The organism is Streptomyces sp. NPDC001204 (assembly GCF_053598035.1).
The window spans coordinates 1-83,197 of the sequence record NZ_JBSFJL010000038.1 but is presented as its reverse complement, the minus strand read 5'-3'; the positions used below and the strand labels follow the sequence as shown (position 1 = coordinate 83,197).

Sequence of the window (83,197 nt, the reverse complement as noted above, 5' to 3'; positions counted from 1 at the left end):
CACCCGCCGAATACGAGACCAACTACTACCTCGAAACCACGAAACCCCAGGTCACAGTCACACCCTAGAGTCTCGATCAAACCCGGAACGGTTCAGTCCCCGGCCGAGATCGAGAGGGTGCGCCCTCAGCCAATTGCGCAATGGGTTCATCGAAGGCGAGTGCAGCTTGCACCGATGACTGATGGCTTCCACCAAAGCGGAGCAAGCTCAATCATCGGGGCAAGGCCGGGGGTTCCCACCTCTTGATATCTTGTGATCTTCGCCGGTTGCCCGGACGGAGTTCCCCAGCAGGTCGCCATGTCTCACGTTCAACGCCACCTGATGGCCGCGCTCGATGCCTTGGACCATGCCTTCGCCTCCGAAGAGCCCTTTCCCACCACGGGGTGCACGTACTGCTACGCCGAGCAGGACCTCACCGACCTCTCCGGACCCGTGCACTTGATACCCGACGACTTGGTGTCCTCTGCTGCTGCGGAGGTGCCCAGCCACTGGGATGACTTTCCGCGTCTCTATCGCCGGCTTGTTCCACGTATCGTCCGATCGACTGTCACCGGTCAGCTCCATGTGGACGAGGAACTCATCGCCTCCCGCCTGGTCGAGGCGGGCTGGACGACCTGGGAGGCGCCCTTTGTCAGCGCTCTGCGCGACGTCTGGTCCGCCTGGTGGGACGCCACCCTGCACACCCACCCCAGCCCCGTGTTCATCAGGGAGACCCTTGGTCTCATCAGCGTGGCCACCAACAGCCTGCGCCCTTGGCTGAACATCTGGACCGCCACCCACCACCCGGCTGCCGACGCGCATCTGGCAGACCTCGTCGACAACGTCATGTTCGAGTACGAGATCAGCGACCTGCGCATGGGCTTCTACGGTGAATACCACGCCACTCCAGAGCTGCTGAGCTGGCTCCTCACCGATGTACGCGACCGCGCCAACGACGCTCGCCTCGGCAGCCCATACCTCCTTGAACACCATCGGATGGCAACTCAGCACACCAACTGACCGCACACGCCCAGCCACCAGCAATATCCCGGACAAGAGCTCCCCCAGGCGGATCCCAATAGCCGACTACAAGGAGTGACGGCGGCGGCTTTCCTCGAGCGGTGCCATCAGGAGGTCGACCGGCCGCGCCCTGCGCGCCATGTTTCACAAGTCGGAGTCGACCGCGGGCCCTGCACGGGGTCCTGTGGAAGCGGCAGCTCGTCGCTCTGATCGTGGCCGAGGCCAGGGAGCGGACGGCAACTGGATCACGATGCCGGTACGCACGTCGGACAGGAGGCTGGTGGCGACGGTGAGCTCGCCGGTGATGACGCCGACCTCGTCGGTCACGGCGCTGCCTGGCCCGGCTTTCACCTCGTCGACGGGTAGTGCCGCCCGTGACAAAGGAAGGGCGTGACTCCTTCCGGTCGCGGTACGGTCCTGCCATGTCCCGATCAGCCGAGAGTGGCCTCTCCCCGTCCCCTGTCACCGCGGACGACCTCGACCTTGCCGTGCAGCTCGCTGTGAAGGCCCTTCGCGAGGCGCCCCCAGCCGCGTGGGACGATAAGGCCGGTTCGCTGGAATGGGACTGCTGGGAGACCGTCGAGCACCTCAGCGACGACCTCTTCGCGTACGCCGCGCAACTGGGCCCCAAAGCACCGCCGTTGGATGGGGAGGTGCCCTTCGTGTGGGAGAGCCGACGGCCAGGCGGCCCGGCGAACGCCATTCACGCCAACCGTGAGGCGGGGCCCGCCGGCCTGTTGCAGGTGTTGGAGGCGAGTGGTGCGCTGCTGGTCGCCATGGTGCGCACCAGGCCGCCGCGGACCCGCGCCCACCACGTCTTCGGCGTTTCCGACCCAGAGGGCTTCGCCGCCATGGGAATCGTGGAGACCCTGGTACACACGCACGACCTGACGCAAGGGCTCGGGCTCGCCTGGAACCCACCCGCCGACCTGTGCGCGCGAGTACTCGCCCGGCTGTTTCCAGACGCTCCGGAATCCACGGAAAGCTGGCCCGCCCTGTTGTGGGCCACCGGGCGCGCCGAACTGCCCGGACGCCCCCGCCTGACCACATGGCGCTGGGACGGTACACCCCCGGCCTAGGCTCAGCTCTCTCCGGCGAAAGAGGCGAGGTTCGTCGGGATGGACGATCAGGCCGCTGTTGAGAGTGATCGGGCACCATCGCGGCCGTGGCGAAACGCATGCGCGATCGTGCCGGTCTCAGGTTTCAGGGCGTGCCAATGGCGGCCTGCCAAGCGGCCGTCAGGCGGGCTGCGCCAGGCGTGCCGTCAGGACACGGGCTCGGGCCTGCTGAACCGCTCCTGCCTGCGAGGCGGCGAAGCGCAGCAGGCCCGGGGGCGTGTGCAGGTGCAGGGTGTCGGTGACGACGCTGCCGGCCGCGTGGCGGTCGATGGCGAAGCGGTAGCTCATGCGGACCCGGCCGGGGCTGCGGACTTCGCCGGAGATCTCGGCGGAGTGCGGGAGGCCGTTCGGGACGGCGACGAGGGTGACGTCGATGATGTTGTCGTGCCGCAGGACGCCCAGGAACCGGAAGCGTTCCACGGCTGTGTAGTGCACGGTGCTGCCACTGCGGCGCACGTCGCGGACGGCGACGAGGAGTGGCGACAGGCCGATGTAATGCGACGGTTCGGCCAGGTGCGCGAAGACCTCCTGCGGCGGCACGGCGATCTGGAACGTGTGCTTCAGTTCGGCGGACGGCACCTCGGATCCTTCCTCGATACGGCACGGTGATCCTCCCATCGCCGGCGTGAGAGCGGCGGCGCCGGGCCGGAAGTCGCCGTACCGCGACCGGAGTGTGCCGATGGCCGCGCCTGTCCCGAGCCGCCGTCCGTCGGTCCGGCCACGATGATCGGTGGCGTTCAGCGCGGAAACACCCAGCCGGGTGTCCAGGTTCCGGCGGCGTCGTGGCCGGCCGCTGTGGCGGCGAGGTGGGTGCGGAGGGCGGCCAGCGCGGGGTGGGGGTTGTCGCGGTGCCACAGGAGCGAGTGCGGGTAGACAGGTGTCGGGTCGGTGACCGGGATACGGCGCAGGCCGTGGCCGGCGGGCCAGACGAGGCGGGTGTACTCGCCCATGAAGGTGGCCAGGGGCGGGGTGTCGGCGATGGTGTCGAGGAGCGCGTCGGAGCCGAAGTTGGGGCCGGCCGCCTCGATGGTGAGGCCGTACTCGGCGACGAGGTCGTCGTAGTAGGCGGCCCACTCTGTACCGGGGACGATGCCGGGCATCCAGATCCGGTGGCCTGCGAGCCGAGCGAGGGGCACCGACCGGGCGGACGCCAGCGCGTGGGCGGGGCCGGTGAGGAGCTGGAGCGGCTCGTCGAGCACCCGGACGGACTCGATGTCCTCGGGCAGGGGTCGGCCGGGCGCGGCGACGGCGCGGAAGGACGCGTCGATCTCACCGGACCGGATGGCGGCGATGGCCGTCTCGATGTCGAACAGCCACACCACGTCGAGCTCGGTCTCGGGATGCGCGCGGTGGAAGCCGCGCATCAGGCCGGATGCCGCGCCGCGCGAGTTGATCACGTCGACGCGCAGTGGACGGCGGCCGGGGCGCACGGACGCGACCGCGCGTTCGGCGACGCGCAGCAGGTCCCGGGCGTGGGGCAGGAACGCCTGCCCGTCGATGGTGAGCTCGGCACCGCGCGGCGTACGGGTGAACAGCCGCACGCCGAGGTTGCGCTCCAGCGCGGCGATGCGCTTGGAGACAGCCTGCTGGGTGACCGCCAGCTCGGCGGCGGCCTCCTGGAACTGCCCCGCGTCGGCGGCGACGACGAAGGTCCGGACGGAGTCGAGGTCCATGTCGACACCCTACGATCACAACCATCGGTTGTGGCCAGGGGACCTGCGGTTGGTTTGATCCCCGGGCATGGTGCTCGTTTTGATGCCTCCGATCGCGGATCGGTTGTGCGGGTGAGTGGCAAGGGGCGTCGGGCATGAGAAGCAGGCACCGGCTGGGACATCGGCGCGGACGTCGGCGGCGGAGTTCCGCCGCAAGCGGCTGGTACTGATCATGACGGACCTGATGCGTTTCACGGCGCTGCTGACGATCCCCACCCGCCGTTCAGGCGCCGACGCCGGTGGTTCCGGAAGGGAGCCCAGAGCGGTAGCCGGAGCTGTTGCGAGGGGGCGAGGACCGTACGATGCCGTGCGTGATCGCGAGTTTCTCAGCCCCGCACGTGGCTATGGTCGGCGGGTGCACTGTTCAAAGGCAGGGACGGCAGCAATGAGTGTTCCAGTGACTCCGCCTCGGCCGTTGGATGTCCTCTCGTGCTTTCCCGAACTGGCTGATCACGCAAGGACAGCGATCCGATTGCACCCGGATCCCGCCAACCCTGACCCGTACCAGAGCTCCGTGGGTGGGCCGCTGGCGTGGCCGGCAGACGAGGCGTGGCCGACCTGTCCCGGCGGCCAGCACCGCAAGCTTCGCCGGCCGCACCGTCCCGACAACGTCCGTGGTAAGCGGTCAGCGACGACGTTCGCCCGCCTCGGAGAGATCACCTGGGACGAAATCCCGGCTGATATGGCCTGGCCCATGCTTCCGGTCATGCAGGTGTACGCACGGGACGTGCCCTGGTACGACGGCTTCCCGCAGGATACGGACGTCCTGCAGATCCTGTGGTGTCCGTTCCAGCACCGCTACGAAGATGCGGCAGTGCCGTACAACGGCATCGCCGGCCCGTTCGTGCACGTCCGCTACCGCCACAGCCGTGACCTCACCGGCAGCTTCGCGACGTCACCCGAACCCATCGCCGTTGGGGCGCCTGGCTATCTGCCGACACCGTGTCTGATTCGGCCGGAACCGGTCACCGAGTATCCGCACCCTGGTGCGCTGGGCGAGGAGTTCGAGGCCCGAGTCGACGAGTGGGAGATGGCCACCTTCATCACGGACGACCCAGAGGACCACGAGCCCCGATACCGCTGGGAGCTGTCAACCGCCCCGGGCTGGAAGCTCGGCGGGCACGAACCCTGGAACTACCAGGGCTATTCCGGGCCGGTTCGGTGCCACACATGCGGCAACGAGATGCGGTTCGTCGCCGCGATGGCCAGCCTCGAATGGGACGGCGGCACGACGAGTTGGGCCCCGACCGAATTCCTCGATGGTCCTGTGAGCAGCCGCCTTCGGCGTCAGTCCCCCACAGGTGTGGAGCTCGGCGGGCAAGAGACCATGCGCATCTTCACCTGCCCGGTGTCGTCAACGCATTCGGTCATCAGCGACCTGGTATAGCGGCCCCGAGTGTAGGCGCCCTTGGGGTTGCGGCCGGGCGGCTGCCGGCACCGCGGGCGGCCTTGGTCCGCAACCTGTCCATGGAGATCTTGGAGAACTTGTACTCGATCGGGTCCATAGCCCGCCAAGGGCCGGCCGACGCCCATCACCGACGACCAGGGCACGATCGCGTGCCGCGTCACCGGCAGTCCCGCAGCAGGTAGAACAGCGGGAGGATCTCGCTGGCCCTCGGGGACTTCCGGCGCCACGGTGGGAGGATCTTCGACCAGAACCGCTTGCGTTCACCGATCGCCTCGACGACGCGGCCGCCATGCTCGGCGCCGCCATGCAGGCACCGGCCGACACACTGGTCGGCCAATGACGACATCGCCGGATCAGGACAGGGCGGCTGGTGGCCGACCGGCGAGGCGGTCGCGGGTGTACGTGCACCTGAGACTGCGCTCGTCGTACTCGACCGTCTGTGGTTCGTAGGCCGGTGCCGCCGTGGGAGACCCGTGCGACGCACTGCGTGCGAGGTTCGGCTGCCGGTGGCGGGTACTCGCCTGAGCATGGGCCTTTGGGGCAAACGGAACGACATGGTGGTGCACGAGCGAGAGCCGTTCAATGCCGAGCCACTTCGAGCGGCGCTGGCCGGGCGGCAGGAGACGCCGGTCGACACCTTCTACAGCCGCAACCACGGCCCGATCCCCGAAATCGACCCGGCGACATGGCGGCTGCGGTTGGGCGGCCTGGTCGCGCGGGTGCTGGAACTGTCCCTGAAGGACCTGCGGGCACGGTTTGAGGAGGTGGAGGTCGTGGCCACACTGCAGTGCGCTGGAAACCGGCGGGCCGGCCTGGCCGCGGTGCGGGACATCCCAGGCGAGGACCCGTGGGGGCCCGGCGCCACGTCCACCGCCCGCTGGAGCGGGGTGCGGCTGGCCGACGTACTGGCCGCGGCGGGCCTGCGGGCGCAGGCCGCGCACATCGCCTTCGCCGCCCCGGACATCTCACAGCTGGCCGACCCGCCCCAGCCCTACGGCGGCTCCATCCCGACCACCAAGGCTCAGGGTCCGGAAGTACTGCTGGCCTGGGCCATGAACGGCCGGCCGCTACCTCCTGTCCACGGCGGCCCGCTGCGTGCGGTGGTGCCAGGATGGATCGGCGCCCGCAGCGTCAAATGGCTCACCAGCGTCACCGCTCAGACCGAGCCGTCCGACAACTACTTCCAGGCCACCGCCTACCGCATCCTGCCCGCCGAGGCCGACCCCGACCACGCCGGACCCGGCGACGGCATCTCCCTCGGCCCCATCGCGTTGAACTGCGACATCCTGAGCCCCGACGACGGCGCGAATCTATCGCCCGGACCGGCCGAGATCACCGGCTACGCCCTGGCCGGCGACGATCGCTCCGTCGCCCGCGTCGACGTCTCCCTCGACGAAGGACTCAGCTGGCGTCAGGCCGAGCTGGACCGGCCGGACAGCCCCTGGACCTGGCAGCTCTGGCACATCACCCTTGACCTGCCCGCCGGCGAGACACAGGTGATCGCACGGGCATGGGACTGCACCGGCGCGGTCATGCCCGAGTCCCCGGCCCATCTGTGGAACCCCAAGGGCTACGCCAACAACTCCTGGGCCCGCGCCCGCGTCACCTGCCGCTGAGCAGCCCCCGCGCGAACACGACGATAGTTGACCGTTCGGCTATTATCGAAGGATGCCACGACCAGCCAATCCGCTCGTCCGTGAACGCCTCCTCGCTGCGGGGCTCGAGCTGATGCACACGAACGGCTTCAACGGGTGTGGCATCAAAGAGATCACCGACAGTGCCGGTGTGCCCAAGGGGTCGTTCTACAGCTACTACGCCAGCAAGGAAGACTTCGCGGTCGCAGTGCTCGAACACTACTGGGCATCCATCGACCGGGACTTCGGCTTCTATCTGCGAGACGCATCCCGGCCGCCCGTCGAGCGCGTCACCGCCTTCTTCCTGGCCATGACGGACCACAACGCGCAGCACAACTTCGCGCTGGGGTGCCTCGTCGGCAACATGTCTCTCGAGCTGGCCGACCACAGCGCAGAGGTCAGAGAGAAGCTGGACCACATCATGGACCGGTGGACCGGCTTGATCGCCGCGTGCCTCCGAGAGGCCCAGGCGAGCGGAGACATCCCCGGTGACACGTCACCGGAGGAACTCGCGTTCGTGATCGTCGAGGCGTGGGAGGGGGCTGTCATGCAAGGACGCATCAGCCAGCGACGCGATTCGCACGAGAGGTTCGCAACTGTGGCCCTACCGCGCCTACTTGGAACATCGACTGCCCCGGTGAATTAACAGACGGCTGTTGCTCCGGCCGAGGAGGCGGTACTCTGACTCTCATAAAAAGACGACCGGTCACTTATTATTGAAGTCAGTCGTCGGCCACCCCCCTCGTGAGGAGCGATCCCACTCATGTAGGAGGGCGGCACGCTGGTCGGCACCGCGGCGCTGTGGGGCATCGACAACCACAACCGGTCCGCGCACATCGGGCTGGGGCTGCTGCCGTCCTCCCGCTGCAAGGGTTACGGCACCGACGTGGTCGCGGTGCTGTGCCACTACGGTTTCGTCGTGCGTGGCCTGCAGCGGCTGCAGATCGAGGCACTGTCGGACAACACCGCGATGCTACGCTCCGCCGAGCGCAAGGGCTTCGTCCGCGAGGGCGTGCTGCGCTCCTCGGCCTGGGTGATGGGTGAGTTCCTGGACGAGGTGCTGATCGGGCTTCTCGTCCAGGACTGGAAGCCGGAGCCGAAGGGCCAGACTGCCGCCCGGCGGTCAAGGGCGGGTCGTGGAGCCGACGCGTACGACCGAGGGCCAGGACGGCGACGCTGTGAGGAAAGGGCCAACGCCTTCCTTGCGTCCCTCCTGACGGGTGAGCGGCCACGGCAACCTGAGGGCTCGCGTCCAGCAGCCGCCGCCCCGCTCCCGTGCAGGGCGCGACGTTGCTCATGAACATCGAACCCGCCAAGTCGGCATGCTGCTCAAAGCCCCGACATGCGCTGTCAAAACCGGGACGACGAGGCCGGGATGTCGCAGCACGGGCTGCAGCGCACGCACAACGCGACGTGGCGGACGGTGCGCCGGTCGCTGGATGCCCCGCCCCGTTCCGCCCCACCGGTGGACCCCTGCTGGCACGCCGGCGGCCGGTGTGCGAAGCTGCCGGTCGCGACGGAGGGGTGTGGCGTGGGGCGGGTGCGTACGGCGGACGGGCGACGGCGGCACGGCACGGTCGGGGCCGCGCAGGCCGCGTTGACGGTACTGGTCGTGGGCGGAACCGCCCTAGGAGCACTACTGCTGCACCCCGGCACGGGTCTGTTCGTCAAGGGCCGCGGACCGCTCGGCGGCAACCCCGTCCTCGTGCTCGGCATCGCCCTGCTGTCGCTCCTCGGCGGCATCGCACTGCGCGGGAAGCACCTGGAGCAGGTCAGCGCCTGCCAGAAACTCAACCCGGTAGAAGAGCGGTTGATGGAGGGCGTGGGCCGCGTCCTCCTGGCCGCACCGCTGGTCCTCCCGCTGCTCATCCTGGTCCTGCACCAGTTCGGTTCGTCCGGCGGCAGCCACGGGGACGGCCACGGGCCCGTCCGGCTTCCCCCCGCGCGGCAGGACCCGGCGCGCACCCCGCCACCCACACTGCCTGCCGAGCACAGTGACCACAGCCTGCACTTCGGGCTGACGCGCATCCTGTTCGGTCTCGGCATCGCCCTGCTCGCCGTGGCCCTCGTGCTCGCCGGGGTGTACCTGTGGCGGTATCTGACCCGGCCAATGGCTGCCGAGGTCCCGGCGACGTACGCGACGCTCGACGACGAGCAGGAACGCCTGGCCCAGGCCGTGGACTCCGGGCGCCGCGCCCTGCTGGACGGAACCGACACCCGCGCAGCCGTCATCGCCTGCTATGCCGCCATGGAGGAGTCGCTCGCCGACTCCGGCGTGGCCCGGCGTGCCTCGGACAGCCCGCAGGACCTACTGGAACGGGCCGTCGCCGGCGGCCTGCCCGCGAGGGCGGCCGCCGGCGAGCTCACCACCCTGTTCCGCGAGGCCCGTTACTCCACGCACCCGATGGACGGCGGCCACCGCGACCGGGCCGCGGCCGCGCTCGCCGAGATCGCTCACGGCCTGCGCTCGCGGGCGCGTGGGCCCGAAGCGGCGGCGGGTGCCACGTGAAGGCGCTCACACGGATCCGGACCTTCGTCAACTCCGTGCTGGGAGCGCCCGGTTCGATTCGGAACTCGCTGGCCGTACTCGTCACCCTCGCCGCCGCGGCCGAAGTGCTGCTCGCCTTGGCCGACGGTGCCGCCGCGGCCGCCACCGGCCTCGCCCTCATCACCGCTGTTGCGCTGGCCCTGGGGCGCTATGCCGCGGGCGGTGCCGCCCAGGACAGCGGACACCGCAAGCCGGTGCGCCTGCTGGGCAGGCGGGCCCCGGCGCTCGGCGGGTGGCGGCGCATCGTGGCCAATACCCTCGGGGACGACAGCGAAGTGCACCTCCGCACCGTCATGCGGCCGCAGTTGCAGCGGCTGTTCGCCGCCCGGCTGGCCCAACGGCACGGCGTGGAGATGTACCGGAACCCGCAGCGGGCCCGGGCCCTGGTCGGCGCCGAGCTGTGGCCGTGGATCGATCCCGAGGCGACCGCTCCGCAGCCCACTCTCCCCGAGCCCGTCCTGCGCTCCCTGCTCGACCGCCTGGAAGCCCTGTGACCGGTGGCGCTGCGGCCGACCCCGCAGCCCCGCACATCCCGACCCCGCCCCGTGAGGATCCGATCGTGACCAGCCCGCACACCCCGACCCCGCCACGTGAGGATCCGACCGTGACCCGCCCGCAGCCCACCCAGGACCAAGACATCCTGACCCCTCGACAGGCGGGCGAACGGGCCGCGGCCGTGCTCGACGAGATCCGCACGGCCGTGGTCGGCAAGGCGGAACCGCTGGCGCTGGTGATGCTCGGCATCCTCGCCGGCGGCCACGTCCTCATCGAGGACCTGCCGGGACTCGGGAAGACGCTGCTGGCCCGCTCCTTCGCCACCACCCTCGGCCTGGACTTCTGCCGCATCCAGTTCACCCCCGACCTGCTGCCCTCCGACGTCACCGGCGCTCCGTTCTACGACCAGCGGAACGCCGACATGGTCTTCCGTCCCGGACCGGTCTTCACCCACCTGCTGCTCGCCGACGAGATCAACCGCACCCCGCCCAAGACCCAGGCCGCGCTGTTGGAGGCGATGGCCGAGTCCCAGGTTTCCATCGACGGAAGCACCCGGCCGCTGCCGGAGCCCTTCGTGGTCGTCGCCACCGCCAATCCCATCGAGTACGAGGGCACGTACACCCTGCCCGAGGCTCAGCTCGACCGGTTCCTGCTGCGGGTGCGGATGGGCTATCTGACGGCGTCCCAGGAGGCCGGCATGCTGCGCGCGCGTGTCGATCGGGCGGTGCCCGAGGCTGTGCTGCGCACGCTCAGCGGACCGGGCGAGGTGCTGGCCATGCGGGCCGCCGTCGAACGCGTCGAGGTGGACGACGACCTGCTGGATTACGTCGTCGCGCTGGTCGGCGCCACCCGGGCCCACCCGCACATCCAGGTCGGTGCCTCTCCGCGCGGTGGCCTGGCCCTGGTCCAGCTCGCCCGTGCCCGTGCCGTCCTGGACCTGCGGGACTACGTGACCCCGGAGGACGTCAAGTCCGTGGCGGTGCCGGCCCTCGCGCACCGCGTCACCCTCAAGCCGGAGCTGTGGGTCCGGCAGATCGACGGCGACGACGTGATCCGCGAGATCCTGCAGTCCGTACCGGCCCCGCAGACCCTGCCCCGCGCGCCGGTCGTGTCATGACGGAGCCGATGCCGGCCCGCAGAGCGTCCGCCGCCGCCCAACGGGCCCTGAACGGCCGCCAGGACGTGACCGCCGAACCCCCGCCACCACCCCCGCCCGGCTGGCGCACCGGTGAACGCGCGCTGCGGCTGGGCACGTTGGCCGTTGTCGCGCTGATCGCCGCGCTGATCACCGGGCGGCCCTGGGTACTTGCTCTCGCCGCCGCGCCCCTGGTGCTGCTCGCCCTCACCCTGCCGAGCGGGCCGCGCCCGGACGCGGTGACGATCGAGGTCGAGGTGGAGCAGCGGCGGTGCTTCGAGGGCGAGCAGGTGTCGGTGCGGATCACGGTGGCCTACGACGGTGAGACCGGCCGCCTGGACCCCGGCGTCACCCTCGGTCACGGGGTCCGGCTCGACCACCTCGCGGTCGGCCCGCACCGCGTCGAGCTCGTCCTGACCGCGCAGCGCTGGGGCCGCTGGACGCTCGGCACAGTCGACGTCGACGTCTACGACCACGGCGGGCTGGCCCGCCGCACCGTGCGGGCCGAACTCGGCGAGATCGCCGTCTTCCCAGTGCCCGAACACGCCGGCCTCACGCCCATCCCGGTCCGGCTGCCGCAACGGCTCGGAGAGCACACCGCCGTGCAGCGCGGCGAGGGCGTCGAGGTCACCGGCGTGCACCCGTATGTACGCGGCGAACGGCAGCGCCGGATCCACTGGCCGGCCACCACCCGCCGTGGCACCCTGCAGGTCCACCAGTTCGCCGCGGAACGCACCGCCGACACCGTGGTACTGCTGGACGTGCTCAGCGACGTGGTCGACCCGGTCACCGGCGCGTCCTCCCTCGACGAGACCTTCCGGGCCGCTGCCGGGCTGGTCCGCGCCTACCTGCGCACCCACGACCGGGTCGGCGTCGTGTCGGTCGGTGGCGTGACCCGCTGGCTGCAACCGGGCAGCGGCCATGGGTACTTCTACCGCATCGTCGAGGGCGTGCTGGAGGTCCGCAAGGACCTCGCGTTCCGCACGGAGGGCCTCAGTCTGCTCCCACCGCCCGCATTGCCCGAAGGAGCGCTGGTGTACGTCATCACGCCGCTGACCGACCAGCGGATTTTCGACGTCCTGCAGCAGGTGCGCGGACGGGCCAACCCGATGGTCGTGGTCGAGATCCCCACCGGCGACCCGGTCGTGGAACCCGGCGACTCCGAGGGCGAACTCGCGCTGCGGCTGTGGCGGGCCGACCGCGACGCCATGCGCTTCGCCCTCGTGGAACGCGGCATCGCGGTCGTCGCCCACCGGCCCGGCGAGACCCTCGACCTCGCCCTTGCGCCGCTGCTGCGCACCCGCATCCACGGAGGGACCCGATGACCCCCGCCTCCGTCCGGTTCGCCCGGCCAGGCCCGCGCCCCGCCGGCAGCCGAGCCGCCCGGGTCATCGAACGGCTCACCTCCCGTATCACCGACCGACTGCTCGGAACGGCCCTCGCCGTCGCCGCCTGCGACCCGCCGGCCGCCCTGCACGCACCGCTGCTGGTCAGGCTGCTGGTGCTCGGGGCGGCGGCGGCCGCGTGGTGGGCCGCTCCGATGGTCGACGCGCGCCCCGTCCTGACCTCCATGCGCTGGCGGACCGTCGCGGCCCGTCGCAGGACGACCCTGCTTCCGGCCGCGGCGATCGCTGTCGCGGCGGCCACCGACCCGGCGGTGTGGCTGGTCGTCTGCATCGCCGCCCTGCTACTCGCCTACCTGCTCGTCACCGACGCATGGACAGCCGGTGTCACCGCCCCGCCCGGCCAGCCGCAGGCGACACCCGCGCTGGCGGCCGCCGCCGCGACCGCGGTGGTCCTGCTCGCCGCCCAGGCACCGGTCGCGGGCACCTCATGGGCACGGGTGCCCGCCGCACTCGCCATCGCCACGACCACGGTTTGTCTGGTACTGGCGCTGCGCACCCGTCGCCGCCCGGCCGGCTGACCGCCGCACCGGGCCGGCCTGGATCGGTTCGGCGCCTCCGGCGATCCCACCTCAAGATCACGCATCCCACCCGCGCTTGCCGTGCATTGCCGACAGCACCGGCGCCCGCGCCGTCCGTACGGTCTTCGCCTGCGACTGCCTCGCAGGTGCCGGCCTGTGCCGGGAAATCCACGGCGGGCTCCAGGCCGTGGAGAACTGGAACAGCGCCAACACCGTGCTCCATTACGGCAAGGACCGCGCCGCTGACCGGCCCGGACAAGGGGCACGCCGAGATCTCGATGCTCGTCCTGCATCTGCTCCAGTCCGCGCTCGTGCACGTCAACACTCCGCTGCTTCGGCAAGTTGCACGGGTGGGCGGTGCGAGCCTCCGGTCCCGGTCCGCCTCCCTGGATGATGCGGAGTTCGACAAGGCCGCCGACGGCCTGCCGCAGCTACTTGATCACATCCGTCGTTGCGGAGTCAGTTTCATGGAAGCGGGTGAGATCGGAGACCTGTAGTGATCAGCGGCGGACTGGGCCATGCTCTCGCGCTTGGCGGTCAGGAAGGCTGGACCTCGTCGAAGAGGGCGACGGCTTCGGAGGGGTCCGGGCTCACGAGGCGTTCCAGACCAGCCATCGTGATGTTCGCCCACCTGCCGGCCCGTGCCCACATCTTTTCCTCGAAGGCGCGGACGGCCTCGTCCAGATCTCCAGGGCCGGGGGCGGCGGCGATGGACTCGGCGAGTTCGGCGCCTTCCAGCATCGCGAGGTTCGCGCCCACCCCCAACGGGGGCATCAGGTGGGCGGCGTCGCCCAGTAGCGTCACCCCGGAGACGTGGGCCCAGGTGTGGGACACGGGAAGGGCGTAGAGGGGGCGGTGGACGAAAGCCGTGCCGTGGCGGAGGAGGTCGAGGACGGGAGCGGCCCAGCCGTCGAACAGAGCCAGCAGGCTTGATCGCAGGGCCTCGACGTCGTCCGGGCCCAGGCCCGCGCGCTGGTTCGGGCCCCTATGCCGGTCCGGGTTCGTGTGCCAGTCCAGCGGCACGCGGAACTGGGCGTACACCTTGACGTGGCCGCCGCTGTTGCGCTGGGCGACGAGCGCGCGGTTCACGCCGTACACAGCCACGGAACCGTCGCCGATCAGCCGGGCGAGGTCGGGGTGGCGGGTGTCGACGTCGTCCAGGGAGGTCTCGACCAAGGTGACACCGGTGTACTGCGGCGTCGCGGACGAGACCGCCGGGCGGACCCGGGACCAGGCACCGTCCGCGCCGATCACGAGGTCGAACGTCTCCTGTCGCCCGTCCGCGAAATGGACCAGCACGCCATCCCGGCTCTCCGGCACTACCTCCGTCACGCCCCGCCCCCACTGAACGTCCAGAGGCCCGAGCAACAGGTCACGGAGTTGCCCGCGGTCGATCTCGGGATTGGCCCGGTCACCCGGGCGAGGTTGCCAGTCGCGGAGGACGGTCCCGTCCGCGTCCAGGATGCGCATGGCCTGCCCCTCGGGACGGGACAGCGCCTGGAACTCCGCCAGCACCCCCGCCTTCTCCAGCGCCAGCTGGCCCAGTCCCTCGTGCAGGTCCAGCGTGCCGCCCGCGGGACGGGCGTCGCGGGCGGGATCGCGTTCGAGGACGGTGACAGCGTGACCATGACGGTGCAGGACGCGGGCGAAGGCAAGGCCGGCGGGGCCGCTGCCGATCACGGCGATACGGGGTCTCATGTCGATACAACCTACGGCCCCTCACCAAGCCACTCCCGCCCCGTCACCGAACCGAAACGACGGCGTGAGCCAGCGGATGGGCGCTCGCCGAGCTGGGTGCCTGGTCGCCTTCGCCGGTGGGTCAGGGCGGGAGTGCGCGCTCGGCCGCCCCGGCGGGTGCCAGGGCACAAACGGCCGGGCACAACTCCACAGTGAAGGAGCGGATAAGGCTCATTACCCCTGAGTCCCACCCTCCCGAACGTCACCGTAACCACTCAGCCGTGCCGGGTTCCCTCCCGGCATGCGATGTGCGCCGGTATGGGGGTGCCGGTAGGCAGTGCTGGATCGGGGACGGGCTCGCCCCATACGGAAGTCAGAGGTAGGACCCCGGCCCACAGCCCGAGTCCCGCGTCGGGCCCGTCACCGTCCTCCGGTGCGCCGGTACGAATCTTGACTGAGGCTTCTTCCAGGGAGAGGGCGAGCAGGGTGGTGGCGGCGAGTTCTTTGCGGTTCGGGCGGCGGGCGTAAGACCACTGGCCAGGAGCCGAGTGCTCGGTGAGCCGACGCAGTCCCGCTAGTTTTTCCTCGGGGTCGGTAACCCTGCGGGCGTCGCCGTGGATCACGGCGCTGCGGTAGTTCACACCATGCTCGAAGACGGACCGAGCGAGCACCAGCCCGTCGACCTGTGTGACGGTGACGCAGACGGGGAGATCACCGGTCAGACTGCGACTGGCTACGGACCCGTGCAGATACAGCCACTGCTCGTCCCGCCCGTACACCGTGGGCAGGACAAGTGGCCGCCCTTCGATCACCACCCCCAGGTGACAGACGAACCCGGCGTCGAGAACCGCCTCCAGATCGGTCCGCTCCAGGCTGGCCTGTTCGCGTAGGCGCCTATGCCGGGTGCGGTCGGTAACGGGGAGTCCGGGCGGGAGGGGTTTCGAGACCATACCGCCGAAGGTAGCGATATCGCACATAGCCGTCTAGATGTCTTCTGATCTCATCGAAGAGTCGGCTACCTAACAACGAAATCCGCAGAAACGCCTCCTAGCAGAGCCATTCCCCCCTCAGTGATCGTTGCTCGGAACAGTCAGCTAGGAATCCGAGCGCAGCCCCGACGCGCCGTGCTGAACGAGCCCAGCGGGCACATCGGCAGAGCCCGACCTCCGGCGCGTCAACTCCACCAGTTTCGAACGGAGGTCAGACGCCGGTTCGCCGAGCACGATGGCACTGAGCACCAACTCATGCATCAGGCAGTCGTATTCGTCCATGCCCACGACGAGTAGCCACGCTGGATCCGCTCCCAATCTTCCAGGACGTGACGCCGGAGCCACCGGTGCGGGTACAAGGCGGCGGCCGGCTGCGGTGTGACGACCGCGCTGTGTTGTCAGCGATCATCTTTGTCGCCAGGGCTTACGGCTGGAAGTACTCCGACATCAGGCGGCTGACCCACTCCGGCTGCTTGATGTTCACCGGGCGGAAATCCTCCATCGTCGGCTTCAGGTCGATGACCGGGGTGCCCGAGACCGCGTCGAGGCCCACCACCGTCAGTTCGCGGCCATGGACGGATTCGATGGCGCACGACGTCACCCCGATGCGGTTTGGTCTACGGGGGCCACGGCCGGCGAAGACGCCAACGGGCGGGAGATCGGAGCAGCCGCGGTAGGGGCGGGGTTCCCGGTAGTCGTCGAGTTCCGGGAACTGGTCGAAGATGAAGAGGACTTCCACGTGGGAGAAGCCCTCCAGGTCCTGGAGGCAGGCCTCGCCGAAGCGCTCGTCGATGGTGATCGTGCTGCGGACGGCACCCCAGTTGTCCGTGTGCTGGACGTCCGTCCGGTTGTTCCGGACCGTACCTATCGGTGCGATCTCGAAGCTCGGCATGGCCAGAGGCTATCCCCGCCGCACCCATCCCGGCATCGAGGCGATCAGCACCGGCGTCCAAGGACCAGCACCAAACTTCACCAGACCCGCTTGGAGGTCATCTGACTTGGTGAGTCGGCCGTCGCAGATGAGGGTGCGGGCGGTGGCGGCGAAGGCGAGGAGTGGTCGGCCGTGTCGCATGGTCGGATATCGTGCGCGGCCATGGGTGAACTGATAGTGCTCAGGCATGGCCAGACCGAATGGAGCCTGTCGGGCCGGCACGCCGGCCGTACCGACATTCCCCTGACTGACGTGGGTGAGGCCGCGGCCAAGGCGCTCGCTCCGCGGCTGGCCCGACGCCATCTGGTGGCGGTGTTCAGCAGCCCGCTGAGCCGCGCCATGCGGACGGCCGAACTGGCGGGCCTGGCCGGCGTCCGGCCCGATCCCGACCTGATGGAGTGGGACTACGGCGGCTACGAGGGCCTGACCGCGGCGCAGATCCAGGAGATGAGGCCGGGTTGGGATCTGTGGCGGGACGGCGTGATTCCCGGCGGCGACGACCATCCCGGCGAGCAGCTCCAGCAGGTGGCCGCGCGCACGGACGCGGTGCTGGACCGGATGCGGCCGCTGCTGGACGAGGGCGACGTCGCCGTCGTCGCGCATGGTCATCTGGCGCGCGTGCTCACGGTGCGCTGGCTCGGCCTCGACGCCTCCGCCAGCCGACTGCTCGGCCATCCGCATCCAGGCACTCTCAGCTTCCTGGGCACCGAGGACGGGCAGCCGTTCATTGCCGCCTGGAACGTCCCGTAGCGGCAGAGCCGCTGCGTCACGTCTGCCGCGAGAGGTGCCGGAAGCACATGAGCGCCGCGGCGATCCCAGCGAAGGCCAGGAAGTGTTCCGCCTTGCGTTCCGCCTTGCGTTCATAGGAACGGTGCTGGCGGCGGCACCCGGCCCTGGCCGGCACGGGTGTTGGCGGCGGAGATCCCGATGGAGAGCGGCAGACCGGTCCGCTCGGTGACCAAGCGCATCTTTGAACCTTTCCTGCCGTGATCCATGGGATTCGGACCCGTCAGGTCCCCCCTCAGGCCGGACACCGTGCGCTCGACCACCCGGCGGTGTCCGCCCGGGCAGCCGGAGCTCTGTCGTCGGCGCAGCCAGCTGCGCGGCTTGCGCGAGGGTCAGTCGGCCGCGCCACAGACCCGCAGTCCCACGGGTGTTCCGCACGGGAGATGGCCGTGGGTGGCGACCACGCCCTTGCCGGTTCCGTTGTCGACGGCGTACGCGAGGAAGCTGGAGGCCAGCGAATCGGCGGGGGGACGACCGTAGGTGTAGGCGTACTCGATTTCGCGGTAGGGGTAGCCGCTCGACTCGAGGCGGTCCAGGTCGGGGGCGTGCCCGTCCAGATCGAGGCGGTGCAGCCCCTTCGGCCGCTCCGGAGTGGAGGCTGCGCGCAGCTCGCTGTAGCCGATCGCGCCCGGGGTGCGGGCCACCATATCCAGGACCTGCTCCGTCGAGTCGAGCTCGCAGCGCAGCACCGGCGTGCTGCGGACCGTGCGGTTGACGCAGTCCTCCGACGACGCGGGCGGTTCGTCGGCGCCGCCGAGTACGCGGTTGATCAGGGCGGAGCGGGTGCCGGAGCCAGAGGTACGGCTGACCAGGACGACGGGCAGGTCGGGGCCGTCGAGCTGCGACCAGTTGCGGATCTCGCCCCGGTACATGCGGCGCACGTCGGCCACGGACAGGTTCGTCAGGCGCACGTCGTCGTGCACGACCAGCGTGAACAGGGAAACCGCGACGCGGCTCTCGCTGAGCTGGGTGTAGCTCGCCGGGCGCGGGCCGTCCGAGAAGGCGATCACCGGCGCGCCCTGCCGGTGCCGGCCCCCGGACAGGGCGAGTTCGCGCACTCCGGTGCGGCTGCCGTGGGTGGAGACCGTGATGTCCGGCTTTCCGCCGCAGTGGTCCCGGTACTTCTGTGCCAGCTCGTTCATCACCGGTGCGAACGCCGTCGAACCGGTCAGTCCGAGGCTGCCCGTCTCGCAGTCGTCGGGCAGCGGGCCCGGCACAACGAGCGGCAGGGTGGCCGCCGCGATCAGCGCGAGACCGAGGACGACAGTGGTCCAGCGGGCCTGCTTGCTGAACACCGGTGGCTTCTCATCGGGCGTCAGACTGTGGTTCTCGTGGAGCGTGCCGTCCTTGATGTCGCCGGTGATGACGACCGGAGCGCCCTCCTGGCCCCCCGTCAGGAGCACCAGGATCTTGTAGTAGGCACCCGGCTTGAGCGGGACGCGCGGGATGCGCAGGGTGCTCGGGCCCGCGACGAACAGGCCGGGCTGGTTCTCGAAGTAGCCCATCAGATTGGCGTGTTCATCGGGCAGCGTGACGTCCTGCGCCTGGATGCGCCGCCCCGGGAACTCGGCGCTGAGCCCGTACTGCGCCGACGGGTCGATGTAGTCGGATTCTTCGACGTGCCGCGATCCGTCGTTCTCGATGCGCAGCAGGACGAGGGTGGCGTCGCGCATCGTGGGCAGGTCGTTGAAGAGGCCGAGGCGCGGATCCACCCCGCCGGCCTGACCGTTGTGACCTATCGCGATGTCCATCTGCTTGCGGAAGCCGATGCGTCTACTGCGCCGGGCCCGCCGGTCGGCGATGAACGGCGTAACGATGGAGACGACGCCAAGCACCAGGCCGGCGGCCGTGAAGGTGATTTCGAGCCATCCCACGAGCCGACAGTACGGACCCGCCGGGCGATTCGGCGGGGGTGGAGACGATCGTCTCCGACTGTTCGTCAGGTGTTCAAGTCCGACGTGCGGGTGACACCGGTTCGCGGTGAGCCCGGCCGTCTACCTGACGCGGTACCAGGAGGCTGCCTTGCTGATCGCACCGGACGTGCGTGCGTGTGTACGCGTACGTGCCGGGGGCTTGCGTGCGACAAGTCATCCGCCTCGCGGACCCGTTGAAGGCAGTGGGTGCGCCGAGGGTGCAACTCGACGCGCACGTCTACGACAAGGTGGGCCGCCCGCTGAACTGGGCGCACCGGTACGGCGGATGGTGAAAGCGGCTCTCTCCGGTCCGGTCAGCCGTACATCGCCACACGGTAGAGAGCCGCAAGCGCGTCGTCGATGGGATGGGGCTGCGGCTTGCCCGAGGAGTCGAGCCTGTTCCACCTCTGGAGGTTCACCGCGACGGCCATCTGTCGCTTGCCGTCGGCACGGGTCATGGCCAGTGCTCCAGCACCCCAGACCGTGCCGCCGTGGCCCCGGAAGGTGCCCCGCCCCGGAGTCTCCATCGGGTGCAGGCCGAGGCCGTAGTCGATCGTCTTTCCTTCTTGGGAGACGACTGGGACGGTGCTTTGCATCTGCGCCAGCGACGACGGGTTGACGATCTCGCCGGCCAGCAGCATGCGGAAGAAGCGGTTGAGGTCCGCGACGGTCGATATCAGCGCGGCCGCCGGCCCCACCCATGACATGTCGTAGACGCTGTAGTCGCGCGGGGGGTCGATCATGCCGAACCATGCCTCGTAGATCTGCGAGTGCGGCCCGGTGACGTACGGTTCGGTGGGGAGTTCGGTGTCCCGGAGCCCGGCGCGCTCGATGACGTCGGCGCGACGGGGCCGTCGCTTGCGCCCCTCCGCACGACGTCCGCCGGTTTCTGTGCGCTACCGATCCTTGCCACTCTGCGCTCCGGACCGCGACCGAATCACCCGAACCACGCGAATCGTCAATCGGGAGACACCAGTTCATGAATACGCCGCCATCTCCACTGTCGCCACTGGGAACGGAGCGGACTGACGGATCATCCGTCCGGATCGGCGCTCTGGTTCCGCTCACTCGGCCCGGCTGGGTCGAGGCAGGCCAACACTTGCTCGCCGGCCTTGAGTTGGCTGTTTGCGACGTCAATGACGCCGGTGGGATCGTCGGAAGGCCACTCGAGTTGGTGGTCCGGGACACCGCGGCCGATCCGCAGAGGGCCGCGGCGGCCGTAGAGGAATTGGCCCACCTGGGTGTGGCCGCCTTGGCGGGGGAATATCACAGCGTCGTCGCTCGCGCCGCTGCCGCCAGGGCCGACGCCCTCGGCCTGCCGTTCCTCTGCTCGTCAGCGGTTCTCGACGCGCTCACCGAACAGCCGACGCAATGGGTCGCGCGCCTCGCCCCCGCGCAGTCCCACGGCTGGCGGGTCTACGCAGACTTCCTCCTCAGCATGGGCCACAGCCGAATCGCCGTAGCAGCCGAGCCGAGTGTCTACTGGGCGTCCGGGACCCGCATTCTGCGGGACTGCCTCACTCCACGCGGCGGCACCGTCATCGAACTCGACCTGCGCGCGCTCACCCCCACTGCCGTGTGCGACGAACTCGTCGACAATCGCGCGACAGCCCTCCTTCTCCTGGCCGGCCACCCGGAGCCGGCAGTGTCGATCGTCAAGTCCGTGCGCCGCGACCAGCGCCTCGCCGAGATCATGATCGGTGCTCCGGCCGGACAACCTGAGTTCACCGAATGGGCGACGCTGCTCGGCGATGACGGCGCCGCGATCCCGTTCTTGCGCTACCTGCCCGAGCGCCTCAGCCCACTCGGTGCACGAGTCACTACGGCTCTCCGCGAGCACCTGGCCGAAGCGCCCTCCTTCGTCGCCTTCGAGGGCTATGACACGGTCACCGTCCTCGCCGACGTGCTGCGTTCTCACGGCGCGGACCGGGCGCGCACTGCCGAATCCTGGCCGCGCGTTGCAGTCGAAGGCACCCGCGGCCGGATCCAGTTCTCCCGCACGCCAGGCATCAGCGTGTGGCAATGGGCTTGGCCGCCCATCCAAGTCGTCGATCGAGATCCGGCAGAACCCGATCGCTTTCGGATCCTCCACACCGGCTGAGAGAGCGCGGAAGTAACTCGACATCAACTTCTGGGCCAACCACGGTCGCGCTGATCCCCGACGCCGGACGCCCGGGTGAGGGCTTCCCGTCCGCCCCGTAGACAGCGCTTTCCGTCGGCTGATAGGGCATGCTCATGACTCCAAACCGCCGTACGTTCCTGATCGCCGCGGCCGTGGCTGCTGCCGCAGTTCCGTCGCTCACCGTGCCCGGTCCGGCGACCGCCGCACCTGGGGCCGACGAGTACGACACGCTGCGGCAGCGCTGGCTGGAGATCGCCCTCGGTACCGGCTACGACGCGACCGCCGAGCCCTACACATCCCGACTGCGGGAGACCGGCGCCCTCGCACGCGACTTCCGCGCCACCATGGCACCCGCCGCGAACTCCCTGTGGCCCGGCCATGCCTTCGACCCGCCCGCCGGCATCACCCAGAGCTACAGCAGGCTGTGGACAATGACCCAGGCCTACGCCCAGCAGGCCACCGGCCTGACCGGCGACGCCGGACTCCTTTCGGACATCGTGCGCGGCCTCGACCACCTCGCGGCCACGGTCTACAACTCCTCGACCACCCCCTACGGCAACTGGTGGGAGTGGCAGATCGGCAGCCCGCGCCTGCTGATGGACATCGTGGCCACGCTGTACGACCACCTCGCCGACGCCCAGCGCGACGCCGCCTTCGCCGCCGTCGACCACTTCGTCCCCGACTCCATGCTCGGCGACTACACCGGCACCTCCACCGGCGCCAACCGAGTCGACCTGTGCCGCTCCGTGGTGCTGCGCGGCATCCTCGGCCGGACCCCGGAGAAGATCGCGCTCGCCCGCGACGCGCTCTCGCCGGTCTTCCCGTACGTCACCAAGGGCGACGGGCTGTACACCGACGGATCGTTCATCCAGCACACCTGGATCGCGTACTCGGGCACCTACGGACAGGTCATGCTCGACGGGCTCGGACGGCTCTTCGCGCTGCTCGCCGGGTCGACCTGGGCGGTCACCGACCCGGGCCGCCAGATCATCCTCGACAGCGTCGAGCACGCCTACGCACCGCTGATCTTCGACGGCCTGGTCATGGACAGCGTCAACGGCCGTGCCATCAGCCGTGGTTATCTGCTGAGCGACGACCAGCACATCATGCGCAGCGACCACTTCCACGGGCAGGGCATCATCGCGGCGATGGCGCTGCTCGCGGGTGGCGCGAGCGCGGCCGAGCGTGGGCGCTGGTACGGGCGCATCAAGGGCTGGATCGCCCGGGACACGGTCACCCCGCTGCTCAGCGCACCGCAGTTCGGCGTCGCGGACCTGTCCCGGTTGCACGCGGTCGCCGACTCGGCGGTCGCGGCGGCTCCGGAGCCCGTCGAGCACCGCCTCTTCGCCGCCATGGACCGCGCCGTCCACCGCAGAGCCGCCTTCGTCGCGAACATCTCGATGTCCTCCGAGCGGATCGCGTACTACGAGTGCGGGAACGGCGAGAACCCGCGCGGCTGGCACACCGGCGCCGGGATGCTCACCTGGTGGGCCACGGGCGCCCGCAGCGACCAGTACACGGACTGGTTCTGGCCGACCGTCGACTGGTACCGGCTGCCCGGAACCACCGTCTCCACCAAGCGACTTGCCGACCTGGCGGGCGGCGAGTGGGGCGCATCCCGGCCCTCCGCGCAGTGGGTCGGCGGCGTCACCGACGGCGAGTTCGCCGCCCTGGGCCAGCACGTGAAGGGCCTCGGCTCCACGCTTCAGGCCCGCAAGGCGTGGTTCTGCGCCGACGACGCGATCGTCTGCCTCGGGGCCGGAATCACTGCCACGGACGGTGTGCCCGTCGAGACGGTCGTCGACAACCGCAACCTCGGCGAGGGCGGCACCCAGGCCTTCGCCGTCGACGACCGGCCGCGGCCCCGCTGGGCCCACCTCGAAGGGCACGGAGGCTGGGTCCTGCCGGGCGGCGCCGAACTGCGCACTCTGCGCGAGGACCGCACCGGCGCCTGGTCCGACATCAACACCACCAGCTCCACCGAGCGCCGCACCCGCCGCTGGCAGACCCTGTGGCTCGACCACGGCACCGACCCGGTGGCGGGCTCGTACGCCTACGTCCTGATGCCGGGCGCCACCCGACGCGCCGTGACCGAACGCGCGGCCGAGCGCGACTGGCTGCGGATCCTCGCGAACGACGGCACCTGCCAGGCCGTCAGCATCGACCGCCTCGGGCTGACCGCCGCCACCTTCTGGCAGGCCGGCACGGCGGGCCCGCTCACCGTCTCCGCGCCCGCCGCGGTCCTGTTGCGCCGTCGGGGTCGCAGCGCCACCCTGTGCGTCAGCGAGCCGCCCCGCTCCGGTGTCCCGGTAGAGATCGTCTGGAACCGGCCGGTGCGTCGCGTCGTCGGGAGCGACCCGTCCGTTCAGATCCTGGAAACCGGCCGCAGGCTGCGGCTCAGGGTCACCCCGGGGACGGCATGCGTAAGCCATCGGTGCGAGCTGACTTTCAACGAACGGCAGGACGCGGTGCCGGCGAACGGCAGGAGCGCGGTCGTCACAGGTCGGCGGCGTGGCCCAGGGCCGGTGTGACGAGCGTCCGCTTCACCGCATGGCCCCAGCAGCCCCCGTTTCGCTGGGCTATCGGCACATCCGCCTTGGTGGCGGCCGGGGTGGAGGCGGAGACGGTGGCCCGTGCCGGAACGCCCATTCGGCGTATATTGAGGAGAAAGGCGGATGTATTGGCATCAAAAGGTCGATCCCGCCTTTCGTGACGCCTGACGAACCAACTCACCGGATCCGCCCTCAGGAGGGGCTTGAGTCGTCTCCGACCCGTCCGGAGGAGGACGCGATGAGGGACGTGGCGAGCAAACGGGACGTGGACGAGCGTCCCGTGGTCACCGAGCGGGTCGTGACACTCACCGTGAACGGCCGGTCGTACACCCTGCGCCTGGACACCCGGGTCACCTTGCTGGACGCCCTGCGCGACCGGCTGGGCCTGGTGGGCACGAAGAAGGGCTGCGACCAGGGTGCCTGCGGTGCGTGCACGGTCCACCTGGACGGCAGGAGAGTGCTGTCCTGCCTGACCCTGGCGGCCCAGGCCGAGGACCGGGCGATCACCACCATCGAGGGCGTCTCAGGCGCCGACGGGCCGCATCCGGTGCAGCAGGCGTTCATGGAGCACGACGGCTTCCAGTGCGGCTTCTGCACGCCGGGGCAGATCATGTCCGCGGTGGCGCTGATGGCCGAGGGCCGGACCGGCTCCGACGAGGAGATCCGGGAGTTCATGAGCGGAAACCTGTGCCGCTGCGGCGCCTATCCCAACATCGTGGCCGCGATACGCGAGGCGGCGTCCGGGGGAGGTCCCGATGCGCGGCTTTGACTACGTACGGGCCACCGACACCCGGGAGGCGGTACAGCTGCTGGCGGACGACCCTGCGGCGTCCTGCCTGGCGGGCGGCACGACGCAGCTCGACCTGATGAAGGACGGGGTCCTGGAGCCGCCGCGGTTGATCGACATCACCCGGCTCCCGCTGCACGGCATCGAGCGCCGCGGCAAGTCCCTCCACGTGGGGGCGCTCGCCACGATGGAGGAGCTGGCCGCCGACGCCACGGTGGTCGAGCGGCTGCCCGTGGTGCGCGAGTCCCTGCTGCTGGGCGCGTCGGTGCAGCTGCGGAACATGGCCACCATCGGCGGCAACCTGCTGCAGCGCACCCGCTGCCGCTACTTCCGCGACCCGACGGTCGTCGAGTGCAACAAGCGCACGCCGGGCTCCGGCTGTGCCGCGGTGGAGGGCGTGGCGCGTATGCACGCCGTACTCGGGGTGAGCGAGCGGTGCATCGCGCTGCACGCCTCCGACCTCGCCGTCGCCTTGGTGGCGCTCGACGCGGTCGTGCACATCCAGGGGGTGTCGGAGCGTCGCACCGTGCCGCTGACGGAGTTCTACCTGACGGCCGACGAGAGCCCCGAGCGCGAGAACGTGCTGGAGCACGCCGAGCTGATCACCGAGGTCGAGATCCCGCTGCCGCCGCCGGCCGCCCGGTCGGGCTACCTCAAGGTCCGCGACCGGATGTCGTACGAGTTCGCCCTCACCTCGGCCGCGGTGCTGCTCGTCGTGGACGACGGCACGGTCCGCCAGGCCCGGGTCGGGCTGGGCGGGGTGGGGTCGAAGCCCTGGCGGGCGTACGAGGCCGAGCACGTGCTGACCGACGCGCCGGCCACCACGGCCACGTTCCAGGAGGCGGCAGAGGCCACGATGCGCGACGCCTGGACCGTCCCGGGCACGGCGTTCAAGGTGCCGCTCGCCCGGCGCACACTGGTGCGCCAGCTGGAGACAGTGTCAGGAGTGACCGCATGAGCACCGTCGAGAGCAGGCCGCTGGTCGGCGCGGGCATCAACCGGGTCGACGGCCCGCGCAAGGTCACCGGCACCGCCCCGTACCCCATGGACTTCAGCGTCCCCGGCCAGGCCTACGGCGCCGTGGTGCAGAGCACCATCGCAGCGGGCCGGATCGTCCGCGTGCACACCGAGGCCGCCGAGAGCTCCCCGGGCGTGATCTCCGTACTCACGCACGAGAACGCCCCGGAGGTCGCGTCGGGCCCGACGACGGTGCTCGGGGAACCGACGCCCGCACCGCTGCGGAGCGACCGGATCATCCACCACGGGCAGCACATCGCCTTCGTGGTGGCCGAGACCCCGGAGCAGGCCGCCGCCGCGGCACGCCTGGTGCGGGCCGACTACGAGGCCTCGGAGCCGCTGCTGGACCTCCAGGACCCCCGGGCCGAGCAACTCGTCGACCCGTGGGGGATGGACCACTCGCGCGGTGACGCAGCCGCGACGCTGGAGACCGCAGAGGTGACCCTCCGGGCCACGTACATCACGGCGGACAACACCCACAACCCGCTAGGGCTGTTCGCCACCCTCGCCGTGTGGGAGGGCGAGACCCTCACCGTCCACGACACCAGCCAGTGGCCGTCGATGGTCCGCACCACCCTCGCCATGGTCTTCGGTATCCCCGAGAGCTCGGTACGGGTCCTGGTGCCCTATGTCGGCGGGGGCTTCGGCGCCGGACTGCGCGTGTGGCCGCACGTGATCCTGACCGCCATGGCTGCCCGGGCGCTCAACCGCCCGGTCAAGCTGGTCCTGACGCGACCGCAGATGTTCACCTCGGTCGGGCACCGTCCCAGCGGTGTGCAGTGGCTCGGTGTCGGTGCCACGCGCGAGGGCGAACTGGTCGCCCTCGACCACCGCAGTCTCAGCTCCCTGAGCATGGAGGGCGACGACTTCGAGCCATTCGCCTCGGCGACCGCCTTCGCCTACCGGTGCCCGAACGTGATCACGCGGGACCGGCAGGCGCGGATCAACGTCGCCGTGCCGACGTCCATGCGCGCCCCCGCCGAGGCTCAGGGGAACTTCGCGCTGGAGTCGGCGCTCGACGAACTGGCCTGCACCCTGCGCATGGACCCCCTGGAGCTGCGGCTGCGGAATCATACGGACGTCGATCCGCGCAACGGGCTGCCCTGGTCCGGCAAGGCGCTCCTGGAGTGCTACGAGGTGGGCGCCCGGCGCTTCGGCTGGTCCGACCGGAACCCCGAGCCGCGCTCCATGCGCGACGGGAACTGGCTCGTCGGTTACGGCATGGCGAGCGCGCTGTTCCCGTACTTCGCGCAGCCCTGCGCGGCGCAGGCCACCGTCAACAGCGACGGCAGCGCGCTGGTGCGCAGTGCGGCGACCGACATCGGCACCGGCACGTACACCGTGATGACCCAACTGGCCGCCGAGGAACTGGGGCTGCCCCTCGACCTGGTCCGCTTCGACCTGGGCGACTCGGACATGCCCAACTCGATGATGGCGGGCGGCTCCGGCCTGACCGGTGCGCTGGGCAACGCCGTGCACGACGCCTGCCGGCGGCTGGTGCGCTCAGTCGTGGAACTCGCGCGTGGCGACGCCGACTCGCCCCTGCTGGGCGCGTCCCCGGACGACGTGGAGTCCACCGGAGGGCGGGTCCACCTCGCGGGCCGCCCGGACCGCGGGGAGTCGTACGTCGACATCCTCGCCCGGCACGGGCTGTCCGAACTCACGGCGAACGGGACCAGCACTCCCCCGGTCGCCACCGAACTGGGCATGTCCCTCGCCGGCGCGTACGGCGCGAAGTTCGTGGAGGTCCGGGTCGACGCGGACCTCGGCCTCATCCGGGTCGCGCGGGTGGTCTCCGCGATCGACGGCGGCCGCATCCTCAACGCGAAGACGGCCAGGAGCCAGATCATCGGCGGGACGGTCGGCGGCATCGGCATGGCCCTGTACGAGGACACCGTCACCGACCCGCGCACCGGGCGCGTCGCCAACGGTACGTTCGCCGACTACCTCGTCGCCGTGAACGCCGACGTACCCGAGCTCGACGTGGTCTTCGTCGGCGAGCCCGACCGCGGCACCGCGACCGGCACCAAGGGTGTGGGCGAGGTCGGCCTGGTCGGCATCGCGCCCGCGATCTCCAACGCCGTGTACCACGCCACCGGAAAGCGCCTCCGCGAACTGCCGATCACCCTCGACGCCCTCCTCTGAGCCGGCGTCGCCGGCTGCCGGTACGTCGCGACGTGGAGCCTGGAACGACCCGCTGCGACAGAAGCCGTCACGCGGACGGCACCGGAGTCTGCGGCGGGGCGGGAAGTGTCCGTCCCAGGCGGGCGAGTGGGGACAGGGCCATCAGTGCCGGTGACAGCAGCATGCCCGCGGCTGTCACCAGGAGGCTGGTGCGCGTCCCCCACACTTCCGCGAGAAGGCCGCCGAGCAGCGAGCCGAGCGGGGTCAGCCCCATGCCGACGAAGTTGATCGTCGCGGCCGCGCGGCCTTGCATCCCGTCCGGAGTGACGGTCTGCCGGACGGCCATGATCGTGACGTTCACCAGCTGGCTGAAGGTCCCGAAGACGAAGTTGACCGTGAGGAGCGCGGGAACCGTCACCGCGGAGGAGCCGTGCAGTGCGGGCACGAACAGGAACACGCCGTCGCCGAGTGCTGCCGCGGACACGAGCACAGCGCCATGTCCGAAGCGGTTCGGCAGGCGGGCGGCCAGCAGCGAGCCCAGGAGCGCGCCCGGCCCCGTCGCCGCGAGTGCCAGCCCGACGGTGGTGCCCGTCAGGTGCAGGTCCCGGGGCAGGAACAGCAGATAGACGGTCATCACAGCCGCGAAGAAGAACTGGAAGGCGGCCGATGCGAGGCACACGGTCCGCAGTGAGGTGTCGCCGGCGACGAAGCGGAGGCCCTCATGGATCCGCCGCCAGAACCGAGGAGGACGTTTCGAGCGTTCCGGGGTGGATTCGGGGCGACCGATCCGTCGGATCGACAGGAACGACAGCGCGAAGAACACTGAGCTCGAGGCAGCGGCGATCGGCGCCGACAGCGCAGTCACCAACGCACCGCCGAGGGCGGGACCGCCGATCTGCGCCGCGGACCGGCTGCCCTCCAGCGCGCTGTTGGCCCGCACCAACTGATCGCGTTTCACCAGCCGTACCAAAGACGCCTGGTACGCCACGTCGAAGAACACGGACAGAGCCCCGACGGCGAAGGCAACCACGAGCAGCGTCGGCAGGCCGAGCCCACCGAGGAGGCCGGTCACGGCGGCGGCGCCCAGCGCCAGGGCCCGGCCGGCGTCCGTCAGCACCATCAGCGTGCGGGTCCGCCACCTGTCCACCCACGCGCCGGCGAAGAGCGAGAGCAGCAGGATCGGCGCCTGCCCCACCGCGCGCAGGACGCCCAACTGGCCGGCGCCGGCGTTGAGCGTCAGGACGGCGAAGAGCGGCAGAACCACCAGACTTGTGTGTTCGCCCAGCTGGGAGGCCGTCTGGCCCACCCAGAGCCTGCGGAAGTCGCCGTCCCGCCACAGGCTTGACGGTACAGGTCGACCGGAATCGGACACAACGGAGGAAGAGGACGGCACAGGGACCCCTTGGATGACCGAATACGAGACCCGCCAACCGGCACACGACGGGTGCACCGACCCTTTCAGGCAGCGGGAAAGACAGGCTCGCTGTGCCGCGCATCAAGGGCAGCACGCGATGACAGGCCGCTCACGGCCTCCAACGTCAACGCGTGCTCGGACGACCGACCATGTCTTCGCTCCTCGTGAGTCACCCGCTGCGCGAACACTAGCTCCCGCTCGGCAGGGCACGAAAGGCGATTAAGGGCCGGGGCAGACGGCCGGAGGAGTCCGGCTGTCGGGGTACTCGCCACCCAACAGCCGCACACCGTCGGCCGGTGCCTCCTGCCGATGTGGGGAGCGCGCGATATCAAGCCGCTCATAGGACCAGCAATCCCATGGGGTGAAATACATCGACTGCCTGCGTAATGGTGGGTCAACACGCCAAATCTGTCCCTCGAGACGTTGTCAGCAGTACGAGAAGGGACGTCCGTGGCAGACAGCAAGACCGAGAAGGTCAGGAAGGCCGCCGAGTCGATCGGACTCGTGCGCCGTCGCAGACCTGCGGGCGGAACGAGTCGGTGCAGGTGACCGCGTTCGCGTCGCCGCAGGCCCGGATCCAGCCGCGCCGGTGTCCCACCGGGTCGGTGACGTTGCACATGAGGGTGCGTGTGCCGGTCCAGGTGCCGGGGATGGCGGCCTTGCCCAGCAGTCCGTCCCAGGTACCGCCCCGGTCCCAGGAGCGGTCCAGCCAGACCGCGTCACCGGTGACACCGCTGTCGATGCCGGCCCAGGCCATGCTGTCGGCCTCGGCGACGTGCAGCCGCAGGATCCGGCCGTTGATGTTCCGGTCGGGAACCGGGAAGGTCTCCTGGGCCGCCTTGGAGGGGTCGAGAGTGTCGCAGGCCAGCGCGCACACCGGCGTCGCGGCCCGCGCTTGGGAGGGCAGGGCGAGCACCAGGGCCACCAGCCCGCTCACTACGCGGTGTTGACGTACTGACATGTCGGGTCCGTCCTTCCTTCACGTCGGGGCGGTGGCCGGGCTCAGGGGGCCCAGGGCGCCTCGATCGCCCAGGTGGTGTCCTCGGTGAAGGTGGCCGGGCTGTCCCAGGCGTGCGAGCCGCCGGCCTGGGCCAGCCACAGTTCGGCGTTGATGTGCCGCAGGTATTGGCCGGGGAAGTTGGACGCCGCCAGCCGGATGCCGCTGCCGTTCCGGACGGGGCACCAGGTGGCGTCCTCCCGGTAGACGGTGTCGCCGCCGCCCTCGCGCCGGACGCGGAAGTCGCGGTGGCGCAGGTACTGGCTCGGGTAGTTGCGGGACTCGAAGGAGTAGCAGAGCTTGTTCGCCAGCCCCGGTGTCACCTTCCAGGTGGCGTCCTGCTTGAGCACGGTACCGCCGGACGCGTCCACCACCTCCGTGTAGCCGAGCCCGTCGTAGTGCCTGATGTAGCGGTTGGTGTAGCCGCTGGTGGTGACGCGGACCGACACGTACTGCCCCACCGGCAGCCCGACCGGCGGACCCGCCGTGCGGGAGGCCGCGATGAGTGCCTGGTTGGCGGCGCGGACGCGGGCCTGGTCGACCTTGACGACCTGCCGGTCGTACGTCATCAGGCCGTTGGTCTCGTTCTCGACGTCGGTGATCTGCGTGTAGACGGCCGCCGAGAGCCCGGCCGCGGGCATGGAGTTCTCCCGCATTCCGTCCAGCAGCCCGACCAGCCGGTCGTTGAGGGCGGTCTGGTTCGGCTGGTCCTCGTAGCCCCAGCCGCCGCCGGGGTACCACTCGTGGCCGGAGACCCGGTAGCCGAGGCCGCCGTACTCGCCGAGAACCGAGGCGCGCACCGGTTCGGTCGGGGTGTTGCCGGGGCCGACGTAGTTGTGGTTGTCGATGACGTCGCCGTTGCCGCCGTCCTGGGCGGCGCAGCAGTTGACGCCGCTCATGTTGTCGACCAGGCGGGAGGGGTCGTAGCCCTTGACCATGTCGGCGATGCGGGCCTGGTCGTACTGGCCCCAGCCTTCGTTCTGGTCCACCCACTGGATGAGCGAGGGGGAACTGCGGTGCTGGTCGATGATGGCGCGGTACTCGCTCTCCCACTGGGTGCGGGCCGCACCGTCCGGGCTCTTGGAGCTGTCCATGGAGGGCATGTCCTGCCACACCAGCAGCCCGAGCCGGTCCGCCCAGTAGAACCAGCGCTGCGGCTCGACCTTGATGTGCTTGCGGACCATGTTGAAGCCGAGGTCCTTGTGTTTCTGGAGATCGAACCGGAGGGCCTCGTCCGTGGGCGCGGTCTGGATGCCGTCCGGCCAGAAGCCCTGGTCCAGTGTGCCCGTCTGGAAGACGAACTGGCCGTTGAGGACCGGTCGGCGCACGCCGTTCACCTCCTTGACGGCGATGGACCGCATACCGGTGTAGCTGCCGACCCGGTCGCCGCCGGCGCTGCCGGTCAGCTCGGCGGTCACGTCGTAGAGGAAGGGGTCCTCCGGCGTCCACAGGCGGGCGCCGGGCACCGGCACCGCGAACTCGGTGCCGACCGTGCCGGTGGCGCTGCCGACGGGCGTTCCGCCGGAGGAGACGGTGACCTTGACGCTCGCCCCGTCGGCGCCGGCGGCGCGCACGGTCACCCGCAGGGTGTTGTCCTCCAGGCGCGGCACCATGTCGAGCCGGGTGATGCGGGCCGCCGCTGTGGGCTCCAGCCAGACGGTCTGCCAGATCCCCGACGAGGCGGTGTAGACGATGCTGTGTCCGGCGTGCGGGGTGACGTCCTGGACGCGCTGCTTGCCGATGGCCTGGCCGCCGGCCTCGGTCGGGTCGTACGCGGAGACGACGACCGTGTTGGTGCCGCCGTTGAGCAGGGGGGTGATGTCGTAGGTGAAGGCGTCGTAGCCACCGCGGTGGACGGATCCGGCCTGCTGCCCGTTCACCCGGACGGTGGTCTCCCAGTCGGAGGCGCCGAAGTTGAGCTGGACGCGTCGGCCGCTCCAGCCCGTGGGCACCGTGAAGGTGCGCCGGTACCAGAGCCGGTCGTTCTGGGTGATCTTGCGCTGGATGCCGGAGAGCGCGGACTCGGGGACGTAGGGCACCCGGATCTGTTCACCGAAGACGGCGGGCTGCCCGGCGTCGCGGGAGGTGACCGCGAAGTCCCAGATGCCGTTGAGGTTGAGCCAGTCGGGGCGGGTGAGCTGCGGCCGGGGGTATTCCGGCAGCGGAGCGTCGACCGGGACCTGGTTGGTCCAGGGCGTCGTCATCGGCGCGGGCTTGGGGGCCCAGGCCGCGGTGGCGGCGCGGCTCGGCGCCGCGCCGTCCACGACCAGCACGGCGGCGGCCGCCACCAGCGCCGCGCCGCAGGCCATCAGGCGCCGCAGGGCCCGCCGCGTGCGGGGAAGGGGGAACCTCCAGGGGGTTGGACGTCTCGCCACGGTCGTCACTCCCGTTGTGTCCTGTGAAAGGCCGATGTCCTGTGCATGACATTCGTGCGCGACAGGTCAGCCCGCTCCCGCGCGACGGCGAAGGCCCGGACTCGCCGGAGGGGGTTTCCCTGTCTGGGTCGTGATCCCGCCCGGTGCGGTGCAGGTACAGGTGGAGGGGGCTTGGGCAGACGGGGTGTGAGAGCGCTCTCAAAACGGTAGTGCTGAGCACAAGGGGCGTCAACGGAGCGTGCGCACACCGGAGTTGAGGACCAGACCGCGGCCGGCACGGCCGGTCGGAACGCTGACCGTCGACGGCGGCCAGGGCGCTCGCCGCACTCCCGGCCCCGCCGACGACCGCCTCGGACGGCACGTAGATTTCATGGGCATGACATCTATGTGACAGCCCCTCAACTCCCTTGCCTCTGCGGCTCGTTTGCCACACGCTTATCTCGTCCCTGGGCGGAACGCAACGCTCCAGGGGCGAGTGCGCCTTGGCGTGCGCACCCCCCACGACGCGCGCCACACCCCGGCGCGCCTGCCTGAGGAGGACTCCCTCACATGGCACCACCGCGTAGCAGGAAGATCCGTTTCGCCGCCCTCACCGGCGTCACAACCGCCGCTCTCCTGGGCGGACTCACCGCGCTTCCCGCGCAGGCCGCACCGGCGGAGGGCAGAGTGCTCGCCGCCGGCTCACCCACGGCGGTCAAGGACAGCTACATCGTCACCCTCAAGAAGAACGCGGGCTTCACGTCCGCCTCGAGCCAGGGCAAGGGCCTGATCACCAAGTACGGCGGCAGCGTGAAGAAGACGTTCGGCAGCGCGCTGAACGGCTGCACCGCGCACCTCTCGGCGACCGAGGCCAGGAGGCTGGCTGCCGACCCGGCGGTCGCCGCGGTGGAGCAGGACCAGACGGTCCACCTCAACGACACCACCCAGACCAACGCGCCCTGGGGCCTGGACCGGATCGACCAGGCGTCACTGCCGCTCTCCGGCACCTACACCTATCCGGACTCGGCGGGCAGCGGCGTGACCGCGTATGTCATCGACACCGGTGTCCGCATCACGCACAGCCAGATCAGCGGGCGGGCCTCCTACGGCTACGACGCCGTCAGCGGCGGCACACCGTCGGACGGCAACGGCCATGGCACCCATGTCGCCACCACCATCGCGGGCTCGACCTACGGCGTCGCCAAGAACGCCAGGATCGTGGCGGTCCGCGTGCTCGACTCCAGCGGCTCGGGCACCACCGCCGGTGTCATAGCCGGCGTCGACTGGGTCACCAAGAACCACACCGGTCCCTCGGTCGCCAACATGTCGCTGGGCGGCGGGGCCTCCGCCTCCCTGGACACGGCCGTACGCAACTCGATCGCCAGCGGCGTGACCTACGCGATCGCCGCGGGCAACTCCAGCACGGACGCCTCCTCCTCGTCCCCCGCGCGGGTCACGGAGGCGATCACCGTCGGCGCCACCACCAGTACGGACGCCAGGGCCAGCTACTCCAACTACGGCTCGGTCCTCGACCTCTTCGCCCCCGGCTCCTCGATCACGGCGGGCTGGAACACCAGCGACACCGCCACCAACACCATCTCAGGTACGTCGATGGCGACGCCGCACGTCGCGGGCGCGGCCGCGGTCTACCTCGCGAGCCACACCTCGGCCACTCCGGCGCAGGTCTCCACGGCCCTGGTGAACGGCGCCACGTCGGGCGTGGTCACCAGCCCGGGCACCGGCTCGCCGAACAAGCTCCTGAGGATCGTGCCCTGAGCCTCTGAGCCTCTGGCCGAGTGTTTCCCGGAGCCGTCCGTGGCTCCGGGAAACACCCGTCCGCCGCGACCGGACCGCTCTCGGCCAGGAGCGGTCGGGTCGCGGTCACACTCCGGCGTGCCGGTCCCGCCCCGGATCGCCTGTGACGCATACGCTGCGAGGACGCCCGGCCGGGCCTCCCTGATACCGCGTACACACAAGGGAATGCCGCTCAGTGGCGGCTCTCCACGTCGGCCGGACGGCGCAGCTGCCGGATGCAGGAAGGGCGTGGCATGAGGTCCCCAGGCGTGCACCTACAAGAGATCACCGACGACAACCGGGATGCCGTTCGTGCCCTCCGCGTCCGCCGTGACCAGAAGCAGTTCGTCGCCTCCGTGTCCAAGTCGCTCAAGCAGGCGGCAAAGACGCCTGAGGCCAATCCCTGGTATCGCGCCGTGTACCGCGGCGACGAGCCAGTCGGCTTCGTGATGCTGTCCTGGAAGCCGCCGACCGGTCCTTTCAAAGGGCGGCACTTCCTCTGGCGCCTGCTCATTGACAAGCGGCACCAGAAGCGAGGGATCGGCCGAGAGGTGCTCACACAGATCGCCGACCTGGTCCGCACGGACGGCGCCACCGAACTGCTGACCAGCTACGACCCCGGCGACGGCGAACCGTGGCCCTTCTACCAGAAGTTCGGGTTCGAGCCCACCGGGGAGATCGACGACGGCGAGATCGTTCTGCGGCTCACCTTCCCCGCTCGGTGAGATCACACAGGAAGCGGTGGACGGAAGCGACCTCCACTGGTCGGATGACGAACCGATTCAGAAATCCAGGTCGAGGTAATCAATTTCGTTGATCGCCACGTCCGACAGTCCCATGGCGCGTACTCCGCCGTCCTGGAAATAGACCTCTTTGAATCCTTCGGCGATGATTTGGCGCATCTGCGGGTCGCCGGCTCCCGTTTCGCGGGCGTCGAACAGGCGCTGCGCGTACGACGGGGGGAGGTGCACCGTGAGGCGGCGGAAGCGTCCGTCGTCGGTCGTGCCGACCGGCGCGGTGTACCCGAAACGGGCCCGTGTCTCCACCGTGATCCCGCCGGTGGCGGCGGCCTGCTTGCGCCGTCGCTTGCGGACCTGCGGCTGCCAGCGCGACCGCACGGCCGCGTCGATCTTCTGCTGGATCTCCTTCGGCGGGTGCTTGCGGGCGCCACGCCGGTAGCGGTTGACGGAGTCGGCGGTGACGCCGAGTTCCGCGGCGACGGCCTTCGCGGACTTCAACTGCTTCAACAGGAAACCGATCTGGCCCTTCAACGTCTTGGGCGGCTCGCGCGTGAAAGCCTCCCGGTCGGCACGCTCGATCGCGTCCTCGATCTCGCCCACAGCGTCAGTTCCCTTCGGAGGCAAGGTACTTGCCGTTGGAACGGCTCAGCGTCCGCTCCAGGCCGGTGTCGGCTTCGAGGTGCGGGGCGACGATGTTCATGTCCGCCACGGCCTACTCGCCTTCGTCCAGGACGGCGTCGCCACCCTTGATGTGCCGGGCGGGGTTGAGGCCCTGCTCCATCAGGTCGACCGCCCACGCCATCTCCTGCACTCCTTCGACCTTGGCCAGGCCCGGGGTGGATCCGAGGCGGAAGGCGCCGGGGATCGGCTTGCCGCTGGTGCTGTAGGGCAGGAAGTCCAGCGGGCTGCGGCCCGGCGAGGGGTAGACGACGCAGTCGGACAGCACCGCGAGCGGGTACAGGCCGGTGAACTCCGCCATCTTGAGCATCTTGCGGTGCATGTTGACCCGGGCCTTGCTGATGACGGCGGCGCGGATGTCCGGTCGCCAGGTCGGGCGTTCCAGGGCCGGCCAGCGGTCGCCGTCCTTGTAGTGCCGTCCCTGCGGGCGCTCGCGCAGCTTGCCCACGCCGCCCTTGACGGTCGCCTTGATGGCCGCGAGCACGGCCGCCGAACCGGGGTCGGCCTGCTTGTGCCGCTCCATTGCCGCAAGGAATTCGGTGTCGCTGAGGTCCTTGGTGACGCCCAGGTCGGCGAGGGTGTCGACGTAGGCGGTCTTCAGCCGGTCGTGCCACGGGTCCAGGTACGCGCCGGTCTCGCGCCGCAGGAACGCCTCGGTGGGCCGGACGTTGTAGCCGAGCTCCTGGGCGTAGGCGACAGTGTGGGTCTGGTACCAGGCCGGTCCCGTGGGCCGGAGGCCGGAGGGGGTGAACGGCGAGGGCAGGCGCGGGTCCAGCTCGATGTGGGACAAGTCCACGAACCATGCGCCGGGGATGCGCTTGTCGAAGTGCGGATGCTGGACGTGCTCCGGGCCGGACAGGCCGACCGTCAGGCGGGACGCGGCCGCGAGGAAGGCGGTGTTCAGGTCCAGGCCGACGGCCCACGGAAGGGCTGCCTCCTCGCCGGTGAGCAGGTCCAGGTCGCGCGCCCACTGGTACGCCTCCTCATCCAGGAAGCCGCCCTCCCAACCGGAGTTGACGACGACGGGGTGCTCCTGGGTGGCCTCCGGCGGCGCCGGGTCGACCGGTTCCGTCCCGAGCGACCCGGGGTTGTGGCCGGAGACCCAGTTACCGGTCGCGCGGTCCTGCACCGCCCTCGTGGGCGGGCGCAGCGCAGTCATCAGCTCCAGCCCGGACACGGCCGCAGAGCCGCGCGGGGTGATCACGCGCTGGGCGTAGGTGCCCAGGACGCGTGCGATGTCGGCAGGTTCCATGTCCGCGACTCCCGGCCAGGCCCGGGTGTCGAGCGCGTCCCACGACAGGACGGCGAGCTGCACGCACTGCCGCTGCCCGGCCTGCGCGGGGCGGTAGATCCGCGCCCACGGCCCGAAACCGCGCTGCGTCAGCTTCCACTTCGCGCGGGTGACCTGCTTGACCACGGGGTGGTCGTCCGGCAGGCGCAGGGAGCGGCGCTGCTCGTGGCCCTCCAGGCGCTCCGGCAGCCCGAGCTTCACGGCGGCCGCCGCGGTGAGCACGATCAGCGGGTCGCTTTCCTTCCCGTTGCGATGCAGTTTCGGCGCACCGAGCCCGGACTCGCGCAGCGTCCACTCCACCAACTGAGGGATGGTGGTCGCCGGACAGTCCAATACGATCCCGTTCACGCCGTAGGCGGAGCCGTCACCGTCCAGCACGGCGAGCGGTCCGTGCGGGAACCGCGGGTCCAGCACGGGCAGGGCGGCCTTCTTCCCGGCCGGGCGGCGCGACGACGTGACCGGGCGAGGCGCGGCCGCACGCTCCGGCGCGGCCGGGGCCGCGGGTGCCTGCACCGGTGCGGTGGTCTCTGCCTCGGACTCGACCGGACTGGTGAACGCCTCCGGAAACTGGGCCCGCTGGGGCGAGGCGGCCGGGGCGTGCGTGGCAGCGGGAGTGGCGCTGTTGGCGGGGTGGGCCGGCTGGGCGGAGTGCTTCGCCGCCCAGCCCTTCAGCAGCCGCTGGTAGGCGGACAGGCGCGGCTCCTTCGGCTCGGAGCGGCCGTTCTCCCAGTTCTTGACCGTCTGCGTCGACGTCTTCAACGCGACCGCGAGGCGGGCCTGCGTGATCCCGGCGGCCTCACGCAGCCGGGCGCGCTCAGACGGAGGCGGGAGCTGCGGCTCCTCCTCCAGCAGCGCGTCGACCGACGCGAACAGCTCTTCCTCGGTTGCCATCTCCATACCTCCACCCCGACACTAGCACCATTTAGCCTTGTTTTTAGCCAAGTTGTTTAACTCGATCTGATGATGCCGGTGGTGATCGCAAGCGACGAGGCTTGACCGCCGGGAGGCCCGCTCGAACGCAAGCCGGCTCGGTCCTTCTGGAGTAGGACGCCCGTGCGGTCGGCTTCGCGTCGGCTCTCGGGCGTCCCGGCATCTCCCGTGCGGCGCCGGTGGTCTCACCCGGTGAAGAGTTGCTTGGCCTTCAGGACGAGTTCGTAGAGGCCGTAGCACAGGGGCGCCCCCACCCACAGCCAGGAGAGGGTGATCAGTGCTCGCCGGTCAGGCGGGCTGCTCGCGTCGGCCATCGGCGGCCTCCTTCGGTGCGGGAATGTGGTGGCGGGGATGGACGGGCCGTACGAACTCGTTGGCGATGAACCCGATGACGAGCAGGCCGATCATGATCATGAAGGAGAGACCGTACAAGGACGACCCGTGCTTGCCGGCCTCCTCCTGGCGGTCGGCGATCCAGTTCACGATCAGCGGGCCGAGGACGCCGGCGGTCGACCACGCGGTGAGCAGCCGGCCGTGGATCGCGCCGACCTCGTAGCTCCCGAACAGGTCCTTCAGGTAAGCGGGGATCGTCGCGAACCCGCCCCCGTAGAAGGAGAGGATCACGAGGGCGCACAGGATGAACAGCGGCTTGGACGAGTCGCCGAACGACGCGATGAGCAGGTACATGAGCGCGCCGACGCCGAGGTAGACGCGGTAGATGTTCTTGCGTCCGATCAGGTCCGAGGTCGAGGACCAGCCGATGCGGCCCGCCATGTTGGCCGCCGACAGCAGGGCGACGAAGCCGGCGGCCGCGAACGCCGACACCGGGGTGGAGCTCTCCGCGAAGAAGTCCGTGATCATCGGGGCGGCCTTCTCGAGGATGCCGATGCCGGCGGTCACGTTCATGCAGAGCACGAGCCACAGACACCAGAACTGCGGGGTGCGCACGGCACTGCGGGCGGAGACCTGGGCGCCGGCGAGCGCACTCGGCCCGGTCTCGGCCGGCTTCCTGGCGCGCGGAACCCGCACCAACAGGACGCCCAGGGACATGAAGACGGCGTACACCAGCCCGTGCACGAGGAAGGCGAGGGCGATGCCCGAGTGATCGGCGCCGAACGAGTCCAGCATCTGCGCCGACCACGGCGAGGCGATCAGCGCGCCGCCGCCGAAACCCATGATGGCGATGCCGGTGGCCATGCCGGGCCGGTCCGGGAACCACTTGATCAAGGTGGAGACGGGTGAGATGTAACCGATGCCCAGTCCGATGCCGCCGACGAACCCGTAGCCGAAGACGATCAGCCAGTACTGCTCGGTCTGCGCCCCCAGGGCGGCCAGCAGGAAACCGGAGGAGAAGCAGACCAGGGCGACGGTCATCGCCCAGCGCGGTCCGTTGCGCTCCACGAGCGTCCCGCCGAACGCGGCGGACAGACCGAGCATCACGATGGCCAGTTGGAACGGCAGCGCGCTTTCGGTGCCGTCGAGGTGGAGGGCGGACTCCAGGGGCGGTTTGAACACGCTCCAGGCGTAGGCCTGGCCGATGGAGAGGTGGACGGACAGAGCGGCGGGCGGAACCAGCCAGCGACTCCATCCCGGGGGAGCAACAGGAGGACTCATGATCCCGGACGGTACGAACCCCGCACCTGGATGAACACCATCCGGTCGACCGTATGCGGTAAGCGGTATCCATCGTGCGACGAACGGTTCTTGAGGGTTAGGGGAACTGATCGATTGATCGACGACAGCCCCATGAATGCCGTCGTTCGATCATATGGCGATCGAGGTGTCCATATGGCTTGACCGAGATCAGTCAGTCGGCCACCCTACGGTGAGGCACCACCCCGGGGCGGAGACCCGTCGCACGACCCGCGCGGCCTGCCCCACCCCATGCCGCTCCCTCCTCAGAGAGGACCCACATGCCCCACCGCCCATCCGGCGCCCGTCTCGGCGCCGTGCTCGCCTGCGCGGTGGGAGTCGCGCTGGCCGCCACCGCCACCGCGTCCCCCGCCCTCGCCGACAGTGCCCAACACGGACATCGCTACTACCTCGACTGCTCCGCGGACGGCGGACCGGGCGACGGCAGTCACGCGCGCCCCTGGACCTCCCTGGTTCAGGCCGGCGCGCATCGCTACGGCCCTGGCGACCAGTTGCGCATCGCGCGCGGCACGACCTGCACCGGCACGCTCGTCCCGACCGGCGCCGGCTCCGCCGCCGCGCCCATCCGGATCGGCGCCTACGGCACCGGTGCGCTGCCGCATCTGGAGGGCGGTGGCCTGCACGACACAGTGCTGCTGCGCAACATGGAGTACGTCGAGGTCCGCGACCTGGAGATCACCAACTCCGGCGGCACACCCGGCACCGAGCGCAACGGCGTCCGGCTGGAGCTGGCCGACTACGGCATCGGCCACCACTACGTGCTCTCCGGCCTGGACGTGCACGCGGTGCGCGGCGGCGACTTCAAGACCCTCACCGGTTCCAGCGGCATCCAGATCGACGTCGCGGGCACGACGACCGCGAGCGCCTTCGACGACCTGCGGATCACGGGGAACCACATCCGGGACGTGGACCGGGAGGGCATCTACTTCAAGTCGACGTTCTCCCGTCGCGACCTGGTGGGCGACCAGCAGGACCCCACGGTCTACCCGGGCCCGTGGACGCCGAGCACCCGTGTCCGCATCGACCACAACACGCTGACGTCGATCGCCGGTGACGCGATGAAGCTCGACACCACCTCGGGGGCGGTCGTCGAGCACAACCGGGTGGACGGCTTCCAGCTGCGCTCCAAGGTCGCCAACGCCGGCATCTGGACCTTCAACACCGACGACACCCTCATCCAGTACAACGAGGTGTCCGGCGGCGGCAACAGCCTGGACGGCATGTCCTTCGACGCCGACGGCGCCTCGAACCACACCGTGTTCCAGTACAACTACAGCCACGACAACAAGGGCGGCTTCCTGCTGAACTGCCCGTACAGCGGCGCGAAGACCGTCGACGTCGTCGCCCGCTACAACATCAGCCACAACGACGGCGCCCGGCTGCTGCAGAACTGCTGGGGCCCGATCCTGAACACGCAGATCTACAACAACACCTTCCTCAACAAGGAAACCGTCCCCACCTACCTGGTGCAGGACGACGCCGGTTCGCCTGCCACCACCCGGCACGAACTGACGATCCGCAACAACGTCTTCGCCGGTCCGGGGGACACCACGGCCGACGCCTACCGCTTCAAGAACCCGACGCCGGACCTGTACTTCGACCACAACGTCCTGTACGGCATCCCGGGCGGCGTGCCCGCCAACACCGACGGGAGCGGCACGAACCCCGGCGGCAGCACCGCGGACCCGGAGCTGATCGCCTCCCTGGCGGGCGCCGACACCTCCGACCCCGGCTCCTTCCGCGTCGCCAGGGGATCCTCCGCACTCGGTCTGGGCGTGCCCGTGCCGGACTCGGGCCGCCACGACTACTTCGGCTTCCCGATCCCGAAGCGGCACCCCGCCGCCGGCGCGTACCAGGGACCGCCGGTCCACTGACCCCGGAGGGCGCAGGAACCACCGGTCCGCTGACCCGGAAGGGCGGGCTCGCGGGCCGGTTCGCAGGCGCAGCAGGCTCTTTCGACGAGTCCGTCATGGGCGGCGCGGGGGCGGAGCGCGGCGATGAACTCGTGACGTCCGGCAACCTGCGTCTTCTCTCCACCCGGTGTACGGGCGACATACCTGAGGCGTCCACACACCGCTCCCGCCCGGGCGGGAGTGAACAATGCGAGACAAGTCGGCAACTTGTCTTGCCAGGTTGGCCAGGCTGCCGGAAAGCTGCAGGCGCCATCGATCAGTTGCCGCCACCACGCTCCCCCACCGCAGGCGGACCTCCACCCGCTCGTTCCCACCGTGATCTCGGACCTTCCCGCTGTGCGTCCGATGGCTGCCGCTACCGGTCACCCCTGCCCCGAGGGGCCGTCGGCCCGCGCTGCTGCCGTGCTCCGGTCCGAGTGCCACATCGAAAGGATCATTCGCATGTCGCATGCCGACGAGCCCACCGAGCACCTTCCCGAGACCAACCCCGACGGCTCGCTGGCCGGCACAACCGGTCGCATCCCGCGAGGTGTTCCCGCGTCCCTCTTCCGCTCGGGCATGAGCCGGCGCCGGCTGCTGCAGGCGGCCGCGGCGACGGCGACGGCCGCGGCGACCACCGGCCTCACGGCGGCGGGCACCGGCAAGGCCGCGGCCGCGCCGGCCGATTCGGCAGCGGTCGCCACGGGATTCACCGGCACGATCGCCGATCTCAAGCACGTGGTGATCCTTATGCAGGAGAACCGTTCCTTCGACCACTACTTCGGCATGCTCCCCGGTGTCCGCGGCTTCGGCGACAAGCAGGCCCTGCGGTACCCGGACGGCACCACCGTCTTCCAGCAGCCGGACGCCAAGCGCACCGACGGCGGACACCTGCTGCCCTTCCGTCTGGAGACGGGCAAGTACAACGCGCAGAACGCGGGTGGTCTGCCGCACGGTTGGACGGACGGCCACAACGCCTGGGCGATGGGCAAGAACAACGGCTGGATCGCCGCCAAGGGCGAGCAGACCATGGGCTACTTCACCGGCGAGGACATTCCCTGGCAGTACGCCCTGGCGTCCGCATACACGGTCTGCGACCACAACCACTGTTCGATCGCCACCAGCACCAGCCCCAACCGCATCTACATGTGGTCCGGCGGCATCGACCCGACCGGCGCGAGCCAAGGACCGGCCATCAACAACGGCGGGGACTACGGCTACCGGTACACCTGGGAGACCTACCCCGAGGCCCTCCAGAAGGCCGGGGTGTCCTGGCAGATCTACGTCAACAACGACACCGACAGCAACTGGCTCGGTGACTACACCGACAACACCGTACGCTCCTTCGCGTCGTTCAACCCGGCGCAGTCCGGTGCCGACACCTCTCCTGACGGGCTGCTCGCGCGCGGCAACGTGCTGCAGACGCACACCAAGCCGACCGGGCCCAACTCCAACCAGAACGTCGACTACGTCCTCAAGGACTTCATCGACGCCTGCCAGCCCGGTGCGGAGCGGCCGCTGCCGGAGGTCTCCTGGATCGTCGCCCCGTACCTGTGGTCCGAGCACCCGGCCGGCGCTCCCGACTACGGCGCCGTGTACGCCGACCGGGTCATCCAGGCGCTGCAGGAGAACGAGGAACTGTGGAAGTCCACGCTGCTGATCCTCACCTTCGACGAGAACGACGGCTACTTCGACCACGTGCAGGCGCCGCTGCCGGAGCCCGGCACGGAGGGCGAATTCGTGCAGGGGCTGCCGATCGGCCCGGGCGCGCGGGTGCCGATGATCCTGGTCTCGCCGTGGACGCGCGGCGGCTGGGTGTCCTCGGAGGTGTTCGACCACACCTCGCTCATCCAGTTCCTGGAGCACTGGACCACGAGCCTGGGCAAGCCGGCGCTCTGTGAGAACGTCAGCGAATGGCGCCGGACGGTGTGCGGTGACCTGACCTCGGCGATCGACTTCTCCTCGGCCGACACCTCACTGCCCGACCTGCCGTCGGTCGACGTGCTGGTCGCGGCCGCGGAGCACGACCGGACGCTGCCGTCGATCGCCAAGGCGATACCGGCAACGGGGCAGCAGTCGATGCCCGTGCCGCCGTCCGGCCGGCTGAAGGCGAGGCCCGTGCCGTACCAGCAGCACGCCACCGTGGCCGTCGACCGCTCCAGCGGCAAGGTCACCGCGACCCTGACCAACGAGGGTGCGCGGGGTGTGAGCATGCAGGTGTTCCCGGACGCCTACCGCGACTTCGAGGCGACGCCGTTCACCGTCACCAAGGACGGCGCCAAGCGCTACGTGTGGGACACCGCGACGACGGACGGGAAGTACGCCTTCAGCGTCTACGGCCCCGACCGGTTCGTGCGGTCCTTCGCCGGAAGCGTCGTCCCGGGCGGCCGGAACGCCGGCGCCGTTCCGCAGGTCGAGGCCGAACTCGTGCCCGGCCACCGTACGCTGCGGCTCCAGATGTCCAGCGGTGGACGCGACCAGGTCCGCTTCGCCCTGGCGGCCAACGACTACGAGGGCGGCCACAAGACGGTGTACGTCGGTCAGGGCAAGCCCGCGGTCGTGGAATGGCCGACCGACCAGGACGGCTACTACGACGTGGTCGTCACCGCGGCCGACGGCTTCCGCTACCGTTTCGCGGGCCGGATCGGCTGACCCGCGGCCCACCGCCCCGGCGGGCTCTCCCACATCGCGTGAGCTCGCCGGGGCGGCGGACGGTCCGGCCTCAGAAGTCACGTGCTCCAGGCGGTGCAGGAGCTCAGGCGGTGCCCTGACGGCCGCAGGAGGCACGTACCTTCAGTTCGGGGAGCAGTTCCACCCGGTGGATCGGGAGGGCCGAGCCGTGCCGCAGCCGCCTCAGCAGCAGGTCGACGGCTGCGGCGCCGACTGCCCGCTTGGGCGGGGCCACGGCGGTCAGCGGCGGGGCACCGAGGGCCGCGAAGACGTCGTCGTAGCTGATCAGCGCCAGGTCCTCGGGGACGGACAGGCCGCGTGCGCGCAGCAGTGCCGGAAGCTGGATGGCGTCCTGGTCGTTGTGCACGAGCGCGGCTCGCACGCCCCGGGCGACGGCCTCGGCCAGTTGGCCGGCCACTCGCTCGGGGGCCGTGGCCGGATCGTCGATGTCGATCACCGGCTGCGGTGTCAGGCCGAGGGTGGCGCAGCCTTCGGCGTAACCGCTGCGTACTTTCAGCGCCGTCCAGGTGTCTCGGCGGGCGGCGAGGGCGACGGTGTCGTGGCCGAGCGCGGCCAGGTGGCGCAGGGCGAGCAGCACGCCGTGATGGTGGTCGGAGCTGACCGAGTCGAGTTCCGCGGCGGCCGTGCCGACGGCGGCCCGGCGTTCGACCAGCACGGTCGGGACCGGCAGTTCGTTGAGCCAGAGGCGGTCGTCCGGGTTGCTCGTGGACATCCAGTTGGGTGTGAGCATGAGCCCCTCGGCGCCCGACTTGAGCAGTTGTTCCGCTTGGCCGCGGTCCGCGCCGGGGTCGTAGGACGAGATGCCGAGCACCAAGTGGGCTCCGGCGTCGGCGGCTGCGGCGCGCGCCCCGGCGATCACCTCGTCGAAGTACTGGCTGACGGTGTGGCTCACCGTGGGCACGATCAGGCCGAGAGTGCGGGCGTCGGCCTCGGCGCCTGCTCGCTCGTCCGGTACCGAGACCGAGCCGTGCGAGCGGCGCAACAGGCCTGTCTCGGCGAGGGTCGCCACGTCCCGGCGCACGGTGACCGCCGGGAGGTCCAGACGGGCCGCGAGGTCTGTGACCCGGACCGTGCCGAGCTTGCGCACGATCTCGAGGATCCGCGTCCGGCGCTCGTCAGCCGCGATCGACATGACGGTCCCCTTCTCCCTGATCTGACTCACCACGAGTCTAGCGTTCGATACATTACTGATCTATTGCTCATTAATTTGATCAGTCCTCGTCGGAGGTGACGGTCACCTCGTCCGCGCGGATGAGGGCCTCGCTGCGGCTGCCGTCCGGCCAGTGGACGTGCAGCCTGTGGCCCGTCGGGGCGGCCTCCACCGCGACCCGCGCGGCCGGCGGCTCGGTCCCGGCTCCGCTCAGCCGCACCGCCGCGACGAACAGGCACTCCTCCCCCGTGACCGCGCCGGTCAGCACCGGGACCGCCGCCGCGGGCCCGAACGCGGTGCCCGCAGGCACGGGTTCGGTCGTGGCGGCGTCCAGGCCGTGCAGGGCGACCGCCTCGGAGACCAGCGCGGACCCGGTGACCCGTACCCGTGCTCCGCCGCCGGTCACAGCCGTCTCCACCGCGCTCCCGGCCACGGCCCATCCCGTGTGCCGTACCCCGGTCCCGCCGGGGGCGCCGGTGACCAGGTGCGCGTGGATCTCCTCGACTCCGGCGGCGAGCACCAGGGAGGTGACGCCGACGCCCGGCAGTGCGGCCCCTCCGATGCGGGGCCGGTGGGCGGAGGCCGCCCAGCCGGGTCCCGTGCCGAGCGGGACGATCGGTCCGCGCTCGCTCGCCTCGCCGCCGTCCAGCAGCGCGAAGTGGTTGTCGGCGGGGCCCTCGAAGGCCGGTCCGGTGGCGGTGGAGTACGCCAGGCGCGCGTACAGCGGGTCGTCCGGCAGGACTTCGTCGGCCGGCTGGTTGTCGCTGCCGTGGTTGTGCACGCGTACGAGTCCGTCGGCGGCCGTGGACTGGATCAGCCAGCCCGCTCCGCGCACCGGGACCACGGCGTCGCCGCGCTCGGCCGGTGCGGGTTCCTCCACGGCCGTCCACACGGGGTGGCCGGGCGGCAGCAGCAGGCCGAGGAAGCCCTTGCTCGCCCAGTACGGCGAGGCGGGGCCCGAGTACGGCTGCACCAGCGCGGGGCAGGAACCGAACCAGCCGAGAGTGAGCAGGCCGTCGTCGTCCACGGCGTCGTGGTCGATGAAGTGGCGCAGGGTGCCGGAGGCCAGCCGTCGTGTGGTGCCCGGACTCAGCGGGGTGTGGCCGGTCAGGGCGCCGGCCCACGGTGCGGCGGCGGAGGCGAACCGGTAGATGAGCGAACGGCCTTGGTGCAGCGGGGCGCCATCGCCGCCGAAGGTGTGCGCGTACCGCCCGAGGTGGGCGGCGAGCCGGGTGCCGTAGCGGTCGAGCAGCCGCCTGTCGTCCGTCAGGTGGGCGTGCAGGACGGGGTAGAGGTGGAAGGCCCACCCGTTGTAGTGGTCGACGGCGCGCGGCCGTCCGTCGGTGTACCAGCCGTCGCCCAGGTACCACTGCTCGATCCTGGACAGCCCCTGGGCGACGGCGCGTTCGGCGGCCTCGGTGTGGTGTCCGGTCTCGGCGAGGAATCCGCCGACGGTGACCTGGAAGAGCCACCAGTTGTTGTCGACGGGGGTGTGGCGCAGTGCGCCCGCGAGCCAGTCGGCGGCGCGGGTGCGGGTCCGTGCGGGGAGGCGGTCCCACAGCCAGGGCCGGGTCAGACGGAGGGCGAGCGCGACGGAGGCCGCCTCCACCATGGCCTGTCCCCGGTCGGTGACCGCCGGCCAGGCGACCGGGTCGCGACCGGTCAGCTCCCTTTCCCCGGTGGGGCACCGCGTTCCCGCGGCCAGCCCCTCGGCGTACCGGTCGAGCAGTCGCAGCGGGTCCTGCCCGTCGGCGCCCGCGACGCGGAGGGCGGCCAGCAGGAAGGTGCGGGCGTAGCCCTCCAGCGCGTCCGACCGCGGGCCGGACCAGCTCGGGCGCGGGCCGGGCAGCGCGATCAGGGCGTGGCCGGGCCCGGCGTGCCGCAGCGCCGCGGTGAGCAGCCTGTCCGCCACGGCCTCCCAGTGGGCGCGAGTCCAGCCCGTGTACGGGCTGAGCGAGCGGTCCTCGGGTGGGAGGGACGTGCGCGGCATGGCGGGGCTCCTTGCTCGGGGTGCCGAATCTAGAAGTCACCCGATCGATCGTCAATGCAATCGATCGAATGATCTGAACAGGGGGTGTCCACACCTCACCAACGCCACGAATCCGCAGAATATCCAAGTTCCGCACCCCCTTCTTTCCTGATCATATTAGATCGTTCGATCGAAAGGTATTGACTTCGATCTGAAGCGTTCCCAAGATGTGCGGTACCCGGGCCCGACGGCCCCGGAGCCCGGCCGGCCTCGCCGCCGCCGGCTCCGCACCGGGCACACTTCACCCGTCCCGTCTCCCAGGAGCCGAGCCATGTCCGCTGCCCCCACCCGCAGTCGCACAGCCCTCCGCGCCGCCGCCGCGCTCACCGCCGCCGCGCTGTCCGCCACCCTCCTCGCCGCCTGCGGCAGCGACGACGACAGCCCGGCGTCCGGCTCGGGCAAGCCCGTCGACATCACGTTCTGGGGCTGGGCGAAGGGCACCCAGCAGGTGGTGGACGCCTTCAACGCCTCCCACAAGGACGTGCACGTCAGCTACGAGGAGATCCCCTCCGGTTCGGCCGGCGGCTACGCGAAGCTCTCCAACGCGGTCAAGGCCCACAACGCCCCCGACGTGTTCAACGTCGAGTACCCGCAGCTGCCGGACTTCGTCAGCCAGGGGGCCGTTCAGGACATCGGCAAGTACGTCGGCGCCGACCTGAAGGCGAAGTACCTGCCGCAGGCGGTGCAGCTGACCACTCTCGGCGGTGCCACGTACGCGCTGCCGCTGGACGCCGCCCCGCAGGCCTTCTACTACCGCAAGGACCTGTTCCACAAGGCGGGCATCGAAGTGCCCACGACCTGGGACGAGTTCCGCACGGCCGCCGAGAAGCTGAAGAAGGCGGAACCCGGCAGCCGTATCGCCACGTTCTTCCCCGACGACCCGACCACCTTCGAGGCGATGGCCTGGCAGGCGGGCGCCCAGTGGTTCGGCACCGCCGGGGACACCTGGCAGGTGAGCCTGGAGGCGCCCGAGACGAAGAAGGTCGCCGACTACTGGCAGAAGATGATCAACGACGACCTGGTCCGAGTCGAGCCCTCGTTCAGCCAGCAGTGGACCGCCTCGCTGCAGAAGGGCCAGACGGCCGGCTACCTGGGGGCGTCCTGGGGCGGCGGCGTGCTGAAGGGCACCCTTCCGAAGGACCAGGCCGGAAAGTGGGCCGTAGCCCCGCTGCCGTCCTGGAACGGCACCCCCGCGAGCGGCATGCTCGGCGGCACCACCTTCGCCGTCTCCAAGGACAGCAAGAAGGCGGAGGCAGCCGTCGAGTTCGCCACCTGGGCCACTACCACCGCCCAGGGCATCCAGGCCCGGATCTCCTCCGGCGACTCCTCCGCCTTCCCGGCCGACCCCGCGCTGGTGCCGGTGGCCGCGAAGGCGTTCAAGGCCGACTTCTACGGCGGGCAGGACATCTACGGCGTCTACAAGAGCGCCGCCGGGTCCATCGAGCAGAAGTGGACCTGGGGTCCGGCGATGGGCGTCACCAACAACTCCCTGAAGGACTCCTTCGGCAAGCTCTCCTCCGGATCCGGCACCATCGCCCAGGCCCTCGCGGCCGCACAGAAGGACACCGTCGCCGAGCTGAAGAACCGCGGTCTGAAGGTCTCCGCGCCGTGACCCCAACCGCTCCCACGGCCACCCGCACGGCCTCCGCCGCGCCCTCGCGTACCGCTGCCGTCCGGCGGCGGCGGTGCGGGGCGCCCGCCGTGCTGCTCGCGCCGTTCTTCGTGCTCTTCACTGGCGCCACGCTGGTGCCGGTCGGCTACGCCGTCTACCTCAGCCTCTACGCCGAGCACCGCTCGGGCCTCGGCTTCGGTGGCAGCGAGACCGTCTTCACGGGCCTCGGGAACTACACCCGGGCACTGGGCGACGCGGCCTTCCGCGGCGGCTTCCTCAACCTGGTGCAGTACTGCCTGCTCTACATCCCGCTGATGATGATCCTGGCGCTGGTGCTGGCCCTGCTGCTGGACTCCGCCCTGGTCAAGGCGCGCCGGTTCTTCCAGCTCGCCCTGTTCCTGCCGCACGCGGTGCCGGGCACCATCGCCACCCTGGTCTGGATCTACCTCTACACGCCCGGCATCAGCCCGGTGATCGGCGCCCTGGACTCGCTCGGCGCCCACGCCGACCTGCTGGGCCACCCGCTGCCGGCCGTCGTCAACATGGCGGTGTGGGAGTGGACCGGCTACAACATGGTGATCTTCTTCGCCGCGTTGCAGGCCATCCCGCGCGAGGTCCTGGAGGCCGCCGTGGTCGACGGTGCCGGGCCGCTGCGCACGGCGCTCAGCGTCAAGATCCCGCTGATCCGCTCCTCGCTCGCGGTCGTCGGCCTGTTCACCGTCATCGGCTCCCTCCAGTTGTTCACCGAGCCGATGATCCTGCACGGCACCACACCCAGCGTCGTCTCCACCTGGTCCCCCAACATGTACGCCTACACCGCGGCCTTCGAGCGGCACGACTACGGCCTGGCCGCCGCCTCCTCGGTCCTGCTGGCGCTGGCCGCCGCCGCGCTCTCCTTCGTCGTGACCCGGGCCACCCGCACCCGGGGCGAGGACCGGCCCCAGCCCGCCACGGAGGCCGCTGCATGACCACCGCCACCGCACAGCCCGGCGCCGCACGTGTGAAGGGCCGTCCCTGGTCGCTGTCCAGGGCCGCCGTCAACGGCGCCCTGGTACTGGCCACCGCCTACACCCTGCTGCCGCTCGCCTGGCTGCTCACCGCCGCCGCCAAGAACACCGGCGACCTGCTCGGCGGCCGTACCCTCACCCCTTCCACCTGGCACCTCGGCGCCAACCTCCACGCCCTGGCCACGGCCGGCGACGGCATCTACTTCCGCTGGTACGCCAACTCCCTGCTGTACGCCGGGATCGGCGCCCTGCTGTGCGCGCTCGTGTGCGTCTGCGCCGGGTACGCCTTCCACGTCTACAGCTTCCCCGGCAAGGAGAAGCTGTTCGGGCTCGTCCTGCTCGGCGTGCTGGTGCCCACCACCGCGCTCGCGCTGCCGATGTACCTGCTGGCCTCCAAGCTGGGCGTCGTCAACACCTTCTGGGCCGTGTTCGTCCCCAGCCTCGTCAATCCCTTCGGCGTCTACCTGGCGCGTGTCTTCTGCGCCGGATACGTACCGGGCGAAGTGCTGGAGGCCGCCCGTATGGACGGCGCCGGCGAGCTGCGGACGTTCTGGTCGGTCGGGCTGCGGATGGTGATGCCCGGACTCGTCACCGTCTTCCTGTTCCAGTTCACCGCCATCTGGAACAACTTCTTCCTGCCCCTGGTGATGCTCTCCGACAACCGGCTGTTCCCCCTCAGTCTCGGCCTGTACAGCTGGAACACCCAGACCCACGCCTTCCCCGAGTACTACCCGCTGGTCGTCACCGGCTCCCTGCTCGGCATCGTCCCGCTGGTCATCGCCTTCGTCGCCCTGCAGCGCCACTGGAAGGCCGGCCTGACCGCGGGAAGCGTCAAGTGACGTCCGCCCCCGCCACACCCGTACCGGAGAACCGAGTGTCCAACCCCCCGACCGCACCAGCCGCGTCGCCGAACCCGGCCGCCTCCGGACGGCGGCGTCCACGCACCCTGCTGGCCATGCACGCCGATCTCGCCGGCCGGCTGATCGACCGCGCCACCCTGGACCGGCTCACCACGCTCGCCGACCTCGACCCGGCCCTCGTCGTCGACGACTTCGGCGACCCGCGGGCCGCCGCCGCCCTGCGCGAGACCGAGGTCATCGTCAGCAGCTGGGGCTGCCCGCCGCTGGACGAGGACGTCCTCGCCAAGGCGCCCGCTCTGCGAGCCGTCATCCACGCCGCCGGATCGGTCAAGCACCACATCACCGACGCCTGCTGGCGGCGCGGGATCCAGGTCACCTCGGCGGCCTGGGCCAACGCCCTGCCCGTCGCCGAGTACACCGTGGCGGTGATCCTCCTCGCCAACAAGCAACTGCTGCGCATTCGGGACGACTACCGCGCCCGGCGCGGCGTCGAGCACGACTGGCTGGCCGCCTACCCTCACGTCGGGAACTACCGGCGTACGGTCGGCGTCGTCGGCGCCTCGCGCATCGGCCGTCGCGTCCTGGAACTCCTCCGCCCGCACGACCTCGACCTGCTCCTGCACGATCCCTACGTGGACGCGGCGGAGGCCCAACTCCTCGGCGCCCGCTCGGTGGAGCTGGACGAGCTGTGCGCGGCCAGCGACGTGGTCACCGTCCACGCCCCCGAACTCCCCGCCACCCGGCACCTCATCGACCGCCGCCGGCTCGCGCTGTTCCGCGACGACGCGACCTTGGTGAACACCTCCCGTGGCTCCCTCGTCGACCAGGACGCCCTGGTCGACGAACTCCTCACCGGCCGCCTGAACGCGGTTCTCGACGTCACGGTCCCCGAAGTCCTGCCCCCCGACTCCCCGTTGTACGACCTGCCCAACGTCCTCCTCACCCCGCACGTCGCCGGCTCCCTCGGCGGCGAACTCCACCGCATGGCGGCAGCCGCCGCGGACGAACTCGCCCGCTACACCGCCGGCCTCCCCTTCGCCCACCCCGTGCTCCACGAGGAGACCACCCGCTCGGCCTGACGAGCCGCGCCCCTCACGACCCGCCCCGGCCCGGCGCGCGGTTCCGTGCCGCCGCCGGGGAACCGTCGACAACTCAGGTGATCCGATCTGGTTCCGCCCACTGCCCTCCAACGAACCTGCAGAACGCCGACTTCAAGGTCCAGACGTATTACGACGGCCGTAGGGACCGGGGACAGCCGGTGCTGACCTGGTGGCAGGGCACCCTGGCGCTTCCCCCGGCGTACACGAACCTGCCGGCCGGGGCGCCGGAACCGGGCGGGTGCTACTGCATCTACGACACCCACTCGCCTTTCACATCAACTCGGTCGACGAGGGTCCTGACGGCCGGCTGCTGATCTCGGCCCGGAACATGTGGGCCATCTACGACGTCTCAAAGAAGTCCGGCAGGATCCGCTATCAGATCGGAGGAAAGAAAAGCGACTTCACCTTCGGTCCGAACGCGGACTTCTACTGGCAGCACGATGCCCGGTTCCGGCCGGGGAACCGGATCAGCATGTTCGACGACGGCTGGCTGCTGCGACTTGCCCGACGGCGCCCCGAACAGCGGTCGCACGGCTTGATCCTCGACCTCGACTTCCGCAGCCGTAAGGCGACCGTGCACCGCAGCTACTACCAGCCGCCGCTGGAGTCACCGACCCAGGGGAACACCCAGGCCCTTTTCAACGGCAACGAGTTCATCGGATGGGGCCCAGAGCCCGTACTACTCGGAGTACGCGGGTGCGGGGAACACCGGGGGCAGCGCCTCACGGAACCTGCTCTACGACGCGAGGCTGCCCGGCGCCGACATCTCGTACCGAGCGTTTCGGAACGAGTGGATCGGCATGCCGTACTACCCACCGAGCGCGGCCGCACGGTCCGCCGGCGGGCGCGCGTCGTCTACGCCTCCCGGAACGGCTCGACGCAGACCAGAGCATGGCGGGTGTTGGCCGGACGTACCCCCGGCTCCCTGTCGGTCGTCGCCCGACACGTCCCTCGGTCCGGATTCGAGACCGCCGTCACGACGAACGACCGCGGGCCGTACTTCCAGGTAAAGGCGCTGGACAGTCGGGGCAAGGTCCTTCGGTCCTCCCCCGTCGTGACTCTCTCCAGGCGACGCTAGCCAGCGCTTCGTCACCGATGAGAACCTGCGGTGGCTCCGCACTCCCAAGGGACGGTCGAGAACTGCCCCGACCCGTGAACGCGGATCCGTGCCGCTGCCACACCCGAGGTGGCCCACCGGCTGAGGCTCGGCGGCACTGAGCCGTGCCCGTTCCTCTTCCTGCCCGGCACCGGAATTCGTTCGGCGGTGAATGGGATGGCGGCTGTTCAATAACGGCGGCGGTCGGACCGGCCCGGGCCGCTTCGGCCCGCGGCACGCCGTAGCGGGCCGGATCGACCTGAACGTAAGAACGCCGCTCCCACAACTTCGTACGACCACACCCTCCCCCAAGCCGGTTGCTCATCTGTTGACATTCCGCAGAAGTCGTGACATCCAGAGGGCATGGATTTTCGCCAACTCGAGTACTTCGAAGCCGTCGTCGAGGCCGGCTCGGTTTCACAGGCCGCCAAGAATCTGCACATGACGCAGCCGCCGCTGAGTCACGCCATCGCGAAGCTGGAGCGCGAGCTCGGAGTGAGCCTCCTCGAGCGAACCGCGAAAGGCGTGCACCCCACCCAGGCGGGCCTTCACCTCCTCTCCAGGGGCGAACGTCTGATAGCGGACCGGAACCGAGTCGTGGAGACGCTGAAATTGATGGGAGGGGGCGCAATCGGCGATCTGCACATCGGCGTGGAACCCATGGTCATCAACGAAATCATCGCGGACGTACTGGCGGAGTTCCTCGATCAGGCCCCCAAGGCGCGCGTCACACTGGCCGATGTCACTCCCGACCTCATTGTTCAGGGTGTTCTGTCCGGCGATCTGGACATGGGCTGCGTCCCGTTCGGGTCCACGCAATTCGCCAGATTCGTCGCCGAGGGCTGTGACTGGTGCCCCATCATCGACATCAATGTCAAGCTCGCCGTGCCAAGGTATCGCGCCATGGAATCCCGTCCTGACGGCAAGGGCTGGGGCCGGTGGATCCTGCCGTCCCGGCTTTCCGCGTTCTGGGGTATGCCGGACGCCGCGGAGAAAGCCTTGTCGGGTGACGACTCCTTCGAGGTCATCGAGGTTTCCACGCCACAGACGGCAGTGGCCTTCGTTGCCGCCGGGCTGGGTGTCGCGCTCGTGACCGAGCGCATTGCCGGATCGAGTGATTCGGTGGCGCTTCTCGACCCCCCGGAATGGCTCCGGTCCATGCAGGCGACCCTGCTGTGGAAGCGCGGAGGAGAGATTACCCCACTCATGGATCGCTGGCTGCAGGCCACTCGGACCGTTGCCGAGCATCGCCGCGCGCTCGGGCGGTGAGAGCAGCCATACGCGGAACTATGCACCCTCCTGCTGCGCCCTATATGGAAAGGGTGGGTGAAATCAAGAGCACACTCCTGTGATCGACCGCCAAATCCTTGTGATGTGCGTCACATTCGAACCGGTATCCACTCCGCTGCGGAACGCGCGCCAACGCTTGAAATGCCTGCTCAGAGGCAGTTTCCGGCTCGAGTGCCGATCGGACCGGAGATCGGTGGCCGACGCACTCGAGCGTCGTTGGGCCCTTCCGCTTTCTATTGCCCGTGCCGTGCGGCCGTGTCAGTCTTCCCGGCAATTCGACGGCGCGGGCCGTATCGATGAGAGAAAACGTCTCGTGCGATTGCTGCCCGCGCCTTGACTGCACGAACCGATGGCTCGGCCCGGTTCCGTGAACGACAAGAAGGGGCCGGTCAATGACGGCGGGAAACGCGAATCAGTCGGCACAGAGCCCTGCCGGCCGTGAGTATCTCCCCTTTACCGGAGATGAATATCTCGAAAGCCTCAACGACGGCCGCGAGGTCTGGATCTACGGGGAGCGGGTGAAGAATGTCGCCGAACACCCCGCCTTCCGCAACTCCGCTCGCATGATCGCTCGCATGTACGACGCTCTGCACGACCCCGCGCGCAAGGACATCCTCACCGCGCCCACGGAGTGGGGAGGCTTCACCCACCGCTTCTACCAGGCCCCCAAGAGCGTCGAGGAGCAGGTGGCCGCCCGGGACGCCATCGCCGAGTGGCAGCGGATCACCTGGGGCTGGATGGGCCGCTCTCCCGACTACAAGGGCTGTTTCCTCGGCACTCTCGGCGCCAACGCCGAGTTCTACCGGGGCTTCGAGGACAACGCGCGCAACTGGTACCGCAAGGCCCAGGAGAAGACCTGGTACATCAACCACGCCATCATGAACCCGCCGGTCGACCGCGGCCTCGGGCCGGACGCGGGCAAGGACGTGTTCATCCGGGTCACCAAGGAGACCGACGCCGGCTTCTACGTCACCGGCGCCAAGGTGGTGGCCACCGGGTCCGCCCTGACGCACCACACCTTCGTCGGTCACGTGGGCCAGGTCGCCGTGCAGGACCCGGCCTTCTCCCCGGTGTTCATCACGCCCACCAACGCTCCCGGCGTGAAGCTGCTCTGCCGCACCTCGAACGAGTACCGCGCCTCGGTGCTGGGCAGCCCGTTCGACTACCCGCTGTCGAGCCGACTGGACGAGAACGACGCGATCCTGGTCCTCGACAACGTGTTCATCCCGTGGGAGAACGCGTTCATCTACAACGACCTGGAACAGGCGAACAAGTACAACATCCACTCGGGCTACCTGGAGCGCGCCTCCCTGCACGGGTGCACCCGGTTCGCCGTCAAGATGGACTTCCTCGTCGGCATGCTGTCCCGCGCCCTCGATGTCACCGGGGCCGGCTCGTTCCACGGCGTCATGTCCCAGCTCGGCGAGGTCATCGCCTGGCGCAACACCTTCTGGGCGCTGTCGGACGCGATGGCGAAGAGCGCGGTGCCGTGGAAGGGCGGCATGATCCAGCCCGACCCGCAGTTCGCCGGCGCCTACCGCGTGATGAACCAGCTGGCCATGCCGAAGATCAAGAACATCATCGAGCAGGTCGTGGCCAGCGGACTGATCTACCTCAACTCCCACGCCAACGACTTCAAGACCGCGGAGATCCGGGGCTATCTGGACACCTACCTGCGCGGTACCGGGGGCATCGACGCCGAGGAGCGCGTCAAGGTCATGAAGATGCTCTGGGACTCCATCGGTACGGAGTTCGGAGCCCGTCACGAGCTGTACGAGATCAACTACATCGGCAGCAACGACGTGACGCGTCAGACCAACCTGTTCGGCGCACGGGGCAGCGGTCTGCTCGACTACTGCAAGGAATTCGCGCAGAGCGCCATGGACGAGTACGACCTGGACGGCTGGACGGTTCCGGACCTGCGCAATCCCGACGACGTCAGCATTCTCAAGGGCTGACGGCCCCGTGCGGCTCCCTGCCGAGAGGGAGCCCCGGCCATTCGGCGGCGCCCGAGCGTACTCGTCGCCGTGCTCTCACCCACCCCAGGAGGACCCGTGGCTACGGCTATTGATGCTGCCCAAGTCACCTACGAGGCACCGGATCTCGAGGTGATGGAGAAGTTCCTGACAGCCTTCGGCATGGTGCCGGCCGAGGGCAGCGACGACCGGACCCTGTACATGCGGGGAACGGGCACCCAGCATCACATCCATGTGACCCGCAAGGGCGACAGACAACGCTTCGTCGGCGCATCGATCGAAGTCGCCACCTACGACGACCTCGTCGAGCTCGCCGCGATGCCGGGGTCGTCCCCGGTCCGCGAGTCGACGGAGCCCGGCGGCGGCCACGAGGTCGCGATGACCACGCCCGACGGCTTCGAGATCCGGGCGGTCTCGGGCCGGCGCAAGGCCGAACCGATCCCGGACCGGGAACCCTTCGCGATGAACAACATCCGCGACAAGAACCGGGTGAACGCCGCCGTCCGCCAGCCCGTCGCGCCGTGCACCATCGCCCGCCTGGGTCACTTCGTGCTTCATGTGAAGAACCACGACGAGACCATGGCCTGGCTCAACGAACGCTTCAACTTCCTTCCCTCCGACTACTTCGTCCCGCCGGGCGAGGAGGGGCCTGTCGTCGGCACCTTCGTCCGGCTGGACCTGGGCGAGCAGCTCGTGGACCACCACTTCATGCTCGTCCTGCAGTCGGACTGGGCGGGAATCCACCACAGCGCGTTCGAGGTCACCGACATGGACGCCGTCATGTCGTCGCACGACTACCTCATCCAGCAGGGATACTCCCTCGACGTCGGAGTCGGCCGCCACCTGCTCGGCAGCCAGATCTTCGACTACTGGAAGGACCCCTTCGGCTTCCGCATCGAGCACTACACCGACGGCGACGTCGTCGACCGCACCCACCGGCCGACCAAGTTCAACGGCACCGCCAGTGACACCACCCAGTGGGGGAACCGCCCGCCCCTGGAGTTCTTCCAGTGACCGCCGCAGCGAGCGCGGACCTCGCCGGACCACTGCCCGAGCCGGTCCGGGCGCAGCTGACGCGGGCGGGCTCGGCCACCGTGGCCAACATGCTGCTCCGGCGCGGCCTGAGGAACGTGATCATGGCCGGGGTGCGGCCGCTGGCGGCCGGCCAGCAGGCGCTGGTGGGCCCGGCCTACACCCTGCGGTTCATCCCCGCACGCGAGGATCTCGACAGCCTCGCCACCTACTCGAGCAGCGACAACCTGCACCGGCGGGCGATCGAGGAGTGCCCGCCCGGCGCGGTGCTCGTGATCGACGCGTTCGGCTGCACGGCTGCCGCGTCCATGGGCGACATGATGGCGGCGCGCCTGAAGCACCGCGGTGTGTCCGGCGTGGTCACCGACGGCGGCTACCGGGACTCGGAGGCCATCAAGGGGACGGGCCTGCCGTGCTACCAGCGGGACAACGCGCCCCGGGCGACCCCCATCGCCCTGCATCCGGTCGCTCTCGACGAACCCGTCGGGTGCGGCGGAGTGGCGGTCTACCCCGGCGATGTGCTGCTCGGTGACGGCGACGGCGTCGTGGTCATTCCCCGTGAACTGGCTCCGGAGGTCGCCGCGCAAGCCGCCGACGCCACCGCGTACGAGGAGTTCGCGGCTCGTGAACTCGAGCGGGGCCGGCCCCTCTTCGGCCTGTTTCCCGCCACACCCGAGAGCCGCCAGGAATACGAGACGTGGGTGGCAGCAGGCCGCCCCGGATGGGAGTGAACAGTGGACATCAACCCCGCGACCATGAAGTCGCTCGAGGTCCTGATCCATGCCGCCGACCTCAAGGACGAGGACTGGATCGACTATCCCGACTACGGGTTCCGTCAGTACTTCCTCTACAAGAACCCCGACACCGGCGCCAGCATCGCCCTCCTCGAGTACCAGCGGGGCGGCACCATCCCGACCAAGCACACGCACGCCTCGAACCAGTTCATGTACTGCCTCGAGGGCGACTACGAGTACACCGACTCCGGTCTCCGGCTGCGTCCCGGGTCGTTCTACATGAACCCGAAGGACCATCCGCACGGTCCGACTCTGGCGCACGAGCGCAGCGTGCTGATCGAGATCTACGACGGCCCGCACTACTACGAGAAGCCCGAATACCACACGGACGAAACGATCGGCGACTTCCTTGCCAAGGGGTGAGGTGCGGACCCGTCCGACGTATTCCTGCCGAACTCGCGACGTTGATGGAAGGCGATGATGAACGAAACCACCAAGACTCTGTTCGACGCCGGCAAGGTGCTGGCTGAATTCGGCCTGGACCAGGTGCACTCCGGCACCTACGCGGACTCGCTCGGCTGGGGAGCCGTCGAGTTCCGCCCGGTCATCGAGGCGCAGTGTCCCGCAGACGGCGAGGTCGTGGGCCGGATCGCGGCCTCGGACGCACAGGACTACGAGACGCTCGTGGCCGCCGCCGTCGAGACACAGAAGAAGTGGCGGATGGTACCGCCGCCGCGGCGTGGTGAATTCGTGCGCCGGATCGGCCAGTTGATCGAGGAGAATCTGGAAGGTCTGGCCGCTGTCGTCTCGCTGGACACCGGCAAGTCGACGATGGAGGCCAAGGGCGAGCTCCGCGAGGCAGTCGACATGTCGACGCTGGCCGCCGGCCAGGCGCGGATGATGTACGGCTTCACCCAGCAGTCCCAGCGTGCCGAGCACCGCATGTACGACCAGTGGCTGCCGCTGGGCGTCGTCGGGCTGATCAGCGCGTACAACTTCCCGGCCGCCGTCTGGGCGCAGAACGGGTTCCTCTCCGCGATCGCCGGCAACACGGTGATCTGGAAGCCGAGCCCCAAGGTGCCGTTGACCGCCATCGCCGTGCAGAAGCTGGTCAACAGGGCGGCGGCGGAGATGGGTTGCGAGGGGGTGTTCTCCCTGTTCATCCCCGACGACAACGCCGTCGCCGAGAGGATGGTCTCCGACACCCGTGTCGCCATGATCTCGTTCACCGGTTCCACGCCGGTGGGGCGCAAGGTCGCCGAGATCGTCGGCTCGACGCTGGGCCGCCGGTACCAGTTGGAGTGCTCGGGCAACAACGGCTGCATCGTCGACGAGACCGCCGACCTGGAACTCGCCGCCAAGGCACTGACATTCGGCGTGGTCGGCACGACCGGACAGCGCTGCACGAGCACCCGCCGTGTCATCGCGCACGCGAGCATCGCGGACGAGTTGGTCGAGCTGCTGAAGAAGGCTTTCGACCAGATCTCCATCGGCGACCCGCGCGACCCGGACACCGTGGTCGGCCCGCTGATCGACCAGCGTGCGGTGGAGGACTACAAGCAGGTCCTCGCCCGTGCCGAACGTCAGGGCGCCACCGTGGCGTACGGCGGCAACGTGATCGACCGCCCGGGCTTGTACGTCGAGCCGGCCATCGTCACAGGTGTCGAACCGCACTTCGAGATCGCCCAGTCGGAGACCTTCGTGCCCATCGTCTCCGTGCTGACCTACGACGATCTCGAGGAGGCCATCGAGATCCACAACGGTGTCGCCCAGGGTCTCGCCTCGGGCATGCACAGCACGAACCTGACCAACATCGAAACGTTCCTGTCGGCTCGGGGCAGTGACTGCGGAATCGTGCGCGTCAACATGGGCACGACGGGTGCCGACGTCGGTTCCGCCTTCGGCGGCGAAAAGGAGACCGGCGGTGGTCGTACAGCCGGTTCGGACGCCTGGAAGGGATTCATGCGCCGTCAGAGTGTATGCGTGAACTGGGGCGGAACGTCCGCGTGGGACAACCGCATCGACCTCTGAGGACAACAGCGATGAAGAAGCAGCGTATCTACTCCGCCGCCGTGCGGGAGCCGGCGGACAAGATGTGGTCGAACTGCCTGAGGATCGACGAACTCATCATGGTCTCCGGAATGACCGCCCGCGGGCAGGACAGGGAGACCGTCCTCGGCGAGACCTCCTACGAACAGGCCAAGGTCGTCTTCCAGAAGATCAAGGACCTGGTCGAGGCGGCCGGCGCGGTCATGGACGACATCGTCAAAATGACCATCTACGTCACGGACATCGGTGACAACGCCGACGTGTGGAAGGCCCGTCAGGAGTTCTTCTCCGGCGACTTCCCCGCCTGCACGCTGGTCGAGGTCTCCGCCCTCGCCAAGCCGGAGATCCTCCTCGAAATCGAGGCCATCGCCGTAGCGGGTTGCAGCGCGGACTGATCCCTCGCGGCCACATCGGGCGGGTCCGGTCATGGAAGTTCCGCCGCAGGCGCCGCATTTCTCACAAGGACAGGAACCACCGTGTCTTCATACACCAGGAATCCCAGACCGGCTGATTCGGCACTGGCGGCCGCGGCGGAAGACCATGCCCTGGTCAGCGTGCCGTTGGCAGAGCGCAGGAGCGGCTACCAACTCGCCCTCAGCCCGGTCAGCGTCGCCACCGCCCTCGTCGTCTTCGCCATCGCCGGCTTCACCGTGGTACTCGCCGGCTTCACCGTGGGCCTGATCGTCGGTGTCCTCGTCGCGGCCTTCGCGGTGGGCCTCGGCAAGGCCCTGGGGCGGATGGCCTTCGAAACCGGTATGTCGAGCACCATCACCTCCCGGTTCTTCGGGTTCGGCTTCAAGGGCTCGGCGATCGGCTCGATCGTCTTCGCGTTCATGATTCTCGGCTTCCTCGCCGTCGAGGCCGCCCTCCTCTACCAGGGCACGCTGTTGATGTTCGGCCTGCCCGATTCGTGGGGATGGCGCATCCTGATCTACGGCTGCATGACGCTGCTGTGGATCGGGCTCGCCATCTTCGGCATCAAACTCGCCCTGCGCGCCACCGGCGTCCTGATCGCCGTCACGCTGCTCGTCACGATCTACATGATCGTGGACATCTATGTGATCCAGGGCGCCGACCCCATGGACGTCTTCGCCTACGCGGGAGTCGTTCCCGGAGGCCTGTGGCCGCGATTCGAGTCCGCGGTCTCGGTCATGGGCGCCACGGCGGGAACCATCGCCCTGGTCACGACGGACTTCGCGCGTTACTGCCGCACGCGGCGCGACGTGACGGTCCTGGCCGTGGCCGGCCCGGTCACCCAGAACATCGTCATGACCATCCTGGGCTCCCTCGTCGTGATCGGCGGCATGCCCCAGGTCATCGGCTACCTGATGGCCCACAACAAGGGCATGAGCCCGGAGACGGCCGGTGCCGCGGGCAACGCGTTCGTCATGCAGAACACGGGTGCCTTCTTCGTCATCTTCGCGGGCTGGATGGGCTTCGTCACCATCTACGCGGCCCAGGCCAAGGCGCAGGCGATCAACGCCTACTCCGGATCGCTCTCGCTGGTCAACCTGATCGACTCCCTCACCGGCAGAAAGCCGGGCCGGGCGGCGATGGTCGTCGTCGGCAACATCATCGCCCTGGTGATGATCGCCGCCGGAATCCTGGAGAAGTTCACCCAGTACCTGGCGTACCTGGGCGCCATGACGCTCGGCATGTGCGGTGTGATGATCGCGGACTACTACCTGGTGCGCCGGGCGCGGTTCGACAGCGCGACCCACCGGGTCGAGAAGTGGAACTGGGCCGGAGTCGTCACGCTGGTCCTGTCCGCCGCGGTCGGCATCGTCCTGATGGCCACCGACGTCTTCGCCCTCGGTTTCCTGGTGTCCTTCGTGCTGGCGCTCGCCGTCTACCCGATGCTGCGGAACTGGCTGCCCGAAGGCACCGGCACCACGTTCGTCGCGGGCGAGGAAGCCCTCGAAGAGGCCCATTGACCCCGCAGCCGGCAGCCACGGCACGTGGCTGCCGGCCCCCCTACCCCGGCCCTGTCCCAGGACGGGACCCACGATTCATCCAGGAGGCTTCGGGATGACCGAGATCATGTGGGACTCGGAGATCTATGAGAAAGCCGCTGACGCCAGGACACTCGCGTCGAGCGCGGCGGTACCACCGCTCGCCGATCCTCGTCAGCTGCGCAACACGCTGGGGAACTTCGCCACCGGAGTCGTCGTCCTCACCTATCAGTCCGGCGACAGCTACTACGGGGTCACCGTCAACTCCTTCACCTCGGTGTCCCTGGACCCACCCCTGGTGCTCGTCTCCATGCAGCGGACCTCGCGCGCACTGACCTACCTGCTCGAGCGGCCCTTCGCGGTCAACGTGCTCGGGGACAACCAACTCGCCACCGCGCTGCAGTTCGCGGGCAAGCCGCAGGACACCCACCGCATCGAGTGGGTCGGCGACGACGTGGCGCCACGGATCAACGGCTCGCTGGCGTACTTCCAGTGCACGCCGTGGGCGGGGTACGACGGCGGCGACCACGTCCTCGTGCTCGGGCGTGTGCTGTCCTACGGCCAGCAGGACGACACCCGGCCCCTGCTCTTCTACCGCGGTCAGTGGGGCGCTCTGGCCGAGAACGCCGAGCGCAGCGCCGGTGAGGGCGCACAGTCCGAGAGGGGCCGACGATGACGGTCGATACGCAGGTGAACGAGGAAACGGGCAGACTGCTCGCGGAATTGACGGACATCTACCCACTCCTGCAGAGCGAGGCCGAGGACAGCGAGCGTCTGCGGCGGCCGACACCGGTGGTACAGGACGCACTTCGCGGCAGCGGCGTCTTCAAGCTGATGGTACCGGCCGAACTCGGTGGCCTGGAGGCTTCCCCCCTGCAGATCCTGGAGGTGATCGAGAAGCTGTCGCACGCCGACGCATCGCTGGGATGGCTGGTGCGCGCCCTGACGAGTGAAACGGCGGCAGCGGCCGCCTACTTGAGTGACGAGGCGGTCGGCGAACTCTTCGCCGACGACACGTACCCGCTGGTGGCGGGACAGTCGACCGCCTTCACCGGCCGCGCCGTACGGGAAGACGGCGGCTACCGGGTGAGCGGTGTCTGGAAGTTCGCCCCAGGGGTGTCGATGGCCACCCACCTCAATCTGGCGGTGACGGTCGAAGGGACGGGAGAGCGGCTGGTCTGCCTTGTTCCCCGGACGGCCATGCGGATCAGTGACAACTGGGACATGCTGGGGCTGCGCGCGACCGCGAGCCTCGACTACCGGGCCGAGGAGGTACGGGTCGAGGACAAGTACGTCTTCGGCATCGGCCCGGAGAACGCCCGACGAGGCCGTTGCATGAGCCGGGTGAGCCCTGCCCTGCTGGCCGGCCTGCACCAGGCGGCCTGGTCCCAGGGTGTCGGACGGCGCATGCTCGACGAGCTGCGCGACCTGACCCGGCGCAAGGACCCTTCCGAGGGCTCCCCGGTCACCAGTGACGAGTTCTTCGCGGAGTTCGCACGTCACTTCTCGCATGTCCGGGGCACGGTGGCCCTGCTGCGTGAGACCTGGCGCGACAACGAGTCGACGCTCGCGACGGGAGCTCAGCTGAACGACGAGCAGGAGACGATGTCGCGGCTCGCCTGCAGCCTGGCCACCCGGACGGCGCTGGAGATCAGTCAGCTCGTGCACCGTTTCGCGGGCGCGCAGGTCATGCGGAACGGCACGTTGCAGCGGTTCTTCCGCGACAGCCACGCCGGAAGCCAGCACCGGGGCTCCTCGCACATAGTGACGCAGAAGTGCGGCCGGATGCTGTCGGGCACCCTGCCCGCCGGGTCGCACTGGGGGTTCTTCGATCTGGTGATTCCCGAGCCGGCGGCCGTCGGCGTCTGGGGCATCGGACCGAGCGCGAGTTCCGGCGCGGGCAAGGGCGTCGGCGCAACAGGAAAGGAATGAAGTGAGACTGGCAACCGTGCGCACCCGCCAGGGGACATGCGCAGCTCGCCTGGACGGTGATGAGTTCACCGAACTCCCCGGTCATGCCGACGTCGGTTCCCTGCTGGCGGACGAGGACTGGCAGCGGATCGCGAGGAACGCCACCGGGCGCCGGCACCGCAGGGGCGACGTCGATGTGCGGACCGTCGTACCGCGTCCGTCGAAGGTGCTGTGCGCCGGCCTCAACTACACGAGCCACATTCAGGAAATGGGCCGCGAACTTCCGGCCCATCCCACCCTCTTCGCGAAGTTCGCCGACACCTTGACCGGCCCCGCTGACGCGGTGCCGGCCGTGGTGGAGGATCCGATGATGGACTGGGAGGGAGAGCTCGCCGTCGTCATCGGACGGACCGCGTACAAGGTGCGTGAGGAAGAGGCGGGCCAGTACATCGCCGGTTTCACCGTGGCCAACGACATCTCCATGCGGGGATGGCAGTACCGCACGACGGAGTGGCTGCAGGGCAAGATCTGGGCACGTTCCACTCCGGTCGGCCCGGTCCTGACCACGCCCGACGAGTTCGATCCCGCAACCGCCGTTCTCCGCACCACTCTCAACGGCACCCCGGTCCAGGAGCACAGGATCGCGGACCTGTTGTTCACTCCGGCTCACTTGGTCGCGTACGTGTCGACCATGGTGCCCCTGCACCCCGGAGACCTGATTCTCACCGGCACCCCCGGTGGAGTGGGGAGGGCTCGCACGCCGCAGAGGTATCTGAAGCCCGGGGACCTGGTCGAGGTGACCATCGACGGTATCGGCACGGTGTCCACCCCGATCATCTGAGCCCCTGTGTCGCCCGGCCCGGTGCGCCCGATCAGCGGTCGCACCGGGCCGGGCCTTATGAGTCGGAAGTCGTGGGCCGGCCGATGACCTCGGCAGGCCGGGTCAGGCCAGCTTGATCCGCTGAAGGTCCTCGCCGACGATCACCTTGCCGCCGTACCCCCGCTGTGCCCACTTCTTCCACTTCCGGGCGTCGATCGGGTTGTGGGCGACCTCGGAGATGTGCGAGAGCACGAGCATGTCGACCTCGGCCCGCTGTGCGATCGGACCGACCTTCTGTACTTCGACGTGGGATTGCAGCAAGTGGTCCACGAAGACCGCCGGGGCGTCGAGCCCCTCGACGCTGATCGCCTCGTGGACCAGCACGTCCGAGCCCTTGGCCAGGGCGATCAGATTGTCGCTGTACGTCGTGTCGCCGGAGAAGGTGACCGACCCGTGGTCGGTGTCGAAGCGGAAGGCGAAGGAGGGGAACACCGGTCCGTGCGGCACCAGGATCGCGGAGACCTTGACGCGGTCGTCCTCCATCACGACGAACGGCTTCATCGCGGGCGCGGTGTTCTCGTATGTGGCACCGACCCTTGGAAGCTCGATCTCGTGCACATCGGCAAGGGCCCGGATGTCCTGGATACCCATGTCGCGCAGGAAGACGTTCGTGCTGTAGGCGTACGCCGCGTGGCAGTCGTCGGTCAGTGCCTTCAGGCCCGGCGTCGGACTGTCCGGGTTGACCGTGGGTGCCTGTCCCCCACCGAACTTCGGCGGGAGCCCGCCGGCCGGTCCGGGACCGTAGACGGGGACGGGGCGGGTGAGGTTGTCGTGCTCCTGGTTGGGGACGCTGCCACCGAGCAGGAAGAAGTTGTAGTAGTCGGCAACGTGGTCGGCGTGGAGATGCGTGATGAAAATACCGCTCAGGGACGCCAGCGTGAGGCCGGACCGCACGTACTGGGTGGCGGCCGAGCGCCCGCAGTCGATCACGTACGTCGCGCCGTCGACGACGAGCGCGGTGGAGATCCCAGCTCGCAGCGGGTCCACCGGAGGACCCGCCTTGGTGCCCAGCAGCACCAGTTCGAGCGCACTCGGCGAGCTCTTGCCGGGCCCCCGGCCCGAGGACTCGGTACGGGTTTCCGCTGCTGCCGCTGTCGCGCCGGGGAGGCTGAGGACCACCGGAGAGATACCGAGGGCGGTCAGCACGGAGCGCCGAGCGACCCCGCTTCCGGCATCGGCAGGAGATTCAGGACCGCACAGGTTGCACATGATCATCCGCCTTGGTGTGGAGTGGGCTGGTGGAGGTTGTGGACTGCCATTGACAGAGCGCAATATGAGCGTTGCGCGATTGCAGTGGCCGGAAGCACTCATTCGCCGAGCACCGATCCGGATCCGAAACAGCCTGCGGCGTCGAATTGTCGGGAAGACTCGCATGACCGTTTGACGCAGAGCAATAGGTGCCAGAAGCCTCGATATGCCGTCTGCGCGTCGGCCGGTACTGCTCCAGGAAACCGCAATGCAACTCGAAGAGTGCCTCTGAACAGCCGCTTCAGTTCGCGGTGAAAGAGTGAAACAAGGCGAGATCCAACCCTCATGTGATGCAGGTCACGTCAATTCCTCATCGCTCCGCGAGACCTGCTCCGGACTTCCCCTCCCGCTCCCATACAGAAACTGATAGGGGGTGGCAAAGGATTTTGTATGGCTCGGCTTGAGAAGGGGCCGACGCGGGCGTGCGACCTTAAGCGGGCGCGTTCCACCTCAAGAGCTAGTAGTCACTACGTCATTCTCTCAGGCGCCTTTACGGAAGCGCTCGCTGAGCCTTCTGCCCTGCGCGGGCGTGACCGTGCCGGAGGGAGGCTCCTCGCCGAGGGAGCGGGCCAGCTCGGCGGCGTACAGGTCGACGGCCGATTCCGTGAGATCCGCCAGGTTGCCCGCGGCGGCCCGGCCGCGACGCCAGCCGAGCAGCAGCAGGACGACTCCGGCCAGGGCCGCCGGCCACCACTGGGTACCCAGGCACAGGTAGAGCACGCCCCAGCCGCTCTGTGTGGATGCGCCGCTCATCGCCTCCCGCGCGGCAATCACGTCGTTGCGGCAGGCTTCCGGCAGGAGCAGCCACAACCGGGGCCAAGTGAAAGGGAAGTCGAGCCCGTACTGGCCCTGGACGCGCACCCCCACGCCTCGCAGCCGGTCACCGATCCACGTCGGCCGGACCGGCTCGGTGAGCGCGACCGCATTGCGGATCGCCACGCGGGCAGCCCGCTCGTCCGCGGGGGCGTGCTCGGCGGCGGCACGCGCACGCGTCCAGCGGTCATGGCGCCACCGGACGAGAGGGCCGGCCAGCCACGCCGGACCGGTGATCACCCAGACCTTCTCGACCACGGCGCCGAGGCCGCGCGCCAGCAGTCCGATCACCGTCGCGGCCGCCATGGCGACGACGGCCAGCAGCGCGGCCGATACGGGACGGTGGTCGTAGCGGGTGGCGAAGTCTTCGGCGGCGTCGCTCAGTCGGTGCCCGTCGAGGGCGTGGCGGTGTCCGAGCACGGACGCCGCCACGGCGAGCACGGTGAACAGCGCGCCCGGCAGGACCAGCACGCCCACCCAGCGTTCGGCGAACTTCGTGCCCAGCGCGGACAGGAAGGCGTTCATCCGAACGACAACGGCTCGTCGAACACGGCGCATTCGGGCAGGGGGCCGCCGGGCTCGCGGCGCTCGGCCCGCGCGCACCGCCTGCCGGGGCAGGCGTAGGAGCCAGACGGCGGCGGTGCCGGTTCCTGGCCCGGGACCGGGACATACCCCCGCGGCCGTGCCGGCAGGCCCAGACGATCGCGAACCTCTCCCAGTACGGACGCCGCCGGCCGCGTACCGCTCCGCAACTCCGCCAGCGTCCGCTCCAGTTCGACGGACCACCCCTCCTGCCTGGCCTGCCCCCGCAGCTCCGGCAGGTCACTGCAGAACCACGTCAGCTCGGAAGCGTCCTCAGCGGTAACGTCCACCCGCCCCTCCCCCACCCGTCCCTTCGCGGCATAGTCTCATCGCCCGTACGGGTAAGTCATGACTTCAGCGCCATTTCAGTCAGCCGCTCGGGGGGCGTCATGAACATCCAGGATCTCGCTTTCCGCATGGAAGAGCGGCTCGACGACTTCTACACCAGCGGAGATCCGGCGGTACTGAGGGAGGCGGAGGCGGAGAAGCTGGCTCACCGGCTCTACTACGCCATCGACTGGCTGGCTCCGTACACCGGAACGGACGCCGCGCGGGCGTTCAACGTCGCCCTGCTGCTGGCCACCTTCCACTTCCAGCGCTTCCAGTACGACGGCTCCCGGGAGGACGCGAAGCGGGCCGTGTTCCTCTACCAGCTGGTGTGTCTGACGGCCCCGCACCACGTGCCCGAGACCGTGCTGAGCTCCTTCCGGGAGCACAGCGACGAGGTGAACGACACGCCGTCCGAGAGCCGGCTCGCGGGGTACACCGCCCAGGGCGTCAACCTGCTCAAAGAGGCGGAGGCGAACGGCGAACGGCAACTGCTGGACGACGCGGTCGAGTGGTGCCTCCTCTCGGCACGTGCGAACCCGCGACAGGACGTGCTGTGGGCGGAGGCCCTCGTCACGCTCGGGAACGTCCTCACCCGCCGATACGAGTACACGGGTGACGAGAAGGACCTGGACCGGGCCTTCCACGTCACCGTGAAAGCGGTGGAGGTGATCCCCGAGGACGATCCGTGCCGTCTGAAGGCGTCCTCCGGCTTCGGGCACATCGCGATCCGCATGTTCCAGCGCACCGGTGAGATCCACATGCTCGATCTCGCCGTCAACGCGCTGCGCGAGGCTGCGTACGGGGCTCCCGCCGACTTCGAACACCGCGCCGCCCTGCTGACCAACCTCAGTTCGGCGCTGAGCGAGCGGTACCGGCACACCGGACTCGCCGACGCGGCCGCGGAGGCGCTCGACGCGCGGGCCGAGGCGGTGCGCATCACCCCGCACGGCCATCCCGACCTGCCGAGCCGGCTGGTGAATCTGGCGAGCGCGCTCGCAAGCCGGGCCGGCCATGCCGCCGCGGGAGACGACCAGCACGACGAGGCCGTCACCCTTTTGCGCGAGGCCCTGCCTTTCGTCCCTGACGGCCATCCTGACCGGCCTGGTTGCCTGCACCTCCTGGGCGGTGTGCTGCGGGCACGGTTCACGCAGAAGGGCGACCCGCGTGACCTGGCCGATGCCGTCGACGCGAGCCGGTCGGCCGTCCAGGCCGGTACGGCCTCCGGCTATCTGCGGCCGGATCTGCTGAGAGGTCTCGCCGAAGCCCTGAGCGCCTACGCCGGGCACTTCGCGGAGCCCGGTGTGCTGACCGAGGCCGTGACGGCGCTCCAAGAGGCCGACGGGCTGCTCTCCGACGACCATCCCGATCGCACCGAGACCCTGAGCGCGTTGGGGTTCGTGCTGCGGGACCGGTTCAAGGCCACAGGGAACACAGCCGACCGCGATCAGGCCGTCGCGGCGCTGCGCGCAGCGTCCGCCGTCCCCACCGCACCGGCTCAGGCCCGTGCGCTGGCCGCCGTCGGCGCGGGGGAAATCGCCGCTGACGCAAAGGACTTCACCGGCGCGACCGCGTCCTACGCCTTTGCCCTGGAGCAGTTGGAGCTGACTGCCTGGCGTGGCCTGGAGCGTCCTGACCGGGAACGCCTGATCGCGAAGTTCCCGAGCCTGGTCGCGGACGCGGCAGCCTGCGCGGTGCGCGCCGGGAAGGCGGAACGCGCCGTGGAACTCGTCGAACAGGGCCGCGGCATCCTGCTCGCCCAGGCCCTGGAGACCCGCACCGACCATCGAGACCTGCGCGCCCGGGCGCCGGAACTCGGCGACCGGCTCAGCGAGACCCTCGACGAACTGGAGCGGCTGTCCGACAGCTCGTCGGGCCTCGCCACCCGGGAGACGCAGGAGCGTCGGCGGGCGCACGAACGACGGGCGGCCCTCGCGCGACGACGGGAGGAGCTGCTGGCCGAGATCCGCGCGCTGCCCGGGCACGCCCGGTTTCTGCGGCCACCGTCCTTCAGCACGCTGCGGGCGGCCGCCGCGCGCGGCCCGGTGGTGCTGCTCGCCGCGAGTCAGTACGGCTGTTGGGCTCTCATCCTGACCGGGGCCGACGTGCGAGTGGTGCCGCTCGCCGTGGACGTCCGGCAACTGGCCGATCAGGCGGTCGCCTTCCTGCACGCCCTCGGCGGCGAACCGTCGCCGCTGAAGGCGCGTAACGCGGTCCTGGACAGCCTGGCCTGGCTGTGGAAAAAGGTCGCCGGGCCCGTCCTGGACGCACTGGGCTGCAGCGAGCCGGTCGGCCCCGGCGGCGAGTGGCCGCGCCTGTGGTGGTGTCCCACCGGACTCTTCACGCTCTTTCCGCTGCACGCCGCAGGGAACCACCGCGCTGCCGACAGCGGCACGGACACGGCCCTGGACCGGGTCATCTCCTCCTACACCCCGACTCTGCGTGTCCTGCTCCACACCCGTGAGCACCCGGGGCCGCCGGCCGGAGAAGACACCCGCGGCCTCATCGTGTCCCTGCCGTCCACTCCGGGCCGGCCGGACCTCCCCGCCGCCGAGAACGAGGCCCGTGCCCTGCATCAGCGGTACCCGGACGCCCAGTTCCTCACCGGCCCCGCCGCGACCACGCAGGCGGTCACCAGGGCGCTCACCCACTGCTCCTGGGCTCATTTCGCGTGTCACGGCTCGCAGGACATCGCCCAGCCGTCGCGCGGCGCGCTCATGCTGCACAACGGCCCTCTGATGCTGTGGGACATCGCGAACCTCCGACTGCCGCACGCGGAACTCGCGTTCCTGTCCGCCTGCGAAACGTTCCGCGGCGGTGTCGTCCTGGCGGACGAGGCGATCACTTTCGCCGCCGCCGTTCAACTCGCCGGCTTCCGGCATGTCGTGGGCACGCTGTGGTCCATCGACGATGCTCAGGCACCGATCGTCGCCGACCGCGTATACGAGAACCTGTCGCGCCAGGACACCCTTGACCCGGCGGCCGCCCTGCATGCCGCGGTGCGGGCGATGCGGGCGGAGCGTCCGCAGGCGGTCCTGAACTGGGCGCCCTACGTCCACGTGGGTCCTTGACCGCCACCACAGCGATGGCACCACCAACAGGCGGTGCAGCGCGCGGCGTTCTGCTGTCGGCCGAGTCTGTCGCGCCTCCCATGGCGTGGCCGACAGGATCGTCGCATGCAGCCGATCTTCGTTCTCGTGCACAGTCCTTCCGTAGGTCCCTCGACCTGGCACCCCGTGGCCGAACACCTGACAGCGGAGGGATACCAGGTACGGGTGCCATCCCTGCTGCACGTAGGCGCAGGCGCTCCGCCCTTCTGGCCCCGCAGCATCAGTGCCGTCCGCGATGAACTCCGGCAAGTCTCGGCCGGCAGCCCCGTCACGTTGGTGGCACACAGCAACGCAGGCTTGTTCCTCCCGACGATTCGCTCGGGCCTCGACCACCCGGTGACCGGCTCGGTCTTCGTCGACGCCGCGCTGCCGGCCCGCATCGGACCGACCCCCGTCGCCTCACCCGAGTTGCTGGAGTTCCTCCGTCCGATGGCCGCGAACGGCAGGCTGCCGCGCTGGACCGATTGGTGGGACGAGGCAGACGTCGCACCCATGTTCCCTGATCCGGGGGTGCGGCGGACAGTCATCGAGGAGCAGCCCACCCTGCCGCTGTCCTACTACGAGCAGCACATCCCGGTCCCCGACGGCTGGGACGACCATCCCTGTTCCTACTTGCTGTTCGGCCCTCCATATGACGGCATTGCCGCCGAGGCGCGCGAACGCGGTTGGCGTGTGGCACAACTGCCCGGCTCACACCTCCATCAGATCGTCGATCCTGCCGGCACGGCCCGGCACCTCCTCGAACTCGCCACTACGGGTTGATCCACCTTCGGGCTTCTGGTCTCGGCTGGTCAGGTTGTGGAGCCGGGGCCGGGCGGGATGTGAACGGTCATGATGAGGTGGCAGGTCTCGGTGCCCGAGCCGCGGTAGGTGTGGGTGGTGTCACCGTCGAAGGTGGCGGTCTGTCCGGCTTCGACGGGATGCTCGGCGCCGTCGACGATCAGTGTCATCCGGCCGGACGTGACGCTGACGGTTTCCACGACGCCGGCCTGGTGGGGGTGGCTGGGGTATTCCTCGCCGGGCTCCAGTTTCCAGCGCCAGACCTCGACCGGAGTCGGTCCCGAGGTGGTCAGCATGAGCCGGGCCTCGCTGCCCTGCTCCCCGGCCCACAGGGGCATGACGGCGTCGGCCGACACCACTCGGACGCGGCCTTCGGCCGGTCCTTCCATCAGTGCGGACACCGAGATGCCGAGAGTGTCGGCGAGGCGGACCAGGGTGGCGAAGTTCGGATTGCCCTGGGCTTTCTCCAGCCCGACCAGGGCACCCTTGCTGACCTTGGCACGGCGGCCCAGTTCGTCCAGGGACAGACCCGCGCGTGTGCGTGCGGCTCTGACGTTGTGCGCGAGCGTGCGCAGGGCTGCTTCTGCCTCGGGCACTTGATCACCGTCCTGACGAGTGGAGCACTGGAATGGACCGTCCGGTCATTTGGTTGACAACAGGCGGTCGTTTCATTGTACGGTCGGGTCGTTCCATTGTGAAAGTTAGGGAAGTGCCGTGCTCGCTCTGCTGCTGGCCCTGGGCAGCTCTCTCGCCTACGGTTGCGCCGACTTCTTCGGAGGCCTCGGTGCCCGCAAGGCGCATGTGCTGCGCACCGTGCTGGTCGCGGCGCCGGCCAGTCTCGCCGTCGAGCTGCTGCTGTGGCCCGTCCTGGGCGCCACCTTCACCTGGGCGAGCGTCGGGTGGGGCGCAGCCTCCGGGGTCGCGTCCGCCGCCGCCTTCGCCCTGCTGTACAAGACCCTCGCGATCGGCCCGATGAACGTGCTCTCGCCCATCACCGCGCTGGTCTCCGCCGCGCTTCCGGTCGCGGTCGGCCTGCTCCAGGGCGAACGCCTGGGCGTGGCCGGGCTTGCGGGTCTGCCGCTGGCACTGGTGGCGGTGGTCATGGTGAGCGCCGGGCACGGAGCAAGCTCGTCGCGTCCGTCCCGGACGGCGCTGCTGCTGGCCTTCGGCGCGGGTGCAGCCATCGCCCTTCAGCTCGTGTTCCTGCACCAGGCGCCCTCCGACAGCGGTGTGGCCCCTCTGATCATCGGCAGAGCGGTCTCCTCGGCCGTCACCCTGGCCGCGGCCGCGGTGATGTGCCGCCGGCTGGGCCCCGAGAAGCCCGCCTACGCGCTCTCCGCGGCCGCGGGCGTGCTGGACTCGCTGGCGAACCTGCTGTTCCTGCTCGCCGCCCGCAGCGGGGACCTCACCGTCGTCGCCGTGATCACCGCCCTGTATCCGGCGGGCACGGTGCTGCTCGCCCGCGCCGTGCTCGCCGAACGCGTCCACCGTGGCCAGCTCGTCGGCCTGGCCACCGCCGCCGTCGCGGTCAGCCTCCTCGCCCTCACCTGAACCGCCCTGTCCGTTCTACCGCCACCAAGGAGAATCGCATGTTCATCCAGCCCTGGGATGCCGGCCTGGACGATGCCGAGTGGCAGGCCTGGATCGCCGACGGCCACGACTTCGGCCAGCTCAGCGTCAACGGCCTGCCCGGCGAGGCACCCGTCGTCGTCCCCACCCACTTCACCACCGACAACGGCCAACTGCTGATCCACCTCGCCCGGCCCAACCCGGTCTGGAAGGCGATCGAGCACGACCCGCACGTCACCTTCACCGTCATCGGCGACTACGCCTTCGTCCCCGGACCGTGGCGCGCCAAGCCCGGCGTCCCGCCCACCGACGGCGTGCCCACGAGCTACTACGCAGCCGTCCAGTTCACCTGCCGCGCCCACATCGTCGACGCCCCCGAGGCCAAGGCCGACCTGCTGCGCCGCCAGTTGGCCCACTTCCAGCCCGACGGCGACCACGCCCCCATCGACGTCGACCAGCCGCCCTACGGGCGGATGCTCCCCGGCATCCGCGGACTGCGCCTGGAGGTCACCGAGGTGCGGGCCAAGTTCAAGTACGACGACCACAAGCCCGTCGAGCACCGCACCGCCGTCGCCGGCCAGCTCACCGAGCGCGGCAGGGGTCTGGACGTACCAGCCGCACGCCAGCAGCTGCGCCGCCTGGACCGCATCGGCCCCTGGAAGCCCTGAAGCCGGCCGCCGGCACACGCACGAGAGGAGGACCTCGCACATGACCGCCTTCCGCATCAGCCCCACCGTCACCGACGCCTTCCCGGACACCCTCGTCGCCCTGGTCACCGCCACCGGCCTGCGCGGCCATGAACCCTGGCCCGACACCACCACGGCTCTTGAAGACCTGGAGCAGCAACTCGCCCTCGGCATATGGCAGCCCGCCGACGAGAGCGTGCCGCGCATCGAGGCGTGGCACACCGCCTACCGCTCCTTCGGCACCAACCCCCGCCGTATCCGCCCCAGTGTCGACGCCCTCGGCCGGCGCATGACCAAGAAGGGCGTGCTGCCACGTATCAACCCGGCGGTCGACTCCTACAACTCCGTCTCCGTCCGCCACGGGCTGCCGGCCGGGGCCTTCGACCTCGACCACGTCACCGGCGACGTCGACGTCCGCTACGCCGACGGAAGCGAGGAGTTCACCCCGCTCGGCGAACCCGGCACCGTCGAACACCCCAGGGCAGGCGAGATCATCTACGCCGACACCACCGGTGTCCTCACCCGCCACTGGAACCACCGCGACGCCCACCGCACCCGCGTCACCGAGGACTCCGTCCACGTCGCCTTCGTCCTGGAAACCCTCCACGCCGCCCGCGACGGCGACATCCTCAAGGTCGCGGCAGACGAACTGCAGGGCCTGCTCGTCCCGCACGCCGAGCGGACCGCGGTGCACTACCTGAGCCGCGCCCACCCCAACGCCGACGTCTGAATCCTTCCGTTCGGCGTGGCGGGCGTACAGGCGCGGCGGCGAGGAGGCCTCGCCGCGGTTGGGTCGAGGTGGTCACCGGATGCGGTGGGTCTTCCAGAACGACGTCAGGTCCTTGCCGGTCATGGACTGGGCGGTCTTCTTGAAGTCGGCGGTGGTGGAGACGCCGTACCAGTGGTCGTGGGCGTAGCGCTTGAGGAGTCGTGCCATGGTGGCGGAGCCGAGGGTGCGTTCCAGGTCTGCCAGGGCGCAGGGGCCGGCGGTGTAGATGAGGTGGTATGTGCCGGGGTGCGTCGACCAGTAGGCCATCGAGCTGGTGAGCGCGGCGTTCCGGTCGGGCCACTCGTCCGGGTCCCAGCAGTCACGGGTGTCCAAGCCGTAGAAGCGGAAGTTGGCGTACTGGGCGAAGCTCTCGTCCAGCCAGGGCGCACGATATTGGTCGTTGCCGACGATGCCGTACCACCACTGGTGGGCCAGCTCGTGGACGACGGCGTTGCCTTCCTCGGTGGTGCCGAGCAGGACGAGACCGGGGTATTCCATGCCGCCGCCGAACTGCGGTGTCATCACCAGGTCGAGCTCGCCGTACGGGTAGCGGCCGTACTCCTTGCTGAACCGGTCGACGGCGGCGGCTCCGTCCTGGCGGGCGAGCCGCACGCCCTCGGCCGGCGTGTCGGGTGCCCAGTACGATCTGACCCGCACGCCGCCGGGAGTGGTCTGGTCCGCGGTGCGGAACGGGCCTGCCGCCCACGCGAAGTCCCGTACCCGGTGCGCGAAGCTGTGCGTGAGAGTGCGCCCCTGCGTGCCGGGACTGGTACGGGTGCGGCCGGTCGCCGGGACCTTGAGGGCCGACGGGTGGTCGAGCGTGACCTGGAAGTCGCCGGCCAGGCTGTAGAAGCTCTCGCCGGTCGACACGTACGGGTCGAGGTGCCATCCCGCCGCGTCGTGCACGGCCAGCACGGGCAGCGCGTTGCCGAGGAAACGGAACGCACCCTCACGGCCGAAGCGGTCGTTGCGCCCGGGCACGGTGAGGGACACGTCGAAGGAGACGGTCGTGCGCCGGCCGCGCCCGAGAGGCGCGGGCAGGGTGATGCGCAGCGCTGTGCAGTCGACGCTGAGCCGCCCCGCCGTGCCGCCGCGTACCCGGGACACGGTGACGGGGGAAGGGCTGCCGGGAGTGCCGCAGGCGTCCATGCCGTTGCCCCACAGCCGCAGGTACACCTCGCGCAGGGGCCGGTCGGAGGCGTTGCGGAACGACACGCGCTGTCGGCCCTTCCAGTGGGTGCCGTCGGCGTCGGCGCGCAGGGTCACGTCGTAGCGCGGGTGATCGGGTGTCGCGACCTGGTCGCTCTTCGCCCCGGCCGTACGTCCGGGGGCGGCGTCGGCAACGCCGGCACCGGCTCCGAGGAGCAGCGCGAGCAGAGCAACGAGCAGACGACGAAGGGTAGTTGACGGCCACGCGGGCGGAAACGACATGGCAGCCGATCGTGCCACAGCGCTCTGCGGGGTACGCCCTCCTGTGCGGGAAGTAAGTGGGCCGGTTCCGTTTGCCGCGACCGAGCACGACAACAGGCATGGCTGCTGGACAACGTTCACAGTGTCTGCGTGGACGGCAAGAGGAGGACCGGGCAGTCCGGCCCTCCCCCTGTGTGGAGCGGGAGTTACTCGGTGACCTCGTGGTCGTGGCCCTCGTGCAGGCCACCGCCGCTGCCCGCCGAACCCTTGGTGTTCTGCGGTGCCACCGGCTTGCTCAGGATGCTGGTGTCCCAGGCGTACTGGCCCACCGCGTTGGCGATCACGTCGATGTTGACGTCGAACGCCTTCATGTTGATGTTCTTCAGGTCGTCGCAAGCGGCGTGGTAGCAGGCGTCGTACGCGACACCGGCCTTACCGCCGTACACCTTTGCCTGCTGGGCCGTCTTGACGCCCTCGGCGCCGGTGAAGGTGCCGCCCGAGGGGATGCCCACCTCGATGAACGGCCCGTAGTCCGACCGGCCGGTGAAGTCGGTGCCCTCGTGCGGGATGCGCCGGCTGTCCAGGTAGTCGGTGATCTGCCGCTCCAGCTGCGCCGAGCCCTCCGGGCCGGGACCGGCACCGACCTGGTCGGAGTCGTCACCGTCGTAGACGAACTGGGCGTAGTTCGGCGAGGCGATCATGTCGAAGTTCAGGTACAGCTTGACCTTCGCACGGTCCGCCGCCGAGAGGCTGTCGACGTACGCCTCCGAGCCCAGCAGGCCGAACTCCTCGGCCGACCACCAGGCGAAACGCACCTTGTTCTTGACCTTCTCGTGGGCGAGGTTCAGGGCCACGTCGAGGATGCCGGCGGAGCCGGAGCCGTTGTCGTTGATGCCCGGGCCTGCCGCCACCGAGTCCAGGTGGGCGCCGAACATCGCCACGTTGTCGGCGTCGCCACTCTTGGTCTCGGCGATGACGTTGTAGGTGCGCCGCGTCTCCGCGAAGGTACGGATCTCCAGGTTGACGGTCACCGCGCCGGAAGCGGCCTTGGCCGCCAAGGCCTCACCGTCCGCCTGCGTGACGCCACCGGTCGGGATCTTCGCGACGTTCGGGTCTCCCAGGGTGCCGTTGAGCGCGCCGTCGGTGTTGTTGTAGATGATCGCGCCGACCGCGCCCGCACCGGCGGCGGTCGCCTGCTTCTCCGCAAAGGTGCAGCCGCCGCGCTTGATCAGCGCGATCTTGCCGGTGAACGTCCCGGACGCGTAGTCCCCCGGCTCGCAGCCGGTGGTGTCGTCGACCGGCACCGCCGCGACCGGGGCGGTGATGCCGCCGGTGGGGCTGTTGGCGGAGTACGTCATGGCGATCAACGGGACGTCCTGCTGCTGCGGCGACACCACCCGCAGGCTCTCCGCCAGCGTCTGGCTGAACTGGTAGTCGAACTCGTTCCGGGTCACCGAGTACCCGGCCTTCCGCAGCAGGCCCTCGACGTACTCGGCCGACTGCCGGTGCCCCTCCGACCCGGCCACCCGGGTGTTCCCGTTCTTGTCAGCGATCCGCTGGAACTTCTTCAGATGCTCGTACGCATCCTCGGCGTTGCTCTTCTTGACGAGCTTCTGTGCGAGCTTGGCAGCCTCCTTGGCAGGGTCGCTGTGGGCGGAGGCGGTGCCTGATCCGATCAGCAGCAGCGGCGCTATGAGCCCTGCGGCGGATACGGCGGCTACCGTGGTGCGGCGGTTCCGAGCGTTCAAGACGCTTCCTTCCGGCAGTCCATGAGAAATGGGCGTAATGGCCGAAAACAGGCCGAACGGAGTGTGGCGGTACGCCGAGGCAGGCAAGGACGGCCGGATCGCTCCGCCGCCCTGCCACCGGCAAGGAGAAAGGTATCTGCTCAGTAAACGCTTGGTAATGGGTTGAAAGGAATCTTCAACGCCGGCGCCACCGTGCGCGCGTGCCGAGCGCTCCGACCGGTCCGTGACCCAACTGAAGTCGACTGGATGTCACCGGTGCTGACTAGAGTTCGGGACATGTCGAAGGTGGATGTCGGCCGCTATCTGGAGCGACTGGGCGTCGCGGCTCCCGACGCGCCGTCAGTGGCGGGGCTGCGGGCGCTGCACGCCGCGCATGTGGCCCGGGTGCCGTACGAGACGCTGGAGATCCATCTGGGGCGGGCGACCACGGTGGATCCCGAGGAGTCGGTGGCCCGGATCCTCCGGGGGCGCGGCGGCTACTGCTTCCACCTCAACGGAGCCTTCGCCGCCCTGCTCCACGCCCTGGGGTACGCGGTGACATGGCACCGCGGCGGAGTACAGGGCAGTCGAACCGCCCAGCCGCCCGGAGCGAACGCCAACCATCTGGCCCTCACGGTGGTCTGCGAGGGCGAGACCTGGTTTGTCGACGTCGGGCTCGGTGACGCGCTGTACGAGCCGCTGCCGCTCCGTTCCGGGGAGTACCGACAGGGGCCCTTCGCCTATCGGCTCTCGCGCTCGGCGGTCGAGCCCGGCGGGTGGCGCTTCGACCACGACCCCCGTGGCTCCTTCGCCGGGATGGACTTCACCATGGCGACCGCCGGGCCGGACGACTTCGCAGCACAGCACCGGGAGTTGTCCACCTCGCCGGGTTCGGGGTTGGTCCGGGTCGTCTCCGCGATCCGCAGGGATGCGGCCGGCACGGACGAGCTCCGGGGCTGCGTTCTGGTCCGGACCGACGGTGACGGGCGGTCGGAGCTGGAACTGACCACCGAGGCCGCCTGGTTCGGAGCCCTCGCGGAGGTCTTCGGGCTCACCCTCACCGACGTCGGCGAGGAGGAGCGTTCCGCGCTCTGGGAGAGGGTGCTGTCGGTCCACCGGGCGTGGCTCGCCGCCCGCACCGGCTGACCGGATGAGCATGCGGGCCGGTGGGACGCCGCTCCGGACTGTTCTGGGCTGCTCCAGACTGTTTTGGGCTGCTCCGGACTTGGTCGGTGACGACGCCGCCCGGCGGGTGCGCGGAGCGGCGCGCCGTTCTGGGCTGCTCCGGACTGTTCTGGACCGGGCCCGCGCCTGACTCGGCCAGCTGGGCGGGAGGCTGCCGCACGGCGCTCGGATCGCCGACAGCGGCTGCGGCCCGGGTCAGGGAGTGTCCACCGCTTGACTCCGGACCGGGAGTCGGGTGTCCCGCCGGGCGATGAGCCGCCCGGCGGGACCGGTGCCGTGGCACTTGAGCGCTAGCCGACGCTTCCGGGTGGTTCGTCGACCCGGAGCCCGGCGGGCGTTTGCCGGGTCAGTCGAAGTACTCCGGCTGGCTCTGGACGTTCAGCTGGTCCAGGTGGATCTTTCGGGCCGGGTCGGTGCGCCGGTCGTTGAGCTTGAGCACGTCGAAGCCCTTGGCGATGTCGTTCGAGTAGATGTAGCCGTTGTAGTAGTACGCGGACCAGGAGCCGCCCACGGTCAGCCGGTCCGTGGTGAGCGGGCCGCGCTCGAAGTACCCGATCTCCTTCGGCTTCGTCGAGTCGGTGAAGTCCCAGACCGAGACGCCGCCCTGGTACCAGGCCTGGACCATGATGTCGTGGCCCTTGACCGGAATCAGCGAGCCGTTGTGGGCGACACAGTTCTCGGTGTCCGCCTGGTGCCGGGGGATCTTGAAGTAACCGCGGAAGACGAGCTTTCGGTTGTCGCCCTTGCCGACGATGTCGTAGATGCCGTCGGCTCCGCGGTTCGGGCCGATGGCCTCGTTGCAGGTCGCGGCGCCTCCGCCGCCGAGCTCGTCGGTGAAGACGACCTTCTTCGCGGTCTGGTTGAAGGTCGCCGAGTGCCAGAACGCGAAGTTGACGTTGTCCTCGACCTGGTCGATGACCTTCGGGTGCTCCGGGTCCTTGATGGACATCAGGATGCCGTCGCCCATGCAGGCACCGGCGGCCAGGTCCTTCGACGGCAGCACGGTGATGTCGTGGCAGCCGGTCGTCTTGGAGACACCCGGATTGGTGGGCGCGCCGGGGTTGCCGCCCCCGTCGGGGCCGTCACCCGGGAAGAGCACCGTGAAGTTGACGAGCGCGGCCTTCTGGGGAGCGTCGCGCGGCACCTTGACGATCGAGATGCCGTCGTGCGGGGGCTGACAGTCGGGGAACGAGGGGCTCGGGGAGTACGAGGACACGTAGATGTAGACGTTGCGGCCACGGGGAACTATGGAGTGCGTGTGTGAGCCGCAGTTGGTCTCGACGGCCGCGACATACTTCGGGTTCTTCTTGTTGCTGATGTCGAAGACCTTCATGCCCTCCCACGACGACTTCTCGGTCGCGGGCTGCGGCGTGCTCGAGCAGGAGTTGTCGCTGCGTGAGGAGTCGGTCGACAGGAACAGCAGGTTCCCGGAGACGGATATGTCGTTCTGCGACCCCGGGCACAGCACCTGGGAGACCGTCTTGGGAGCCTTCGGGTTGCTGATGTCGAAGATGCGGAAGCCGTCGTAGTTGCCGGCGAACGCGTACTTGCCCTGGAAGGCCAGATCGGAGTTCAGGTCCGTCAGGGCATCCTTGGGGATGTTGGCGAGGTGTTCGATGTTGTCGGAGTGGACGATCTCGTCCTGCGCCGGTATCTCGCCCTTGGCGATGGCCGTTCTGGTCTCGGCCGCCTCACTCTTCGACACACGCTGAGTCGCGGTGGTGGCGTCGCCGGGGTCGGGCGTCGCCATGGCCGGTGCTGCCGTGAGCAGCGCCGCCAGCAGGCCAGTGGCGGCTGCCACAACCCCGAGGTGTCTGGGCCGTGTTCGGGGACTGTGCAACAGGTTCACTGTTTCCTCCCTGGTCTCCGTTCACAAGGGAACGGTTCACGGACAACGGCAGTATCGTATTTTTCATGTACAGATCAAAGGATGGCAACGTGCTCACCGTGAATGTCTTTGATCGTGCCAAGTGGCTGGGGGTCACCGCTCTCGCCCTTGTCGCCCTCACTGTCAGCGGGTGCGACTCGGGCACGGACGCCCCGGCGAAGAAGAGTGCGCCCGGCCCCTCGGTGATCGCGCCCGGCAAGCCCGGTGAGCCCGCCCGGACCCTGTCCGCCGAGGACGCCGCGAAGGAGATCCCCGACGGGTCCCCCAACGGGGCGGACTTCGAGTACGTCCAGATGATGATCATCCATCACGGTCAGGCCCTGGAAATGACCGAACTCGCCAAACACCAGGCGAAGTCGAGCGGCGTGAAGCGGATCGCCTCACGTATCGCCGCAGGTCAAGGGCCTGAAATCGATGCCATGAAGGGGTGGTTGAAGAACCACGGCGGGGCACGGCGCACGAGCGGCGGCGCCGGCTCGGGGCACAACCACGACCATGCCACGATGCCCGGCATGGCGACCGAGGCACAGCTGGAGCAGCTGCGCGCGGCGCGGGGCGCGGCCTTCGACGAGCTGTTCCTGAAACTCATGATCATGCACCACAACGGCGCGATCATCATGGCCACATCGGCACTCTCGGACGGCAACAACGTACAGGTCGAGGAGATGGCGAACGAAGTGATCGCACAGCAGACCAGCGAGATCGACCGGATGCGTGCCATGCCTTGACGATCGGCGTGGCGTTCCTCGGGCGCCTCTCCCGGCGCGCCCGGCGGCGCGATGCAGAAGGTGGCGGCCGCAGTCGCCTCGCCCCCGCCGGGCACCCCCACAGAACGCCTCCTGAACCCTGTTGTCGAGGCGGCTGGGCAAGACCACTGAGTGCTCGAGGACGGTCTCCTATCCCAAGGCCTCCAGAAGTGCGCGTTCCGTGTCCGTGGCGAGTCCGGCGCGGCGTGACCGGTGGAGTCCCTGCTCGCGTTCCCAGCGCAGAGTGTCGGCAAGGAGGTCGGTGCGGGAACGGTGGCGCAGGCCCGCGGCGGTGGCGGCGGATGCGTCGCGCGCCGCCCAGCCCTCCCAGCCCGGTTCGACCACCCACATGGGCAGTGAGTCGGGGCCCATGTACTGGGTCACGCCGTGCGCGAGGAGTTGTCGGGACGCGACGGCGACGACCGGCCCGGTGTGTCCGCCGACGCTCCGAGACAGCTCGATCCACTCGGCGAACGGCACGGTCGGGCCAACCGCGTTGTATGTGCCCGTGGTTCGGCGTTCCGCGGTGTCGAGGAGCCACGTCGCCAGGTCTCGTACGTCGATGGTCTGCGTCGGTGCCTCAGGGGTGTCGGGGACCAGCAGGGGCGCCTGCGGGGCACGGGCCGCGCGGGCGACCCAGTAGCCCACACGATCGCTGTGGTCACCGGGCCCGCCGATGAGTCCGGCACGCGCGACCAGGAGCCGGTCGGCCAGGGCCGTCCGGGCAAGCGTTTCGCAGGCGGACTTGGCCTCGCCGTACAGCTCACGACCGACCTCATCGTGCTCAGTGCCGGCCAGCAGAGCGGCGGACTCGTCCGCACCGGGCTCACCGTGGGAGGCGTACGCGCTGATCGAGGAGACGTAGATCCAGTGACGTGCCCGCGCGCCCAGGGCAGCAACAGCACCCCGCACGAAGCCGGGCTGCCAGGACACCTCGAGCACAGCGTCCCACTCCCGGTCGGGCAGGGACCCGTACGCCGCGGGGTCGCGCCGGTCCGCGGTCACCAGACGCGCGCCTTCCGCGACGGGCCCGCTGTCACCGCGCGCCAGGCACGTCACCCGGTGGCCACGACCGAGTGCCTGCCGGGAAACTTCACGGCCCAGCCAGGCCGTACCACCGAGGACCAGGATCTCCATGCGCTCCATGGCGGCACTCAATCAGCATGTCCCGACCGAGCCAAGAGGCCTCTGCCGTCGGCAGAACCGCGGAGCCCGCATGCGCACCAAGCGTTCTCCCGGACCACATCGCCAGGTACGGGGAGCAGTCGGCGCAGCGCCTGTCCCTCGGGGAGGCCGGCGCCGGTGTGCGGTCAGCCCGCCGATTCGGCCGCGTGCGGGCTGAGGACACCGGCCATGACCAGCCCGATGATGACG

At 69.7% G+C, this 83,197-nt stretch carries 69 protein-coding genes and 3 pseudogenes; 45 read left to right on the top strand and 27 right to left on the bottom strand.

The window, feature by feature from the left end; all coding sequences use genetic code 11:
- The first annotated feature begins 297 nt into the window (after window positions 1-297).
- Window positions 298-999 (top strand): hypothetical protein, encoded by a 702-nt coding sequence (locus ACWC91_RS35640; protein ID WP_374113986.1) that lies wholly within the window; start codon window positions 298-300, stop codon window positions 997-999.
- Window positions 1,000-1,421: 422 nt separating this feature from the next.
- Entirely contained in the window at window positions 1,422-2,078 is a 657-nt protein-coding gene (locus ACWC91_RS35635) for a hypothetical protein (protein WP_450642741.1), read from the top strand.
- Between the two features lie 159 nt (window positions 2,079-2,237).
- On the opposite strand, the gene ACWC91_RS35630 is transcribed toward ACWC91_RS35635, so the two are convergent.
- Window positions 2,238-2,696, bottom strand: a complete 459-nt coding sequence (locus tag ACWC91_RS35630; protein ID WP_225077446.1) for an SRPBCC family protein — start codon at window positions 2,694-2,696, stop codon at window positions 2,238-2,240.
- Between the two features lie 158 nt (window positions 2,697-2,854).
- A complete protein-coding gene (locus tag ACWC91_RS35625) occupies window positions 2,855-3,790 on the bottom strand; it encodes a LysR family transcriptional regulator (protein ID WP_376501946.1) in 936 nt (311 codons plus the stop codon).
- A 745-nt stretch (window positions 3,791-4,535) separates the two neighbouring features.
- Here ACWC91_RS35625 and ACWC91_RS35620 point away from each other — a divergent pair.
- Window positions 4,536-5,216 carry a hypothetical protein gene (locus ACWC91_RS35620; RefSeq protein ID WP_225077448.1) on the top strand — a complete coding sequence of 227 codons (681 nt, stop codon included), beginning with the start codon at window positions 4,536-4,538 and terminating at the stop codon, window positions 5,214-5,216.
- 178 nt (window positions 5,217-5,394) lie between these two features.
- Here ACWC91_RS35620 and ACWC91_RS35615 read toward each other — a convergent pair whose 3' ends face one another.
- Window positions 5,395-5,583, bottom strand: a complete 189-nt coding sequence (locus ACWC91_RS35615; protein WP_225077519.1) for a hypothetical protein — start codon at window positions 5,581-5,583, stop codon at window positions 5,395-5,397.
- A 208-nt stretch (window positions 5,584-5,791) separates the two neighbouring features.
- Here ACWC91_RS35615 and ACWC91_RS35610 point away from each other — a divergent pair, with 208 nt between their 5' ends.
- The 8 genes and pseudogenes from ACWC91_RS35610 to ACWC91_RS35575 all read left to right on the top strand — a co-directional run bounded on the left by ACWC91_RS35610 (window position 5,792) and on the right by ACWC91_RS35575 (window position 12,973).
- Window positions 5,792-6,853 (top strand): sulfite oxidase, encoded by a 1,062-nt coding sequence (locus ACWC91_RS35610; RefSeq protein ID WP_281156560.1) that lies wholly within the window; start codon window positions 5,792-5,794, stop codon window positions 6,851-6,853.
- A gap of 52 nt (window positions 6,854-6,905) precedes the next feature.
- Window positions 6,906-7,517 (top strand): TetR family transcriptional regulator C-terminal domain-containing protein, encoded by a 612-nt coding sequence (locus ACWC91_RS35605; protein WP_450642739.1) that lies wholly within the window; start codon window positions 6,906-6,908, stop codon window positions 7,515-7,517.
- Window positions 7,518-7,640: 123 nt separating this feature from the next.
- A pseudogene (locus tag ACWC91_RS35600) lies at window positions 7,641-7,976 on the top strand (GNAT family N-acetyltransferase); the annotation flags it as partial.
- 426 nt (window positions 7,977-8,402) lie between these two features.
- Entirely contained in the window at window positions 8,403-9,380 is a 978-nt protein-coding gene (locus tag ACWC91_RS35595) for a DUF4129 domain-containing protein (protein ID WP_450642738.1), read from the top strand.
- On the top strand, window positions 9,377-9,913 hold the full coding sequence (locus tag ACWC91_RS35590) for a hypothetical protein (protein ID WP_225077453.1): 537 nt from the start codon (window positions 9,377-9,379) through the stop codon (window positions 9,911-9,913). Before ACWC91_RS35595 ends, ACWC91_RS35590 begins: the two co-directional genes overlap by 4 nt.
- 110 nt (window positions 9,914-10,023) lie before the next feature.
- Window positions 10,024-11,031: an AAA family ATPase gene (locus tag ACWC91_RS35585; RefSeq protein ID WP_374113987.1), complete on the top strand. Its 1,008-nt coding sequence runs from the start codon at window positions 10,024-10,026 to the stop codon at window positions 11,029-11,031.
- On the top strand, window positions 11,028-12,374 hold the full coding sequence (locus tag ACWC91_RS35580; RefSeq protein ID WP_450642737.1) for a DUF58 domain-containing protein: 1,347 nt from the start codon (window positions 11,028-11,030) through the stop codon (window positions 12,372-12,374). The genes ACWC91_RS35585 and ACWC91_RS35580 overlap by 4 nt, the downstream gene beginning before the upstream one ends.
- Window positions 12,371-12,973, top strand: a complete 603-nt coding sequence (locus ACWC91_RS35575; protein WP_225077455.1) for a hypothetical protein — start codon at window positions 12,371-12,373, stop codon at window positions 12,971-12,973. Before ACWC91_RS35580 ends, ACWC91_RS35575 begins: the two co-directional genes overlap by 4 nt.
- Before the next feature lie 537 nt (window positions 12,974-13,510).
- Here ACWC91_RS35575 and ACWC91_RS35570 read toward each other — a convergent pair.
- The 4 genes from ACWC91_RS35570 to ACWC91_RS35555 form a co-directional block, all read right to left on the bottom strand.
- The gene (locus tag ACWC91_RS35570) at window positions 13,511-14,671 is read right to left on the bottom strand and encodes an FAD-dependent oxidoreductase (protein ID WP_450642735.1); all 1,161 of its coding nucleotides are present in this window, start codon (window positions 14,669-14,671) and stop codon (window positions 13,511-13,513) included.
- Between the two features lie 254 nt (window positions 14,672-14,925).
- Complete coding sequence (locus ACWC91_RS35565; RefSeq protein WP_450642734.1) at window positions 14,926-15,600, bottom strand: pyridoxamine 5'-phosphate oxidase family protein; 675 nt, start codon at window positions 15,598-15,600, stop codon at window positions 14,926-14,928.
- Between the two features lie 144 nt (window positions 15,601-15,744).
- Window positions 15,745-15,921: a hypothetical protein gene (locus ACWC91_RS35560; protein WP_281156567.1), complete on the bottom strand. Its 177-nt coding sequence runs from the start codon at window positions 15,919-15,921 to the stop codon at window positions 15,745-15,747.
- 142 nt (window positions 15,922-16,063) lie between these two features.
- Window positions 16,064-16,531, bottom strand: coding sequence for an SAM-dependent methyltransferase (locus ACWC91_RS35555; RefSeq protein WP_225077458.1), 468 nt, complete (start codon window positions 16,529-16,531; stop codon window positions 16,064-16,066).
- Window positions 16,532-16,732: 201 nt separating this feature from the next.
- Here ACWC91_RS35555 and ACWC91_RS35550 point away from each other — a divergent pair, with 201 nt between their 5' ends.
- Window positions 16,733-17,320, top strand: coding sequence for a histidine phosphatase family protein (locus ACWC91_RS35550; protein WP_225077459.1), 588 nt, complete (start codon window positions 16,733-16,735; stop codon window positions 17,318-17,320).
- Between the two features lie 16 nt (window positions 17,321-17,336).
- Here ACWC91_RS35550 and ACWC91_RS35545 read toward each other — a convergent pair.
- Together ACWC91_RS35545 and ACWC91_RS35540 are read right to left on the bottom strand one after the other, a co-directional pair.
- A pseudogene (locus tag ACWC91_RS35545) lies at window positions 17,337-17,607 on the bottom strand (hypothetical protein); the annotation flags it as partial.
- Window positions 17,608-17,688: 81 nt separating this feature from the next.
- Window positions 17,689-19,230: a PstS family phosphate ABC transporter substrate-binding protein gene (locus ACWC91_RS35540; protein WP_450642731.1), complete on the bottom strand. Its 1,542-nt coding sequence runs from the start codon at window positions 19,228-19,230 to the stop codon at window positions 17,689-17,691.
- A 203-nt stretch (window positions 19,231-19,433) separates the two neighbouring features.
- Between ACWC91_RS35540 and ACWC91_RS35535 the strand changes: the two genes are divergently transcribed.
- Window positions 19,434-19,562, top strand: coding sequence for a hypothetical protein (locus ACWC91_RS35535; protein WP_263638118.1), 129 nt, complete (start codon window positions 19,434-19,436; stop codon window positions 19,560-19,562).
- A gap of 21 nt (window positions 19,563-19,583) precedes the next feature.
- Here ACWC91_RS35535 and ACWC91_RS35530 read toward each other — a convergent pair.
- Window positions 19,584-20,108, bottom strand: a pseudogene (locus ACWC91_RS35530) (serine hydrolase); the annotation flags it as partial.
- Between the two features lie 140 nt (window positions 20,109-20,248).
- Here ACWC91_RS35530 and ACWC91_RS35525 point away from each other — a divergent pair.
- A complete protein-coding gene (locus ACWC91_RS35525; RefSeq protein WP_450642730.1) occupies window positions 20,249-21,370 on the top strand; it encodes an ABC transporter substrate-binding protein in 1,122 nt (373 codons plus the stop codon).
- A gap of 134 nt (window positions 21,371-21,504) precedes the next feature.
- Entirely contained in the window at window positions 21,505-23,922 is a 2,418-nt protein-coding gene (locus tag ACWC91_RS35520) for a polysaccharide lyase 8 family protein (protein WP_450642743.1), read from the top strand.
- On the opposite strand, the gene ACWC91_RS35515 is transcribed toward ACWC91_RS35520, so the two are convergent.
- Window positions 23,888-24,040 (bottom strand): hypothetical protein, encoded by a 153-nt coding sequence (locus ACWC91_RS35515; protein ID WP_450726202.1) that lies wholly within the window; start codon window positions 24,038-24,040, stop codon window positions 23,888-23,890. The two genes, ACWC91_RS35520 and ACWC91_RS35515, sit on opposite strands and share 35 nt — an antisense overlap.
- Before the next feature lie 141 nt (window positions 24,041-24,181).
- Between ACWC91_RS35515 and ACWC91_RS35510 the strand changes: the two genes are divergently transcribed.
- Genes ACWC91_RS35510 through ACWC91_RS35500 form a run of 3 tightly spaced genes read left to right on the top strand, consistent with a single transcriptional unit; the run spans window position 24,182 to window position 27,892 of the window.
- Entirely contained in the window at window positions 24,182-24,712 is a 531-nt protein-coding gene (locus tag ACWC91_RS35510) for a (2Fe-2S)-binding protein (protein ID WP_225077463.1), read from the top strand.
- Window positions 24,699-25,688, top strand: a complete 990-nt coding sequence (locus tag ACWC91_RS35505; RefSeq protein WP_450642728.1) for an FAD binding domain-containing protein — start codon at window positions 24,699-24,701, stop codon at window positions 25,686-25,688. Before ACWC91_RS35510 ends, ACWC91_RS35505 begins: the two co-directional genes overlap by 14 nt.
- Window positions 25,685-27,892 (top strand): xanthine dehydrogenase family protein molybdopterin-binding subunit, encoded by a 2,208-nt coding sequence (locus ACWC91_RS35500; RefSeq protein ID WP_376501961.1) that lies wholly within the window; start codon window positions 25,685-25,687, stop codon window positions 27,890-27,892. The genes ACWC91_RS35505 and ACWC91_RS35500 overlap by 4 nt, the downstream gene beginning before the upstream one ends.
- Before the next feature lie 67 nt (window positions 27,893-27,959).
- On the opposite strand, the gene ACWC91_RS35495 is transcribed toward ACWC91_RS35500, so the two are convergent.
- The 3 genes from ACWC91_RS35495 to ACWC91_RS35485 form a co-directional block, all read right to left on the bottom strand.
- Window positions 27,960-29,264: an MFS transporter gene (locus ACWC91_RS35495; RefSeq protein WP_450642726.1), complete on the bottom strand. Its 1,305-nt coding sequence runs from the start codon at window positions 29,262-29,264 to the stop codon at window positions 27,960-27,962.
- A gap of 496 nt (window positions 29,265-29,760) precedes the next feature.
- Window positions 29,761-30,246, bottom strand: a complete 486-nt coding sequence (locus tag ACWC91_RS35490) for a hypothetical protein (protein WP_450642725.1) — start codon at window positions 30,244-30,246, stop codon at window positions 29,761-29,763.
- A 41-nt stretch (window positions 30,247-30,287) separates the two neighbouring features.
- On the bottom strand, window positions 30,288-32,591 hold the full coding sequence (locus ACWC91_RS35485) for an AbfB domain-containing protein (protein ID WP_450642742.1): 2,304 nt from the start codon (window positions 32,589-32,591) through the stop codon (window positions 30,288-30,290).
- A 615-nt stretch (window positions 32,592-33,206) separates the two neighbouring features.
- On the opposite strand from ACWC91_RS35485, the gene ACWC91_RS35480 reads away from it, so the two are divergent.
- Entirely contained in the window at window positions 33,207-34,412 is a 1,206-nt protein-coding gene (locus ACWC91_RS35480; protein ID WP_225077467.1) for a S8 family peptidase, read from the top strand.
- A 287-nt stretch (window positions 34,413-34,699) separates the two neighbouring features.
- Window positions 34,700-35,155: a GNAT family N-acetyltransferase gene (locus ACWC91_RS35475; RefSeq protein WP_450643386.1), complete on the top strand. Its 456-nt coding sequence runs from the start codon at window positions 34,700-34,702 to the stop codon at window positions 35,153-35,155.
- Between the two features lie 57 nt (window positions 35,156-35,212).
- Here ACWC91_RS35475 and tpg read toward each other — a convergent pair whose 3' ends face one another.
- From tpg to ACWC91_RS35455, 4 genes are all read right to left on the bottom strand, one after another.
- Complete coding sequence (gene tpg, locus ACWC91_RS35470; RefSeq protein ID WP_450643385.1) at window positions 35,213-35,770, bottom strand: telomere-protecting terminal protein Tpg; 558 nt, start codon at window positions 35,768-35,770, stop codon at window positions 35,213-35,215.
- 112 nt (window positions 35,771-35,882) lie between these two features.
- Window positions 35,883-38,030, bottom strand: a complete 2,148-nt coding sequence (tap, locus tag ACWC91_RS35465; RefSeq protein ID WP_450643384.1) for a telomere-associated protein Tap — start codon at window positions 38,028-38,030, stop codon at window positions 35,883-35,885.
- A 224-nt stretch (window positions 38,031-38,254) separates the two neighbouring features.
- The gene (locus ACWC91_RS35460; RefSeq protein ID WP_263638119.1) at window positions 38,255-38,383 is read right to left on the bottom strand and encodes an MFS transporter small subunit; all 129 of its coding nucleotides are present in this window, start codon (window positions 38,381-38,383) and stop codon (window positions 38,255-38,257) included.
- Window positions 38,358-39,683 (bottom strand): OFA family MFS transporter, encoded by a 1,326-nt coding sequence (locus tag ACWC91_RS35455; RefSeq protein WP_225077471.1) that lies wholly within the window; start codon window positions 39,681-39,683, stop codon window positions 38,358-38,360. Before ACWC91_RS35455 ends, ACWC91_RS35460 begins: the two co-directional genes overlap by 26 nt.
- A 299-nt stretch (window positions 39,684-39,982) precedes the next feature.
- Here ACWC91_RS35455 and ACWC91_RS35450 point away from each other — a divergent pair, with 299 nt between their 5' ends.
- Window positions 39,983-41,596, top strand: a complete 1,614-nt coding sequence (locus ACWC91_RS35450; protein ID WP_450643382.1) for a right-handed parallel beta-helix repeat-containing protein — start codon at window positions 39,983-39,985, stop codon at window positions 41,594-41,596.
- Window positions 41,597-42,076: 480 nt separating this feature from the next.
- A complete protein-coding gene (locus tag ACWC91_RS35445) occupies window positions 42,077-44,266 on the top strand; it encodes a phosphocholine-specific phospholipase C (RefSeq protein ID WP_225077473.1) in 2,190 nt (729 codons plus the stop codon).
- Window positions 44,267-44,369: 103 nt separating this feature from the next.
- Here ACWC91_RS35445 and ACWC91_RS35440 read toward each other — a convergent pair whose 3' ends face one another.
- Window positions 44,370-45,437 carry a LacI family DNA-binding transcriptional regulator gene (locus ACWC91_RS35440; protein WP_225077474.1) on the bottom strand — a complete coding sequence of 356 codons (1,068 nt, stop codon included), beginning with the start codon at window positions 45,435-45,437 and terminating at the stop codon, window positions 44,370-44,372.
- 79 nt (window positions 45,438-45,516) lie between these two features.
- A complete protein-coding gene (locus ACWC91_RS35435) occupies window positions 45,517-47,445 on the bottom strand; it encodes a DUF2264 domain-containing protein (RefSeq protein ID WP_450643380.1) in 1,929 nt (642 codons plus the stop codon).
- Window positions 47,446-47,755: 310 nt separating this feature from the next.
- On the opposite strand from ACWC91_RS35435, the gene ACWC91_RS35430 reads away from it, so the two are divergent.
- The 16 genes from ACWC91_RS35430 to ACWC91_RS35355 all read left to right on the top strand — a co-directional run bounded on the left by ACWC91_RS35430 (window position 47,756) and on the right by ACWC91_RS35355 (window position 64,944).
- Entirely contained in the window at window positions 47,756-49,096 is a 1,341-nt protein-coding gene (locus ACWC91_RS35430; protein ID WP_450643379.1) for an ABC transporter substrate-binding protein, read from the top strand.
- Window positions 49,093-50,064 (top strand): carbohydrate ABC transporter permease, encoded by a 972-nt coding sequence (locus ACWC91_RS35425; RefSeq protein ID WP_374113982.1) that lies wholly within the window; start codon window positions 49,093-49,095, stop codon window positions 50,062-50,064. The genes ACWC91_RS35430 and ACWC91_RS35425 overlap by 4 nt, the downstream gene beginning before the upstream one ends.
- Entirely contained in the window at window positions 50,061-50,942 is an 882-nt protein-coding gene (locus ACWC91_RS35420; RefSeq protein WP_225077477.1) for a carbohydrate ABC transporter permease, read from the top strand. The genes ACWC91_RS35425 and ACWC91_RS35420 overlap by 4 nt, the downstream gene beginning before the upstream one ends.
- A gap of 116 nt (window positions 50,943-51,058) precedes the next feature.
- Window positions 51,059-52,042, top strand: coding sequence for a hydroxyacid dehydrogenase (locus tag ACWC91_RS35415; RefSeq protein ID WP_225077478.1), 984 nt, complete (start codon window positions 51,059-51,061; stop codon window positions 52,040-52,042).
- 259 nt (window positions 52,043-52,301) lie between these two features.
- Window positions 52,302-53,141: an arylsulfotransferase family protein gene (locus ACWC91_RS35410; RefSeq protein WP_450643376.1), complete on the top strand. Its 840-nt coding sequence runs from the start codon at window positions 52,302-52,304 to the stop codon at window positions 53,139-53,141.
- 381 nt (window positions 53,142-53,522) lie between these two features.
- The gene (locus tag ACWC91_RS35405; protein ID WP_141365204.1) at window positions 53,523-54,428 is read left to right on the top strand and encodes a LysR family transcriptional regulator; all 906 of its coding nucleotides are present in this window, start codon (window positions 53,523-53,525) and stop codon (window positions 54,426-54,428) included.
- Between the two features lie 413 nt (window positions 54,429-54,841).
- The gene (locus tag ACWC91_RS35400) at window positions 54,842-56,407 is read left to right on the top strand and encodes a 4-hydroxyphenylacetate 3-hydroxylase N-terminal domain-containing protein (RefSeq protein ID WP_281154399.1); all 1,566 of its coding nucleotides are present in this window, start codon (window positions 54,842-54,844) and stop codon (window positions 56,405-56,407) included.
- 96 nt (window positions 56,408-56,503) lie between these two features.
- Window positions 56,504-57,439 carry a VOC family protein gene (locus ACWC91_RS35395; protein ID WP_450643374.1) on the top strand — a complete coding sequence of 312 codons (936 nt, stop codon included), beginning with the start codon at window positions 56,504-56,506 and terminating at the stop codon, window positions 57,437-57,439.
- Window positions 57,436-58,188 carry an RraA family protein gene (locus ACWC91_RS35390; protein ID WP_281154398.1) on the top strand — a complete coding sequence of 251 codons (753 nt, stop codon included), beginning with the start codon at window positions 57,436-57,438 and terminating at the stop codon, window positions 58,186-58,188. The genes ACWC91_RS35395 and ACWC91_RS35390 overlap by 4 nt, the downstream gene beginning before the upstream one ends.
- A 3-nt stretch (window positions 58,189-58,191) precedes the next feature.
- Entirely contained in the window at window positions 58,192-58,614 is a 423-nt protein-coding gene (locus ACWC91_RS35385; protein WP_281154397.1) for a cupin domain-containing protein, read from the top strand.
- A gap of 54 nt (window positions 58,615-58,668) precedes the next feature.
- Entirely contained in the window at window positions 58,669-60,222 is a 1,554-nt protein-coding gene (locus ACWC91_RS35380; RefSeq protein WP_450726199.1) for an aldehyde dehydrogenase family protein, read from the top strand.
- 11 nt (window positions 60,223-60,233) lie between these two features.
- Window positions 60,234-60,635: a RidA family protein gene (locus ACWC91_RS35375; protein ID WP_450643373.1), complete on the top strand. Its 402-nt coding sequence runs from the start codon at window positions 60,234-60,236 to the stop codon at window positions 60,633-60,635.
- 159 nt (window positions 60,636-60,794) lie between these two features.
- Complete coding sequence (locus tag ACWC91_RS35370) at window positions 60,795-62,174, top strand: purine-cytosine permease family protein (protein WP_281154395.1); 1,380 nt, start codon at window positions 60,795-60,797, stop codon at window positions 62,172-62,174.
- Between the two features lie 94 nt (window positions 62,175-62,268).
- On the top strand, window positions 62,269-62,868 hold the full coding sequence (locus tag ACWC91_RS35365; RefSeq protein WP_225077487.1) for a flavin reductase family protein: 600 nt from the start codon (window positions 62,269-62,271) through the stop codon (window positions 62,866-62,868).
- Entirely contained in the window at window positions 62,865-64,124 is a 1,260-nt protein-coding gene (locus tag ACWC91_RS35360) for an acyl-CoA dehydrogenase family protein (protein WP_450643672.1), read from the top strand. Before ACWC91_RS35365 ends, ACWC91_RS35360 begins: the two co-directional genes overlap by 4 nt.
- Window position 64,125: 1 nt before the next feature.
- Window positions 64,126-64,944: a fumarylacetoacetate hydrolase family protein gene (locus tag ACWC91_RS35355; protein ID WP_225077489.1), complete on the top strand. Its 819-nt coding sequence runs from the start codon at window positions 64,126-64,128 to the stop codon at window positions 64,942-64,944.
- 102 nt (window positions 64,945-65,046) lie between these two features.
- Here ACWC91_RS35355 and ACWC91_RS35350 read toward each other — a convergent pair whose 3' ends face one another.
- Window positions 65,047-66,129 (bottom strand): MBL fold metallo-hydrolase, encoded by a 1,083-nt coding sequence (locus ACWC91_RS35350; protein ID WP_450643673.1) that lies wholly within the window; start codon window positions 66,127-66,129, stop codon window positions 65,047-65,049.
- A gap of 582 nt (window positions 66,130-66,711) precedes the next feature.
- Complete coding sequence (locus ACWC91_RS35345; RefSeq protein ID WP_450643674.1) at window positions 66,712-67,569, bottom strand: hypothetical protein; 858 nt, start codon at window positions 67,567-67,569, stop codon at window positions 66,712-66,714.
- Between the two features lie 446 nt (window positions 67,570-68,015).
- Here ACWC91_RS35345 and ACWC91_RS35340 point away from each other — a divergent pair, with 446 nt between their 5' ends.
- Together ACWC91_RS35340 and ACWC91_RS35335 are read left to right on the top strand one after the other, a co-directional pair.
- Window positions 68,016-71,024, top strand: a complete 3,009-nt coding sequence (locus tag ACWC91_RS35340; protein ID WP_450643675.1) for a CHAT domain-containing protein — start codon at window positions 68,016-68,018, stop codon at window positions 71,022-71,024.
- Between the two features lie 336 nt (window positions 71,025-71,360).
- The gene (locus tag ACWC91_RS35335) at window positions 71,361-71,825 is read left to right on the top strand and encodes an alpha/beta hydrolase (RefSeq protein ID WP_450643676.1); all 465 of its coding nucleotides are present in this window, start codon (window positions 71,361-71,363) and stop codon (window positions 71,823-71,825) included.
- A 29-nt stretch (window positions 71,826-71,854) separates the two neighbouring features.
- Here the strand turns inward: ACWC91_RS35335 and ACWC91_RS35330 are convergent, their stop codons facing one another.
- The gene (locus ACWC91_RS35330; protein WP_450643677.1) at window positions 71,855-72,439 is read right to left on the bottom strand and encodes a helix-turn-helix domain-containing protein; all 585 of its coding nucleotides are present in this window, start codon (window positions 72,437-72,439) and stop codon (window positions 71,855-71,857) included.
- Window positions 72,440-72,557: 118 nt separating this feature from the next.
- Here ACWC91_RS35330 and ACWC91_RS35325 point away from each other — a divergent pair, with 118 nt between their 5' ends.
- The 3 genes from ACWC91_RS35325 to ACWC91_RS35315 are packed head-to-tail and all read left to right on the top strand — an operon-like array spanning window position 72,558 to window position 74,828.
- Window positions 72,558-73,394 carry an EamA family transporter gene (locus tag ACWC91_RS35325; RefSeq protein ID WP_281154388.1) on the top strand — a complete coding sequence of 279 codons (837 nt, stop codon included), beginning with the start codon at window positions 72,558-72,560 and terminating at the stop codon, window positions 73,392-73,394.
- A 38-nt stretch (window positions 73,395-73,432) separates the two neighbouring features.
- Complete coding sequence (locus tag ACWC91_RS35320) at window positions 73,433-74,080, top strand: FMN-binding negative transcriptional regulator (RefSeq protein ID WP_281154387.1); 648 nt, start codon at window positions 73,433-73,435, stop codon at window positions 74,078-74,080.
- Window positions 74,081-74,120: 40 nt separating this feature from the next.
- On the top strand, window positions 74,121-74,828 hold the full coding sequence (locus ACWC91_RS35315) for a B3/B4 domain-containing protein (protein ID WP_450643678.1): 708 nt from the start codon (window positions 74,121-74,123) through the stop codon (window positions 74,826-74,828).
- A gap of 72 nt (window positions 74,829-74,900) precedes the next feature.
- Here ACWC91_RS35315 and ACWC91_RS35310 read toward each other — a convergent pair whose 3' ends face one another.
- Both ACWC91_RS35310 and ACWC91_RS35305 read right to left on the bottom strand, forming a co-directional pair.
- Complete coding sequence (locus ACWC91_RS35310; RefSeq protein WP_450643679.1) at window positions 74,901-76,298, bottom strand: M1 family metallopeptidase; 1,398 nt, start codon at window positions 76,296-76,298, stop codon at window positions 74,901-74,903.
- 185 nt (window positions 76,299-76,483) lie between these two features.
- Window positions 76,484-78,025, bottom strand: a complete 1,542-nt coding sequence (locus ACWC91_RS35305; protein WP_376502006.1) for a M28 family metallopeptidase — start codon at window positions 78,023-78,025, stop codon at window positions 76,484-76,486.
- Window positions 78,026-78,301: 276 nt separating this feature from the next.
- Here ACWC91_RS35305 and ACWC91_RS35300 point away from each other — a divergent pair, with 276 nt between their 5' ends.
- Complete coding sequence (locus ACWC91_RS35300) at window positions 78,302-79,150, top strand: arylamine N-acetyltransferase family protein (RefSeq protein ID WP_450643680.1); 849 nt, start codon at window positions 78,302-78,304, stop codon at window positions 79,148-79,150.
- Window positions 79,151-79,535: 385 nt separating this feature from the next.
- Here ACWC91_RS35300 and ACWC91_RS35295 read toward each other — a convergent pair whose 3' ends face one another.
- Complete coding sequence (locus tag ACWC91_RS35295; protein ID WP_450643681.1) at window positions 79,536-81,038, bottom strand: LVIVD repeat-containing protein; 1,503 nt, start codon at window positions 81,036-81,038, stop codon at window positions 79,536-79,538.
- Between ACWC91_RS35295 and ACWC91_RS35290 the strand changes: the two genes are divergently transcribed.
- A complete protein-coding gene (locus ACWC91_RS35290) occupies window positions 81,011-81,805 on the top strand; it encodes a DUF305 domain-containing protein (protein WP_281154380.1) in 795 nt (264 codons plus the stop codon). The two genes, ACWC91_RS35295 and ACWC91_RS35290, sit on opposite strands and share 28 nt — an antisense overlap.
- Before the next feature lie 168 nt (window positions 81,806-81,973).
- Here ACWC91_RS35290 and ACWC91_RS35285 read toward each other — a convergent pair whose 3' ends face one another.
- A complete protein-coding gene (locus ACWC91_RS35285; protein ID WP_225077516.1) occupies window positions 81,974-82,960 on the bottom strand; it encodes an NAD-dependent epimerase/dehydratase family protein in 987 nt (328 codons plus the stop codon).
- Window positions 82,961-83,197: the final 237 nt, after the last annotated feature.

Coding starts and splice junctions, on each gene's coding strand:
- ACWC91_RS35640 (WP_374113986.1), top strand. CDS start 298: ATGTCTCACGTTCAACGCCACCTGATGGCCGCGCTCGATGCCTTGGAC.
- ACWC91_RS35635 (WP_450642741.1), top strand. CDS start 1,422: ATGTCCCGATCAGCCGAGAGTGGCCTCTCCCCGTCCCCTGTCACCGCG.
- ACWC91_RS35625 (WP_376501946.1), bottom strand. CDS start 3,790: ATGGACCTCGACTCCGTCCGGACCTTCGTCGTCGCCGCCGACGCGGGG.
- ACWC91_RS35620 (WP_225077448.1), top strand. CDS start 4,536: ATGCAGGTGTACGCACGGGACGTGCCCTGGTACGACGGCTTCCCGCAG.
- ACWC91_RS35615 (WP_225077519.1), bottom strand. CDS start 5,583: ATGTCGTCATTGGCCGACCAGTGTGTCGGCCGGTGCCTGCATGGCGGC.
- ACWC91_RS35610 (WP_281156560.1), top strand. CDS start 5,792: ATGGTGGTGCACGAGCGAGAGCCGTTCAATGCCGAGCCACTTCGAGCG.
- ACWC91_RS35605 (WP_450642739.1), top strand. CDS start 6,906: ATGCCACGACCAGCCAATCCGCTCGTCCGTGAACGCCTCCTCGCTGCG.
- ACWC91_RS35580 (WP_450642737.1), top strand. CDS start 11,028: ATGACGGAGCCGATGCCGGCCCGCAGAGCGTCCGCCGCCGCCCAACGG.
- ACWC91_RS35575 (WP_225077455.1), top strand. CDS start 12,371: ATGACCCCCGCCTCCGTCCGGTTCGCCCGGCCAGGCCCGCGCCCCGCC.
- ACWC91_RS35570 (WP_450642735.1), bottom strand. CDS start 14,671: ATGAGACCCCGTATCGCCGTGATCGGCAGCGGCCCCGCCGGCCTTGCC.
- ACWC91_RS35565 (WP_450642734.1), bottom strand. CDS start 15,600: ATGGTCTCGAAACCCCTCCCGCCCGGACTCCCCGTTACCGACCGCACC.
- ACWC91_RS35560 (WP_281156567.1), bottom strand. CDS start 15,921: ATGGACGAATACGACTGCCTGATGCATGAGTTGGTGCTCAGTGCCATC.
- ACWC91_RS35555 (WP_225077458.1), bottom strand. CDS start 16,531: ATGCCGAGCTTCGAGATCGCACCGATAGGTACGGTCCGGAACAACCGG.
- ACWC91_RS35550 (WP_225077459.1), top strand. CDS start 16,733: ATGGGTGAACTGATAGTGCTCAGGCATGGCCAGACCGAATGGAGCCTG.
- ACWC91_RS35525 (WP_450642730.1), top strand. CDS start 20,249: ATGAATACGCCGCCATCTCCACTGTCGCCACTGGGAACGGAGCGGACT.
- ACWC91_RS35520 (WP_450642743.1), top strand. CDS start 21,505: ATGACTCCAAACCGCCGTACGTTCCTGATCGCCGCGGCCGTGGCTGCT.
- ACWC91_RS35515 (WP_450726202.1), bottom strand. CDS start 24,040: ATGGGCGTTCCGGCACGGGCCACCGTCTCCGCCTCCACCCCGGCCGCC.
- ACWC91_RS35510 (WP_225077463.1), top strand. CDS start 24,182: ATGAGGGACGTGGCGAGCAAACGGGACGTGGACGAGCGTCCCGTGGTC.
- ACWC91_RS35505 (WP_450642728.1), top strand. CDS start 24,699: ATGCGCGGCTTTGACTACGTACGGGCCACCGACACCCGGGAGGCGGTA.
- ACWC91_RS35500 (WP_376501961.1), top strand. CDS start 25,685: ATGAGCACCGTCGAGAGCAGGCCGCTGGTCGGCGCGGGCATCAACCGG.
- ACWC91_RS35490 (WP_450642725.1), bottom strand. CDS start 30,246: ATGTCAGTACGTCAACACCGCGTAGTGAGCGGGCTGGTGGCCCTGGTG.
- ACWC91_RS35485 (WP_450642742.1), bottom strand. CDS start 32,591: ATGGCCTGCGGCGCGGCGCTGGTGGCGGCCGCCGCCGTGCTGGTCGTG.
- ACWC91_RS35480 (WP_225077467.1), top strand. CDS start 33,207: ATGGCACCACCGCGTAGCAGGAAGATCCGTTTCGCCGCCCTCACCGGC.
- tap (WP_450643384.1), bottom strand. CDS start 38,030: ATGGCAACCGAGGAAGAGCTGTTCGCGTCGGTCGACGCGCTGCTGGAG.
- ACWC91_RS35460 (WP_263638119.1), bottom strand. CDS start 38,383: ATGGCCGACGCGAGCAGCCCGCCTGACCGGCGAGCACTGATCACCCTC.
- ACWC91_RS35455 (WP_225077471.1), bottom strand. CDS start 39,683: ATGAGTCCTCCTGTTGCTCCCCCGGGATGGAGTCGCTGGCTGGTTCCG.
- ACWC91_RS35450 (WP_450643382.1), top strand. CDS start 39,983: ATGCCCCACCGCCCATCCGGCGCCCGTCTCGGCGCCGTGCTCGCCTGC.
- ACWC91_RS35445 (WP_225077473.1), top strand. CDS start 42,077: ATGTCGCATGCCGACGAGCCCACCGAGCACCTTCCCGAGACCAACCCC.
- ACWC91_RS35440 (WP_225077474.1), bottom strand. CDS start 45,437: ATGTCGATCGCGGCTGACGAGCGCCGGACGCGGATCCTCGAGATCGTG.
- ACWC91_RS35435 (WP_450643380.1), bottom strand. CDS start 47,445: ATGCCGCGCACGTCCCTCCCACCCGAGGACCGCTCGCTCAGCCCGTAC.
- ACWC91_RS35430 (WP_450643379.1), top strand. CDS start 47,756: ATGTCCGCTGCCCCCACCCGCAGTCGCACAGCCCTCCGCGCCGCCGCC.
- ACWC91_RS35420 (WP_225077477.1), top strand. CDS start 50,061: ATGACCACCGCCACCGCACAGCCCGGCGCCGCACGTGTGAAGGGCCGT.
- ACWC91_RS35415 (WP_225077478.1), top strand. CDS start 51,059: ATGCACGCCGATCTCGCCGGCCGGCTGATCGACCGCGCCACCCTGGAC.
- ACWC91_RS35405 (WP_141365204.1), top strand. CDS start 53,523: ATGGATTTTCGCCAACTCGAGTACTTCGAAGCCGTCGTCGAGGCCGGC.
- ACWC91_RS35400 (WP_281154399.1), top strand. CDS start 54,842: ATGACGGCGGGAAACGCGAATCAGTCGGCACAGAGCCCTGCCGGCCGT.
- ACWC91_RS35380 (WP_450726199.1), top strand. CDS start 58,669: ATGATGAACGAAACCACCAAGACTCTGTTCGACGCCGGCAAGGTGCTG.
- ACWC91_RS35375 (WP_450643373.1), top strand. CDS start 60,234: ATGAAGAAGCAGCGTATCTACTCCGCCGCCGTGCGGGAGCCGGCGGAC.
- ACWC91_RS35365 (WP_225077487.1), top strand. CDS start 62,269: ATGACCGAGATCATGTGGGACTCGGAGATCTATGAGAAAGCCGCTGAC.
- ACWC91_RS35360 (WP_450643672.1), top strand. CDS start 62,865: ATGACGGTCGATACGCAGGTGAACGAGGAAACGGGCAGACTGCTCGCG.
- ACWC91_RS35345 (WP_450643674.1), bottom strand. CDS start 67,569: ATGAACGCCTTCCTGTCCGCGCTGGGCACGAAGTTCGCCGAACGCTGG.
- ACWC91_RS35340 (WP_450643675.1), top strand. CDS start 68,016: ATGAACATCCAGGATCTCGCTTTCCGCATGGAAGAGCGGCTCGACGAC.
- ACWC91_RS35320 (WP_281154387.1), top strand. CDS start 73,433: ATGTTCATCCAGCCCTGGGATGCCGGCCTGGACGATGCCGAGTGGCAG.
- ACWC91_RS35315 (WP_450643678.1), top strand. CDS start 74,121: ATGACCGCCTTCCGCATCAGCCCCACCGTCACCGACGCCTTCCCGGAC.
- ACWC91_RS35310 (WP_450643679.1), bottom strand. CDS start 76,298: ATGTCGTTTCCGCCCGCGTGGCCGTCAACTACCCTTCGTCGTCTGCTC.
- ACWC91_RS35300 (WP_450643680.1), top strand. CDS start 78,302: ATGTCGAAGGTGGATGTCGGCCGCTATCTGGAGCGACTGGGCGTCGCG.
- ACWC91_RS35285 (WP_225077516.1), bottom strand. CDS start 82,960: ATGGAGATCCTGGTCCTCGGTGGTACGGCCTGGCTGGGCCGTGAAGTT.